The sequence below is a fragment of the Arthrobacter gyeryongensis genome (assembly GCF_039543785.1).
GTDB classification, from domain to species: Bacteria; Actinomycetota; Actinomycetes; order Actinomycetales; family Micrococcaceae; genus Arthrobacter; species Arthrobacter gyeryongensis.
On record NZ_BAABKK010000038.1, the window covers coordinates 57672 to 171285 of the forward strand.

The window sequence follows — 113614 nt, forward strand, 5'->3', positions numbered from 1 at the left end:
ATCGGGGAAGTCCTTGATCAGCGCCTTCGAGATCTGTTCCGGGGACCAGCGGATGCGCAGCTTGTCGATCACGTAGTCGTGCAGTTCCCCGGGTTCTGCCAGCTTACTGTCCTTCGGCCGTGCACGGGCCGCCGTGGCAGCCCGGTGAGCACCGTAAGGCCGGTAACCAAGCACCGGATGGCTGTTGCGCTTGATCTCCCGGCTGATGGTGCCCACGGACCGGCCCAGCGCCCTGCCGATCGCCTGCATGGAGGTCCCATGGGAGCGCAGATCCGCGATCCTCTCCCGCTCCTGCAGGGAAAGATAGCGGGCGCTGATGGGCTGCTCCAGAGCTTCCAGCGGCACCACCGCGGCGGGTGCTGGCTCCGTCGCTGAGGCTGGCAGCTCCGGCACTGCCGCTGCCGCCAGCTCGGGTGCCGCTGCAGGGGCCGGAGGTTCCGCGAATGTAGTTCTCACTTCCTGTTTATACGGCAGATCCGCTGCTTGGCCTTGGGCCGCGGCCGTGTCCTTTGCAGCCTGTTGCCGGTCCCACACGTAGGAGCTCTGTTTGCTGGCGCCGACGGCGAGGGCGGCGTCCCTACGGCCGGTTCCTTCCTGGCGCAGGCGCAGGTAGTGAATCTGCTTCGCCGATGGGCCTCGCGTACCGACGGCGACCAGACCGGCGGCCTTGGCCCAGTTGTGGCAGGTGGAGTGGTTCAGGCCCAGTTGCCGGGCTGCCGCGCTCACGTTGCCGACTTCGCGCAGCAGACCCAGGAACTCCTCAATCACCGCCGGTGGGTGCACCGAAGCAGGCTTCACAGTCCTCGTGGCCCGTGGTCTTCTCGCGGCAGGATTGACCTTGCCGGCCCAGTTATGCGCGGTGCTGATGTTCAATCCCAGTTCCTGGGCCGCCGCAGTGATGGTGCCGGTCCGGTCCAGAACGGAATAGAAGTGGTCCTTGTCCGCCTGGCTGTACTGGCGCTGCGGCCTGATCCCGGCAGCGTTCGCCCACTTCTGGCAGGTACTCCTATTGATGCCGAGCTCCTGAGCTGCCTCGGCGACGGTCCCCAGCCGCGCCACGGCGGACAGGAAGTCCTGTCTTTGCGCACGGGTATGAGACTGCTGCTGACGCTTCACGGCAGCCCCAGACAAAGGCGCCGGTTCTCCCGGTAAAGGAGATTTTTTCCTTAAGGAAGGACTACTTTCTGATGGTGATTCCATGGGTGTTGCGACTCCCGATTATTCGGGGGTGTTGCAACGTTCACTAGAACTCGCCCCAGCGGGCATTTTCGTGGCCGCCTATGGGCAGTTTTTCATGGCCGCTAACACCGGGCAGCGCACTCTCGTGCGGGATCGACTCCACGGCCTTCGCCAAGGCGAGAGCCACAGGAGGACGAAGCGCAGCCGGCACACCCTCAAACATTGTGGGCACAGCGTAGTCCCAGCACGGCACCGCCGGTAGCTGCGTTCCGCCGCAGAAAAAGCATGGCCGTGGACGACGTGAATCGAAGGACAACGGGTGGGTGCAAAACATCACCGAAGGCGCGGGCCGGCATTTACCGAAAGCTCTATTCCGAGGACCACGCATGTTGCGGCTATTCGCCGGGAGCTGACGGGCCCACCAATGCTGACTCACCAATTTTCATCCAAAGAGAACAGTCAAAAAGCCGGTAAAATAAGGTCAAAAGCCATTGTTTTTCATATGAAAAACGGTAGAATTGAGGTAGAAAGTCAGCCAGACGAACGCAACTCATTTGATACGAAACCAGGTACTGAAAATGACTTCCTCAAACCTCTCCACCGAAACGGTTGCCGAGTACACCGTCTACACCAAGCCGGCCTGCAGCCAGTGCGATGAGACGAAGGCCTACTTCGACCGCAAAGGCATCGCCTTCCACGAGGTGGACGTCACCACCAACGAAGGCGCCTTCGAGTACATCACCGAAGAGCTCGGCTACTCCCAGGTCCCCGTCGTCGTGAACAACGCCGATGACGAAGACCACTGGGCAGGCCTGCGCCGCGACAAGCTGGTCCAGGCGGCCATGCACCACAAGGCGGCCTGATGAACACCCCGCAGGACCGGTTCGCCCTCACGCCCCGCCGGTACGACCCGGACGAGGACTGGTTCGGACTCGAAGCCAACCCTTCCAGCACCATCAACGTCCCCCTCATCGACCCCTACCTGGTGGAACCGGACCCCGCGGCCCCCTGGTACGACACCGAGCAGAACACCCCCGAAACCGAAGACACCACCCTCAGCCGCATCCTCGGGAAGGTCCACATCATGGCCGGCGAAACAACCATCACAGTGATCGGAAATCTAACAGCGGACCCAGAGCTGAAATACTCTCCCGTTTCCCGTGAGTTCGGGAAAACTGAAGGCACTCCCGTCGCGAACTTCACGGTTGCTTCGACGCCTCGTACCTTCGACCCGGCCTCCAATGAGTGGAAGGACGGCGAGACACTTTTCCTCCGTGCCACGGCGTGGCGGGATATGGCCGAGAACGTTGCAGCCTCCTTGACCAAGGGGTCGAGGGTTGTTGTCTCCGGCAGGTTGAAGCCGCGGACGTATGAGACAAAAACGGGGGAGAAGCGCACCGTCGTGGAGCTCGAAGTCGACGAGATTGGCCTGTCTCTCCGCTACACGGCGGCCGTTGCAGCCCCTCCCCGGGTTCACGGCCGCACCCAGGCAACACCAAAGACGAGCAGCCAACGCGGACCTCACGTGGACGATATGGCCACTGTCCCCGGCGGCTACCCCGACGATGACCCGTGGTTTGGCAAGAATGCCAACCCGCGCGGTACCACCACAGAGTCGTAAGACGGGAGCGAAGTAATGCCGCCGATTCCCAAGAAAACCAGGTCCCTTTCGCCATACTTCACAGAAGAGGACGTCGACCAGATCCGAGCTGCGCTCAACGCCGTCGGCCGCCTTGAAGGTTATGCCTCGATTACCGAGCTCGTGGAGGCAGCCACGCTGCGGGAGCTTCGGCGGTTGCGGCGCAAGTACAACGGCGGCAAGAAGTGGCCAGGCATCCCGGCCGGACAAATGCGACCAGGCAGGCGAACCCGCGAGGAAGTTCAACATCGCTACCAAATATCGGTCGGCCGCGGGCCGGCCTCGGGTGGATCAGCGATGTTCATTTCTGCGGATGAGTGACTAAGGGTCCGAGGAGGATCGGTACGGAATTGGTCATTCTCGAGAAACGAGAAAGCCGAGAGTACTCTGGCTCCATGAAGCGGCCTCATAGGGTGCGGCAGTTGGGCGCGTTGATTGCGCTCTGTGCCTCTTCCGTGGTCGTGGGCTGCGCGGTGGCCGCACCGCCTCCTTCGTCAACGTCGTCGCTGTCGGGTTCCACCTCACGGTCATCACAGCCCAGTGGACCGCAGGTAGATGCCCTCGAGCCCTTCAGCAACGCCCACATCGCCCACTTGCCCGCCCCGGTCCCTGCAAAGGAAATCACCGCTGGGGAGGCAGCGTCGGGCATCAGCATGCCTTGGAAGTTCCTTGGGTTCGTGGACGGAAACAAGGTGGTGACTGTCGCATACGTCGGCGGCGACGGAGACTGCACCACGCCAGCGGGCTTTTATGTCCATCAAGACGGGAATGACGTCACCGTCGAAGCTGTGAGCAGGGAAGCCGCTGGGCGGACTGCCTGCGCAGACAGCCTTAGCATGGGCCGCGCTGTCCTCCAGCTCCCGATATCGATCGGCGGCGCAGGGCGCTTAGTGCACGCTGCCACCGACCCAGCCTGGAGCTCGCCCAACTACTTCAGATAGACGCGACAACCCGGCGAAGTGGACTCGCGACTGTCGCGTTGAGGTTCGTCCAGCCGGGCGGGAAATCGTTGACAGAATCAGGTGAGGCCGCGTCGAGGACCAGATAACTTCCGTGTTGCCTCATTTGTCCGTAGGCAGCTCTGTGGTTGCAGGGGCGGGTGAACGCGTGGGGTATTGAGGAATTCCGCCACCCGAGCCGGCTGCCTCGAAGGTGCCGATCTTTGTCTGGCCGTCACTGAGGTACACAGGGATCTCCCGGGGCGGACGTGGGGTGTTGAAGTTCTTCACCGCGTCCTCCGGGCTGGTAGGCATTGGCCCGCCGTAAAGTTCCTTGGCGTAGACGTAGCCAGATGCACCGTTGGTCGCCATGACCGCGATCAGATCAGGAGTCCCGTTCTCAGGGCTCTCGACGCCATAGGTCTCGCCCTTGGCATTGACGCCCAGTTTGGTCCTGACCTGCTTCACATAGTCCGCCGTGAGCTGCCAGCGTGCTTCGGGGGCGGTCGTGATGGTCACGCCGTGCTGGCCCGGGTCCAGAGGGATGGTGTAGCGCGACTCGTTCCGTCGCTCATCAATGTCGGGCTGGGTAAAACTTGCGCTGGCGCCGTCTGGGAACTTGAACCAGCCAGGAGTGAGGGCGACCAGTTTCAGTTGGATGCCGGTGGTTCCTTGGGGCGGTTCGCCGAGTTGGACGGTCGCTGTTCCTGTGTAGGTCTCCGTAACGGGAGTCGCCAAGGGTGTCACTTGTTCGGTCCCGGGGAGCACGAAGAACCCTGCCGCGGCAGCGCCGATGCCGCCGAGCAGCCCTGCGCCTGCCAGGGCGCCGGCGCTCAGCCATAGTCGTGTGCGCCTGCGGGCCCTGGCCGGCGACGATTTCCGGACCCGTGAGACAAGTTCCGCTTCGAGAGCGTTGCTGAACCGGTCATCGACGCGGAGGTGATTCATGACTGTTCTCCTTCCAAGACCGGGGTCGTGGAGACGCGTGCCGGGTATGTCCCCTGAAGCGCTTTCTTCATGCGCTGGCGTGCCCGGTGCATTCGTGTCTTGGCCGCGCCCGGGGTCAGATTCAGAACGGCAGCGGCGGCCGCGATGGTGTATTCCTCAAAGACGATTAGGCTCACCAGGTGCACGTCCTCGGCGTTCAGGGTTCCGAGGGCACGGGCGAGATCCTGGTCCAGAACGTCCTGGGCGATGCTGTAAACGTCCTGGCCGGCGATGTCGGACTCGGTTGTCGTTCGCGGAAGGGAGTCCAATAAGCGTCGGTAGCGGTGCGCTGTCCGGCCGCTGTTGCGGGCGGTGTTCGTGGTGGTGACGAGCAGCCAGGGAAGAACGGATCCTTCGACGATCCGCACCTTGGCCCGGCACCTCCAGAGTTCCAGAAACGCAGTGGCCATAATGTCTTCAGCATCGTGCCGGTCGCCCGAGAGCCGGTAGGCCTGGCGGAAAACCCTGTCGCGATGCCGGCCATACAACACTCTGAATGCTTCGCCCTCACCTCGTAGGCTGCGGGACCACAGCCCCGCGTCATCGGATTCAACGTTCCCCATGCCCTGTATTGTCCGCGAAGGATCCAAAGGTTACAGGTAGCCGGAGATTTTCTTGAGAAGTAACCGGAAACCTTGCCATCGGTGGCAGGAACCACGCGACACGCGCACGATCCATTCTCTGCCATCTCTAAAGGGCACCCGACGACCAATTCCTGTCCGTCGCAGAGGTCATCAGCGAAGGGTGGTCGAGAGTACTGAGATAACGTTCGGCGCCTTTGACGCTCAGTCCGAAGAGGTCGCAGAGTCTGCGGAGGTCCTTGGTGGCGTGGGCTTCGTCAAGGATCCGGTCTTCGCGGAGTGCCTGGGGTGACATGCCAAGGGTGTCGATGACCCAGACGTTGCTGACTTGGGTGGTTCGGACCGCGCTTTGTTTGTTGATGAACAGGTGGGGGTTGCTCGTTTCCGGCCATTGGGTGCTGCGGTGGTCCAGCCAAGCAGACAGGCTTTGGCGGACATGCAGGGCCAGTAGGACTGTGCGTCCGGGCAGATGCATCCTCCCGTCGCGGATGTCTGTGAGGAGCAGGGACCGGATCTGTGTGCTGCGCAGGGCGTGGTACCCGATCAGGGTCGCCAGCGCGGTCCGGGCAGGGTTGGTGGAGTCGAGGGCGGCTCGCATCGCGCTCTCATTGATCGGCAGGGGAATGCGTGACTCGGGTCGGCCGGTTTTGGTGTGCGTCGTGGGGTTGGTAAAGACAAGCCGCCTGGCTTTGAGCGTTCGGAACAGCGACCGCAGGGCTGCTCCTGTCAAAGCGCGGTCGTTTCCCTGGGAGGGCAACATTTGGTTGATGTGTTCCCGGGTGATTTCGCGCAGGGATGTGCGGCCTTCGGCGGCCCATGCCCGCACTGCGGGGAGCGCGGATCGGACCCGTACCTTGATGGTGGCGTGCGCCTTCGGCCGTGTTCGCGGGGCTTTCGAGCTTCCGTGGAGCATGGTGTCGAACCAGGTCTGCAGTTCGCCGGTGATGGGTTCCGGAAGACCGACCACCATTCGGCTGAACCACGCCACGATCGATGGCGCGCGGTCGTCCTGAAGCAACCCGGCCGCCTCGAGAACGTCCAGGATCGGCTGACGGTTGAACGCGACCGGATCGAGCTGATCGACATCGCTGGCCTTGATCAGCGCACCGGGTGTGTCCTGAATGCAAGCGAGAATCCGGAGGCCTTGTCGGATAGTGATGTTTCTTGTCTTGCTCCATCCGTGCTTGAGGGCATGGTCGCGAGCGACGTGGTCAAGCAGCAGGGCGAATTCGGGGTCCGGTGGACTTAGGTGGACCCGGAGGCGGGTGAGGTCCCGGGGCGCGTCCAGCAGTGTGAGTTGCTTGTGCATGATTGGATACAGGTGACGCGGTGCAGCCGGCGAAGCCGGGCGGGGCTTGAGCCGGCGTTGCCGCCAGATCAGACCTACAAAGAACAGTTGCTGCCCGTGCCGGTTCATTTCGAGGATCCCGGGCCCGGTTCCGTGGGGGCGGGCGCCCACGGCGGTGCGCCAACACAGCCGGCAGAACCCTTCGGGGCTCAGCGCTTTCGTTTCCTGACAGGAGAGACACGGGTTGACCGTTTTGAATCGGCGGCGCCACCCCCTGCATCCCTCACACAGCCAGCTGGTATGCCGGGTGACTCCCCAGCCGAGGCAATCCAGGCAGCTGTCGATTACGTGGGGTGCGAAGCGGTGGCAGCGCTGGCACAGCCCGCCGGAGTAGTAGCGTTCCGTGGATCCGCATTTGCGGCACGGCGGTGGCGTGAATGGGCCGCCGGGCATGCATTGGTGGCAGAACGAATCGCGCGCCGTTGCGACCGGACGTTCAGCGCATTTCGGGCAGGTCCGCGGGGCGCTCACGCAGGCGGAAGGGTGCGGTTACGTCCCAGCCGGGGTGTGATGACTTGGCCGCCGACAGCGGCGGCGTTTCCCTTGGCGGGGCGGCGCGCCGCCACCGCGTCGGGCTCACGGATGAGCAGTTCGTTTGGCTCGCAGTCCAGGACGTGGCAGATGATGTCGAGATCGTCCAAGCGGATGGACGTCGGGGTGCCGGTCCACAGGGCAGACATTTTTCCGGCGCTGATTTCCAGGCCGGCCTCAGCCAACCGCCGTCGCAGTTCCGTCGATTTCCAGACTCCGCGTTCGGCGGCTTTCATGCGCAGGTTCCAACGCATCTGTTCACCTCTTTCCGGTTCCCCATCGCAGCGCGACGCGATCGTTCGCCACGGCCCATGCGGTCTCCACATGATTATCGTGGACGTGGATGTAGCGGGTGGTCGTGGACAGCCATTCATGCCCGAGCAGATCCTGGATGGCTTTGAGGTCCATGCCGCGCTCGTACATCGACGAGGCACAGAAATGGCGCATCCCGTGGGGCGTCAGCCTGCCGGACCAGTCCGGAAGCCACAGGCTCACTGCCCTGGCGAAGCCGGACCGCAATGCATCATCTCCTACCCTGCGGCTTCGCCCGAGTTCAGGGTCCCGTCGTTCGCTCGGGAGCAACGGTGCATCGGGCTTCTCCCAATCATCACCGAACTGGTGGCGCACATCTGTAAGCCACCAGTTAAGCAGGCCGTCGACGCCGTTGATGGCCGGTACCATCCTCGTCTTTGGTCCGCGGCCCATGCTGCCTTTGCCAAAGCGGACATGCAGTTTGCCCTGCTCGCCCAGGTCCGGGCGCCAGTCACGGATGTCGAGCAGGACTGTTTCGCCGATCCTCAGCCCCACGCGCCGCCATAGAGACGCGGCGAGGTAGTCCCTTGCCGCTGGCAGGTACTTGCGCGCATCGGGCAAGGCTTCCCGCCACCCCGAGAACAGCGCATCCACTTCGACTCCTGAGGGAGGGACCCGGATCATGCCACCGTAGTCGGCCTTCGCGGGGCGGTTGAACTCATCGACGGGTTGCGTCACCACGTGACCGGTGAGCTGATGGATCTCGTCTTGATACCGGCTGGTGAGGAAATCGAAGAACCGCGCGATGGTTCCTGCTTTTCCGTGAACAGTGCTACGGGCAAGCCCCTTCAATTTGCGTTCGCGGTTCAGGAACCTGTCGACGTCGGCGGGCTGGGCGGTCCAGAGGTAGTTCCCGAGGTGCCGCAGGAAAGCAAAGATCACGGAGCGTTCCTGCGAGATGTGGTCGTCACCGATGCCCGAAGCGGCTGCTGCCAGAGCGAATTGGTCCACGAGCTCTTGCTCGAAATCGTCCAGTTCCTGAGGCGACATGGAACGCCTGGCCATGGCAGGGCGAACGACCGCCAGCTTAACCACACACGCCTCACTTCGGCCAGAACGAAAGATTGTCAGGAAAACAATATAGTCGTCAGGAATCCTGAAGAAAGTTCATTACGCAGGCAGTTTGCCTGGATGGCCCGGGGTTCAGGGATCCAAGCACCATCAGGGGCAGGGAGGGCGAGTGGAACCCGCGACAATTGCGACATCGGGATCTGCCGTCGCGAACTTCACCGTCGCGTCAACACCGCGCACCTTCGACCGGCAGTCCAACGAGTGGAAGGACGGGGAGACCCTGTTTCTCCGCGCCTCCGTGTGGCGTGAAGCGGCCGAAAATGTCGCCGAATCCCTCACCAAGGGCATGCGCGTCATCGTCTCGGGCCGGCTGAAGTCCCGTTCGTACGAGACCAAGGAAGGCGAGAAGCGCACCGTAGTGGAGCTCGAGGTAGAGGAGATCGGTCCTAGCCTCCGCTACGCCAACGCCAAGGTCAACCGCACCCAACGCGGTGCCGGACCCGGCGGCCTCGGGGGCAACGGTTTCGGCGGCCAGGGCGGCACCCAGCCTGGCGGCACAGGCGGGTCCCTCCCGCAGGATGACCCGTGGCCGCGCAGTCCACCGGCAATGCCGGCGGGTGGGGGAGCGGCCCCGACTCCGAACCGCCGTTCTAAGCTTCAAAAATCGTAGTAGTAGGAGTAGTATCGTTACTACTCCTACTACTTTCCATGATCAACAATTGAAGAGGTGCTTTGATGACGTCGAGCGTGAAGGACCGCGTCTACGCCGCGGCCGAGCAGATCAGTGCCGAGCGCCGGCCCACCGTGTCCACGGTCCGCGCGGCCGCGGGCGTGAGCAACGCCGACGCCACCCGGTACCTGAAGGAGTGGACCGAGGAGAAACAGGCCGCCGGCGGACAGGTCGCCGCCACCCCCGCGGCCCTGCTGGAACAGGCGGCCCGCCTCGCCGGAGCCTGCTGGGCCGAAGCCTCCGTCCTGGCCGCTGAACGCCACGCCGCCGTCGAAGCCGCCTGGGCGCAGGAACGCAAGGACAAAGACCAGGAGATCGCTGAACTCGTCGCCGACCTGGACAAGGCAGCCGCCGAGAAAGACGCCGCTGCGGCTGCCCATGCCGGGGAGATCACCCGCCTCGAGGCGCAGCGGGGCGCGCTGGAGCGCCAGCTCGCCGTGATCGGCAAGCAGCTGGAGGATTCCCGGGAGGCCGAGCGGGCCGCCGGCAAGGAAGCCGCGGACGCAGCACGCCGGCTGGCGACGGCCGAGGTCCGCGCCACCACCCTTGAACAGGTCCACAATGCCCTGCTGCAGCGGGTCTCTCCGGAGACAAAGGGCGCGGGGGAGTGAGCAAGGCCAAACCCGAGAGCTTTTCCCCGTACTTCGCGACCGCCGACGCCGGCCAGGTCCGGGCAGCCTTCGCCGCCGCCGGCCACCTCGAGGGCTACGCATCCATCTCGGAACTGATCGAGGCAGCAACGCTCAAGGAAGTCCGCCGGCTGCAGCGCCGGCACAACAACGGCAAACCCTGGGAACCCCTGCCCCCGGGGATCGCCCGCACCGGGCGCCGCTCCAAAGAAGAAGAAGCCCGCCACCGGCAGTAACGCGCCGCGGGCATGACCTTGCGTGGCCTCCTGCCCACAGCCACGGAGTCGCAGCGGCATGGACGAGAGGTAGGCCTAAGCGGGCTCCTCACCAGCTGATAAGCTTACTAATATAGGAGGTTCGGAGATGACGATTACCAGCCCCGACCACGCACTTGATCTGGCACGCCGCGCCCTGGCCCGTGAAGACCTGGGCCGTCTGGACTACTTGAGGGCCTTACGGGAAGCGGTGCAGCAGGGATTGCCGCAGCGCGACATCGCCCGTGCCCTGCACATCACCCAGTCCGCCATCAGCCAGGCACTGACGAAGGCTGAATCCAAGGGCGTGAAAGCGATCCCGGAAGGGTTCAGCGGAGCCAGCCCCTACGAAATCGCGGAGCGCTACGCTGCCGGCGACATCGACCGCAGCGAGATGATCCGCCAGCTCTCCGCGTGGCCCTATGTGAAAGCCCCCGACAACACGGAACAGCTGGCCATGGAGTGGAAGGCGATCCTTCCACCCAACCCTCCCGGAACATTCGAAGAAGTGGGGGAAGCTTTCGACAGGGGTCTGATCGACGGCGACGCCTACGACATCATCCTGGACGCGGCCGAAGACGCTCCCGACGTGCCGTGACTACTCTGTAGAGCGTGACTACTGACGATCAGGCCGCCACGCACCGCGCCCATCTGGAACGCCTGTGCGCTGACAGCGGACCGCTGACCGCCCACTCCCGGCACGCGACCACCCAAAACCCGGAATGGTTCAACGTCAAACGGCAGCAACCGCGCCAGGAACGACGCGCCCTGCACAACGAAATCCTTGCAGCCTTCGTCGCCGCGCATCCGGAAGTGCTCAGGAACCGCAAGGCCATCGTCCTTGCCGGCCCCCCAGGGGCCGGGAAATCCACCGCGCAAGATGCGCTCATCGCCCAGACCCGGACGGGCCCGGAACACTGGTTGTCCATCAACCCCGATGACTTCAAAGACGAGCTGCTGGTGAAAGCCCTTGCCGACGGCAGCTATGACAGCTACCTGGTTCCGGATGAGGTGCGCGAATTGGAAGCAGCGGGGGAAAAGTTCTACCCGCGCGAGCTGGCGGCCCTGGTCCACAACGAATCCTCCATCCTGGCCAAGAAAGCAATCCGGGACGCCCTTGACCGCGGGGACAACATCATCATCGACGGCACGCTCTCAGGGGAGAAGAACGCCCGCGCGCAGCTGGACGCTTTGCAGGCCGCCGGCTACGACGTGAAGATCGCCGACGTCGAGACCACCCGGACGGTCAGCGAGGCCCGCACCCTGGGGCGTTGGGAACGCGGCTACCTTGAGGCCGAGAACGGCACGGCCAAAGGCCGTGACGCCGAACTGGGAGGCCGTTGGGTGCCACAGTCCTTCCCGGCCTCGCTTTTCACCACGCCCGATGCCCCGGAGTCCATCTGCGCGGCCAACGCCGCCGCCGTGGCCGCCGACTACGGATGCGTCAGCGAATACGTCGTGTACCGGGTGGCCGACAAGGACTGCGGTCCCATCTTGGATTCCAAGATGGGACGGTCAAAGCGGGACGGTCCGCTGGTGGATGGGGAGACGCTGGCCGCCGTGAGGGCTGCTTCAACAACCCGTGCGCCGCAGCACAGAGTCCACCCTCAGGCCGGCAGAGACTTCGGGAGGTAGCAACGGCAGTGAGCCGACAGTTCGTCCCGGGCTCCCGTAGCGTCTGGTCCCCACTCCACGGCAATCAGCCGGACGGTCCACCGATGATGCCGCACTGGAAACGCGGCCGCCTTACACGTCTGTCCCTTGCGTGGCGTCCGATGTACCACCGCCTGCGCGGAAGTCCCTGAACGTGGCAGCAAGAGCGCGAATGGCAATCGGATCATCCTCCCAAGATTTCCCGTTCCGTCCGCAAGCGTGGAATCTTGTCACGCCTGCGCCTGCGGCTGCCTGGGCGAGTTCGGCCAATGCCTCCTGAAGTTCCGCAAGGTGCTCTGGTGACTGAGGCTGCATCGGCTTCGGCTTGGTAAGGACGACGGCGGGAACGCGCTCAGCTGTTCCGGCAGGGCTCCTTCTGAAAAACCTCCGTAAACCCATTCGCGTGCCTCCTGGCGCTAGGCGTGAATTCAACGGTATCCAAGGTTCAGTATTGATGGCGACCGCATTACATGGTCGGGGCCGGAACTGACGCGAGTGGCGGACAACCGGTTCGATAGCGAACGCCGTTGGGTAGTGAGAGTAGTGCGTGATCTGCGCCGTCGATACCTGAGATCCACCCAACGCTATCGAGGTGGAAGGCGGTGACGGCCGCTGGATCAGTTTGCGGCTCGTATTGAGTCAGGGTGGCGTCGAGCAGTATTTCGCCGAGTACGTCCGGCTTCCCCTCGGTCCGTGCCTTCCGATCGACGATTTCGATTACCCATAGGTACCGAGACATCTCCGCACGCCGCAGCGGGGCGGCGAGCTCCTCGGGGACTCCGCGGGAGTGCAGCTCGCGCTTGAAGGTGCTGGATTGGACTAGGTACGTCCTCAGTGCTGCCTGTTCGAGGAAGTCCGTTCGACTGTCCGTTTCGGCAAGGGTGGATTCTTGGTAGCTCGGGGAGTGGAGCCGGAACTGGCTTACCCAGGTCCGTCCCACGGCCTCGGCGCGCTCGGCGTCGATGTACGCCTTGGGGAGAAGTGGAAGGTATGCGGCCGCCCAGGGCTGGTGGGCGGGGCTGGCTTCGTGCCATGGGTCTTGTACGCGGAGGTACGGGCCGGCTGCGTCATCGTGTCGCCATAGCGTGATAGCGGAGTTGCCCGGCGAAGGTTTGCGATCGTACGCCACGACGGTCCAAGCATGGCTATTCGAGATAACGATCGGTGGTAGCTGTGAGTTGATGTAGCGACACAGAATCGCGAACAGGCGAAGTTCTCCAGCATTTGCTTCGGCGGCCGGCGTTGGCGGGAGGACCTTGCTCGTCGGGCTGAGTCCTAGGCTGGTTAGGGCGGACAACAACTGGTGTGACGACAGACCGTCACTGGGCAGTTGGCGGCCCACTACTACTCCGCCGAGAGCCGCGTCGTAAATCTCGGCTGGCAAGCGCTTGGGTTGTTGGTGGACCATCGTGGCGTGGCGTAGAACCATCCAGGCCGAGGCATGGGCGCACCGAAGGAGTTGAGTGTCCTGGCTGATAAATGGCATTGCGCGGACCGTGAGCGGCCAACCGTACAGGTCGACGGTCTCGTCGCCTTCGCAGCGCACTGCGTCCGCCAACTCGGGTGGAGGAGCGATCATCGTGCGTCCTACAGGCGCCACCGGAAGAGGGCGCAGAATCGTATAGCCGCGGTACGCCTTCTGCGCCTGCGACAAATTCGTGAGACTCGGGTCGACCGGTTCGGTGAAGAAGTGCAACCGATGACACACCGAGGGGTAGCGCCGAAATGCCCCGTTGTAGAACCTGGCCAGCTGGCTGCGCCAGTCCGCGTCGATGTATCGAGGCTCTTTCACGATGCACACGACACCGTGGCTTCGCGCTATGTCGAAAATACGTCGCAGTGGATCTGCGGCCCTGTCATGCGCGTACTCACCCAGCAGGGTGTCCCATCGTGCGGGCTCGGACATTTCATAGACCGTTGGCTGTTGTCCGGAGGGGCACCAGTCGGTGAGGGAAAGGGTCACGGATCCGATCTTCCAGGGATATGCGCGAGATTGATCGGATGGGTGATCGGATCGCGGCGGTTAATAGAGACGCACCTCCGCTGTTGTTCGTTCGGCCTCTCGCTCGGCGTCTCTAATCCGATCGAGCCGGGGGCCGAGTTCCGCGGCGAGGGCATCGGGCGTGGTGCCGAGAATCTCGGCAAGACTTTGACTAGTTGGTGTACCCAGGACCTGGGCTTCTTGCTTGAAATCGGAGGTCGTCATCATGGCAGGCCTTCCATAAGGCGGGCTTCACTCTAACTCTAACCATAGGTGTCGATATTGGATCCAATAGCTGAGAGTCAACTTGAGGCTCGATCGAGACAAATGATGGGTTCGAGGAAGGGCTCTTGACCCGTCGCGGATAGTGATTCAGGCCGACGTCTGTCGGCCGTGGGAGCGCAACGTTGCCAAAAAGGCGGCGACGGCGCGTTCTTCGTTGGGGGTCAGCGGCTCAGACAAGAGGGCATCGGCGAGTACGCCGGGCTTGGAAACCGGCCGGTCTTCGTCGGCGACCTCGTAGCCAGCCAATTGCATGAGCGCAAGGTACGAGATTCCGAAGTGTTCTGCGAGGCGTCGAAGAACATGCGGCGACGGGGCCTGTACGTCGTCCCGCTCAAGCTTCAGCAGGTAGGCGCCCGATATCCCAGATGCCTCCGCCACGGCGCGGAGGGTCTGTTGGCGGAGAATTCGAAGTTGCGCCAACTCGCCACCGAGAGTTGGCGTCGTCAAATCTGCCATTACGTATCCCCGTTGCAGCGATCTACGGGCACACTACCGCAGGCATAGAGGGTGTTGGTGGTCATTGCACTAGAGTACGCGCTGTTTACCAAAGTTGACAAGCCCGGCTTGCTTGTTTACTGTAGTGAACACAGCGCACTTTGGTGCAAGAAGACGAGGTGGATGTCCGCAGGTGGCGGCTCCAGAGAGGAAAGACCAATGAACGAGTTGAACATTCGAGACCATGTCAGCCCGAACTTCCCTGAGAGCGAGGAGAAGGTAGAGAAGAAATACGAGGTCACCATTAACGGCACGCTCGTCGAGGTCGATCACGACACTCTGACCTATGCCGAGCTGGGCGATCTGGCGTTCCCCGGTCATGCCCCTGATGTAGAGTTCGCGATCGCCTACACGCACGCCAACGGCCCTCACGGTGGCTCTGGGGTGCTGGTCTCGGGTGACAGTGTGATGGTCAAGAAGAAGGGGACTCGGTTCAATGTCCGACTCGCGAACCGTTCGTGATCACGCCGACCTGACCCAACTGGTCAACGAAGGATACGCAGTTCGAATCGTCGCAGGCCATCTCGTCATTGATGACATTCCCTTCGTCACGGCCGAGAAGACAATCCAGCGAGGTTCCTTCCTCTGTCCGCTTGACCGAGATGGTAACGGTGGACCGGGAACTCACGTCATGTGGTTCCACGGCGGGCAGCCCTGCGATCGAGACGGCCGACTCCTCGTCGGGATCAACGGCGGTGTCCAGGCTATTGCTCCGGCCCCTGACTTGGCTTCGAGCTGCGCTTTCTCGCTCCGGCCGCCATCAGGGTATGCGACCTTTTACGAGAAGGTCACGTTCTATTCGACGATTGTGGCGGGCCAGGCCCAGGCGATCGATGCTGAGGTGACGCCCCGCACCTTCAAGCCCATCAGCACGGACGAGGACGAGAGTGTTTTCAAATACTTGGACACTTTCTCCAGCCGCGCCCGCATCACCGAGTTCAGTCAACGCCTCGCGATCGGCAAGGTCGTGATCATAGGCGCCGGCGGGACCGGGAGCTACCTTCTCGACCTTCTGGCAAAGACTCCGATCCAGGAAATACACATCTACGACGGGGACATCTTCGCCACCCATAACGCTTTCCGTGCACCGGGAGCTGCCGACGTCGCGGACCTGTACGCCGGCTTGAAAAAGGTCAACTACTTCGCCAGCATCTACGACCGTATGCGTAGGCAAATCTACCCGCATCCCGTCCGCGTCACTGCTGAGAACGTCTCCGAACTTCTCGATGCGGACTTCGTCTTCCTGGCGATGGACCCAAGCCCCGACAAAGTAGTCATCGTCGAGGCCCTAATAGCCCGAGAGATCCCTTTCGTCGACACAGGCATCGGTGTGGGAAGCTCGCCGGACGGCATTGGCGGCCTGATCCGCGTAACAACCGGTCGCCCCGGGCAAACCGACCACATCCAGCGCGCGGGTGTCCTCACGAACGACGAGGACGACGACGCCGATTACAACACCAACATCCAAGTAAGCGAACTGAACATGATGGCCGCCGCCATGGCCGTCCTCCAGTTCAAGCAGTTCCTGGGGTTCTACGCTGACAACGAGAAAGAGCTCCACACTCTGTATTCCATCGACGACAACGCCCTCTGCCATCGCTTCGGTCAGTCCGAGCCGGTTCAGATCGATCCTGCCCACCAGCTTCGTCACGAACGCTCCGATGTCCATAGCCTGCACTACGAAGAGGCCGATGGCGCCTTGGCTGAAGCCGAGAGCGAGATAGCATGAGGACCGATTACTTCAAGCCTTGCTTCGTTGAGTTTGTCCCCGCCCGGCTGGATCCTGGCATTCTCTACATCTCGTTGGAATATGCCACGGTCTCGCATCTGTGTCCGTGCGCTTGCGGGAACCGAGTTGTCACGCCTCTCGGGCCGGCGGACTGGCAGCTGATCTTCGATGGAAGCGTTAGCTTGCGTCCATCAATCGGCAACGGGCAGATCGCTTGTCGCTCTCACTACTTCATCCGCGGTGATCGGGTCATATGGGCTCTTCCGATGACCCGGGAGCAGACACGCCGTGCCCAGAGCCGCGACAAAGCCGCCCTTGTGGCGCAGACCGCTCAGGCGACCGATATTGCGGTCAATCCGCCCGCCTCGGCGTGGGCGCGGATCACTTCCTTCCTGCGGCGCAGGTTCGGAAGTTCTGGACATCGTTGACCGACAGATTCCTAGCTTGCGCGTGGCGGCCCGGTCAGCAAAATGACAGGCGCCTTCGATGGCTCTGGACCATAAACGCAGCCCAAATCAGAGCTACGGAGTTGAAACCCTGCCGTGTCTGTTGCCGGCACCCACCGGTAGAGCGTGGGTACAGAGACGCCGAGGTTTTTAGCGACTTCCCGGGGCGGTGTGCCCTGACTGAGGAGTTTTCGTGCTGAGCGGATCTTGGAGTCCGTCATGACGCGCTTGCGGCCGCCGACCCTGCCTTGTTCCTTTGCCGCTTTTAGGCCGGCCTGCGTGCGTTCGACCATGAGCTCCCGTTCCATCTGAGCGAGCGATGCCATCACGTTAAAGAAGAAGCGTCCGGAGGCCGTGGTGGTGTCGATCGAATCGGTGAGGCTGACAAAGCCAATGCCGCGATCGTTTAGGCCTCCAGCGAAATCCAGGAGGCCCTTCACGCTGCGGCCAAGACGGTCAAGCTTCCACACGATGAGGGTGTCGCCCTCCCGGAGCGCATCTAGCGCGTTGGTCAGGCCGGGGCGGCTGGCCTTGGTGCCGCTCATCGTGTCTTCAAAGATGCGGTCGCAACCTGCAGCTTTCAAAGCACCCAGCTGCAGATCAAGGTTCTGGTCACGCGTGGACACTCGGGCGTAGCCGATGCGGTGTACAGCCATTTGGTTTCTCTTCTCAAAACTCGATTCGGGCTCCTGGCTCGACTCTACAGTTTCGAGAACTATTTGTGAGAACGACGGGCCCGGGCGCGGCTTTTCCGCAAAACGGCGCTTTCTAGCAGGATGACTTCCCTTTGTTGTGAAGTTGCAGGCTATGTGGCAGGGAAATCGCAGCGGTATTTGGCAGTTTGATATTAGGTGCCGATCAGGAGTGCTTCTCTGGCTGCTTCGACGACTTCTTTGGTGACGGTTGTGATTTGGTTGATTTCGCGGATGCGGCTTATCTGGGAGAACAGGCGCTGGACCAGGCGGAAGTTTCCATTGGTGATGCGTGAGATTGCCGCGATGGCTTCGGCATCGGTGAAATCGCCCGGTTCAATGGTTAGGCCGAGGTCTGCCCAGCGGTGTTTGAGGACGAATGCGAGTTCTTCAGGGCTGAGGCGCCGGTATTCGTGGGCGAAGCCGATCCTGCTGTAGAGCTGGGGATAGCGGGCCAGTCGTTTCTCGATGCCGGGCATGCCGATGAGGATGACGCCCATGGTGTGCTTGTCGTAGTAGTCCCTGACCTGTTCCAGGGCTGGCGGTTTGAGGCGGTCGGCTTCGTCGATTATCAGCAGTTCGGTGAGTCCGGACATTCGTGAGTCGCGGTGGGCGAAAGGGTTGATGTTGCCTTCCCGGTCGTATTCGACGGCCCAGGAGATGCTTTGGCAGATGGAGGGCAGGATCTGGTCGATCTGTCGGGGGCTCACGGTTACCGTGGGTGTCCACATCGCCGTGCGTGCTTCGAGCACACGCGGTGGAATGGGCCCGAGGTCCGCATCATCAAAGCGCTGCCATTGTTCCCATTCGCTGGCACCGGCGTAGGTTCGCGCGGAGAGGGTTTTTCCCACGCCGGGAGGCCCGTAGCAAACACCGATGTGCCGGTTCTTGCGCACCGTGTTGGCGAACTCTTCGAATCGTCTGTGTTCTTTGGTGACCAGAAAGGTGGGGGTATCGGCACGAACGGGAGGGGCGCTGACTGATACTTCGCCGTGCCTTCCGGTCAGGAATCGCCTGCCGTCCTCGCCGTCTTTAAGCACGTTTAACACCATTTTGCTTTTCCTCCTTGGTCAGTCTTCTGCGTAAATGCGCAACCGGGTCCCTGGCCCGGTGGCGGGAGCCTCTGGCCGTGATGGTTCCGGCGGGACAGGCGGCGCGTACCGGTCGTCAAAAGGCAGGGCGTCCGCGAGGCTGAGCTTGCCCTTGAGCTGCTTCTTGAGGTCCTTGCGTCGCAAGGACCTGGCAGCCTGGAGCTGTTTGAGTGAAATGGCTCCGGACGAGAGTTCCGGAGCGATGGCTGAACACAGAAATGCGTCCTGGAGGTAGACCCGGATCTCTGCCATGTCCCGAGGGTTATACCGAAGCGTGACGGCTTCCCCGACATAGGCGGAGAGCGTGAGGGACAAATAGCGGATGCCTTGGAAGTGAACGCCATCGCGGTGGACCTTGCGCTCGGTGGCGACAGTGAGTAGCAATAAGTCGAGATCTTCGTCGCTGGCCGGCATTCTGGGTACCCAGCCGCCTGCTGCCCAGCGCTCGATGGATGCCTGCTGGGTTTCGGAGTGCTTTTGCCTGTTGTACTCCTTGACGATGAATTGCTCGAGTGCGTGATCGAGCTGTTCCAGGGATAGGGCCGGCGCGGTGATTGGTTCCCCGTTCCGGCCGTGTGGGATGAAACCGGGAAGGTGCGGGAGAAGGCCCTCGGTCACCGTCCGGTAGAAGCGTTCGATTTTTCCGCGTCCCTGCGGGACTCCCGGCCGCGAGTGAATCAGCCGGACATGGGTGTCGAGACAGACCCGTTCAAGGTGGACGCTGGTGAAGTCAGACCCGTGGTCGCTGTAGAGCACGTCAGGAAATCCCATCACGGGCCATCCGGGAACTGTCTTTCGCCGCATGGCATGATGCAGTGCGAGTCCGGTCTGGAATGACGTCGGAGCCCCGAGGAAGACTGTGTATCCGGCGGCCGCCCTGGAATAGTCATCCAGGACAACCGTGAGCCAAGGGCGGACCTGTTTTCCTGAGGAATCGATCACAGCGATGTCGAGTTCCGTGTGGTCGCATTGCCATTGCTCATTCGGGCGGGAGGCCGTGCGCCGGAAGACAACTTCAAAGCGGTCGCGGTAGGCTGAGTCGCCTTCATGTGCCATCGTGCGCATTCCCGGGTCTATGCCCCTGACGATGGCCCGTACTGTTGAATAGCTCGGCGGCCGCAGGCCGCGGTCCTCGGCCACTGCCGAAATCCGGCGATGGATGAAAGCGAGAGTCGGGGGCGGGCGGCGAAGCGCCAGGCCCTCAATCGCGCCTGCCAGATCGGCCGGAAGGGACCGGATGCCTTGATCAGATCGCTGCCTGCGTTCCAGGCTCGCGATCGTCTGATCCGCGCGGTACTGGCTCATCCATCGGTGAAGTGTCCGGACGGGAATGCCTGCCTCCGATGACAGTGCGGCAAGCGGAATGCCCTCGTCCAGGTGCCGGCGGAGCAGGACTGCCCGGTCTTCAGCCGAATACCTCGCCCGGACCACCGTACGATCCTTGACTACCGGGCCGTAGCCGCCGTGGGAGCCGGCACCGTCTGGAGATGCCGGTAAATGGTCGGCCGGGAAACGCCGAACGTGTCGGCAATCTCCTGCACCGTGTGCCCGCCGGCGTCATACATCGCCCGGGCTTGGGCGATCTTCGTCGCCGTCATCTTAAACTTCGGACCGCCCTTCCGGCCCCTCGCCCGTGCAGCAGCCAGACCGTCCTGGGTGCGCTCGACGATGAGGTCGTGCTCGAACTCGGCAATCGCGGCGAGCATGTGGAAGAACAGCCGTCCACCCGGAGTCGTCGTGTCGATCCCTTGTGAGAGTGCACGCAGTCCGACGCCGCGTTCCTGGAGATCGTCTGCGATCTGCTTCAGATTCCGCACCGACCGGCCCAGCCGGTCCAGCTTCGTCACCACGAGCGTGTCGCCGTCGCGCAAATATCGCAGTGTCTCATCGAACACCGGGCGGCGCGCGAGGACCCCGGAAGCATGCTCGACGAATACCTTCCCGCATCCGGCCGCGCTCAAGGCGTCCGTCTGACCCTCCGGATGCTGTTCCCGTGTCGACACCCGTGCATAACCAACCAAAGCCACGTTCGCGAGTGTATCGCGAACGTGGCTTCGTTGACATAGATCACGGACATGGGTCATGAGACACGAAACGCCGATTTTTCGGTGACAGTGGCCGACTGTCTCGTCAACGGTCGTTCATTTGACGCTTCCACGTGGTTTGATCGGTTCGTCCTTCGGTAGCTTCGGGTACGCCATCGGCTACCCCGGGCGGTTCAAGCTCCCCATCAAACGGTGTTCCTTGATGCATAGGGTCCTGGGACGAATCAATCTGGCATTCCATGTTGCGGCCGTCGTCATCGCCTTGATTCTGCCTTCCCTCACCCACTGCAATAAAACGCGCCGTTTCGCGCTGAGATTCATACCCGTGAGGTTGTGAACGCGGTAACCTCGAAACGTGCTCCGCGCACGGATGCGGCAGCAGCCGCGATCGATAGGGTCGGTGTACCGTCAGGAACAAGTCCCCGCGGCGCCGGACATCACGTACCAGAGTCTTGGTCGCACCCCGGCGAGACTCAGCGACTTGTTTGAGGAGAGGTGACAACAGTGGGAATCACCCCAGGCGCCCTGGTCGCAGTCTTTGTCACCCTTTTCGTGGTCCTTGTCGCTCTGTACGTCGTCCGCCGAAGGAAGTGAGCACTCGGCGGCCAAACCCCTCAGCCCGCGTTCACAACCTCACCGGGAACAGCTAAGGAAGCTGACTATCCGGAAATTCACTACCGACAGTTTGACCACGTTAGCGGGGTCCTTGCCATCGCGGTCGCAATCGCTGCGAACTCGTTCTCTTTCTGGGCTCAATGGCGGGACGAGGTTGGGCTGGTTACGGCAGTCGCCGAAGAAGCCGAATTCGAAATCGATGCGCGAGCACATCGAACGGCTTCAGCGGTGGCGGGAACTCGAACTGCCCGTGGAAGTCGGGTTCGCGGTGCATCAGAACCGGTTATTGAAGCTGGCCCGTGAAGGGGGCAGATGACGGCCGGGGATCTGGCGAAGTTTGAGCCCCAGCGTCGTTACGCGACCTTGGCGGCGCTGGCTGTTGAGTCGCAGGCGACCGTGACCGACGAGATCATCGACCTTCACGACCGCATCCTGGGGAAGGTGTTCAACGCGGCGAAGAACCGTCACCGGAATCAGTTCCACGACGCCGGGAAAGACATCAACGACAAAGTCCGCCTCTACGGGCGTGTCGGGGAGCTGCTCGTCACGGCGCGAGAGACCGGCGAGGACCCGTTCGACGCGATCGACAACATGATCGGGTGGGACGCGTTCATCGCGAGCGTGAACGAAGCCCAGATCCTTGCCCGGCCCAAAGACTTCGACTTCCTGCCCGGCGTCCGGGAGAACTTCACCATGCTGCGCCGCTACAGCCCCCAATTTCTCGACGCCCTCGTGCTGCGGGCGGCGCCGTCCGTTGTTGGTGGAGTCCTTCCCGTCGCTTTTCGGCGCACCGGCATTCGCTGGGCTGGACGGCCTCGGGTCTGAATCTAAGACTGGTCGGTGGGACACGTGCAACACGAAATGGTTTCTGGACCGTATTCTCCGATGCACTTTTTCTTGCTGCCCTGACGTTAGATTGGAGTGTGGCCCAGGCAGACGCACAACTCGAATTATGCTTGCTGAGTAGGCGGGCCTGCTCGCCGATGTGAGCTACAGACCCCTCCGGCGGCTAATCATCCTGTCGCTCCTTGGAATGTGCCTGAGCATGCTCGACTAGGTCTGTCATCCATGGCCGGTGCCCTCGATGGAAAGTCATACTTTCCGGAAGCCCGCGGACTGTCGTGGAATCACCTATGACGTCGATGGTGATGCGACCCTGCCCCATCGGGGCATTAGCGATATGCAGGTCCCCGAAAGACTTAGGCAGTGCGGGGTCCATCCACAAGCTGCCGAGAGAAACATGCGCGCTGTACCCCATCAAGCTGGTGATCAGATGAATCGGGGAGGTTGCTGCCCAGGCTTGAGGAGAGCAGGCCGTCGGGTACGGCACTGGCTTGCCCACTTGTTTACGGCTAAATCCGCAGAACAGCTCGGGCAATCTGCCGAATGAAGGCTCAGCCGCCTCCAGCAATGCGGTTGCTATTTGTTGTGCCTCCGCAACAAAGCCGTAGCGTATCAGACCCGCTGCAATGATTGCGTTGTCATGAGGCCAGACTGACCCATTGTGGTAGCTGACGGGGTTGTAAGCCCCCATATTGCTGGCAAGGGTCCTTACGCCCCAGCCGCTAAACATTTCCGGTGACATGAGGCGTTCGGCGACGAAGGGCGCTTTATCCGTGTCGACAATGCCGCACCAAAGGCAATGGCCCATGTTAGATGCGCACGCGTCCACCGGGCGTTTCTTGCTATCGAGCGCGATTGCGTAATAACCGCGCTCCGGGAGCCAAAACCTCTCATTGAATTGCTGCTTTAACCTTTCGGCTCGTTCAGTGAGCTCCGCGGCAAGCGACACATCCCCGGCTTCATAGGCCATCCATGCCCGGGCGATATACGCGGCGTAGACGTATGCCTGCACCTCACACAACGCAATTGGAGGTTCCGCCAAGGAGCCATCCGCAAAATTGATGCCGTCCCATGAGTCCTTCCAACCCTGGTTGATCAACCCCCGCTCGTTGAGTCGCTCATATTCGACGAATCCGTCACCGTCTTTGTCGCCGTAGTCACGAATCCATGAAAGCGCACGGTCAGCGTGGGGGAGGAGGGCCTGGATGGTATCAGCGGCGAAGCCCCAGCGGCTGACGGCCCCCAGGACAATAACGAACAAGGGGGTGGCATCGATGCTGCCAAAGTATGTGGATTTGCCCCCCAATGAGAGTGCACTAGAGACATCGAGCCTAACCTCGTGCAGGATCTTGCCCGGTTCTTCTTCAGTTAAGGGGTCTACTGTTTTGCCCTGGCGATCGGCTAGCGTCTGCAGTGTGCCCAAAGCGAGGGATGGATCCACAGGGAGTGCCATTTGGGAGGCCAATAATGAGTCGCGGCCGAAAAGTGTCATAAACCAAGGCGCACCGGCGGCAACGACGACCCGCTCCGGATGGGCGGGATCCTCGATTCTGAGGGCACCTAGATCGTCGTAGCTGCGCTTAAGCGTTCTTTCGATGGACTTATTACCCACATGAACGGTGGGAATCTTGTCGACCCATTCCCGCCGGCGCCGGTCCTGTGGTGACGGCAATCCCTCCTCCGGATGCATGAAGCTCGCCGTTGTGGAAGGTTCATCGGTTGGCATAATGGTTATCACAGTTTTCCAATAGCCTTGGGGCGGCACAATAATCCTGTAGGTTAAGGTCCTTCCTTTTGCATCCGCCCCTGGCGCATTGATGATGACGCCCTTGTGGATACCCTCCCAGGAAGCACGGATTGCGAGGGAGCCCGGACTGGACTCCCGGATTTCGTGCCAGCGCCGACGTGGCCGCGCTTCCTTTACTTCGAACAAGTCGGCAAAATCCGCCTCCACGCTGAGGCATACAGCGCATTGGGCCGGGTCGAGAGAATAGTTCCGGATGGTAACCTCTTCCAGAAGACCAGTTCCGACTTCGCGGAGTCGTTCTACAACCAACGAACTGTCCGCGTAGCCATCGCTTCGTGGAACCCTACTTACAAAAAGGGCCCGGTAGGGTTCCTTCGTCTCAGTGGTTAGTGCTTCGACTGCCCTTCCGTTGATAGCCAGGTCCCAGCTCGAAAGGATCCGCGTGTCCAAGACGAAGAGCCCATGAGGATGATCGGGGTGGATGTCCCCGGTCGGTAGTGAGATACAGAATGATGATCCCTCAACGAGGGTGACCGCCTCAGAGCCAGTGGGTCCCGCCGCCGTATCGGCGTTCCACCCCGCCACATTAGCTCCCCTCTACGGGTTGCACGGTATCTAGCGCGCAGCCAGCCATGATTTCGTTGGTCGATTTGACGTTACGCTCGTCCTCTTCCGGAATCCAGATCCAGTGGGGCCGTCTGGATGTCCTTCGCACCATTCTCGTCCTCGCGAACCTGTGGCCCAGAACAAACGCGAGAAGGAGTGGTACTGCTGCCGGGGATGAGGATCCTCGGGACGTCCCCGGACCGGACCTCTAGTAAGATGGTTGGCTACCCGGTCGGGAACGGGCAACACGATTTCCGCTGTGTCGTGGCATCTTCCCCTAGCATTCGCCCGCCCTTCGGGGATACCAGGGTGACCTTAGTGGCTATGCCCAACATTGTTGGTTTATCTGCGAGTATGACCCTGACCTCAGAGACGCGCACGAGACGGACGCACATAGCATGGCGCGTGCCCACCACCCCCCGTGCTTGTACGACACCGGAAAGTATCTCTGCGCACACCGAAACGACAGGCCCCTACTGTCGCGTTCCATCCGCACAAACGAGTGTCGCGATACCGGGGGAACGGTTCCGGACATGCGGGAGGCCACAGCCCGCTTTGGCGGCTTCAGCTGATCCCGACAATTAGAGTCAAGCCTGATGCTGCCCACGCTAAAAAAGGCGGAACTTGCCCTGATCATTGGGCTCTGACTTGCCCGCCGCTTGGCCCGGGTCTGGCATCGCTGGGAGGTGGGCGTCCTACCTGAACCGCTTGACAGCCTCCACCGCGGCGTCACGCGCGTTTTGCATGTGAATGGCGTATGCGTCCGCGGCTTTCTGCCCCTGGCCTGACTCCATTAGCCGATGCACGATGCGCAGCTCTTCGATTCCAACCCGAATCCGTTCGGCCGACAAAGAAGCAAGCCGTACCCGGGCGACGCGCCAGTAGATCCTCTGGGCCAGTGTGGAGATGGCGTTGTTGTGGGCACCCTCGAAGAGGACGTCGTAGAAGATCTGCTTGGCAGCGAGTACCTGCGGGGCATCCCCGCTCTCGTGGGCCTTCTCCAAATCGCCGAACGCGTTGGCGAGCCGTGCCCTCTCGTCTGCGGTTGCGCGCTCCGTGAATAGAAGGATGGCGAACGACTCCAGGACCTCGCGGATCTCGTACAGGTCACGGATGTCCCCCTCGTCGACCATGGCGACCGTGGGTCCCTTGCCCGGAACGATCTCGACGAGTCCTTCGGCCTCCAGCTGCCTCAGGGCCTCACGAACCGTTGTGCGGCTGGTACCGAGGAGTTCACCCACTGCCGCCTCGGTGATTCGGTCCCCGGGATGGTATTTGCTTGTCAGGAGGTTGCGGAGGTTGATGACCGCCTGCTCGCGCACCGGTGCAGCGCTGCGTGCTACCCGGTACCCCTCTGCGAGTTCTGTCATGTCTAACCCCTTCCGCTAAGCTAGACTGATCATACCGTACGACGCGGTCGATGTCATACGGTACGACATTCCGAGATCTCCACGAATCTGACCAAGCTTTAGTTCCTCTTCGATCTTCAAGCGAGCGGCCGGGGTGGCGGGCTGGGGCGGCAGGAACACCGGTGGGCTTACAAACCGATCCAAGGGTGAACAGAGCCAAGAGGTGACGCAGGTTGTCAACGGGATGCCGTACTGCCTTGTGGCGGTGGACGACGAGGTGCGGGCCGTCTGTTCCTAATTGTCTTCCTCGTACCATCCCATCCAAGCTGCCGATGTGAGCCGGACGTTCGAAGAAGGTACCTCCGTCTCCCGGTCCAGGTTGTCGTAGCCACTGGCGTCCAGTAGTGGAGCCAGCTGATTCCACAGTCGAACCATGGAAGGTTCCTTTCCATGCGTTGTGCTCAGGTTTAGTGGTGCCCTTAGGGTCGCCAGCTTGCGGGAGCCCTAGGGACGGGATGGCTGGAGTTGCCGGCGCTGAGTTTTAGGGGTCTGGAAAACTCATGAGCCCTTTTGCTGGTCCCGCCGGGGACTGCTGAGATCGTCAGTGGAACTGCATCGAGGATGGCCTCGATGCCGCTGTAGCTTGAGTAACAGGGTCGGCGGCTGCTGGCATCCCAGCCGCCGACCCTATCGCCAGACACTTTCGCGCCCGTTCAACCTATGTCCCGGAGGCTCGAATGTCTGCCTCACAGCCGCCTGGGGCCGACGAACTTGGAGCGATCGATGAGCATTCTCACCGCGCGTTCCTCTCCACTCCACCGCCGGCGTGGAGGGGTTCCGGTCCCAGTTCGACTGGCAGCGAATTCGGGCCACGATGGAATGCGTTGACGCGGTAGTCCGGTTCAAAGCCCTCGCGCACCTGAAGTTGGGGATAATGGGTGACGAGTCGCCGGAAGTAGGTGTTGAGCTCAAGCTTGGCCAGTGATTGTCCCAAGCAGTAGTGGGCGCCCGCGCTGAACGTCAGGTACTGGCGGCCGTCTGTGCGTTCTATGTCGAACGATTCTCCGTCGGATACCACCGATTCGTCCCGGTTGCCCGATCCGAGCAGTAGGAAGATCTTGGATCCCGCAGGGATGTGGTGGCCTTCTATCTCGAGGTCAACGAGTGCTAGCCGTCGCCACGCGGGAACGCTTGTTTCCCATCGCAGCATCTCTTCAACGGCGTGGGAGACAAGTTCCGGGTCAGCGCATAATTTATCCCACTGGTCACGGTGTGTCAGCAATGCCCACAGACCGTTGCCCATCAGGTCGGTCGTTGTTGCGTGGCCGGCGTTCATCAGTGACATCAGGATGTTGAGGACGTCGTCCCACATGACGTTTTCCGGCTGTTCTTGCTTCCATAGCTTGATGACCTCGCTCATGTAGTCATCGCCGGGATTCGCTTCGAGCTCCTCGATCCGCTGACGTGCGTATGCGTAATAGTCTTTCAGCGGTTTCACGCCGGCCCGCAGCTCTTCTTCTGTGAGGTTGCCTTGCAGCATGTCCTCGCGGTTATGGGACCACGCCCGGATCTGCTCACTCATGTCGTCCGGAATTCCCAGGAACTTCATCAGCACACGCATGGGTGCGATGTCGGTGAATCTCCGGACGATGTCAGCTGCGCCCTCGCCGTCGGCGAACAACGAATCCAGGCACTCGTCAGCGATACGCTCGACGTCACCTCGGATCCATTCCAGCCGGCGGGGAGTGAAGGCGAAACGTAGGAAACGCCTCGCCTTGTCATGTGCCTCGCCGTCGAGATCCTTGAGCATTGGACGGTCGGGAATGACGGCTGCCAGTTCCCGGGCGACGTCCTCGGGCCATTTGGTCATGGTCTGGAGCATCATCTTTGACGAGAATCGCTCCTCGTCCATCAGGATTTGCTTGATGGCTTCGTGACTGCTGATCACCCAGTAGCCCATCGCCTCGGAATAGGCGACAGGGCCAAGCGAACGAAGCCACTTGAAGGTGGGATACGGGTTTTGGACGAACTCGGGGGCCCAAGGCGTGAAGTCCTTGGGGTTGGAGAACGGGCACCCTGACGGCTGGCCGTTGCCTGACTGTGTAGTACTCATGCTGCTCCATCCGCCGAGACGATGAGTCTTGTCTCGACTTATTGTCATACCATCATATGGTCACAAACTATCACTGCCCCGCCCCTAGGGAAAGACCGTCGGTCAGGAGAAGAATCCCGCCGCGGGCGGTCGGTCCTTGAGTCAATTTGCTGTTGCTGTGGAAGCTTGCTTGTTCACCATGGCTTCCCAGATATCTTCCTGGCCCATCAGCGTTTCGCCGCCCCCATCGATGAAGATGAGCTGGCCGGCGATCTTCGAGTTCTTGGCGTCTGCTAGGAAATCTATGAGTGCTGCAACCTCCTCCGCCGTAGCCATGCCACCCAACGGCATGGGACGCTCGACCGCGAGCCGCGCCTGCTCGGCCGGATCGCGTTGGGCGATCATGGGGGTAAGGACAGCTCCTGGAGCGACACCGTTCAGCGCGATGCCGGCACCTGCCCAGGCCGGTAATCCAGCGTTGCGTCGGATCCATCGGGCAATTGCCCGCTTGCCGGTTGCATACAGCAGGTGAGGGGATCCGGTCTGCTGCGCCAAGGCAACGGCCCGCGCCTCATCGCCGTCCAAGCATGCCTCGACGATGGCATGATCGACCGGCTTCAGGACTGAGCGGGAGGCCACCACGACCACGCGCGGAGCGTCGGAACGCAACATCGGACGCAGACGTTCGAGCGTCTCGACGGCACCGAAGTAATTGACCTGAATACTCAGTTCGTCATCGGTCAGGACCCCCGCATTCGCCACGATGACATCGATGCCGGCCGGGCATCGCTCGCGAACGCCGGCCTCAAGAGCCTCGCGCCCTTCCAGCGTAGAGAGATCAGCATTGATGTCCGCGCCGGCGAGGTCGACTCCGATCACATTCACGCCATGAGCTTGGAGAAGTTCGACGGTCGCCTTCCCGATGCCTCGGCCGGAGCCGGTGACAACCGCTGTACGTTGCGCGCCCATCACTTGTACTTCCTAAAGACGTCCTTGCGGAAGCTGAAGAGGATCTCCGGGTCAATGCGAACATCGATCACAGTCGGCATCGGGTCAGCGAACGCCTCCTTGATGGCGATCTCGAGGCTCTGCACGCTGTCTGCGCTGAGACCACGGATCCCGAAGGACTCGGCGATCGCTGCGAAGTCGTGTGATGGCAGCTCTGTCCCGATGTACCGCTTCTCGTAGAAGTCGTGCTGGTAAGCCTTCTCTGCACCCCATGCTGAGTTGTTCATCACAATCATCGTGACGGGGATGTCGTGCTCTAGCACCGTGCTGAGTTCGGCGATTGTGTAAAGCGCTCCGCCGTCTCCCAGCAGTGCCACCGATGGTCGCTCCGGGCAGGCCAACTGCGCACCGATGGCGGCCGGGAACGCGAACCCGAGGGAGGCAAAGTCCAGGGGTGTGAACAGGGAGGGCGTCAGCGCATGATCGAGGGCCTCCGAAGCCTTAAGGCACCATGTGCCGGCGTCGAGACTGATGATCGACTCCCGTGGTAGCGACTGGCGCAAGGTATGGAAGAGGGCGGCATCGTCCAACGGGCTCTTGCTGCTGGTTTCAGGAAGGGTCGAGCGGTCTAGCCGGTACTGTGAAGCCCGCTCTTTGACGGATTCGAACCACGCCGCTTCGGTGCCGGACGAAGCGCCCTGGGCAACGTGTGAGAGCAGCTCCGCCAAAAAGGATCCGGCCTCGGCCATGACGGCGAGTTCGACAGGCCAGTACCGGTTCAGGCTGGCGGAGTCGACGTCGACCTGAACGAGCCGAGCGTCCTTGCGGAAAGTGTCCGGCTCGAAGAAGGTGGAGTTGAAGCCGAAGCGAGTACCAACCCCGATGACCAGGTCCGCCTCCGCCACGACGGCAGCGGCCAGCACTCCGCCGCGGGGTCCCATTTGGCCCAGCATAAGGGGGTGCTCGTTGTTCACGGCATCCCGGTGACCGGCCGAGGTCACGATCGGTATCCGAAGAAGGTCACTTAGCCGCTCGACCAACCCTCCTGACCGGCTGCTCTTGACCCCGCCGCCGGCGACGATCACAGGGCGTTCGGCAGATCCGATCAAGCGCAGGAGTCGTTCGATGGCCTCAGGATGGCTCGGGTTGGACGGCATCAGAGCGCCGATTGGTTCGACTTCCGGGGCTTGTCCCATGAGTACGTCACGAGGAAGATTCACGTGTACCGGCCCCATCGGGTGACTCATCGCCAGCCGTGCAGCGTACTCGATCACCGGGACCACCCGCTCGGGCTTGAGCACGGTGAACACAGCCTTTGCTACAGGCCTAATGAGAGCTTCCTGGTCTACTTCCTGGAAGGCATCGTTGTTCCACTGGTCAGTCGAGACCGATCCGCCTAGCGAGAGGATCGGTGTATGCGCCGCCTTGGCCGCGGCCAAACCGGAGATCAGGTTGGTGACCCCAGGCCCGCTCTGGCCGGCCAGCACCACTCCGAGTGTTCCGCTGGCCCGGGCGTAGCCGTCCGCCATGCCGGTGGCCGCGCGCTCGTCGCGCGCCCCGATGTACCTGACATGTGGGTTTGCATGGAGCCCGTCGTAGATCTCCATCGCTGAAGATCCCACCACGCCGAAGACGCAACTTACGCCTAATTCCGCCAGCAAATCGCTGACGCGTTCACCTGCTGAAGCCATTTGGGTATCCTTTCCACCCTGCATTACTGACGTGTTCGCCATCTCGTATTATCGTACTACGGTATTGTGGTAGGTCAATGTTTTTAAAATCCCCATTCAGGTTCCTGGCTGGCCCGCGCTGTTTCCGGAAGATGTGGTAACTAGACGCAACGGGGCCGAGACCCTATACGGCTTTCACCACCCGGCCGGCAGGAGACACCTATGGGAGCGATCTCGGGGTTGTCGGGAGAGGGCGGCTCAGTCCGCCGTCGCGCAGAATCGCTCGACGGCGGACTGGACGGATGGAGAACTTCCATGCGTAGGTGTTAGTCAGCTGAACCTCTTGACAGCCTCAACTGCTGCGTATCGTGCATTCCGCATGTGTACGGCATAGGCTTCCTGAGCTTCCTGCCCTGAGCCCGCCACCATGAGCTGGTGAACGACCCGCAGTTCGCCAATTCCCGCTCGGATCCGATCAGCCGACAACGACGCCAGTCGCACCCTGGCGACTTGGTGGTAAATCCGCTGGGACAATGCCGAAATGGTGTTGTTGTGAGCACCTTCAAAGAGAAGGTCGTAGAAAACCTGCTTGGCGTCGAGAACCCGAGCGGCCTCGCCGCCCGCATGAGCCTTCTCAAGCTCGCTAAAAGCAAACGCGAGCCGCGCCTTCTCGTCTTCGCTGGCACGCCCTATGAAGAGCAGGATAGCGAACGACTCCAGAACCTCTCGAATCTCGTACAGATCGCGGACGTCGCTCTCGCCCACCTTGGCAACCGTGGGCCCCTTGCCCGGAACGATCTCAATGAGAGCTTCGGTCTCCAGTTGCCTCAAGGCTTCTCGAACAGTGGTCCGGCTGGTACCGAGGAGTTCGCACACAGCTGCCTCGGTAACCCGGTCCCCGGGCTGGAACCTTCTGGTCAGGAGGCTGCGCAGCTGGATTACGGCCTGTTCGCGAACGGGTGCTGCGCTACGGGTGACTCGATAGTCATCTGCGAGTTCTGTCATGGTAATTCGCTTTCCTTGACGCTCATCGTAAGCAGTACACCTACATGGCGTTTAGCTTGCCCGGCCATCCCGGTATTTCACTGGCTCAGGGGCTCGAAGACATGGCGGACTGAAGCTCGGTGCCACGCGTTGTGAGATAAACGCTCGCGCCAAGCGGTCGCGCGGGCACGCTCGCGAGCGGGGCTCTGCATTGCTTCCGCGCTGCGCAAGGAGTGGAAGGCCACGTGTGTCCATGACTCTTTTGCTTCCTTGCCCGGCGCACCGCTGCTGCGGTCGTTGTCGAGACAGCGATAGATCTGGCAGCCGGCCCAGAGTGGTTCGGCAAGCATGATCGGCAAGTGCTCGGTCGCGTACCACGCCTCGAACTCGTTCCAGTAGTCTTCAGGAACGCTGAATGTCACGACGTACATCAAAGTGGGGTCGACCGCATGCCACGTGTTGCCTTGCGAGATGATCTCCTCACCCACGAAGCGATCAAAATCAACGGTGTTTTCGATGACCCTGCGGGTTTCCTGCGACGGATGCGTGCGCAGTTGCTTGAATTCTGGTGTGTTGAAGACCTCGATGTCCGACACGTCATATCGAACGGCGAACTGTGCTGTCGGGCCCGGTTCAGAGTTGACGTATCGTCTGGCGGCCTCGATGCCGGGCAGATTCACTCGCGAGGGGATGTGCTCGTCGTCGTACCAGCTGTGGAACGCCTCCTCATGACCCTCGACGGGGGTTGACCACGCAAAAATGACTCCCTGTGTCATGCCAGGACCTGCCTTTCTGAGCTAACGCTTTCTACAAAATTCACGACAACTTCAAGTACGCCTTCAGGGCGATCGATATTCGGGCAGTGAGCACCGGGAACAGTTATAGCCCTCCCGTTAGGCACCATGGCGGCAAGATCTTCCGTCCATCCGCGAACGAGAAGCTGGTCCTTCTCGCCTTCCACGAAGAGGACCGGCGCTTGGCAGCTGGCGAGCCGCACAGAAAGCGGTGGCGGGGCGGCAGCCGCGTTACGCTGGGGCGCTTTGACCCGAGCTGCGGACAAGGCTTCCCAGTGGCCAGGAAGCAGGCCGTTGGCATGGCGCTCCTTCACGTGGGCCTCCCACTGGTCGACGTCCTCGACCAACAGGCCAGTAATCCGACGAGCGTCCTCAATTGACTGGTCGTATCGCTGCAGTTCATCGAATGCGACGCCATTCCGGCCATACCCTAGAGATCCGCCGATCGAGACCGCCGAGGTCCACGGTCGTCCGAACCGCGTGCGTGCTGCGGTGACGGCCGCACTTCCCCCAAACGACGAGCCCACGGCGTGAACCCGCGGTGCTTCAATTCCCAAGTTGGTGAGCAACGCCGCGACCACCTCTCCATGGGCCGCCTGCGCAGGGCGATCGAAGAACGTGACCTTGCTAGATGCTCCATAGCCAACCAGATCCGGCGCTATCACCCGGAAACGGCTAGCCAACAGGGGCATCATCCGCTCCCATGCGAGCGTGGCAGAGCTGCCATACGCGCCGTCGTGCAGGAGGACGATCACATCTTCCGCGTCACGAGGTCCGACGTCGTGGTATGCGATGTCAATGGCACCCAATGATGTGCTCAACATGTTTTTGTTCATAGTTCCTTCACCACTCAATAACGAAATTGGTCCAGCCGGCATCGCCCCCGGCCAAGGCAACGGGAGCTGCAACAGCACGCACTCTGCGCTCCTCGATGTGAGGAAAAACAAGGTTTTCCCCGATCAGAACATCGGCACCCAGCAGGCCTCGGTGCAGTTGGAATGCAAAGGTCGCATCCCGATCCTGCGCCGGCAGCTCAGGCGTCAACAGGTCCATGCCGATCATGCTGAGCCCGAGCTCGGCTGCCCAGACGGCCACCGACTCATCCAGACTCGGATGATTGAAATAGCCTGGATCCCCGAACTTGGCACCCCAGCCGGTGTGGATCAAGAGCATCTCACCTCGCTGCGGTTCCGGTCCGCCCGCGAGAATGTCATCAACCGTAATGGTGGTGCCGTACGAGCATGTCGGAGACGAAATCACAGCAGACCCAATGAACCGCTCCAACGGGTACTCGTCGATCGTGCGCCCGTCGGCGAAAGTGTGGCTCGGCGCGTCGATATGGGTGCCTATGTGCGATGGTGCTGAAACATGCTGAACCCTGATTGCGTCGCCATGATCGATATTCAACACATGCTCGGCCGCCACCGTAGGAAGAACAGGGACGCCTTGCATGCCTGGTATCCAGTAGTGCGAAAGGGACATCATGGTCATCGCGCAACTTCCAAATCACGGACGGCCGGTCGAAGGACTTGGAACTTCTCCATGGGCAACTCACGGGTTGCTGTCCAGTAGTCGAGTACGCGCAGTGGCCAGTTCTGCGAGACCCGACCCGATGCACTCTTATACCAGGTCGATTCGTTCGAGGCCCCCCATGCAGTGAGCTTGCTGGCTTCATCGATCTCGGCGACGAACTGGTCCAAAGCTTCCTGGGTGCAATCGACGGCGCCCGCGCCGGTCTTGTCGAGATGCTCGAGGGCCGACATGACGAGGTTCGCTGCGCTCTCCGCGAAGAAGAAGAGGCTACTGCTGACCACGACATTGGTGTTGGGCCCGTACAGGCAGAACAGGTTAGGGAATCCCGGTACGGCGACGCCCATGTAGGCTTTCGGGTCACCGGCCCATTCATTGCGCAGTTTCCGGCTGTCGGTGCCGGTGACATCGACCGAGGCCAGGATTTCCGAAGCCCTGAAACCTGTTGCGTAAATGATGACGTCGACGTCGATGTGCTCGGCGGAAGTCCGGATACCCTGCTCGTCGATGGCCTCGATGTGGTCCGAGACCAGTCGGACGTTCGGCTGGTGCAGCGTTTTCGCCCATTGCCCGTTGTCGCGAAGCAGACGTTTGGAATACGGGGCATATGAGGGAATCACACGCTCCAGCAGATCCGGCCGGTCCTGGTACTGTCGCTCCAGCCCATTTACCAGGTGCTGCCGCAGCTCCTCGTTCTCTGCGGAGACCGATCCCGGCCGGTCCCAGTTGGGATCAACTGTGTAGTACGGGCGTCGGGCGTCGGCCGTAATCCAGAACTGGTACGCACGGTACCAGTGCGAGTACGTGGGGACGTTCTCGAAGAGCCAGCGCAAGCCCGGCTTGACTTCCTCGGTATATGCCGGTGTCCACTCCATCCACGGCGCGCTGCGCTGGAAAATCGTCAAGCTTCCGACCTGATCAGCGATCGCGGGGATCACTTGATACGCGCTGGCACCAGTACCAATGACGGCCACTCGCTTCCCGGTGAGATCTACATCCTGGTCCCACCGGGCCGTGTGGAATGCCGGACCGGCGAATGAGTCAATCCCTGGAACATCGGGAATCTTCGGCTGGTTCAGCTGGCCGACGGCGGAGACCATTGCGGAAAACTCAGCATCGTATGGCCCGTCCGGGCCGTCGAGCGTCAACTGCCAGGTACAGGAGGTCTCGTTGTACGTAGCCGCCAACAGTTCTGTCCCGAAGCGAACGTTCTTGTCGACACCGAACTCTGTGGCCACCTCGCGTAGGTATCCCTGGACCGCCTGTTGCAGCGAAAAGTCGTGCTTCCAGTTGTCACGAGTGGCGAAGCTGTAACTGTAGATGTAGTTCGTGGTGTCGACACGGCAGCCCGGATAGGTATTCTCATGCCAGACGCCACCAAAATCGGCGTTGCGTTCGAAAACGGTGTAAGGGATGCCTGCTTGATCCAGACGCCGGGCCATCAAGATTCCGGACATGCCAGCACCGATGATGGCAACAGAGAGTCCGGCCTCCGATGACGTTGACGCCTGCCAGCGCGGCGCACCTTGATCGTGGGGAATGCCCAACTGGTAACGCAGCATATCCTCAGTACCGTCATCGATCGGCGTACCAACGAGGTACTCGATGAGCTCACGGTCAACCGGCGCATCCACGGGGTGGGGATCCTTTCCAGAGATCGCCTTCAACCCACTGATTGCCAACTCCAGTGCGGCGCCGTCGGTCACCCCGGCCACGGCTCTGCCCAACACCGTCACGGACCGGGGCCGAGCTTCCAGCGCGAGGTAGTGACGATCGCCTGTCAGGTGGGCCAGTGCCGCCAGCAGCGGGACGAGCTCGCCCTGACCGATAATCTCTGCCAATTCGGGCTCAGTCAGTGCTTCGATATCAAGAACGCTCACTTCAACTCCTGGGAACAACATTGGTCAACAACGGATCAGCCGTTTGAACAGGGGACAAAAAAGCTATGAGAAGCACATTACCGTATTATCATAATACGGTCTAGCGTCTTCTGCGCGCCGGCTTTGAGCGGCACTTGTGGTGCGCAGCCCCGTTGCGCAACGCCGGTCGAACACTCAAGCGAGCCGCACGGATCCGGAGCAGCTCCTCTGCCGGGCTTGCTGGCCAGCAGGACGGGTGGGCCGCTGACTTTCTTTCGCTTAGTCCTTGCAATTGGACTATGGTCATACGATACTACAAGCAGTTGAGATGTTGGTCACACTACTTCTCTTTGAGCCAGACTTCCCGGAGCCACCCGTGAACTCGGCGTCGCCACAGCGGATGCACTCACATCAGAAGATTCACAAGGTGTCGCAACCAACGCCCTCATCCATCAAAAACGTCAACCAGTATGTAGGGAGCAGGCCAAGCCATGGTCGAAAGCAACAAAGCACTAAATAGTTCGTTGCCCATAAAAGTTCGCAAAGCCGTGCTGGTGCTGGTATTTTTCGCGGTTTTCATCGACGGCTACGACACCGCGATCCTCGCCTTGCTGGTTCCGCACCTTGCAGACCAATGGGGTTTGAAGGCTGCTGCCTTTACCTACCCCTTGGTTCTGACCAGCCTGGGGGTCGTCGTCGGGTATCTCACGTGCGGGTCCCTGTCCCGGCGGATAGGTTTGAAACGGACATTGGTGTTCGGTGTCGCACTATTTGGGGTCGCCACCTTGATGAGCGCGGCCGCTCTGCCCCTTGAGTCCATGAGCCTGCTCAGCGTGACTCGAGCCGTCACTGGAATCGGATTGGGCATTGTGGCGCCGATAGCCATCGTGATCGGTACACAGAACGGCCCCGCCGAAAAGCGGCAGTCCATCGCGGTGTTCACCGCCACGGGCCTGATCACCGGCACAACGGTTGCGGGATTCTCCGGCGCCCCGCTCATCGATGGCCTTGGCGCTGACGGTACACTTTGGCTCTCTGGCGCGGTACCGCTCGTTCTTGCCGCACTGCTGGCGTACCTCGTCCCATATTCTCCAAAACCTGTCGAGCAGGAGAAAGTCGGCGATCACAGCAGCGCCGTCGCGGTCCTTGGTTCGGAACTGCGGACGTCCACGTTGGTGCTGTGGATTGCCTCTTTCCTCATCTTCGTAGTGAGCTACACCCTGAAGTCTTGGCTGCCGACGCTCTTCGAAGCCTTCGGCATTGACCGCTCCACCGCAGGTCTGGGGTTGGCGTTCTTCGGCCTCGGCGGAATGGGCGGCGGCTTCATCCTCATCGCGGCCTCCGCGAAGTTTGGCGCCTCAAGGCCACTGGTTGTCATGTCCATGACTGCGGCACTCGCGACCGCCGGCGTCGCTCTGCTTCCGGTGAATCCGGTCGTTCTGATGATTCTGATCTGCATCTCCGGCATGGGTATCACAGCATGCACCGTGGGGCAGGCCGGCATCGCGGTGTCAGTCTACGAGCTATCGGTCCGCGCCAAGGGAGTCGGATGGTCGTCGGCAGCTGGACGAATCGGATCAATTGTCGGACCTGCGATTGCCGGTATCCTCCTTGGCTTCGCCTGGCCCGCACAGGATATCGTGCTGCTGCTGGCGGGACCGATCCTCCTCACCACTGCGTGTTGGTTCATCCTTTCCAAGCGCCTGGCACGCAGGGAAACCGCTGAGCAGGAGAAAGCGGACGCCTACAGCAACTCATAGTCAAGACCTTGGAGGTGCGCGTCGCCCGATATTCGAAGCGGGATATTCGGATGAAGTCACGATCTAAACGTGATGGTCAGCGGGGGCGGATTGGCTGGTCGCAGACCATAAGCGTGCATCTTGGATGTGCAAACTTTCCCGAAATCAAAACACCAACACAATCGGTTGAGGTTCTCAGCAAGCCTGAAGTCGATTGATAAAGCACCGAAAGAAATAAGCCAATGATCACCACCCTCGAATGTCTGACCCTTCAGGTCACTGAGGCGACTGTTATCGCCGACAATGTCGTTGAAGTATCGTTCCAACATCCGGAAGGACGGCCCCTACCGGGTTGGGAACCCGGGGCCCATATTGAGGTGACTCTTCCTTCGGGACTGACCCGTCAGTACTCACTCTGCGGGGACCAGAAAGACCAATCCAGGTACACGATTGCCGTTCTGCGTGATGAGAACGGCCGCGGTGGATCGAAGGAACTTCACGAGGTTGTCGAGGCCGGCTCCGAGCTGCGCGTGAGCCTACCTCGAAACAATTTCCACCTTGTAGAAGCTGACTCGTACCTATTCATCGGCGGAGGGATCGGAATCACACCGATGATCCCGATGATCCAGCAGGCTCGGAACTCCGGCGCTCAGTGGTCGCTTGTTTACGGCGGACGCCGCGCTAGTTCGATGGCCTATCGCGAAATGCTCAGCTCCTTCGGCGAGCAGGTGGATCTGTGGATCGAATCAGAGCGAGGGTACCCGGACCTGCCCAGTATTCTGGCGAATGCACCAGCTGGCACGATGGTCTACACCTGTGGACCAAGCGTGATGATCAACGCTGTTGCGGAGGAATTCTCCGCTCACAGCCACCTCGGTGGCCTACATTTCGAACGATTCGCTGCCAACGGACCAGTGGACATCAGCGGCGACTCGTTCGAGGTGGAGCTCCGGCGAACGGGCGTCACGCTCAAAGTCGCAGAAGGTGTAAGTGTTCTGGACGAAGTTCTCAAGATTATTCCGAAGCAGCCTTTCTCGTGCAAAGAAGGATACTGCGGTGACTGTGAGACAAAGGTACTCGAAGGCGAACCCGATCACCGGGACGATTTCCTCACTCCTGCAGATCAAGATTCCGGCAAAGTGATGATGCTTTGCGTAAGTCGATGCAAAGGGAAAAAGCTCGTACTCGATTTGTAGCCAACAGGGCCCCCGTCTCTTGAAAAGCGCCCAGCGGGGCGCGGGCACAGGGTGAACGTGGGCCGCCCCTCAGGTACACGGGATCGTCCAGCAAACCGACGTACACCCTATCTACACCTTTACTCACGATGCCCCCGATCCATCCGGATTTGGGGCATCGTCCATGGACAAGGCGGCATCGTTACTTCTTCGGCAACCGGGTTACCGGAAATATGCACCGCATGCTCAGGTGCGCGTTGGACTTCGCCGCGACTTTCTTTGCCAAATCATGGATCCGCGCCGAGGTATTTGGCTCAAACAGTGGATCAGCCATGTTTTCGAAATGGCACCAACCCTGCCCTTTATGATGTGAACGGAGCGCTGAATGCCAACCCCGACCAGGCCTCCCGGGAAATTGCCATTGGCCGCCATGCTGGCCACTGTGGCCTTCGGCCCGATGCTGCTTTCCAGCCTCAGCGCCACCAGCAACATGGTAATCGGCGAGCTGGGAATCTCCGCGGCGCAATTCGGCCTCCTCGGGACGGCGTGCTTTGCCGCGGGCGCCATCGGCAACGCGGCATTTGGCAGGTTTAACGATAAGCAGTCCGATTCCCTGCTGCTCACCCTGGTCGTTGGCATGGCCGCCGCGGCCCTTGCCCTGGCCGCCGTCCCCAGCGGTTATGTGTTGCTGCTTGTCGCGTCGGGACTTTCCGGACTCGCACAGTCCTTCCCCAACGGAGTCACTAACCGGATTTTGGTCGAACGAGTCCCGGAGGACAAACGCATCAGCTGGATTGGTGTCAAGCAATCGGGTCCACAGGTAAGTCAGCTCGTCGCATCCTTGGCCTTCCCAACCATTGCGGCGTGGATCGGCTGGCACGGAGCCAACGCCGTCGGTGCAGTGGTCGCCGGAATTCTGGGCATATTGACCGTGCGCACCCTGGCTGCCCTTCCGCTGCTCCCCAAGGTCCCCACACTGGTCGATGCCCACCATCCGGTGCCCATCCCCGCAGTTCCGGTCAACAACACCACCCTGATCTACGCACTTTCAGCCTTTGGCTTCGTCAACGGCATGGGCGTGCAGGCCACCAACGTATATCTGTCCCTATATGCGGTGCGCGAGCTGAACTTTACCCTTGTCCTGGGCGGGTTTGCCGCGGCCGCGGCGGGAGCGATAGGTGTGGTGGCACGCGTGGGTTGGGGGCGGATGATGTCCCGCGGCATGGCCGCCGCACCCCTCTTGCTGCTGCTAGCTGCGATGGCTCTCTCTGGTGCACTCGCCTTCATCATGGCAGGGAGCACCCGGTCCCCGGCTTTCCTCTGGCTCGCAGTGGCCCTGCATGGCGCTTCGGCCTTAGGGGTCTCGGTAGTGTTGATGGCTGCGGTTGTTCGCAGCGTGCCAACCTCCTCCATGGGCATGGCCACCGGCTGGGTCTCCGCCGGCCAATTCGGCGGCTTCACCATCGGGCCGCTGACCATGGGCGCGCTAATCAGCTCACCGGGCGGATTCACCTTGGGCTGGAGCGCCGTGGCAATCGTCTATGCGCTGTGCGTGCTGCTAGCCCTTTACCTGGTACTGCGTCGACGTCGCAAAGAATTGCCAGGCTCCCAACAATTGATCGCACACCCTGAGGCCAACTCAACCGAAGATGTTTGTCATTGACGCAGACGAAACTTTGCCGAAAGTCGACGGGCGCGAGTTCCTGATAGAGAGTATCGCGACTTCATACTTCTTTCCGAACCGCCAATTTGTGGCCTCCTAAAGGCAGCGAAGAAACGACTCCGATTCTCAGCAAATGAGTGCAGAGACGCCCTTCGTGTGCGGTATGACAATTGTTCAACCTGAACTACCGGCACCTGAAGCAGACATCACCGGTCCTTCGCAGATGAGCGTGGTTAGGGCTGTCTGAGGCCGAGGGCGGGAGTGTTCTGATGCCGCTGCGGCGTGGTGCGGGAGGAGAGAGGTCAGGGTCTCTTTGAATTGGTAGCGACCAAGCTTCCAAATAAAAAAGAGACCCTGATATGCCCAATGCTACTTCCTGCCCGGGCGGTCGCTGGTGCGATCGGGCAGACGCGCTTCTTGGTGTCGACGGCATCCACGTCTGCTCTGTCACGGCGGCCGGGACCGGCCTGGTTCTGCACGTTGAGACAGAGGAACCTGTTAGCGGTTGTCCGGACTGCGGTGTCGTCGCGGTCGGGCACGGCCGCCGGCAGGTCCGGCTCCATGACATCCCGTGTTTCGGGCGGCCCGTGCGGCTGGTGTGGGCCAAGCGGGTCTGGCGCTGCCCGGATCCTGACTGTCCCAGAACAACCTTCACCGAAGAGCATGAGTTGGCCGGGCCCCGGGCGAAGCTGACTGCCAGGGCCGTTGCGTGGGCGACCGACGGGCTGCAGCGTTTCGACACGTCGGTCTCCGCGCTGGCCCACCAGCTCGGTGTCTCCTGGCATACGGCCTGGGACGCCATCAAGGCAGAGGCAGCCCGGCGGATCGCCGCGGGCCGGCCGTCTGACTGGGGTGAACGCGCTAGGCGTGGATGAGCATGTCTGGTCCCATACCGGCCCGCCGGGTTCCGGGATGGTCACCGGGATCGTGGATCACGCCCGCGACGCGAAGGGCGTGGTTCATGCACGGTTGCCGGACCTTGTTCCGGCCGGTCCGGGAAGGCCTACGCGGACTGGCTCAAAGCCCTCGGCGAGGAATTCACTGCCGGCATCAAGACCGCCACTCTGGATCCGTTCCGCGACTACGGGGACCCACGACTATATCAACGAATTCTGGCCCCGGGACTGCCCCCCGGTTTTGTTGACTCCTTGACCTAGCGAGCTGGTGCTCGTGGAAGGATGTTGACCATGCCTACGGCTTATGGGGCGGAGTTCCGCCAGGATGTTATTGATGTAGCCCGCAAGGGCGAGGCGCCCCTGGCGCAGATTGCGAAGGATTTCGGGCTCTCGGTCACGACCTTGAAACGCTGGATTGCCATCGCCGAGCGCAAGGAAACCGGGGCCGGCCCGGCGGCGGCGGAATCGGCCGAGATGCCGGAACTGAAGAAGCGCAACCGCGTGTTGGAGCAGGAGAATGTGATTCTGCGCCGGGCTGCTGCCTATCTGGCCAGGGACATCAACCCAAAATGATCTACCCGCTGGCCACGGATCTTGCCGCCGACGGCGTCCCCGTGGCGGTGACCTGCAGGGTGTTGGAATTCAGCAAGCAAGGCTATTACCGGTGGAGAACCAGCCCGGTTATGGAACGGGACTGGGCGGATGCGCATTTGGTCAACGCCGCCCTGGACATCCACGTCGACGATCCCGCCTTCGGATACCGTTTCATCGCCGACGAACTCCCGGAGAAGGGCATCACGGCGGGTGAGAACAAGGTCCAGCGCTTGTGCCGGGACCACGGCATCTGGTCGGTGTTTTCGAAGAAGCGAGGCTTGAACCGGAAGCCGGGACCGCCGGTTCACGACGACCTGGTGGAACGCGACTTCACCGCCGCGGTGCCGAACGAACTGTGGCTGACAGACATCACCGAGCACCCTACCGGTGAAAGAAAGCGCTACCTCTGCGCGGTGAAGGACGTCTACTCCGGAAAGATCGTCGGGTGCTCGATGGACTCGCGGGTGAAGTCCTCGCGGGCCGTGGCGGCGCTGGAGAACGCGGTGCGGTCACGTCGCCCCGCTGCGACCGTGGTGCACTCGGATCGCGGCACCCAGGACGATCCTTCATCGGGATGCTTGAGTCTCAATGCCTTCGCCATGGGGAGAAGCTGCTTCGAATCATGAGGTCCGGGACGGCTTTCGGTGTCGGCGCCTTCCCTGTTGAGCCAGATTCCGGTCCACCCTGCCGCTTGGGCTCCGGCGACGTCATTTGCCAGTGAGTCGCCGACCACGTTTCGCGGTTCCCCGGGCAACAGCTCTAAGGCGATGTCGAAGATTCGGCGATCTGGCTTTTCGACGCCGGTCGAAATCATGAGTTCCATGGCGGTGTGCTCCTAGATGAAGTGCACGCCGACAAATGCCAGCGCTGCGATGAGACCCCAGGAGAGCATGGCGGCAATGATGGCCCTGCCACTGGTTTGGAGCAGAGACCGGACCTGTACTGATGCCCCGAGCCCGTAGAGGGCTGTGGCAAGCAGCAGGTCCTGGACGGTGCCGGCGACTTCGAGGACAACGGGTGGAAGGATCCCCAGCGTCCGCAGAACGATCATCGCCATGAACCCGGCCACGAAGAGCGGGATCAGCGGAGGAAGCTTGATGCCGGTATCCTCAGCGCCGTTTCCCGTCCGACGATGGCGGAAGCGTCCCACCAGTGCCGCTCCGGTGACCATTGGAGCAAGCATCAGCACACGGGTGAGTTTGATGATGAGCGCCCCGGCAAGGGAAGCGGTGCCCGCCGTCTGCGCCGTTGCTACAACCTGCCCCACGTCGTGGACGCTTGCTCCCACCCAATATCCGAACTGAACATTGTCCAGGCCTAGAGGTCCCTTGAGCGCGGGAAGGGCCGCGATCGCCAGCGTTCCGCACAGCGTCACGAGGGCGATTGGAACGACGGTGTCGCGGTGATCCGTCTTGGTGACCCCGCTCATGGCCCCAATGGCGGAGGCCCCGCAGATGGAAAGTCCCGTGGCGAGAAGCAGGGGCTGATCGCCCGGAAGTTTCAGCGCCTTGCCCAGGACCAGCGTTCCCATGAAGGTCAGCAGGACAATGCCAACCACGATCGCCAGCGTCTTCCAGCCCAGCGCAGCCACATCGATCAGGCTGAGTTTGAGACCCAGCAGAACGATTCCCAGCCGCATGAACCGCTTGGCGGAAAGCACCAGCCCGGGCTGCAGGACTCCTTCCACGGCCGCACTGATCCCGGGGAGATTCGCAGAAAGAATCCCCAGCATGACTGACACCGTCAGGAAAGGCATCACCGGGACGGTCGAATGGATCAGCCACGCGATCGCGACGGCGGCCACGGCCGCCGCCAGTCCGGGCAACGGCTTGCTCCGCAAACCCCGGGGAAGCAGAGCATTCTGCCGCGGGTCCTTTAGGGGTGCGGCTATGTCTTGTCTCATGCTTCTTCGATCCTCCCCGAACCGGATGCGCCAGGCCCTGGCTGCTCATCTCCCAATTCTCGGCCGGGATTCTGTCCTGGGATAGCCGTCTTCTTGGCATAGGGATATATCAAAATCACAACACATGTCGCATTGTTATATACTTTGCGCATGGCAAAGTGGCCGGATCTGACCATACTGGAACTAGTGGTTGGAGTGGACGATTACGGAAGCCTCAGCGCCGCCAGCCGACAGGCGGGCCTGGCTCAACCCAACGCGAGCCGATCGATCAGAGTGATGGAACGCCAGCTGGGCATGACCCTGCTGCAGCGCAGTCCAACAGGCTCCACACTCACCCCTCAAGGCACAGTCGTAGCCCACTGGGCGCGGAGAATCCTCGCCGAAGCACGGCAGATGCTGGAGGCTACCGATTCCCTCCGCACCGAGAGACGCACCGCACTCACGGTGGCCGCCAGCATGACCGTCGCCGAGCACCTGGTGCCCAGTTGGCTTGGCACCTTTGGAAGGCTGCACCCCGAGGTGCGGATACACTTGCTTGTCCATAACTCCGCACAGGTTTTTGAGGATGTGACCAGCGGAGCCTGCGATATCGGCTTCGTGGAATCCCCAACCATCCCCCGCACCCTGCACAGCCTCACCGTGGCGCGCGACGAACTCGTCGTCGTCGTCCACCCCAAACACCCTTGGACCCGGCGCCGGGAGCCGATCTCCATTGCCGAACTAGCATCGACATCGTTGCTGGTCCGCGAACCGGGGTCCGGCACCCGGATCACGCTTGACCTTGCATTGGCCGAGTACACGCGTGCGGCTCCCTTGCTCGAACTTGGCAGCGCGGCCGCAATCCGTACAAGCGTTTTGGCCGGCATGGGTCCTTCAGTGATGAGCACCCTCGCAGTGGCAGACCAAATAAAGACCGGAGAACTAAGGATCATCCCGGTCCAGGACCTTGTCCTTCATCGCGCGCTGCGCGCGGTGTGGAACGGGCCCCGTCAATTATCAGGCCCGGAAGCAGAGCTCGTCCGGCTCGTTCGCAGCCCGAGAACATCCCAAACCTAGACCTCACGACCAACACCTGGCCGGGGCAAGACTCGAACGATTCGCGTCTCCACACACACAGAAGAACCTCGCCGTGGTTGTGAACACGCCAGGTTTCGGCTCCCGGCGCATTGGGGTAGCGGCACTCCCCTAATCCTCATGTTGAACACGGCGGAGTCGGTACAAGGGAAACCTTGATCATCGGCCATTAAGCGCTGCGAATTAGGTGCCAAATAGCCCTGCGATTCACATTCCGGGGCAATGGTCATTCTGCCGGCGTGGGGTGCGGTGTCTCGTAAAGCTGTAGCTTTTTGCGACGCCGATTCAAAGCTGTGAATCGCGGCAAGAGGTGGAGCGGCCAGATGCGGCTGCAACAGCATGACGTGCTGGGGTTCCTCCCGGCCGACGTTGCAACCCTGTGATACGACGTGGTCATGGCCAAGATAGAGAAGAAGAAACCCCTGGATGTGTTCGAGGATTATGCGCGCTCCCTCGTATCCATGTTCACCGGTCTCGAAGTGGAAGAGTTCGACTTTGGCGGCGGCAAGGTACAGCGCCCGGATTTCAAACTATCGGACAACGGTCAGCTGGTCGGGTATTTGGAGGTCAGCTCCGATGTGAACCGCGAGGAACTGGAGTTCTATGCCGCGCTGCATAAGCTCCGCGGGAACGACGGGACGCAAGATCTTTCTGTCGCGGTTGGCGGCCTCGTGCGCGACTGGATTGTCCACGTAGACCCCGGGGCGAGGGCTAAGGACCTTCTCGCCAGAGTCCCAGCGCTACTCACGGAGTGGGAAGCCGCGCGGGGAGGTGACTGGCTCCCAGATGTCGACTCTGCAATCGGACTCTGCGACCGTTCCGACGGACCGGCGCTGGAATTGCTGTTGAACCTGAGGGATATCCAAGTTTCTTCGCTCCTGTCATTGCCTGTGAAAACTGGGGGAGAGCCGGGGCGCTTTATTCTTCAACAGCAGTCGCTCGACACATCCCGCGCGGACCCGGTCGCCGAGGCACAGAAAGTCCTCAACCAACCCGACAATCTCAGAAAATACGAATACAGCAGCCTTCCATCGGAAATGTTCGTGTGGCTCTCCGGCACGGAAGGGTCCTTCGGTCTCGCGTCGAAGGGGCACCACCCGTACGAACTTCACCCGCTCGCTCCATTACGTCTCCCACGGAATGTTCGACGTGTGTGGTTGGCGGCGATGCCTGCGTACAACGTCCACTGGGCCGAGACTTTATGGACCTTCACTGCCGGGGACGGGTGGGCCAAGCTGATTCCTCGATCTTGAGACGACCATTGGTCGCGTGCGAAGGTCCGGTCCCCGCGGTTCGCGTAGAACAGTGCCTGTAAGCCGGCCGGTTCCTGACGCTCGACGCAGCCAATCCCTGTAGGTTGGAACCGGTGTGGTGGCGCAGGGCTGCCGATAGAGACGGAAGACCAGAGGATGCCGGTAGAAGTAGGCCTATGGCGGGTGGATGATCGACCGCACCGGATACGCCCCTCGGCCATGCCGCTGGAGGCTAAGCTCGAGCAGCTGATTTTGGACGACCCAGAAATCTTGGAAACCAAACTGTTGTTGCTCGGCAGGCAGGTTCCGACAAAATACGGCAAGTACATCGACCTCCTGGGTCTGGATTCAGAAGGTGTCTTGCACATTCTGGAACTCAAGCGGGACCGTACTCCGCGGGATGTGGTTGCCCAAGCCTTGGACTATGCCTCCTGGGCTCAGGAGCTGGGCAATGAGGATGTCCGGAACATTTTTGCCGCCGGCAACCCCGGCAGCAGCTTGGACGAGGCCTTTGCCCTGCGGTTTGACGGGGCGCCTGTCCCCGACGAGCTGAATTCAGGGCACGTCATGACCATCGTCGCCAGCGACCTGGACCCCGGCACTGAACGAATCGTCGCCTACCTGAATAATTCCCATGCTGTGCCGATCAACGTGATGATGTTCCGGTACTTCAGCGATAACGGCCACGACTATTTGGCCCGCACCTGGCTGATCGATGAGACCGCCCCCGTAAGCGTCTCCGGGGCAGCCCGGACCAAGTCGACCCGGGCCGCTTGGAATGGGCGGGACTGGTACGTAGCTTTCGGCATCGACGGGGGCTCACGCTCGTGGGACGATGCGCGCACCTACGGATTCATTTCTGCCGGAGGTGGCGACTGGTACTCCCGGACGCTGAAAGGCCTTCCCGAAGGTGCCCGCATTTTTGTGCATGTCCCCCAGCACGGCTACGTCGGTGTGGGCACTGTCCAAGGGGCTGCCAAACCGGCGGATGACGCGGTCCTGACGGTGGATGGTTCCGAGCGGTCGTTCCGGTCGCTCCAGCTGCACGGCCAGTACCGGCATCCGGAGGCAGACGCAGGAACAGATGCCGCCGAATACATCATCCCTGTCCAATGGATCGAAACCGTGCCGCTGGATGACGCGGTGTGGCGGCAAGGCATGTTCGCCAACCAGAACAGCGCCTGCAAGCTGCGCAACCAGTTCACCATCGACGAACTAACCACAGAGTTCAGACTTACAGACCAGCCCTGATCCGGCCCAGCCGTGATAGCACGAGAAGCGTAAGGGCTTCGCTGGCCAGCACCTTGCCGAGCGCTGGATGCCGACACCTAGTGCACATCGCTCTTCTTGGAATCCTTAGTTGTGGGAGTGCCGGGGAGCCGCCCCTACTCCGTCACAGCGCCCTGCTCCGGATCGTTGATGTCACGGATCGTCCGAACATTTCGGCGTCCCTGCCGGATATTAAAAGTAGTCGGGTGCGCCGCCAAGGACTCCGGTCAGCGTTGCTGATCTCGTGGAATGACGTGTCCGGCCCTCGTTCCCGGCTACCAGAGGTATTCTCCAATCCGAGAGCCAATTCCGCTGGGGAGGAAACCATGCCGCTTGCCGCCTATCTGTCCGATGAGCGAATCGAGGCGCCATTCCTGAACGACGAGGAATGGGCGGATCTCCGACGCCGGTGGAAGACCGGAGAACCGCTGATCATGGCCTGCGGCCAACCGGGCAAACCCCGGATTTCCCGACGTGGTCTCAAACACTTCTATCACCACGCCGACGCGCACTGCACTCTGCATCCTGGCGGGGAATCGGCCGATCATTTGGAGATGAAGTCCTTGGTCGCAGCCGCCGCGCGGGAGGCCGGCTGGGAAGCGGTTATCGAATTTCCGGCTCCTGACCGGTCGTGGATCGCCGACGTCATGGTTACGCGGGACGATAATCGATACGCCGTGGAGATCCAGTTCTCACGGCAGGATGCCGACGAGTTTCGGCGCAGGCAGAAGCGCTACGAGGGCGAGGGGGTTCAGTGCTTCTGGCTTGTCGCAGAGGTGAACAGGGAGGCTGCCAGCGTTGTGCCGTCCGTGATGATCGGTGGTGCGTCCGGTGCGCGGACTCTCAGTCTGCCGGCGGCCTTCGCCGGGTCCGAATCGTTGGATGCGGCAGAGGCGATCGCGCATTTGCTGAACAGGAGGGTGAAGTCTTTCGTGGAACCTGTCGTCCGGGCCTACGCGCTGGATACGGCCATGGTGAAATGTTGGCGCGAGGGCTGCAACCGGTGGATCACTGCGTGGCGCCTGGATGACCTGCAGGTCGAAACACGGTGCGGTCAAAAAGGCACTCTGCTGGCAAAGCACTATTACGGCTCCCGGTTCTTCCTCGCCGACAGGATCGAGCGAATCATTGTCGACCGTGTGCTGCCGGTCCTGAAGAAGTCTGATTTGCCTGCACCCATGTTCCTGGCAACCAGATTTAGCAAGACGGCCGGGTGCTCTTACCTGGGGTTGTGCTGCCCTTTCTGCAACGGCCTCCAGGGAGATGTTCCGCTTCGCGACCAAGGAGTCACGTGGCGGAGCTACCTCATCGAGGACTGGCTCCCGCTGCCCATAAAACGACGTGCGTTGGCCGTCCAACACCTGTGTCTGGACATCGGCCGCGGGCACTGTAGCCAGGAACCCTCTGAGCCGGAGGGGCCAGCCTTTCCAGATGGCAGGCTCGTCGACTTGGAGGCGTCGCCCTTGCTACTGACGCAGGAGCTTCCTCTGTTGCCGAAGCGAGGGCAGCCCAAGGATACGGATCCGTACGTAGACCGCTACAAGCACCGCTACGAACAAGGGCGCTACACCAACGCGGATGCTTTGGAATTCGTGCAGAAGATAGATTCGGCTACCACCGGCTGAGCTTTGTCCATCAGACTTGGCGCTTGGTGGTCGGACGATGACGCCAAGCGTCGGCGGCCGTCGTGAGGAGCCAGCCTCAAAGCGCCGGCTGGTCCGGTGTCCGTAACCGGCGGCGATACTTTTCGCTATCCCCGATAGAGGTCAAATTGTCTGCGTAGGGGCGAGCGGTCAAGGGTCCGGACGCCCATTATGGAGTGGCGCGCTGCGCCCTTGATGGCCGGCCAGAAGCAGTGACAATCAGAGGTCGGGGTGGGGAGAACTCAGGAGGCTGTGCGCATTCGCCGGTTGTATTGGGTGAGCTTCCTGCACGTGGCGACCTGGCGGTTGTGTGCAGGCGGTCAGGTGGGTCCAGTCGTCCACAGGTGTGCGGGAAATGCCCGCAGGATTTAGCTTTTGCCGTGCCCCTGATGCTCCTATAGGCGTCAAATTGGATTTTGCGGTTGGTTGGGACCCAGCGCGCACGGTGCTTGATCCTGACGCCGCGTCAGGTCCTAGGGTGGGAAACATGTTGGAGACCGGTGGGCAGTTGTGGAGCATTGGCGAGCTTGCCACGTTGTGCGGGGCTACTGTGCGGACCCTGCGCTATTACGACCAGATCGGTCTGTTTCCCGCAACAGGCCGAACGGACTCCGGGCACCGCCGGTATTCGGAAGAGGATGTCCGCCGCCTCTACCGGATCAGGGCCCTGCGGGCGCTGGGCCTGTCTCTGGAGCAGGTCCGCGAGGTCCTGGCCGCGTCGCCGGACGACGCCGGCGCCGTGCGGCGGCTGCTCGCCAGCCAGTTGTCGGCGCTGCGTGACCAGGCGGAGCAGGCGCTGCGCCTCCAGCGGCAGATCCAGACCTTGCTCGACAACATGGGCGACGCCATGCCGGGCGTGGACCAATTCATATCAATTTTGGAAGGAATGACCATGTACGAGAAGTACTTCACGGAGGAACAGCGCGCCGAGCTGGCGCAGCGGCGGGACGAGCTTGGTCCGGCTGCCGTCGAGGATGCCAGGACCACGCTTGCCAGCCTTGTCGAAGAAGGCCTGAGTCACCTATCGGCAAAAACACCTGTGGATGACCCAGCGGTCCGGGACTTTGCGAGGCGGTGGGATGAGCTCGGTTCCCAGTTCCACAGCAATGACGAGACCAAGGCTGTGGCGCGGAACATGTGGCAGGAAAACAGCCCGGAGCTGAGCGCCGCGCTGCCATGGCCCGCGGACCGGCTCCAGGAACTCGTCACGTACCTCCAGCGGGTCCGGGACGCCGGCTAGTCGGAAACCCCACCGGCCCAGACGCTGCAGCCGCAGGGCTCCTAGCCCGTGGGCCGATCCATGCCTTGGTGGTGGAACTACGGGACACGGAAATGTCGCATTGCACAGGACTGGGACGGGATGCAGGCGGTGAGGTTGAGCTGTCCATGGCTGGGGTCAATTCGGGTTATCCACGGCTGGATTTTTGGGAGCCGTTGGGGTGGCTCCCTCGGCGGTGGTAGCGGTGGATAACCCGTGGGAATTGTCCCCGGTTGTGGACAGGTGCTGTTGGGTGAGCCATTGTCGGTACGTCTGGGCGACGTGATCGTTTCTGGCGATCCCTCGTTCTATGCGGGAGAGGTTGGAGGGCCACTGGTTGAGTTGTTCGCCGGCTTGCTGCAATGTGACGCCGAGCTGCCGTCTGAGGGGCCGCAGGTCGGTGATGTCCGGCGCTGCAACAGGGCTGAATATCTGGCGGTAGATTTCCCGGGCGACGTAGCGTTTGAGGCAGCGCATGGTTTCTCTTTTGCTCTTGCCGTCGGCGGTTCGTTTGGCGACGTAGTCCTGGGTTCGGTGGTCTGATTGCATGCGGGAGAGGACGACGTGGTGGAGGGCACTGTTAGCCTGGCGGTCACCGCCTTTGCTGAGTCTGTGACGGTTGGTCTTGCTGCGCTTCATTGTTGATCCGTTCGGGGTTGTCCCCGACTGTGACAAGGAGTTGGGTGGCAACTTCAACGCCTACGCCTGTCAGTTCGGTCAGCAGCGGGGCGTATGAATCAAGAATTTCCTGCAGGAGCTCATCGGTAGCCGCGATTTCGGAGCGCAGGGATTGATACCGCAAAGCCAGCGTTTTCAATGTCAACGCCGTGATGTACTCCGTGTCCGCGGGGTGCCCTGAGGGCCGGGAGCGGGCAAGCGCGGTGATCATCGCGGTGGTGGCGAGGCCGCGGTACTTCGACCGGATCGTTTCCGGTGCGGAGACGAGCAGGCTCCGGATTTGGTTGATGGCGATGGTGCGCGCCTTCATTGCCGAGGCCCGCGCGGTCCGCAGGACGCGGAGGCATTCCACTGGTCCGTCTTTGCTTTTGGGGGTCGAGATGCCTCGTTCGGCGAGCACAGATTGGGCTGCCTGGTAGGCGTCCAGTGGATCTGACTTTCCCCGGATTCTGCGCTGCTGACGGTTTGGCCGGTTAACCTCGAAGACCTTCAGTTCTTTCCTGGCTAAAACGCGGGACAGTTCGGCCCCGTAGGAACCTGTCCCCTCCACCCCGACGGCGCTCACCGTGCCATGGCCGGTGATGAAGCCAAGTAGTTTGCTGTAGCCGGCGGCTGTTGCTGCGAACTTTTGATCAGCGATGGGTTTGCCGTATTCGGTGACTACGGCGACGTGGTGGGTGTCGGCGTGGGTATCCACGCCGACAATGACTTTGGGTAGTTCCTCGGCCAATATGGCGACAACCCTGCTCTTCCTGGTCCTTGTGTGTTGCACGTTGGCCAGGCCGGCAGACAGCACGGTAATGGGACTACAGCGATTCAGGCTCCTATTAGGTCATGTCCGCCTGGCTCAACGGGCTTGGTGCTGGTCCTGAACCGGCGGACAAATCATGGGAAAGACAGCGTTCGCACGCGTCAGGTGGGCGACGAGTCACGCCGGTTCAGGACCTTTACCATCATTACCGTGGGCGAGGGGCTGCTACGCCGATGCGCCCGTCACGGAAGTTTCTTGGCCGGCGGTCTTCCGGTTGCGGGGGCGGCCGCCGGTTTTCTTGGCCGGGGCGTCCAGGCCGAAGCTGCGCAGGTCGGAGTCGGTCCAGTCTGCGCGGAGGGCTGCCTGGTAGTCCTTGGCGTACTTTTGTTCGGCGGCGGCGAGCAGCTGGGCTGCTTCGGCGAGTCCGACGCCGCTGGCGGCGGCGGTTTTCACTGCGTTGACTTTGACGTCGCGGGCGGCGTCGATTTTTGCGGCGGCTTTTGCGGCGATGTCGTTGATGTCCATGCACCGACTCTAACCGCTCCCCAACCCGCAGGCCGGGAGTGGTTTTCCGGTGGGTCGCACCCGGGGCCCGAAAAACCTCGAAACCAACCGTCCGGAGCAAGCTATACACTTACACGGGTGTAAGCGGCTTGTCGCGTTCGACTCTGGCGGTCGGGTGCGGCACACTGGTCAGTGTGGTCCCCGGTTCCGGGGTCGCTGCGCTGGACTTCTTGAAGGATTGGGGGAACGAGTGGCCGAGGAGAATGCTGCCCGTTCCGGGCTCTCCCGGCGGCGCCGTGAGAACACGCCCGCGGGGACGAAGAAGCGCCGTGACGTGTGGGTCACCGTGGAGGAAGAAGCCGCCCTGGTCGCCCGGGCTGAGCGGGAGAAGGTCACCGTCCCGAACCTGCTGATTTCCTCGGCACTGTCGGAGCATTCCGATTCGCCGACGGAACGCCGGGCGGTCGCTGCGGAACTGATGTCCTTGCACAATCTGCTGGCGCGTTCGTCCAACAACATCAACCAGCTCGCACGGCAGGCGAACGCGACAGGCGAGTTCCCGGCCCAGGCCCGCGAAGCACTGAAACATATCCGGTCCGTTGCGATGCGGATCGATGACGCCATTGACGGTCTGATGTAGCCGATGATTCCGAACATCACCCGCGGTTCACGCATGGGCGGGCTCATGGTTTACCTGGCCTCGACGGACGCCAACAAGACGAAGAACGCCCACCAGGACCCGCACCTGGTCGCCGGGGACGCTGCGATCATGGCGTGGTACGACGACGGGGTGCTGGACCGCGACGATGCCCTGGCGATCGCCAAGCATCTGGACCGGCCGCGCAAGATGTTCGGGGTCTCGGTGAAGATCAAAGACCTGCGCTGGGACGCAGCGAAAAAGGAACGCGTGCACGTCGGATACAAGGACGCGAGCGTGTGGCACTGCTCGCTGAGCCTGCGCGCCGAAGAGGGCGCGCCGACGGACCAGCAGTGGGGCGATATCGCCAACGACTTCGTGGACTCCATGGGCTTCACCGAGACCAGCGGCAAGGCACCGTGCCGGTGGGCCGCGGTAAACCACGGCACGAGTGAGAACGGCAACCACCACATCCACCTGGCCGTGTCTCTCGTGCGGGAGGACGGCACCAAAGCATCCACCCATGGTGACTACAAGCGTGCACAGCAAACCTGCCGGGAGCTGGAGGTCAAGCACGGGCTGGAACAGCTCTCCACGGTGCACGCCACCCGTGGCTACGACCGGGCCGAGAAGGCCACGGCCGTCCGGGACGACCGCGAAATGCACCGGTCCTCCCTTGCACGGAAGGTGCGCGCCAGCGCAAGCGCCTCCGCAACGGAGGCGGAGTTCGTCCGCCGGGCCCGCGACACCGGGCTGCTGGTGCGGCCCCGCTACGCGAAGAACACCACCGACGTCATTGTCGGCTACTCCGTGGCCGAACGGCCCGCCCCGGGGGAGCGGCCTATCTGGTTCGGCGGCGGGACCCTGGCCTCCGACCTGAAACTCGGCGCCCTCCGGGAAGAATGGCCCGACGCCCCGCACCTGGCCACGGACGCCGCAGCGGAATGGAACGCAGCGGCCCGGAACAAGCGCACCGTCTCACGGACCGGCCCCGAGAACGCCACCCCGCCGGCGGAAGCATGGGTGGAATACACCCGCAACGCGGCCGCCTTGGCGGACCAGCTACGCACCATTCCACGCGAGGATCACGCGACCTGGGCGAAGGCCGCACGGGAAGTATCCGGTGCGTTCGCCGCATGGTCCTACCGGCTTGAACCGACCCCCGGGCCGCTAGCGGCCACCGCCGCTGAGCTGTCCCGCACCGCCCAGCTGCGCGCACCACGACAGCACGGCAAACCTGTCGCCTTGCCGTCCATTGCGGGAACTGCCATGTTGTTCATGGCAGCGTCGAGCAAGAACAAGACAGCAGCCCAAACCGCGCTCATGGTACAGCTGATCAACACCGCCTTCGCCGTGTATGAAATGCACGCCCAGTCCGGGCGGACCCGTGAGGCCCAGCGCATCCGCTCCGTGGTCGAGGAACGGCTGGCCCCGTTCACCGCCACCATGCCCCAGCCCGTTCCGGTCGGTGCGGAACAACAACCGGCCCCTGACGGTGCAGTGGCGCCGAGGGCGATCGATATCGCCCGGCGCGGCATGGTCCCCGTCCGTCCGGGATCAGTAGTGCCAACGACGGCGACACCGGCGAAAACCGCCCAGCCCGTCCGGCGTGACTCCGGGCCGGCCCTCGACCGATAACCACCACCACTAACACCAACTGCAAGGGGAACAGCATGAGTGAATCAGATAGAATCGATGACGTCCTGGACGGCGGTCTGCGGCAGTCGCTGATGATCGCCTCACGCATTGCCGAGACACTGGCCCGCCGCCGCCAGGAGAACCAGCGGCAACAGGAACACCAGGACGCCCAGACAGCCCACGAAGCCCGGGCACGCCTCGCCGCCGAACGCAGTACCGCGCACGCGGCGCTTGCCCCCGTGGAAAAGGAGCAATGGTGGGACAAGGCACAGCCAGCCGACATCGCCACCGCCCACGCCGTCGCCGAAGGCTGGAAGGACCACGACCCCGCCGCGCTGGCAGCCTCGGAGACGATCCGCAGGCAAGTCCTCACCCGTTACGGCATCGACACCCACGACGTCGGCCCGGACGCCGCCTACCTGGAATCAGGCATCCAAGCCATCACCACTGGGAAAGCCCGGCAGGAGGAGCTGGCCCGCAGCCAGGAAGAGACCCGCAAAGCAGCCGCCGAACACGAGAAAGCCATGAGCCTGCTCGCAGCAGCCCGCACCGAAGAACTCCGCGCCCAGGCCGCCACACTGGCCCGGGAAATGGAACGCCACCAGGTCCCTGTCGAGTACCTGGCCAACCCCGAACTGGCCCAGGCACTGCAGACCGCCCACAACGCAAAGACCCCCAAGGCACTGGAAGCAGCGGACGCCACCGTGCAGGAACGTCTGTTCCTCATCGGCAAGGACGGGATCAACGGACCCGATATTGACCAGCTGCGGAAGGAAACCGCCGCCAACATCAACGGCGCCGGCAACTCCCACTTCGAGGATCCCGCGTTCGTGAAAGCCGCCAAGGACATGCACGAAGCCAGACTCCTGGCCGAAGCCGGATTCCAAGGCTCCCCATGGATGACCGTGGAACAGCGGTACAAACGTGCCGAGAAGGAACTCTTTGCCCGGATGGAGGGCGTCGGCCGCGAGATTGAGGACCGCGTCACCGGCAACGACAACAGCCGTCTCGCGGAGCAGGGCTTGAAAGCGGAGAGCACGTCGGCCGCCGGGTACGGCTCGGCCGAACACCACGAGAAATTCGCCGAGTCGCTGGCCACCACCGGGGCGAATGAAACCCAGATCCGCGGACGGCTGGCGGCAGCCCGCAGCGAGGGAACCCACCCCAGCGCAGCGGTGACCATGGGCAAGGGCGCCGCCAAGGCCAGGAAGTCCCGCAAAGGTGCAGGAGCTGGCTCGGAGAGAGGCAAGAACGGCCTGACCCGCTGAACACCTAGCCACACGGGAACCATCAACAGGTGGTCAGCGCGTGGCCTGGTCCGTCCGCTTTGAAGGATTTCGGGACACGGGAAAGGCGGCCTCGCCGCAAGCGTGCCGGGAATCATGACAACGGAACCGGACCGGACTTGTGCCCGAAGGGGGATTAGGCTTCGGCCCATGAGGATAGCGAAATCCGACACGGTTGCCGGATTGCCGGCGCCCGTGGCCAGGGACCTGGTGCGCCTGTACCGTGGCGGCACCTTCGTGCAGGAGTTGGCCGACACCCTTCTCCGCAGGAACGGCGTCGAAGACACCGAGGCAGTGTTCGCGCGCATGGAGAAGGCCGGCTACCTGGTGAAGGCCGACACCGACGACGATCCCGGCTACCTCTGGTGGGAGGCGACAACCCGCGGAAACGCCCTCGCCATGGCCAGCTTCGGCAAACCCGTCACACTGATCAACGGCGGACCGTCTAGTCGCCGGCCTGCGGGAACGCGCCCGGGTGTACAACGCCGCTCCCGGGATGCCTCTGTTCGTGGAGCGGCTAAGGATTTTCGGAAGCTACCTTGATCCGTCCGTCGACCCGCTCGGGGACGTCGACGTCGAACTGTCATGCGCACCGGAGACCAGCAAAAGATCAGTGCATACGTGCGGGCCAGCGGCAGGACCTTCGATTCATTCATGGGAGAGCTTTTCTGACCGCAGAGGGAACTGATCCGGAAACTGTACCGCCCTCGATGGTGAGGTGATGGCGCCGTTCATTGGATGACGCGTACCGATTGGCATTCCCGGAAATGGAAAGATCTCCTCTTATTGAGGTCGTCCTTTATGCAGATAACGAGCCCGTCGCTCGTTCTGGACTCGATTGTTCCGACCCAGCCCCGGGTTCCGAGCCCCCGAAGCGACACGACGTCACCGGGGCTGAGACTTGCCCAGATCACCAATGGGTGCTTCCGCGCCCCGTCGCGATGCTGTTCATCCAGGCGCGGGTCGCCCGTTGCGGCTCCGTCACGGGCTGTCCTCTCGATGGGTCTCGGACGCCCGGCGCGGGGGAGTCGGAATGACCGGAACAGGCATGCTGGCTCTCATTCAGAGCAGATCGAGTTCATGGGTGAGGCCGAACGGAACATCGGGGCTGAGGACGAGCTCGAAAGTAGCGTGGTCGACCCTGGTGACAAGAATGCCGCAAGCCGCGGCTTCGCTGCGGAGCAGGGCACAGCTCTGCTCAAGCTGCCTGTCCCTTGATGCGGGGTCCTCGACTTTGAGGGTGATCCTTGAAGTTGTTGTGGGCATGCGCCTCTCCTTATCCTGGCAATTCGGAGCTTTATTTGCATGTAAGTAAGGATGTTCTGGCCAAACACGGCAAAAGCTGTGATGACGCCAGCGGCAACGGCAGAGGCCTGCAATGCCGAACGGTAACGTCCTGCTGCGCATAACCGGCGTTATGGCGGGCCGGCCATAACCTTGGACAGCTGAATTTTTATGTCGCGGTGGTCAATGATCTCGTGAAATTCTCAGACATGGCTCCCGGCATGGGAATTCTCGTGTGCGGGCGACCTCGATGTGTCAGGTTGGAATCTGGGCTTCCACTAAGGACTGGCAATGAAAAGGAGTTTGAACCCTATCCTTACGGCTTTCACTGGCACATCTGACGTCAGCCTCGGGTGTAGTTCAACCGGATATCCGGGTCCGCCGCACTACGCCTGTTCTCGGTGTCTGAAGTTTGCACATCATGCCGGAGGGTTATGAGGCGGGTTCGTGAGACGCCGTCTTGCAAAGCGCAAATTTGGATGCGTCGTGCAAAAACGACGTAACGCTGACTATCAGATAGGACTGTCTCATTTCTCATTACCATGCCTCGGCAGTGGCTTCTGAAATAATCGCGTGCTCGGACGTGTTCTCTTAGTCATCATCCGCTCCGAAGGGATTCATCACGGCCGACATCGTTGCCTCCCCGGACGGCTTACCTCGGGAGATCGAAGAGACATGGTACTGGGCGATGAGCCATCTATTCTCTGCTCTGCGCAGTACGAGGGATAGTTGCACCGGTACCTTATGTCGGTCCGGGTAGGTGAAGCTGACCGTAGCGAATCCGCAGACAACGTTCTGAGTCAGCTGGCGCGTCTGGATTATATGAAAGCTGGTCGTGATGCCTGGGGACAGTGCGTCGTAGTACCCGAAGATGTCCTCGCGCCCCGTAAGCAGAGCCGGGGTGAGGCCTTGGAAGAGCGCATCAAGGGAAAAGAGTTCGACCATGTCTTCGGGCCGGTGACTGTTGAAGGCGAGCTTCCAGGCAGTCAGCGTTTCTGCCAAGACGCGGGTAGGTGGCATGGCTGGTGAAGTACTGATTTTTCTCCTTTCGAGGCGCTCACACAGGTCCTGTACGGTGCCTCAAGCCCTTTCATGCTCACAGTACCGACGTGCTGCGTCATCGGGAGACGGGTTCTGTCGAGTCCAGGAGGTCCAGTTCGATACGCCGGGGCATGCCTTCCCAATCTCCGGGAACCAAGCAGGCGAACGCGCCCGTGCGGACAGCGGTCAGCAGGCGTTGAGGAACGTCCTTGTCGTTGAGCATTTCGGCGATGTAGCCGGCGACGAAGGCGTCTCCTGCTCCGACAGTGTCCACCGCCCGGATAGGAACGGCAGCCTGAGTATGGGGTGTGCCGTCCACGACGGCGATGCATCCGTCGGCGCCGAGTTTGATGACGGCTTGCGGCGCGCCCAGTTCGTTCATCCGCCGAGCGAGATCTGTCGGGTCCTGGGCTTCGCCGACTGCCATGGCCGCTTCCGCATCGCCGGCGAAGACGACGTCCGTCCGGGGTATGATCCGGCGGTAGAGTTCTCCTGCTTCTTCGGGTGACCAGAGTGCGGCCCGATAGTTCAGGTCGAAGGAGACCATGGTCCCGGCCTCCTTCGCACAGTCGAGGGCGTAGCTGACCGCGTCCGCTGCGCTTGCGGATAGCGCCGGGGTGATGCCGGTTATGTGCAGCAGTTTGGCTTGGGCGATCTGCTCCGCTGGGACGTCCTCCCGGCACAGCCGGGATCCGGCGCTGCCTCTACGGTAGTACCAAACCTTTACCGCCTCAGCTGTTCTACGTTCTTTAATCATGAGCCCGGTGGGAGCTGTCTCGTCACGGGAAGCGAATGTGTTGATGGCTTCTGCTGCCAGTTCACGCAGCACCATTTCTCCCAGGCTGTCGGCTCCGACCCTGCCTGCCCATGTCACGGAAGTGCCGAGCCTGCGTAGGGCTATCGCGAAGTTGCTCTCGGCACCCCCCATACCCAGGCTTAGTGAAGCGACGTGGGCAAGGGGCCCGGGCGTCTCGGCCTTCATCAGCGCCATGGTTTCGCCCATGGTCACGACGTCGGTGACAGTGTAGGAGGTGAGAGCAGGGGTATCAGCTTCGGAATCCACAATGATCACCGGTTTGTGCCTTTACGGTCCTCAGTCGCCGCAGCTACCAGTTCGGTCACGCGTCGTGCCCTTTCTGTGAGTTGGGCAAGGCTGCCGCCGTCGAAGGCGTCACCCACCAGTGGGCCGCCAAGGCTGACGGCGAGGGCGCCGGCCGAAATCCACCGAGGTGCGTCCCCGATGGTGACTCCGCCACTGGGTATGAGCTGCATCTGGGGGAATGGGCCGTGGAGTTGACCGATGTAATCCGGCCCCACGGTGGAAGCGGGGAAGACCTTGACGGCTGCCGCGCCCGCGCTCCATCCCGCGTGCAGTTCGGTCGGGGTCAGTCCGCCGGGGACTATGGGAATTCCATGCGCCACAGCGGTATGGACGATGTCAAGGTTCGTTGTCGGCGTCACCAGGAACTGGGCCCCGACGTCGAGGGCGCGTTCGGCCTGTTCTGTGGTGGTGACAGTGCCGATGCCTATTTCTGCAGTGTTTCCGAATGCTGCCCTAATCTCCGCCAGATGATCGAACACGCCCCCGGTGGTGAGCGTGAGCTCGATGAACCGGACGCCACCGGCGACCAGGCTCTCGATCACGGGCAGATATTCGCGTGCGTGGGTGGTGCGCAGCACCGCTATCACCTGACCGCCGAGTGGAAGCGTCGGGTGTGGGGGAGAAGATGCGACCATTCGCGTTGTCCGTTCGTCCATGATGAGTCGGGTTCCGCGGAAAATCCCCAAGGATTGGGGTGTTTATCCTGCCGCGACCAACTATGGAGCGGCGTTAGAGACCGAGTTAGGTTTGGCTGGCTACCGGTTGTGCCAGGTTTTTGGCGATGTCCCTTTCGACGTCGCGAATGTGAGCCACGGCGGCATCTCGCGCCTCGCGAACACGGCCGGCGACGATGGCGTCGACAATTCTGCCGTGTCCTGCGTGGGAGTCTTCGCGACGCCCTGGCAGGGAAATCACCCGGTGGGAGTATTTGAGCAGCATCGGCTCCAGGCTGCCGTAGATGGTTGCCAGCAACTCGTTCTTCGAAGCCTTCGCGATTGTTTGGTGGAGCTTTATGTCCAGCTGCACGAATTCCTCGTCGGAGAGATCCGGATCCGAGCATGTTTCCATGATGCTCTGAAGTGCGGCTGTAGTGGCTGGTGTGATTCTTTGCGCCGCCCAACCGGCCGCATCGCGTTCGATCATGCGCCGCACCTCAAACAGTTCGGGCACGGTGAAATCTTCGAACACGAGCAAGTCTGAATGGCCGTGGGCACCGACGGTATTGCTGACCACGAAGACGCCGACGCCATGACTGCTGCTCACCAGGCCGCTTGCCTCGATGCCCCGGATTGCTTCGCGCATCGAACTGCGGCTTACTCCGAATTCGTCCGCGAGGACGCGCTCGGCAGGAAGCTTCTCACCCACAGCGTAGGCACCGTTGGTGATCAGTTGCGTCAGCTGGGCAGCGACGGAGTCGGAAACTCTCAGCCGCGCCACACGCTCGATCCTGCTTGTAGATTCGGTCATTATCCCTCTTTCGCCAACCGAAGATGCTCGGTAACTCCCATGATACTGGTCCGGTGGCCTGAACACCGGCCAATTCGCCACAAAAGACCGGGCGCAGCGGTGAAAGAGCAGATCTTTCCCTGCTGATGGCCACAGGAGGGAGGTGCTGCACGCCTTTTGAATTCCTATTCCGGTGGAGCGTCGGTTCAGTATTTTTTCTTCGGGGCCATGATGCCGTTGATGTATGCGGCATAGGCTTCGACGGTGTCCTTGGTCACCAGATGCGTTGTGATGTTGGAGATCTTGGGGACATAGTTATTCAGGACGACGGATTGGAAGGCGGTGTCGATCATTCTGATTGCGTTGTCGACGGAATTGACGTCCACTGTGGCCGTCAGCTTGCCGTTCCGGATAGCGTCCATGCCCGAGAGCAGGCCATCCGCACCCACGATCACGATGCCTTGGGATCCGTCCCACTGTTTCAGTCCTGCAGCGTCGACGGCCTGTGAGGCGCCGAGGGCCATGTCTTCGTTTTCTCCGTAGATGGCATTGATGTCAGGGTGCCGGGTGAGGAGGTCCTGGGCGGCGGTGAGTCCCTTGTCGCGCAGGTAGCCGCCGTCGGCCGTTCCGACGACCTCGATGCCCGGGTTTTCGGACATGGCCTGGTTGAAGCCGATCAGCCGTGCTTTGGTCCAGTCGGAGCCGGCGGGACCCATGATCTGAACGATTTTTCCCTTACCTTTAAGCGTATCCGCGATATACTTTCCGGCCACGTAGCCGGACTGGGTGCGGTTGTCGTAGCCGATGTTGGAGACGGTGTTGATCTGATCTACCGGATAGAGTTCGACGGGCTGGTTGAATTGGAAGATCTTGGTGCCGGCGTTCATTGCGTTCTTGTAGACGCCCTGCATGGTGGCGAAGTTGGCGCCCGTGCAGATGAAGACGACGTCGAACTTCCGGCTTGTCCAGGTCTGGACGGTGCTGATCTGTTGTTCAACGGCGTTGAAGTTGCCGGTGGGGGAGGACTTTTCCCACTTCCATTTGACCCCGTAGAGGTCTTCCAGTTGTGCCATCCGCGTAAAGGCGGCGTTTTCCATCTGCGTGTAGTACTCGGAAAGAACGGGGGGCGTGAAGCCGACCTGCAGCGTGCGCCCGTTGACAAGTTTTTTCACGGCGTCTGTGAATTCCGTGCTGCCTTCGGCGCCCGCGCCCGCGCCGCCACCGGCGCCCGCGGTGGAACCGCCGGGAGGGGTTGTGCAGGCGGTGAGAAGACCGAGTGTTCCCATCAGCGCACCTGCTCCGAGAAGGTTGCGGCGGGTGGATCCTGAAGTACCGTTCTCGTTCCGGGTCGGGGTTGTTTCCATGGTATTTCTCCTTTGAAATTCAGGCAGGGGTGCGGTGCGGTTCGGTTGTTTGGCAGGGGAGCGGTCACTATCAGCGGGTAGCCGAGTCCCCGGTTTCGGGTAAGTGGATCAGCTCAAGGCCTGTTTGGGCATCGCCGAGGGGGCCGATTCTTGCTCTTGCTGCGGTGACGGTTCGATTTCCGCCCTGTTCTGACGCTGCTTGAAGTAGGCGGTAATGCGATCAAGTAGTACGGCAAGAAGCAGGATGATTCCGGTGACGACCTGCTGCCATTCGGAGGTGACGCCGGCAATGTTCATTGCGTTTGCGATCAGGGTGATGGTCAGTGCGCCGAGAACGGCGCCGACCATCCGGCCGCGGCCGCCGGTGAGGGCTGCACCACCGATGATTGCGGCGGTAATGGCCAGGATTTCATAGCCTGTCCCCAGAGTCGGGGCGACATTGGTGGCCCGCCCGGCAAGGATTACTCCGGCGAGTCCGGCACACCCACCGCTCACGACATAGGCGAATGTCTTCACCTTCGAGACTGAAATACCCGAGAGCCGGGCCGCATCTGGGCTGCCCCCGATAGCGTACAGGTAGCGTCCGATGACGGATTTGCGAAGCATGAGGGAGACGAGGATGCACAAGATGATGGCAACGATGATCGGGACACTAATGATGCCGCCGAGTTTGACCTGGCCTCCGACGATCCTGTATTCGGCGGTCATGTAGCGGGTGAAGGGCGTCCCCTTGGTCCAGAGGAACAGCACCCCCCGGGCTACACCGAGCATGGCGAGCGTGGCAACAAAATCGGGCAGCCCCAGCTTTGTGATCATTAGTGAATTCAGCAGGCCGCAGACGAGCCCGCAGCCAATGCCTGCTAACAATGCGAGTGGAAAGATAAGCCCCTGATTGATCAGGAAAGCTGCTACGCCGGCCGAGAGGCCCATGACCGAACCAACGGAGAGGTCGATTCCGCGCGCGATGAGCACGATCGTCATGCCGAGGGCGAGAAGCAGCACGAAGACCGCTTGGTTTGCTATGTTTTCCCAGTTTCCGAGGCTGAGGAAAGACGGTGCCACGAAGGTCATCGTGATGATGAACAGGATGAGCAGGGCCACCAGGCCGGATCCAGGCTTGGCGAGGAGCCTTTCGATCCGGTTGCCGAGGGCAGGTGCGTCCAGGGAAGAAGACATGTCGGGCCTCACTGAGCATTCTGGGTTGCGGCCGCTACCGGGGACACCGGGCGGAGCGTGGACTGCAGCCATTTCTGGGCGCCGCGGTCGAAGGCCACCGCGGCAACGATGGCCGCGCCGGTCACGATCGAGAACCAGAGAGGGTCGACCCCGGTCAGTTGCAGACCCCGGCTGAGGATGGATAGGAAGAAGGCTCCGAGGGCAGCGCGCCAGATGCTTCCGCGGCCACCGGCGAGGGCGACCCCGCCCACTACGCACCCGGCAATCGCTGTTAGCTCATAGCCGCCCCCGAGTCCGGGCTGGACGGAGTTGAGGTGGGATGCCAGGAGCACTCCGCCGATGCCGGCAATGATTCCGGAGATGATGAAGACCGAGAACTTGGTCCGGCGCACGCTGACCGCGGCCAAGTACGCCGCGTTCGGGTTGATGCCCACGGCGTAGATCGTGCGTCCGAATGGTGTTTTGATGAGCGCGACCTCCAGGATGAGCAGGATGACTGCTGTGATGAGCACCCCTGTGGGGATCCCGGCGATTTTTCCTCCTGCGAGAGCGAGGAAGGAACTGTCCGCGGTTCCGGTGAGCTGGGTGCGGGCTGTGAAGACCTGTAGCACACCTGCCCCGATGCTCAGAGTCGCCAGCGTGACGATAAAGTCGCTGACGCCCAACCCCGCCACAAATGCCCCGTTCACGAGCCCGAAGATGAGCCCGGTGGCAATACCGGCAAGTACAGCAAGGAGGGTGGGCGCTCCGTTCATGATGGCGAAGAGGGTTGCCGCTGCGCTCAGGCCGATGTTGGAGCCTATGGACAGGTCGATTCCGCCGCTGATAAGTACGAAGGTCAGGCCTGCCGCCAGCAGCACTGCGGAGACGGATTCGACGAAGGTGTTGTAAATATTGTCGGGGCTAAGGAAATACGGAGATGCGATGGCAAAGTAGACGCACATGATCAGGAAGACGATCGAAACGGCGACCCCGTCAATGGCAAATACTCGTGAAGAACGCTGGAAGATACTCATACTGCTACCGCTCCTCGGGTTGCCAGAGAGATGATTCGTTCGCCGAGTTCACTGGTTTCCGACGCTGTTTCGTCACGGCCGGTGCTCTCGAGTTCGCCCACGATGGTTCCTTCGCGCATGACGGCGATACGGTCGGATACGCGGATCAGTTCGGGCAGTTCGGAGCTGATCACGATTGCCGCACCTCCCTGGTCGACGAATTCGTAGATCAGCCGGTAGACCTCGGCTTTGGCGCCGACGTCGATGCCCTGGGTGGGCTCATCAAAAATAATCAGATCGGGTTTTGTGAAGAGGCAGCGTGCGATGACGACCTTCTGCTGGTTCCCGCCACTGAGATTGCGGATTTTCTCTTGCACGGAGCTCGTCTTTACGCCCAGGTCACTGACGTACCTTTTCGCGGTGGCTGTCTCTTGGCGCCCGCGGAGGAATAGGCCGGCAGTTGCGGTCCGTTTCAGATCCGAGATTGTGATGTTCCGTTTGATAGAGAAGTCCCCGAGAATAGCGTGGGTTTTGCGCTCTTCGGGCACGTAGGCGATGCCCTTCTGGCGGGCGTCGCGTGGGGAGCGGATGACCACGGGCCGGGAATGCAGGAAGATGTTTCCTGAGTCCGGGCGGTCGGCGCCCAGGACGGCCATTGCAGTTTCCGTCCGTCCTGCACCGGCGATGCCGGCCAGCCCGAGGATCTCTCCCCTGCGGACAGAGAGGCTGATGTCATGAAGAAGGGGGTGCCGGGTGACTGACTCCAGCCGCAGGACTTCGTCCCGTGCCCCGCTGAAGCCGCGCACCCTTCCTTCCTCGATGATCTCTTCCCGTGCTGCTAGGTTGGAGCGCCCGACCATGAGGCGGACGAGCGATTCGGCTGTCTGTCCGGCAGGGTCTACGGTTGCGACCAGCTGTCCATCGCGGAGCACCGTGATGGTGTCGGCCAGTCCGAAGAGCTCATCGAGACGGTGTGTGACCCAGAGCAGGGAAATCCCCTTCTGGCGTAGCTGGCGCATGTAGCTGAACAGTGTGAGGCGTTCGTGGTCGGCCAAGCCGGATGTTGGTTCATCCAGGATGAGGACCTGTGTCCGGAAGGCCAATGCTTTGATGATCTGCACGACGTGCTGTTTAAGTGCTCCGAGGGCTTCGATCGGGACTCTAATGTCGTGGTCGGTGAGGCCGAACTCGTGCGCGAGTTCAAGGACCCGGGTGCGCATTTCTTTTTCGTCGAGAACGCCGGCGACCCGGTTCCTGCCGGTGATGAGTTCGCGGCCGAGGAAGATGTTCTCCACGGCGGTGAGATTCGGGGCAAGTGACTGTTCCTGGTGGACGGTTGAAATCCCGAGATCCTGAGCGTCCCGCGGCGTCCCGATGGTGACCTCGGAGCCGGCCACCCGGAGTGTTCCGGCCGTAGGGGACACCGTTCCGGAAAGGATGTTAATTAGAGTCGACTTTCCCGCGCCGTTCTCTCCGAGAAGTCCATGAATTTCGCCGGGGCGCAGATCGATGTCGACGTTGGCCAGGGCCACGACGCCGGGGTAGACCTTCCCGACTCCCCGCACGGACACGATGGGCTGATCGCCAGGTCCCGCAGGGGCGCTTTGAAAGTTTTCGTTGTTGTTCATTCCAGGCGACCTCATCGTCGAAATGGTTTCCCTGTGGCACCTTCGGTACCCCGGTAACCCGGTGGTCTGATGACCTAGCCCGAACGTCTTTCCTGCCCGCAACGCGGCCCGGGGACGCCGGCTGTCAATAGTTGGAAAGCAGCTAGGAGCAGCTGCCGAGGGCCTCATCCCGCCGGAGACCGGCGGGACGAGGCCAATGAATCAAAGAGCGAGCACTTAGGCAGCGTCGATGAGTTCGAGGAATTCTTTGCTCGTGCGAACGTCGCCGTGGTTGGCTTGGATGTTCCTCAGCGCCTCCCAGTGCTGGCCATAGCCCAGCGGATCATCCTGCCCCGAGGGGATGGCTGCGCAGGTGTCGGCGAGAGTGATGATCTTGAAGTCCTGGTTGGCTCCGTCGATGGCGGTGGCAATCTGGCAGTTGGCCGTCGAAAGGCCGGCGACGACGAGAGTGTCAGCACCTGCGCGGCGCATGTACTCGGTTAGAGGCGTGCCGTAAAACGACGAGAAACGGTGCTTGCGAATCACTGGCTCGTCGTCGAGCGGTTTGAGCTCATCCACGAGCTCGTCACCGCCGTTGCCCCAGGAACCCGGGAAGTTTCCGAGCTGGCCTTCCAGGCCCCATTTGACGTCGGCGAAGCCGGCGTCCTTGCCATCCCCACGGAGGCCCCACAGTGACCACACGACAGGGATGCCTTTCGCGCGGCAGGCTTCAAGCACGTTCTTGACCGGCTCGATGGTGTCCTTGCCCTCCGGGGCACCCCCGACACTGGGAATGTACATGGCGCCGCCGGGCTCCGCACATGCCTTCTGCATGTCGAGTACGAGCAGCATCGTCTTCTTGGGATCGATGCTCGGAGCAAGGTAGTGCGAACGGTCGATGATCTTGTCGATGTTTTCGTAGGTGTAATCCAGTGAAGACATTTGTTCTCCTTGTTACGGGGCGGCAGCGTCGCCAGCACCCATCGGTTCTCCGCACGGCCGCGGACTTCAAGCCTCGCCGGATCCCTCGCTCCAGCATTTGGAACAGATGGCAGGTGATCCGGTGGTCTGAACACTACGAGATGAGAAAGAGTCCTGTCAATACCCTTCTGTGACTTCCGCCTCAGCCTTCTGACCGTCGTGCGGTTGGGTTCGCGATGCAGCCGCCTAGGCCGCCGGCCTCAGGCCGCCTAGCAATTTTCACGCTCAAATAACTGGGGGATTGACGTGAGCGGGATTCTAAGGAAAACTTTTGGTCAGACCACCCGATCATCGAACCACCTTTGTTGGTGGTGCAACCGCGTGTAATGCTGCGCGGCCCTAACGCCGGAGGTAAGTGGAAGCCAATGAAGAAATTTGTGAATGATCCGTCGGCTGCGGTCGACGACTATGTGGCGGGACTAGTGGGAGCCCATCAGGGGATTCTGGAATGGGATTCCGGGAGTCGGGTGCTTCAGCGCCGGGAACTTCCGCCCCGTCCCAAAGTCGGGCTCGTGGGCGGCGGGGGGTCAGGCTGCGAACCAACACATACGGGTTTCGTCGGTTATGGAATGCTCGATGCGGCCGCGCCGGGGCAGATCTTCACATCCCCGGTCCCGAATCAGATCGTGGCCGCCACCCGCCGCGCCGACTCAGGAAAAGGCGTCCTGCACATCATCAAGAACTTTACGGGTGAAGTGATGAATTTCGGGATGGCCCAGGAAATCTTGTACTTCGAAGACATCCAGGTTGCCCAGGTTGTCGTCAATGATGACGTATCGATCCCGGACGACGGGGAGACTGCCGGCAGGAGGGGCCTCGGGGCCACTGTTCTTGTCGAAAAGATCGCCGGCGCCGCCGCGGAGGAAGGCAGTGGGCTGGACGAAGTGCTGGCCCTGGCACAGCAAGTAGTTTCGCGGTCGGGAACGTTCGCGGTCGGGCTGTCCTCATGCACTCCTCCGGCGCGTGGCAAGCCGGTGTATGAACTTGCCGAAACCGATATGGATCTCGGCATCGGCATCAGCGGAGAGCCCGGGCGTGAACGGGTCCCGATGGTCAACGCTCAGGAAATTGCGCTTCTGATGGTCAACGAGGTCCTGTCCGACCTCGCGCCGGCGGAAGGTGCTGACGTACTCATGTTGGTGAACGGGATGGGAGCTACGCCTCACCATGAACTCTATCTCTTGGCCGGGGAACTGGCTGCGGCTGCAGAGGCGCGCGGTGTCCGTGTTGCGCGTCAACTCGTGGGAAATTTCGTGACATCCCTCGATCAGGCCGGAGCCGCTGTAACCTTCCTTGAGCTCGACCAGGAGCTGACCAGGCTGTGGGATGCTCCGGTCCAAACGGCCGTACTGCGGTGGGGACGATGAGAGTGACGATCGACATGAAGCTGACAAGAACCGACCTGGAACGCTGGATCCTGGATTTTGCAGACCAGATCATGGAACAGCACCTCGTCCTCAGCGATCTGGACGCCGCCAGCGGCGATGCAGATCACGGCTCGAACATGGAACGCGGAATGTCTGCACTGCTCAAGTCCGTCCCCGATTGGGACGGGGCAGCCACTCCGGGGGAGTTCCTGAAGGAGGTGGGCCTGCACATCGTCTCCTCTGTCGGAGGTTCCAGCGGCGCGCTCTACGGAACGATCTTCCTGCGGATGGCCAGAGCTGTGGGTGACGCGCGGACGATCAACGCAGGGCTTCTGTCGGAGGCCTTTGAAGCGGCCGTGCAGGGCGTTGTTGACCGGGGCAAGGTCAAACAGGGGGACAAGACCATGCTTGACGCACTGGCGCCGTCAGTTCAAGTACTGAGGGCGAAGTTGACAGATGAGAAATCCCTATCCGAGGCGCTGGAGTCGGCTGCGACAGCGGCTGAAGCCGGGCGCGACGCGACCTCCGACATGGTGGCCCGCAAGGGAAAATCCAGCTACGCGCGGGAAAACTCCCGGGGGTCCATTGATCCTGGAGCAACGTCCGTTGCCATGCTGATGCGCTCGGCGGCCAGAACCCTCGGTTAAAGCCTTGCCCTGCCGCATCTGGGCTTGTCCCTGTCCCGGCCTTGGCTAGCCAAGGTCCGACACGACCTCGTCATTTGGTTGGCTTTCCCTGCCCGGGGCGGGGCGGTCCTGACGGTATAACCCTTGACACCGAGGGGTAAATGCGGAAGAGTTCAGACCACCTGATAACCGGATGATTGGTCGCAGGGGTCGTCAGTCCGCCGTATGGGCTGCTCTCCGGCAGTTTCTAGGTCTGGTGCGCGTGATCGGGGCGGAGAAGCTGTTCCGTGAGCGGAGCCTTTATTCCCGTAAGAGCTATACACAATGAGAAAGTGAGCCACCCATGAGTTTGCATGGAACCAAGATTGCCCTGCTGATCGAAGATGAGTACCAGATCCTGGAAGGCTGGTACCCGCTGCTCCGCCTGCAGGAGGCCGGAGCGGATGTGCGGGTCATCGGCAGCGGTACGAAGAACAGTTACCACAGCAAGGAGAACTACCCGATGGAGGTCGACGCGGCCGCGGCCGACGTCAGCGCCTCTGACTTCGACGCCGTTGTCGTCCCGGGCGGCTTCGCCCCCGACAACATGCGCCTTCACCCTGAAATGATCGGCCTCGTCCGGGACATGAATGAGGCAGGCAAGCTCGTCACCGCTATCTGCCACGGCGGATGGGTCCTGGTATCCGCCGGTGTGCTCAAGGGCAAGAACGCCACCGGCTACCTGCCGATCAAGGACGACGTGGAAAACGCGGGCGGCACCTGGGTCGATGAAGCGGTTGTCGTGGACGGGAACGTCATCACCTCCAGGACCCCGGTCGATCTTCCCGACTTCACCCGCGCGATCATCGCGCACCTCGAAGGCCGCCCGACCGACACCGAACACGCCACACACAACCGTGCCACGGACCTAACCGGTGACCCGGCCGGCACGCGCTACGAGACCGGGGCGTCCGTCTCCTAGCGAGCGGTCATCCCGCGGGCAGACCAACGGTAGTGCTGGCCGCGGGATTAGTGCGGTCGGGCCGCGTCCGGCGACTTCGGCGGTGCGCGGCCCAACGGCACGGCCACGGTTCCTTAGAGGGTACCGAAAGACAGAAGGACGGACGGCACGGGTGCCGTCATTGAACTTAGGAGAATCTCAGTGGCTACAACGAAGAAGCCTGAAGCTGTTGACGTCGTCGTCGTCGGGCTGGGCGCCAATGGCGGTACAGCGGCGAAAGTCTTGAGCGAGGCAGGGCTGAAGGTTATTGGTTTTGACCGTGGCCCCTGGCTTCGCGCCCATGAACACTACTCCGGAGACGAGCTGAAGTTCGTCAATCGCAACTACATGTGGCCTGACCCTACGCTTTTCCCGCGAACCCTGAGATATGCGGAGGACGAAGTGGCGCAGCCATTCTCGTTCTCCCCGACCCCCCAGATGGTCGGCGGCGGAACGAACCATTGGGCCGGCTGGGTCCCCAGGCCTCGGGAATCCGACTTCATGTTGCGCTCCCTCCATGGCGACGTCGACGGCATGAACCTGGCCGACTGGCCGTTCCGGTACGAGCACCTGGAGCCATACCTGACGAAAGTCGAATGGGCCTTCGGGGTCTCAGGTATCGCCGGGGCCGATAAGTACGAGCCCTACCGTTCCAAGGGCTACCCAAGCCCTCCCCTGCGTCCCACCCGCTATGGAAAACGCTTCTACGACGCCTGCAACAAGATGGGCATCAACGCATTCCCCATCCCGCATGCGATGGTCACCAATGACCACAACGGCCGTGACCCGTTCAACAAGACCAGCTTCTGGAACCAGTATGGCGACCCCTCCGGCGCCCGCTCCAACGTCCTGACCACCTTCATCCCGGACGCGTTGGCCACAGGCAACTTTGAGGTCCGCGCTGAGAGCTTCGTCCGCGAAGTGAAGATCGGCAAAGACGGGAAAGCCACGGGCGTCCTCTATGTGGACCCGGACGGCAACGAGGTCGAGCAGGACGCCAGGGTTGTCATCCTTGCCCTGGGTGCCATTGAATCGGCGCGTCTGATGTTGCTCTCCCGCTCTTCGCAGTTCCCGGACGGGCTGGGGAACAGTTCCGGGCTCGTGGGCAAGAACGCCACGTTCCACGAATACCTGTTCGCCGTCGGTCTGTTCGACAACGAGCTCGATGAACCGTTGAACGGCTTCACCGGCAACTACATATCCGGCGGATCGCTCGAATTTTACGAAACAGATGAAAACCGCGGACACATCGGCGGCTGCATCATTTCCGCGTCCCAGACCTGCCATCCGGTCAACTGGGTCTTCCCCGGCCGCCCCACCTGGGGTGATGCCCTCAAGGACGCGGATCGAAACTACTTCAACTACGCCATGAAGATCGGTCTGATCCTTCACGACATGCCCGTGGAATCGAACCGGGTTGACCTGGACCCGACCGTCAAGGATGCCTGGGGGCTTCCGGTGGCCCGTATCACCCACCGGCCCCACGCAAACGACATCGCCATGGGTAAATGGCAGGTAGACAAGAACGCCGAAATTCTAGAAGCCGCCGGTGCCCGCAAGACGGTCCCGGTCTACCTGGACAAGATGACCGGCAATACGTGCCACCAGCACGGCACGGCCCGCATGGGCACGGACCCGTCCAAGAGTGTGCTCAACGAATGGGGCCAGTCCCACGACGTCGAAAACCTGTTCGTTGTTGACGGTTCCGGCTTCCCGACCGCCACCGGCGTGAACCCCACCCTCACCATGATGGCCAACGCCTGGCGCTGCTCGGACTACATCGCCACCACCTACTCCAAGGGCAGGGCCGAACGGCTCGCCCAGCCGGCCTGAAGGAAAGGGACATGCTGAAATGACACTGAAATCAGAATGGGAAATCGTCGGCGAACCCGTGGACCCGGATTCCACGGAGCGGTACTTCTTTACCGACCACGAATGGAACACTGTCGAAGCGGCAACCGCACGCATCATGCCCACGGACCAGGATCCGGGGGCCAAGGAAGCACGGGTCGTCGTCTTCATCGACCGGTATGTGTCAGGAATCGACTACATTTTCGCGGCGGCTGACGGTTCAGGCTTTCTGAAGCTCTCAGGCAAACACGCCGACGCGTGGCGTGGCCGGCAATACAAGATGCAGGACCTCTACCGCGAAGGCGTCAAGGTTTTGGACGCGCTTGCCCGCAACGTGGACGGAAAGAACTTCGTCGACCTTGACGAGGAGCAACAGGACCAGGTGCTGATTGCCCTTTCCGGCGCACCGAAGCCGATCAAGGTCACCCTCGGCACAAAGGAACCCGTCACTACTTTCCTCCAGGGCTCCTTCGATGAGAACCTTCCGTTCTTTGACACGCTGTGCCTGCACACCCGTCAGGGCTACTACAGCGACCCCGTTTACGGGGGCAACAAGGACCAGATGGGGTGGAAAACCATCGGGTTCCCCGGTCCGAAGTCGCTCAAGGACACCATGGATGGCACTTATGACACCACCGAGTATTTCTATGACGGCGACTACGACTGGTACGACCTGATCCCGCACCTGAACCAGTCGGTTCCCAAGGATCGCTAACCCTACACATGGACAGCGCGCCCCGGGATTTCTCAGAAGTCTCGGGCCGCGCGTTCCGCAGACCCGCGTCACCCGCGAAAGGACTAAAAGCATGAAAATTACAGAGGTCAAGGCCTTCCCCGTAGGTGTGCCGCTGGATGAGCCTCTTCGCTGGGGCGCGATGGAAGTAAATGTCAAAGGCGGCATCATCGTCCGGGTAAAAACCGACGAAGGCATTGAAGGAATCGGTGAGGCAGGATTCTCAGCAGAATACTTCCCCACCGTGGGTCCCATCATCAACCACCAGCTCGGACCCATGCTCGTGGGCCGTGACCCCCTGGACATTGCGTCCATCTGGCAGGATATGCTCAACGCCACGCACATGTGGGGTCGCCGGGGGATCGAGACCTATGCTCTCAGCGGCATCGACATCGCCCTGTGGGACCTGCTCGGCAAGGCCAGCAACCAGCCTGTCTACCGCCTCCTGGGAGCCTCGAAGTCCAAGGTAAAGGCGTACTACGCGCCGTCGCTGAAGCCGACCGAGGAGATTGTTGAAGAATCCATCGCGGCCGTTGAGCAGGGTTTCTTCGCCATGAAACTGCGCAACGGTCCCAGCCTCAGCAAGGGCGTGGACATGGTTGCCCGGGTCCGCGAGGCCGTCGGTCCTGACATTGACATCATGGTCGATGCGAACATGGCCTTCGACCGCAGGGAGGCGTATACCCTTGCCACGGAACTCGAGCAACTGGGTGTGCTGTGGCTGGAAGAACCCATTCTTTCCCGCAGCCTCACCCAGTACATCGACGATCATTCCTGGCTCTCTGACCGCGTGTCGCTCAAACTCGCCGGCGGCGAGTCACTGCTTACTCGCTACGAGTACCTCGACCTTCTGCGCAAGCGGACCTTTGATGTCCTGCAACCGGACTGCACGAGCGTAGGCGGAATCTCCGAATGCAAGCGGGTGGCCGATATGGCCAGCTCCTGGAACCTGTGGTGTGTCCCCCACATTGCCTGCAGCTCCGGAACCGGGGTGGCTCTGGCCGCAGGGCTTCATATGATTCTGAGCTGCGAAAATGCGCCGATGATCGAATTTGACGCCTACGGAGGCCCGGGCTGGGACGGGCTGCTTGAACAGCCCCTCACAGCCACCGGCGGATATGTTGAAGCACGTGAGGTTCCCGGACTGGGCATCGACTTTGCAGATGGAGCATTGGAAAAATACACGCTAACCGACGCACGGTTCGCCTCGGCTGCGTGAATGACATAAAGCATTGACCTTGGTGTCGCGCTTCCAGCTGCGCGGCACCAGGGCCCCTGACCGCACCGGATCAAAAACCCTGTCTGGAGATTCCTAATCATGAAAAGCAGGCAGGTCGACATTGCCATCGACGCCAGCGCCGATCTTGCCGAGGGACCGTGGTGGGACGAGCAGCGGCAGGAACTCCTGTGGGTTGACATCTTCGCCGGCAGGATCCATATGCTTAACCCCGCATCGGGTCTGGACCGCAGCATCGATGTCGGCCAACCGATTGGCATGGTCGCTCGTCGCCAGTCGGGGGGACTGGTGTGCGCTGTACGCGACGGGATCGGTTTCATCCACCCTGACGGGAACGCCTTCGAGCTCGCCGTCCCCATTGAGTCAGCTGTTCCCGGTAATCGGATGAATGACGGCGCCTGCGACCCCGCCGGACGTCTCTGGGCAGGGACAATGGCAACGGACCTCTCACCATCGGCCGGGAGCCTCTACCGGATCAGCAGCACTCTCCAGGTCACACCGGTACTCCCGAACGTTTCCATCTCAAACGGCCTGGACTGGTCCCCCGATGGCCAAACCTTCTACTTCACCGATTCGACCACCAAAAGGCTGGATGCCTACGATTTCGATATCGATACGGGCGAGATCAGCAACGGCCGCGTTCTGGTGGATCTGCCTGATCCTGTCGCCACGCCGGACGGAATGGCGGTCGATACCGAGGGAACCATTTGGGTGGCCATGTGGGACGGGGGTTGTGTCCAGCGCTTCAGCAACGAAGGCGTGTTGCTGGAAACACTCGACCTGCCAGTTATCAGGCCTACGAGTGTCGCCTTCGGCGGCCCCGCTCTCAATCAGTTATTCATCACCTCCGCCCGCAACGGGCTTACGCCCCGGCAGCTACAAGACCAGCCCCATGCAGGTGCAATCTTCGTCCTGGAGCCGGGCGTGACGGGAAGATCCCCATACTCTTTCCGCGGCTAGGCGGCACCATCTCGGGAGCCAGTACCGGTGCCGCGGAGGTACCCGCTGATGTGCATGTTCAGGAAGAGCCGCAGGAAACGACACTGTGAAAATCGTCATCGCCGACCCCAACCTCATCGTCCACCGCCCCGCCTTTGAAAGGGGCCTTGCTCCGGGAACGGTCATCTCCTGGCACAGATCCTGGGATGATCCCGACGTGCTGCCCGCGCTCGGGGACGCCGATGTTTTCGTCGGACCGCGCCTGACCAAGTCAATGGGAGCAGCGGCCAACAGACTCCGGCTGATTCATACCGCCGGGGCAGGCTTCGACGGCATCGAGTCGGAGGCCCTCCACACGGGGGCTGTGTGCGCGAACACCTTCCACCATGAAGGATCGGTCGCCGAATACGTGGCCTCCGTCCTCGTTGCGCTCCGGCGCGACCTCATCGTCCAGGACGCAGCCTTGCGGGACGGCAACTGGCGCTCGAGCGTCTATTGCCGACGCGCGCGCCAACCCAAAACGCTGCGGGGAGCGGTTGTGACATTCCTCGGCTTTGGTCATATCGGGGCCGCCTCATGGAAGCTCCTGCAATCCTTCGGCGCCGAAGGCGTCGCCATCACCCGGTCAGGATCAGTCGACGCGAAAGCGCACGGGCTCCGCTGGGCCGGGTCGAACGAGCACTTGCCCCAAGCCCTGACTGAATCTGACGTTCTCGTGATCAGCACCCCTCTGACACCGGAGACCACTGGGATCATCGGAGCAGCCCAGCTGGACGCACTGGGACCCGAAGGCCTCTTGGTCAATGTGGCACGCGGGCCCGTTGTGCAGGAAGAAGCACTTTATGCCGCATTGAAACATCACCGCATAGCCGGAGCGGCCATTGATGTCTGGTACCGGTATCCCGCAGCCGATGGCCGCGGTAAACCAAGCACGCTGCCGTTCGAATCTTTGGACAACGTCGTCATGACGCCCCACTCCTCAGCTGTCACCGAGGAAACCTTCAGAGGACGATCCCAGGAGATCATTGAAAATATCAACCGACTCGCCGCTGGCCGACCAGTGCGGAATGTCGTGATGGCGGGCTCGATTCGGCCAGCTGTAGACCCGGCACCATGAAACGTGGAAGGTGCCGCGAAACCGGCAGATCCGGACATCAGTGAACGAGCCTGCAATGCCCGCCGGTGTTCCTGAGCACTACGGGCGGCGCTTATCCACTAGATTACCAACGCCGTGTGGTTGCCGAAGCGGACGCGGCGGGAAACTACATGCAGGTTGATCATTACCTACCTCGGCCCTGAACCACTATGCCGAGAGAATCCCGCTGCCGGCGCCGGTTCCAGGGGCCGATCCGCCCACCAAGGACCGGCGGCACCCGCCTCCGCATCACAATATCGTTGCCGGTCACCCGCAGTGGCCGCCCTGCCCCGTCTGCCGAAGACCTCGTCCGGCGAGTAGCTAACCTGCTGGACCAGGAGCACGGTACCCCTGGCACAGGAGACGACTGTACTCCCGACGGGATGCCGGGCTACGTCTGACGAATTTTCGGGGCTGCCGCCGCCCCGGGCTTCCTGCTCCTGCGGTACGTGGAAGCATCTGGTTGTCAGGCTATTGCCGCTTTCGGTAATGGCTGTAGGGGCCCCGTGCCCGGCTACCTCTTCAAAGGTTGCAACTCGTCCTGTGATTCCGCGGCCAAGGGGTCCGGATGTCGGGAAGGGCCAGGCCCTTTCCTCCGATTTTTGAATGTGTCCCGCATCCTCTGCCTAAGGCTGAGCCCTGCGCCGGAGGTGAAGTAAACCGCGACGAGAATCAGGGCTCCCTTGATCAGGAGCTGGCCTTGGACAGGCATGCTGATCAGATCCAGGATGTTGGAGATCGTTCCGATGAGCAGTCCGCCGAAGACAGCCGCAAGCGGCGTGCTCGTCCCGCCGAAGAGGGAAGCGCCACCGACGACCGCCGCCGCAATGGAGTTCAGCGCCAGGTCACTGCCCAGCAGCGAGTTGCCCTCGTGCAACTGGGCGGCCAGCATCAAACCGGCGAGGCCGGCCAGCAAACCTGACAGCAGGTAGGCGGTTATTATGTCTCTGTTGACGGGGAGCCCCGAGAGGCGTGCTGCCTGGGGATTACCGCCCAATGCGTACAGTCTCCGGCCGAAAACGCTCCACCTCATGAGTGCAGCAGCGGCCAGAGTCACAACCACGAAGATGATCACCTCGGAGCGGAACGGTCCTATAGTGCCGGCGAAGATGGCGACGAAGCCGTTGTTATTAATGGGCACCAGGGTGCCGTTTTGAACGAGGAAGGCGATGCCTTGCACGACGCTGGTCATGCCCAAGGTTGCGATAAAGGGCGTGATCCTTCCGTACACGACCAACATCCCATTGACGAGTCCTACGGCGGAACTGACGGCAATCGAGATGCCGATAACCGCCGCCACGGGAAGGCCATCACGCAGTAGTACGGCTGTCATCACCGTCGTCAGGGCTGTTGTTGCGCCTACAGACAGGTCAATTCCGGCTGTCACAATGACGAGAAACTGGCCGACGGCGACCACCGACAGGACGGCGATCGTCAGGACGATACTGCTGATGTTGCGGCTGGTCAGGAAGTAGGGGGAGACCGCGGATCCTGCAATCAGGATCGCGGCGACGGCCATCAGGAGAACGCCCTTGCTTTTCACGACTCCGAGGAGGGGCGTAAAGACGGGTTCCCTGGTATGCGGCCGTTTCGCCGCTGTTTCTTCTGCTTTGATCATCAAATTGACTCCATTGTCATCACTATTAGTGCCCTGGGTGGGCCGGCGTCATACGTGGGTGGGCATCTACCTGAGCAGCGACATCACCTGGTTGAGGTCAGTATCATGCTGATCAAACTCAGCAACGACGGCGCCGCGTCCCATGACGTAGATTCTGTGGCACATGAGCGCCTCTTCAATTTCAGAACTGAAGACGATGACTGACCCCCCGGCAGCCAGGAACGCGTTAATTTCCTTATAGATGTCTTCCCGGGCAGCCACATCGATTCCCCGGGTAGGCTCGCTCAGCAACAAGACTTTCGCGTCGGCCGTTAGCCACTTTCCCACGACGACTTTTTGCTGATTGCCGCCGCTCAAACGTCCCACCTGCTGGCCGCTGCCCTGACACTTTACTTTCAGGGTTTTGATGGCCTCGTCGGCTATCCGTTTCTCCAGTTTCCGTTGCACCCAGCCGTGGGGTGCTATCCTCCGGAGATTGGCCATCGAGAAGTTCTCGCCCAGATCCATGTTGAGGACCAGGCCTTGGGTTTTCCGATCATCGGGCACCCACCCGACGCCGGCAGCAATAAGCGCCCGGGGATTCACCGTCCGCAACCGCTTCCCGTCAACGTAGACATGGCCCGAGGAGAATTTCCGGTCACCGAACAGGCAGGCGGCAAGTTCAGACTGCCCGCTGCCCACCAATCCGGTCACCGCTATGGATTCGCCCGGTCTGACCCTAAGTGTTACATCGTCAAGAAGCTCCGGATCGGTAAGATTCCGGACCTCAAATGCGGGGTGAGCGCCCTCCGGGAAGCGTTCACGCGTCGCTTGCGCAAAGTTCCATTTCCTCGAGGGTTCGAGCAGAGATCCACGTGATGGTTCCTGTGTTGGCTCCAGGGAGCTGACCGGGTCCGTCCCGAGCATCTTCCGCACGGCCTCCTGACGGGGCAGGGAAGCCGTCCTCTCCGTCATCACATGCTTGCCGTCGCGCAGCACCATGATGTGGTCGCAGATTTCGTACATCTCATCGATCCGATGCGAAATGTAGATGATCCCTGTTCCCTCCTTCTTCAATTTCCTGAGGAGCGCAAACAGTTTGGTCACATCGGGTGCGGGAAGCGTTGCTGTCGGTTCGTCCAGCAGCAGTATCCTGGCTTTCTGCCTCAGCGCCTTAGCGATGAGAACAACCTGCTTTTGCGCCGCGGTCAGTTGGTCGGCCGGAGCCCGGACATCGAGATCAAAGCCCAAGGCGGTGATGGCCTGTTGGGCTTCCTTGAAGAGGGCTCTGCGGTCGAGGACCGCCCCCTTGTGTGGCAAGTTCGACAGGCAGAGGTTCTCGGCCACGCTCATCTGAGGGACGAGAATGATTTCCTGGTGAATGGTGGCTATGCCAGCGTTTTGGGCCTCGTGGGTTGAATGGAAATCAGCCGGCGCACCGTCCAAGAACATCAGACCCTGGGAAGGGTTTTCAACCCCTGAAATTATTTTGATCAGCGTCGACTTCCCTGCACCATTCTGGCCCAGGAGTCCGACCGCTTCTCCGGCAAGAATGTCAAGATCAATGTTTGTCAGTACCTGGACGTCCGAATACTTTTTTGAAATCCCGCGCAGGCTTAGCGCGGCCACCTGCGTGCCACTTGATTCATGCATGTTCCCGTCCCTCATCTCCTCGCTTGAGCTGTCAGATTCGGTTTGAACCCCCCGTCAGTAGTCCGCATCGCTCTTGTAGTACGAGGCGGCGTTGTCGTGCGTGATGAGGGTTGGTTTGACGAAGAACTTGTTACCAGGGCACGCGGTGTTTTTGTCTTCACCCTTCAGGGCCTTGTCCAGCATTTGCGCCGCGATCATTCCCTGTTGCGCGGGGAGGTTCGCAACTGTAGCGATGACAGGGGAGTTCGGATCATCCTTCATCTGCTTGACCACCTTCATCTGCCCGTCATAGCTGGCAATCGAGACTTTGCCCCACATGTTCACTGATGTGAGTGCCTGCTGAACACCGGGCAGCATGGAATCCGTACCGACGAACATGGCGTCCAGATCCGGGTTCCCGGTCGCAACGGAACTAACCGGGGCAACCGCCGTATCGGCGGCCCACTTCCCGTAGACATTCTCGAGGTACTGGGCCGGGGGAGCCCCTGCGACCGAGGCGTACCCAGCCTTGAATCCGGCCTCGCGGTTGGCAGAGTTGGTGTCCCCTGGAAATCCGAGGACCAGAAGAATCTTGACAGGCTTAGTTGCACCGTGCTTGGCCTTCATTACCCGAGCCGTCTCGGCGCCGACCAGACCAGCGTTGACCTTTTCGTCTTCGGTAACGTAGCAGTAGCTGTCAGCCAGCAGGTCAGGTGTGACCCCGGCGTTGACCAAGACAAAGGGGATTTTTTCATCCTTTAGGCGGGAAAGATTGCTTGAGAGTGCCTGCGGATCCGTGGGATTGATGATCAGGCCGGCAACGCCTTTGGTGATGAAGTTAGACAGTTGCGCGTTCTGGGTTACCGGATCACCGCCGCCGCTGACTACTTCCAGATCGTGTCCGAGTTGTTTAGCTTCATCGGTTGCACCCTTGGCGTTGACTTCGTACCAGCCGTTGCCGAAGTTTCCCTGGGCGAAGCCGATTTTTGTCGGCCCCGCCGCTCCGGAGGGCCCGGTGCCGCCTCCTGCGCAGGCGGTTGTCAGGAGGATCGGAATCGTAAGTAGGGCGATTTTTGTGCTCAGCCGGTTAGCCGCTCTTTTTCGGACGGACATTCTGACTCCTTCGTCATGTGTGTGGTCAGGTGTGCTGCAAGCAGGGACCTGCTTGCAGCCTTTGTTGGAGCAGGGCCGTGCGGGGAGACCGGCCCTGCTGCAAGGACAGGTGGTTCCGGATCAGAACCCCGGGGCGTCCGCGTTGCTGGGAGTCTTGTGCTGCCCGACGATTTCAGGGAAGCGGCGCTTGATGTACTCTGCGGCGCGTACGGCGACGGCCTGGAGCGTGCTGGTGGGGTTGACTGCGGCGCCGGTCGTCAGGGAGCTGGCGTCCGTGATGAACAGATTGGGTACGTCCCAGGTCTGGTTCCACTTGTTCGTGACGGAATCTTCCGGCGTGTTGCCCATGCGGCAGGTACCCATGATGTGCCAGCCCGGGGGAGGGCCGTCCACTCCTCCGATTCCGGTACTGGCACTGTCGATGACGGTGCCGGCAGCCTGAGCCGCTTCATGGGCGCGGGCGCGTCCCCATTCGATCAGTTTCCGGTCGTTCTCGTGGAGGTCATAGTGAACTTGAGGAACCGGGAGCCCGGATGAGTCGACGACGTCGTTGTCGAGTGTCACGCGGTTGGTGGCGACAGGAAGGTCCTCTCCCTGGACGTAAACAAGTGCATGCCGGGCAAAATGATTATTGAAGAATTCCCTGTGGTTCTCGCCCCATGGGGCCATGTTGCCTGTGTTGGTTCCCAATGCACTGTTGGCCGGACCCAGAGCGGTGCCGACTTGCAACGAAAAGCCGTTCACGAAGCCGCGATCGGTCTTCGTGTTATAGAACTCCTGGGAATATGAAACGGCCGGTTCCGGTCCCTTGAATCCGTCGAGGGGCTCGTCGAACCAGAAATCTTCGAAGGACCAGCTGTGGAACATCAGGTGCCGTCCGACCATGCCGTTGCTGTTTGCGAGACCGTCGGGGTGGCCGGCTTGTGCCGACATGAGAAGCAGCCTGGGGGTGCCGATGGCGTTGGCAGCCATGACGACGATCTTTGCCTTCACCTCATGACGTTCTCCGGTGAGGCGGTCGATGTAGGTCGCCCCGGTTGCCTTGCCGTCTTTTACATTGACCCGCTCGACGCGGGCGTTGGGGCGCAGGTCCACGCCGTTGCGGATGGCTTGGGGCCAGTAGGTGACATCGGTAGATGCGATGGACCCGCGGGGGCAGCCCCCGAGGCAGAATCCGCAGTCGTTACACGCAAGCCTGGTGTCTTTTTCCCTCGTCAGGATGGCGTTGTCGGCAGGCCACCAATGCCAACCCAGTTTGTCGAATCCGGCACCCATCTTGTTGCCGATTTTGCCGCCCTTGCTGGCGGGCCCCCAACCTTCGGGCCGTGGAGGGTTGCCGGGGTCGCCGGTTCGGCGGGCGACCCCGATCTCGGCGTCGTTGATGGCGTAGAAGGGCTCAAGGTCCTCGTAGCTGATGGGCCAGTCAATGGTGCCTTCAACTCCGTGCTCGGTGCCTTTGCGAAAGTCAACGGGCTTGAAGCGCGGCCAGGCTCCGGCATAATGCAGGGTCGACCCACCGACACCGTTCATCATCATCGGTGCCGCGTTTCCGGTGGTCGGGTAGTCCTCCGGAAATTTCCGGACGTTTGAATGCCAGTCCCAGGACCGGACCCGTTCCAGCTCCCATGAGTCGTACATGTGCGGATGGTCCAAAGGGTGCAGCCAGTCGCCCTGCTCAAGACAGATCACCTTAAAGCCGTCATCACTTAGGCGCTTACTGACTGCAGCACCGCCTGCACCGGCTCCGATCACCAGCACATCGGTTTCATTGCTTCTCTTCATGCTCAAACCTGGCTTTCCTGGAGGGGCGTTGCATCTGACTTCAGTAAGTCCGCCGGTACGTCCACCGGACGTACGTCTTCGGTTCGGGTGTAGGTGCCCTGGACGCGGCTAAGCAGCTGTTCATCCCAGTCATCCATCGTGTCCGAATAGCCAAACGGCTGCGGGGAGTTCCTCAGGTCCTTGCCCGCTTCGAGGTTCGCGTTGATGGCCGTGATGACAGCAGGACGAGAGTAGTAGGCGTAATACGTCAGGTCGCGGATCCTGGTAAAAAAGAACTCCTCCGTCTTCTCCAGTGTCTGGAGGGTCTCTACCTGCGCCTCCGGTGATGACCGGACAAATTCCTCACCGAGAGCGTCAAGGCGTGCCTGGAACTCCGACTCTCCGATGAAGGGAAACCACTTCGGTTCCTGGCCTTCGGGCGCGATATAGCGGCGGAAGAAGGAAACTACATCGACGTCGCTTGGCGCCGGAAATCCTTCCCCGCCGGGTATTAGTCGGTCAGTCATAGCGTTCAGTACTGAAGTCTGGGTTGGGGTGATGGAAATTCCCGGAAGCCAGCCTCCGATAGGTGGTTTCTCTGCCCGGAAGCGTGAACGCGGATCGCGGTCAGCACTTGGCGGTCGGTTGGTGTTCAAGATGATATCCATGTGTTGCATCCTTTCTCGGGTCGAAATCGCTAGACGGTGGGGAGCCCGGAAGCCGTGCACTCTCTTCAAGCGCGCGCACCGAGCAGACCTAAGATGCGCTGATTTTGGTCCTCAAGGCTTTCGCCAAACGAACAAAAGCTAAATGGTCTCGGAGGGGCTCCCTCGGGGACGCCACTTTTGAGGGAACGCGAGAACATCGTCGTCTCTCCTCTAAGCAAGCGTGTTCGCAGCTTCACACCGCAAGGAGGTCGGGCTACCTTGTGACCATTGTCACCGGGTCATCGGGTGGTCTGACTATCTCATGACTATTTTTTCCACGTCAAGGACCTCCCAGAGAATCTGCTGGCGGGGCGAGTCAAACCACACGAGATGCGGCCTACCAGCCCACTCAGCGCTACATGTCCTTCGGACGCGTCGTGGTTTGTGCTGTAAGGCCGGCTTGACCATGGAGGAAAAATCGTGGAATAGTCGCCAGTGGTCAGGACACCTGATAAGACAATGCCCTTCCCTAGACGCCGCTATCTGAGAGGTGGACCCCATTGAATAACCCGACGAGCACGCCCGACGTAAAGCCGCGGAGCCGGGTCGTAACGGACGGCATCCATGCCGCCCCCGCGCGAGGCATGTTCCGGGCCGTAGGCATGGGCGATGACGACTTCGCCAAGCCCCAAATCGGTGTCGCGAGCTCGTGGAACGAAATTACGCCGTGCAACCTCTCGCTGAACCGACTCGCCCAGGGCGCCAAGGAAGGCGTTCACGCCGGCGGTGGTTTCCCCATGCAGTTCGGCACCATCTCGGTTTCGGACGGCATTTCAATGGGCCACGAGGGCATGCACTTTTCCCTTGTTTCGCGTGAAGTCATTGCAGACTCCGTTGAAACCGTCATGCAGGCTGAGCGCATCGACGGCTCCGTTTTGCTGGCCGGCTGCGACAAGTCTCTCCCGGGCATGCTGATGGCCGCCGCGCGCCTGGACCTCGCCAGCGTGTTCCTTTACGCCGGCTCCATCATGCCGGGCTGGGTCAAGCTTGAGGACGGTTCGGAGAAGGAAGTCACCCTCATTGACGCCTTCGAAGCCGTCGGCGCGTGCGCTGCCGGCAAGATGAGCATGGAAGACCTCACCCGCATCGAGAAGGCCATCTGCCCGGGTGAAGGCGCCTGCGGTGGCATGTACACGGCCAACACCATGGCAGCCATCGGCGAAGCCCTCGGCATGTCGCTGCCGGGCTCGGCTGCCCCGCCCTCGGCAGACCGCCGTCGTGATGACTTTGCCCGCAAGTCCGGCGAGGCAGTGGTCAACCTGCTCCGCCTCGGCATCACCGCCCGGGACATCATGACCAAAAAGGCGTTCGAGAACGCCATCGCCGTCACCATGGCCTTCGGCGGGTCCACCAACGCCGTCCTGCACCTGCTTGCGATCGCCCGGGAAGCCGAGGTCGAACTGACCCTGGACGACTTCAACCGCATCGGCGACAAGATCCCGCACCTGGGCGACCTCAAGCCCTTCGGCCGCTACGTCATGACCGACGTCGACAAGATCGGCGGCGTGCCGGTCATCATGAAGGCACTGCTCGACGCCGGGCTGCTGCACGGCGACTGCCTGACGGTTACCGGCAAGACCCTTGCCGAGAACCTGGCCTCCATCAACCCGCCGGACCTCGACGGCAAGATCCTGCGCGCCCTGGACAACCCGATCCACAAGACCGGCGGCATCACCATCCTGCACGGCTCCATGGCGCCGGAAGGGGCCGTCGTCAAGAGCGCCGGCTTCGACGCCGATGTCTTCGAAGGCACCGCCCGAGTGTTTGAGCGCGAGCAGGGCGCCCTCGACGCGCTGGACAAGGGTGGAATCAAGGCCGGGGACGTCGTCGTGATCCGCTACGAAGGCCCCAAGGGCGGTCCGGGCATGCGTGAAATGCTCGCCATCACCGGCGCCATCAAGGGTGCGGGGCTCGGCAAGGACGTGCTCCTGCTCACAGATGGCCGCTTCTCCGGGGGCACCACCGGCCTGTGCATCGGCCACGTTGCGCCAGAAGCCGTCGACGGCGGCCCCATCGCCTTCGTCAAGGACGGCGACAAGATCCGTGTGGACATCGCCGCCCGTTCGTTCGACCTCCTGGTGGACGAAGCCGAGCTCGAAGCCCGCAAGGAAGGTTGGGTGCCGCCGCCGGCCAAGTTCACCAAGGGCGTCCTCGCCAAGTACGCCAAGCTCGTCCACAGCGCCTCCACCGGCGCATACTGCGGCTAGAAACCGAACCTGGAATTGACATTCGGCTGCTTTGACCAGACTGACCCATCTTCCTGTTGGCCCCCGTGCGCCGCTGCCGCGCTCTGAGTGGACCGCAGCCGGGGGTCGCGGAGCGAGGGTCGATTCTTAGCGCACACCCGCCACACAATCCAGCCAGCGGAAGGCTAAATCCATGAAAACTACTGAACTCACAATCGCGGTCATCGCGGCAGACCGTGCCGGCATGCAACGCGAGCTCGACGAAGCTGTGAATGTCGCGGTGGCCAAGGCAATGCAAGACCAGCGTTGTGGAATTCTCGTGACCCGACACGGTTTCAAGCGCTTCACGGTCACCCTCACTGATGCTGTTCCCTTCGGCCTGACGAGGGAACATCAGGACTGGTGAACCGACCGAGGCAGGCCGCGTTGGTAGGCCTTCGTCATCCCGAAAATCTAGGCCCCTGTCCTCACACGGCCTCAACTAACCTCTCTGGGCAGTACAACTAGCAATCAAGGCCTCGCGAAAGCTCGTCACCGCGCGGGGCACAGTTCAACAAGCCATAGAAAAGGCGCGGCGCTAAATGGAAAATCAACAGGTCTGCCTGGTCTTCGAAAATGATGACGACGTCCGCTTGCTGATCACGGTTGTGCTAAGTAGCGCCGGCCTCGAGGTCCACGCTGTCGGGTCAGGAACTTGCGGAATTGCTGCCGCTGCCTAAATTATGGAAACCTGCATTAGACGCAGGATACCTGCGGTGGCAGGCGATCCAAGGGACAAACTAACTTCTAGCGTTCTACGATCGTCATCGCCCTAAGGCCACTCTTACCTGCAAAAATGCCAATTTCCTTCATCCACGGAAGTTCTCGCAGCTACTGCTACCCCCGTACTTTTAAACGCCGATAATGGACGTTCTGTCAATCTTACTCTCGGAGGTATTGGCGGAGTCCGGGGATTGCGAAGTCCACTTTGCCGTAGCCTGCAGACTCGATCAGGCCCGCAGCGATGAGCCTGTTCCGGTACTTGGACACGACGTTGGGCTTGGCCTTGATTATGGCTCCGATCTGGCCGGCTGCAGAGGGGCCATCCTGGGCGGCCATCGCGTCGAGGAACTCGCGGTCTTTGTCAGAAATGTCCGAGAGTGCGGACTCGACGACCACCAAGGTGTTCCGTCTTTGGGCGGCAGCGATCGCATGCTGAACACTGCTCTGGCCCAGTTTCCATCCTGCCTTGTCGGCTTCGAGCCAGAGGTAGTAGCCCACCAGTTGGATCAGGAAGGGATACCCCTCGGTGGCCTCGGCTGCTTCGTTAATGAGGTCGGGGGAGATGCTGATGCCTCCCTGGCTGAAGAGCTCGCTGTACGAGGCGGTGACTTCGGTGATGGCTGCTTCGTGGAGATTGATCCTGTCAGCGCGCCGTAGGAAGGTGGCGACGCCTTCGTTGAGGAGGTCGGATACTGCTGATGGCAGGCCGGCGAAGATCAGGCCGATGGGCAGCCCTTCGCGGATGAAGTGCTGGACGTCGGCGGCCAGTTGCGATATCTCCGTCCTGTCGACGGCATGGATCTCGTCAATGGTGATGACCAGTCCTGTGCCTTGTGCGTCCAGCAGACGCAGCAGTTCATTCCCGATGCGGCGCCAGTCGGCCGCCCGTTCCGGAGGAAGCTGGGTTGTCAGGCCGAACCCTGCCGCGGAAAAGGCTGTAATTTTCCGGGCAGGAGGCCCGTCCCCGAGCTCCTCGAGGAGAGCGAGCATGTCGTCGCCGACTCCGGCCAGGAACCCGGGTGTGGCTGTCCGGGAGATGACGGCCCATCCGTGAGCCCGTGCGATCCCTTCGGCCGCGCTCAACATGACTGTCTTGCCGATACCTCTGGACCCCGTGATGATGGTCAGAAGGCCGGGCGCTCCGGAACCTTGCTGCAGGCCGTACTCGAACTCGTCCAAAAGCCCGGCCCGCCCTACCAATGCAGGGGGAGTCGCTCCGGCCGTCGGCTTGAAGGGGTTCTGCACCAGACCTCCTGGGGGAATGCAGGTGAAACTAGGTGAAAGTGGTGAAAGTGGTGAAACTTCTGCCACAATACGGCAGCGGTGTCGTCCCGGCAAGTCCATGTTCCGGGAGCCGCAGAGGTAAGACGGTAACATCGGGGCCATGACCGGGGAAGCGAATTATGTCGAGCACGCGCTGCAAGTCGGGGCGGGACTTAGGGGGGCCGCGTCATTTCTGGTCCGAGGTTTCCGCCAAGGTGTTCTCTGACAACAGGCTCGGAGTTCCACCGGGTGCACAGCGTGTGCCAAAGGACCCTTGATTCTGCCCACACCGAGGACAATAGTGTTGCATGAGCGACCTCGGTAAATGTTTCGAGGAGGAACGCATAATGTCGGGTTGGAACGCCGACAACGCTGCAGGTCCGGCAGGCGCCGGAGCCGTCACAGTCCTTGATGGGTCCTCGTTTTGTTTGACATCGTCCAACGGTGACATGCTTCCAGGGAGTCCCCACGGCGCATTTTTTCACGATACTCGGTACATAACCGAATGGAACATCAGCGTTGATGACGTCCCGCTCGAAGCGCTTGCGGCTACGGCCCCGGAACCCTTCCGAGCCCTGTTTATCGGCAGGGTAAGCGGCCATGTCGGCATTGCTGACACGCCGTTGCTGATAGAACGGGAAAGAATCATTGGTGCCGGACTTACCGAAACCATCACGATCGAGAATCACCTGGCGGTGCCGAACACCTTCAGGCTCGCACTGACCGTAAGCGCGGACTTCGCCGATCTCTTCGAGGTCAAGGATGGCAGACCTGCCAGCCCCGGGCGGCAGCGTGTCCGGCTGGAGGGCGATAGCCTTCTCCTTGAATGTGAAGGGACCGGCCGAAGTCAAGGGCTTGCCGTCCACGCACCAGGCGCCGCTCTCGAGGCCCACAGACTCATCTTTACTCCCACCATTCCTGCCCACGGGAAGTGGACCCAGACCTTCACAGCCACGCCTTACCTGAACGGGCAGGCGGTGATTTCAACGGCGGCATACGGCACTGCTGAAGTTTCCTCCGAGGCCCGGCAACGCCTCTTCTCCTGGCGGATGTCCATGCCCATCCCCAATCTCGGTGACGCGTCCGTCCAAAATACGATCCTGCGCAGTCAGGAGGATCTCGGTTCACTCCGGATCTTTGACCCGGACCATCCCGACCGCATAGTGGCCGCCGCCGGCGCCCCATGGTTCATGGCCCTGTTCGGGCGTGACAGCCTGATCTCATCCCTCATGTCCCTCCTGCTGGACCCCTCCTTGGCACTTGGCACCCTCCAGACGCTGGCCGACCACCAGGGCATGGAAGTGAACCACGCGACGGAAGAAGAGCCCGGCCGGATCCTCCATGAAGTGCGTCTGGGTACCAGCACTGAGTCCGTCCTGGGTGGCCGCAGTATCTACTATGGAACCGCCGATGCCACCCCGCTGTTCGTAGGCATCCTCAGCGAGCTGGGACGGTGGGGGCTGGAAACGGATGCCGTCCACGCCCTGCTGCCCGCCGCAGACCGCGCGCTTGCCTGGATCGAGAACTATGGGGACCGTGACGGTGACGGATTCGTTGAATACCAGCGGCAAACTGAACACGGGCTGATAAACCAGGGCTGGAAAGATTCGTGGGACGGGATCAATTTCGCCGACGGATCCCTCGCCCAGGGGCCCATAGCACTGTGCGAAGTGCAGGCCTACACATATGGGGCTTATGTGGGGCGAGCCCTCATGGCGCTGGACGACGGCGACACCGAGACCGCGGATCTCTGGACGGCCAAGGCGGTCCGCCTGAAGGAGGCGTTTAATGAGCGCTTCTGGCTGCCGGATCGGGGGTACTTCGCCATCGCCCTGGACGGGGACAAGAAACCTGTGGATGCTCTGGCCTCCAACATGGGTCATTGCCTCTGGATGGGCATCGTGGACACGGACAAGGCAGCACAGGTAGCGGAACGCCTGATGTCCCGGGAAATGTTCACCGGCTGGGGAATCCGCACTCTGGCCAGCACAATGGGTGCCTATAATCCCCTCAGTTATCACAACGGTTCCGTCTGGCCGCATGACAGCGCGCTGGTAGCCCATGGGCTGATGAGATACGGATTCATTAAGGAAGCCCAAAGAATCGCCTACGGACTCTTCGAAGCGGCCGAGCACTTCGGGGGCCGGCTTCCGGAGTTGTTTTGCGGACTGGACCGGACCAGGTTTCCACATCCGGTACCGTACCCTGCGGCTTGCTCACCGCAGGCGTGGGCCGCAGCGGCTCCGATCCACCTGATCCGAATGCTGATGCGCTTCGACCCAGCCCTTCCCTGGAATGAGCTATGGCTGGCACCGGAACTTCCCAACGGCTTCGGGCAGTTCCGAGTTGACAACGTCCCGTTTGCCGGAAGCAGGCTCGCCATCAACATCACCCAGGACTCCATCACAGTGGACGGGCTGCCGGACACCATAAAACTACGGCTCGAACCGCGCCCCGCCCTTCGGGAACTCTTGAACCTAACCAGGATAAAATAACTGCCGAATTGCACACCCAATAGAACAGCACTGATTCAAATCCCCGCCCGGATGACATTGACGTAGGGCTGCTGAAGGCAAGCACCTCACATAATCCACTGTCGGCAGTCTCGGCCGCTGGGGAGTGGCCGGGCCCCAGACCTCCTTAGTGCGATTAACGGGCTACGTTGTCGTGGAACTGAAGGCCGGCAAATTTAGACCGGAGCATCTGGGTCGGCTGAACTTCTACGTCGCCGCAGTCAACGACATGCTCCGGCTGCCCAGGCAGGCTCCAACTGTCGGGATCTGGTGTGCGGGTCCAGGAACGAGCGCACTGTGCGCTACGCTCTCGATGGTTCCGCTCAACCCCTAGCCGTAACGTCCTACACGTACGAGGCAATTCCGGCTGATGAGCAGGCTACCCTGCCGTCTCCGGCCGCCATCATCGCAGCGCTCGAGCAAGACCCGACGAGTGCTCTCGACGCGTGACGAGTTGAAAAATCAGCGCCCAAGCCGCCGTGCGGGCACGACGTCGACCCGGACAAGTCAGGACGAAGTCGCACAAGGTTAGTCGCACACGGCCCGGGCATCTCTCGGAAACGCCGCCGATAAGCGCCCATGTGTCGCCTTGGCCATGCTGGCAAAGGAACTTTTGGATTTAGCCGCCGCGGACGTGCAGCTGCCGCCCTTGGCCGCCAGGCAGAAGGGGTGATGGTGGAGGCAGTGGTGAGGGCGATCGCACTGAAATCTTCGTCACTCGGGCGAAGTAGGAAACCAGGCGCCGGCTAGTCCTCGGTTGAGCTTATTGTTCCGCAGGTAGGAGCAAGACGGTGAAGATTCCCAGTCCGGCGAGGACGACGACGCTCGCTGCGACGGCGGCGGTTGAAGCTATGTCCGGTGTGATGGCTTCCTGGTTGATGCCGTGGATGGCGCGGTGAAAACGTCGCTTGCGGGTGCGGTTGATGGCCAGGGCCGTGAGGACCGAGGCCGCTACGAGGGCGCCGACGAACCAGCCGTGGTGGGGCATCCAGCGAAGGAAGACGGCGGCCGCGGCCATCATGGACAGGGTGGTGCGCCCCCAGGCCAGCTCCGTGCGTTCCGGCTGTAGTCCGGCGTCGCCATGGGGTGGCGTGTAACGTCGCGAAGGCACGGATCAGAGGGGACGAGCGAGGACGAAGACCACCATCATGGCGGCGACGAGGGCTCCGCCGATCGCTAGGATCGGGGCAATCCAAGGCAGCGGAAGCGGGTCCTTGCGACGCATGGAGCGTTCAACATTCAGCCAGCGGAAGAACGACCCGCCGCCAACGAGGAGTGCGAGCACGAGCAGCAGAACGGCGACCGTTTTGCGCAGTTCGGGGCCGAAGAGGTCGGCCATGAAGGCTTCCACGGCGACCCCGCCGGCCAGCAATGCCAACGAGGTGCGGATCCATGCCAGGAACGTGCGTTCGTTTGCCAAAGTGAACCGAGGGTCAGGTTCGGTGCCGCCACGCAGGATCCGTCCCGAGACGCCGGTTCGTCCACCGCCGCTACTGGACTTAATATCCTCCATGGATGATTCCTTCCAAGGTCCATCGTGTGTTCTTCAGCTCAGGCGATGGTGCGGAGGCCGCACTTGTCGGAGGAAGATTCGGGTGTGTTTGATGTCCGGGTCGCAACGCGGTCGCCAAGTCCCTGCCGATGATCAGCAGGGGGTGTTTGCCGTCGAGGACGGCCGCCGGCCGGCTCGGGACCTACGCGCGGTCCGGACCGAGGGGCTCAGGCCCTGGTGCGTGCTTCCAAGTGTGCAGACTTCGCTTCGGCGGTCAGGGTGGGTGCAACAGGCGCGGGGACAACGGCTGCGTCAAGGCCAAGCCGGCGGCGGTCGCGCTGCTGGTTGACGAACACCAGGGCCAGGATGCCGAACGTCAGCATCAGGCCCCCGGCCAGGGCGAAGGCGGCGCGGTAGCCGTCAGCAGGGGTGGCCGCGCCGCCGATCAGGAAGCCCGAGACTGCCGGTGCGAACACGCCGCCGGTGGTGAGGACCGCGTTGGCGATCGAGAGGTTGGCGCCGCGCTGGCCAATGGTGGTCAGTTCTGCCACCACCAGGTATGTGATGGCGAAGAGCGCAGGGGCGGTGCCGAAGCCGAAGACCATGAGGGCGATGGACAGGACCGGGGAGGTGGTCATGGTTGCCCCCACGAGGCAGGCGCCGGCGAAGGCTCCGGAGGCGCCGAGGACCCAGCCGCGGGCCTTCCGCGTGGGAACGCCTTTCAGGTGCAGGCGCTGGGTCAGTGCGCTCAGGCCGACGGTGGCGATGGTGCCCCAGGCGGCGGGCAGGGCGATCATGGTGCCGGACTGCTGCCCGCTGAAGCCCAGGACGTTCTGGAAGTACGCCGGCCCCCAGGACATGGCCAGGGTGAAGGTCCAGTAGCCGAAGAAGGAGGCCAGGACTGCGAAGATCCAGCTCGGGGAGAGGATGGTGCGCCAGTAGCGGACTTTGGTCTCCGCCACCACAGGAGCTTCTTCCGGGGCGATGCCGTCGATGTCCTGCTCTGCCTTCCGGCTGGTGTAGGGGCCTTCCTTGCCCGCGATGAACCAGAAGACGGTCCAGACCAGCCCCACGACGGCGAGCACGGCGAAGGCGGTCTGCCAGCCGAACTGCCCGATCACCCAGGCCAGGACCGGGGCGAACGCCACGATGCCCAGCGTCACGCCGGAGGCCGCCAGTGCCGCGGGGGTAGCGCCCTTCTTCTCCGGGAACCACTTGTAGATGCCGTGCATCAGCACCGGCGCCAGCGGGCCTTCGCCGGCGCCCAGCAGGAGGCGGCTGGCCCAGAGGGCGGGCAGCGACGCGAACAGCAGGATGGGGGCCTGCGCCAGGGACCACAGCAGGCACAGCACCAGCAGGATCCACTTGCTGGACACCTTGTTGGCGATGGGTGCAGCCACGATCTGGGCAACGCCGAAGGTCAGGAACATGGCACTGCCCACCAGGCCGAACTGCTCGGGGGTGATGCCCAGCTGCTTCATCAGAGGCACGGCGGCGATGCCCAGGACTGCCTTGTCGGCCCAGCTGAGCATCATCAGGAAAAGCAGGGTAAAGGTGATGAACCAGCCGTAGCGGTTGCGTCTGGCCCGGGACCAGGTCCGGGGATCGCGGGAGTTCGCAGCGCCGGGCGCGACGCCGGGAAGTGGAGTTGCAGACACAGTATGCCCAATCGTTGATGCGGGAGCCTTTGCTGGATTGCAGCGGCGTTTCTTTGACTCTAGGCTCGTGTGACCAGCCTTACATTTTAGCTTTCCGTTGGCCGGAAAGTCACTTTCCGGGACGAGCCGCATGCCTCCCGGCGGGCCTGCCGTCGGCTCTTCCCAGGAACGCCAGCAGGGCCATCCCGAGGACGCTCAATCCGCACGTCAGCCACCAGGTGGTGCCCCAGCCGCCGGTGCGGGTAGCGAGCAGGGCGAACAGCATGGGCCCCAGGAAATTGCCCACGTTGAAGATCTGCTGGGTCAGCCCCAGCACGGCCGTGACGGACCCGTCCGCGGGGGCGATGTGCACCGAGTAGCTGGTCACGGCGGCGGGGATGAGGCCACCGACGGCGGAAAACACGGCGATGAGGGCGAACTGGACGAGGATGCCGTTCTGGATGCTTTCCCAGCCGACGGCGAACGTGGCCACGGACGCGGCGGACATCGCCAGGAAGGTCCAGAAGATAATCCTCCGCTCGGACAGGCCGCGCTGGATGAGCGGTCCTGCGCTGACTGCTCCGATCGCGTTGACCCCGCCCACGATGGCGCTGAGGATGCCGGGCCACGGGCCGTCCAGTCCGGCTGACCGGTAGATGGAAGGCAGGAATCCGAGCACGGCCATCCACTGCGCCGTGTAGCAGGCGAAGACCACCCCGGTGATCCATGGCTTGCGGGTGGCAACCGTGCGGCCCACCCGGCGGAGCGCGGGCCGGAGCCCGGCGTCGGCCAGGAGCACATCCCTGGGCACGTGGCGAAGCAGCACCGGCACCGGGAGCAGCGTGAGAACGGCCATCACCAGCCACCACTGGCGCCAGCCGGCGGCTTGGAGGAACAGCGCACCCGCGGACAGTCCGGTCAGCGTGGCCACGCCCTGAAATGTCGCCCAGCCCGCCAGCGCGACGTTGAGCCGCGGAGGCGGGGCCACTTTGCGGATGAGGGCGGGGGCGGGTACGACGACCAGCAGGAAGCCGACACCCTCCAGGGTGCGGGCCGCCATCAGTAGTTCGGTGCTGGCGGCGGCCGCGCCCAGCGCGGAGGCGGTGCTGAGCAGGATGAGTCCGGGGACCAGGAGGCGGCGCAGGCCCGCCATTTCCCCGCCCACGGCCGTGGCCAGGCCACCGAGCACGCTGGCCACCTGGATGATGCCCAGCAGCAGCCCGGCCTGCACCAGCGTGGTGCCCAGGTCCGCCTGGATGCCGGCCAGGGCGGCCGGCAGCTTCCAGATATGCATGGCTGCCGCGATGCCCGCGGCGACGACGGCAAGCCAGGCCCCGTCCGCCGTCGTCCTTCTGTCATCAAGCGCTGTGGTGGGCGACGGCAGTGCCAAGAGCTGTCCTTGTTGGAGGGTGACGGGAGGATTCCTCAGGCTGGATTCCTTCTTATGCGGGTGCCAGGACGGGGCTGCCGATGGCGAAGCGCTGGCCGCTGACGGCCACGTCCACGGGGCCGTCAAAGGCGGAGGCGGCACGGCTGCGCCACCACTGCGGCTCGGCGCGGCCGGCCAGATGGGAGAGCACCAGGCGCCCCACGCCGGCGGCGGCGGCCACGCGGCCGGCGCCCTCGGGCGGGGTGTGCGCGATCCGCTGGTGGTTCAGGAACTCCGGCGCGAAACCCTTGCCCGCGTAGAAGTCCAGGTTCACCGCTTCATGGACCAGGACGTCGGCACCGCTGGCGAGCACGGCAAGGGCATCACATTCGGCGGTGTCGCCGGAGAACACCACCGACCCGGCGTCGGTATCGAAGCGGAACGCCAGCGCGGGCCGGACTGGCGGATGCTCCACCAGGATGCCGGTGACCTTGACCCGGTCATCCTCGTAGACGTCAAACGGGCGGGCCGCGTCCGGCGTCCCATGCTCGGGCATGGTGAGGTCCACGGTGCGCAGGAGGGAGGCCAGGTCCGGGCGGGCCTCGTCATGGACCCGGATATCGATGTCGTAGGAGAAGGCCTGCAACGCGTGGGACACCAGCCCGCTGGTGCCCGAAAGCCCCGCGCCGCCGGGGCGGGTCGCGTCCTTGCCCGGGCCAACAATGGAAACAGGGCCGGTGAAGCCCTCCACGGGGTTCCCCCAGTTCCAAAGCAGGAAGCCGGGAAGTTCCACCACGTGGTCCGAATGCAGATGGGTGATGAAACCGGCCACGAAGTCCTTGCCGCGGAGTCCTGCCTCATGGGCGGCGCGGGAGCAGCCCATGCCGAAGTCCACCATGTAGAAGGCGTCGCCCACCACCAGCGCGCTGGAGATGCCGTTTTCCGGTCCGCGGATGGCCGGGCCGGCGGCGGTGCCAAGAGTGATCAGTTCGACGCTCACAGGAAGTCCTTCTGAAGTGTTGGTGCGGGATCAGGAGTGGGGGCGGGCATTGATCACGCGGGTTTCCAGGTATTCCTCCAGCCCCCAGCGGCCGCGCTCACGGCCTACGCCGGAGGCCTTCCAGCCGCCGAACGGGGCGTCCGGCTCCACCAGGGTGTGCTGGTTGACCCAGACCGTTCCGGCCTCGATCCGTGAGGCGGTCGCGTAGGCGCGCTCCTGGTCGGGGCTCCAGACGGAAGCGCCCAGGCCGAACTCCCCGCCATTAAGGCCCGCGATGGTTTCATCGAGGTCGTCGTAGGCCACGACCGGCAGCGCCGCGCCGAACTGTTCCTGTTCCACCAGGTCCATGCCCGGCTCGGCGTCGATCACCACGGTGGGAGAGAGGAAGTAGCCGGGCAGGTCGCAACCGGCGGTGCCGCCGGTGATGATGCGGGCGCCGGCGCCGACAGCAGAGTCAACCAGACCGCGGACGAGTTTGAGCTGGGCCTCGTTGTGCATGGGCCCCATGGTGGTGCCCTCGTGGATGCCATGGCCCAGCACATGACGGGACGCTTCGACGGCGATGGCCTCGGCCAGGTCCCTGCTGCGGCCGCGCGGCACATACACACGCTTAACCGCCATGCACACCTGGCCGGCGTTACGGAACGCGCTACCCACGATCCCGCGGGCTGTAACGGCGAGATCAGCGTCCTCCAGCACGATGGCAGGATCGTTGCCGCCAAGCTCCATGGTGACACGCTTGACCGTGGAAGCAGCCTGCTGGGCGATGGAGATGCCCACCTCCGTGGAGCCGGTGAAGGAGATCTTGCGGATGCCCGGAGAGGTGCTCAGGGCAACGTTGACCGTCCGCCGCGAACTGGTCCGGACCTGCAGCACCCCGGCCGGGAGGACCTCGTTGAGGAGGTTGACCAGCGCAAGGGTGGACAGGGGCGTGGACGGGGAGGGCTTGGCGATCACCGTGCAGCCGGCCAGCAGGGCAGGGGCGAGTTTCACGCAGAGCAGGGAGATGGGAAAGTTCCACGGCGTGATGGTGCCAACGATGCCTACCGGCCGGTACTGGACCTCAAGTGTCCTGTCGTCCCGTGGTGCCAGGGGCTCCGTCTCGTCCCACGCCAGGTTCGCGTAGTACTCAAAAAGTCCGGCCGCAACGGTGAATTCACCCGCGGCCTCCGTCTTCGGCTTGCCCTGCTCCCGGGAGAGCAACGTGGCAAGGGAATCCAGGTCGCGACGGATCAGGGCAGCACCGCTAAGCAGGGCGGCGCGGCGGGCTTCGCGGTCGGCGGCCCAGCGGGGTGCGGCCAGGTGGGCGTCGGCAACCGCCTGTTCGACATCTTGCTCGGTGTTTTCCGGAGCGTGCCCCACAAGCTCGAGCGTGGCCGGGTCCAGGACCTGGTAGTGGGCTGCCGTCATGGCCTGTCCTTTCGGCTAAAGGGGATTGCTCATCCCAGTCTCAAGGCACCGGTCACAATCCGCCCGGATCTTTCCGTCCAACGGAAAAGCTGTGACAATCGATTGGTTCTCCTTGCCACTATGGAGTGAAGCGCATCACGCACCAACGAGGAGTCTCCATGTCCCAAGAGCAGCTGCCCATCGTCCTCACCGGGGTATCCTCCGGCATCGGCGCCCGGACGGCGCAGATCCTGTCCGGGCGCGGGGTGCCGCTGATCGGCATCGACCGCAACGCGCCCACGCAGTTCAGCGGCACCTTCGTGCAGGCGGACCTCTCCAGCCAGGCCGGCCTCGACGCCGCCGCGGCAGCAGCAGCCGCCGCCGCTCCGCACGGCATCGCGGGCCTGGCCAACATTGCCGGCGTCCCCGGCACCGCACCCTGGCGGACGGTGCTGTCCGTCAACGTCTTCGGCGTCCGCGGACTGGTCCGCACCCTGGCCCCGCTGCTCGGCGAGGGGACCGCCGTCGTGAACCTGGCCTCCAGCGTTGCCGTGCAGTGGCGCGATGTAAAGGAACGGTGCTCCGCTTTCGCACTCGCCGCGGACCAGGCCGCCGCGCTGGATTCCGTTGCCAACGACAAAGAGATCACGGGCGAGTCCTACCTTTTCTCCAAGCAGTGCGTCCGGTTCCTCACCGAGCATCTGGCCGCTGAACTGCTGCCGCAGCGCATCCGCGTCAACAGCGTCAGCCCCGGCCCCGTGGCCACACCCATCCTGGAGGACTTCAAGAAGGACCACGGACGCGACAAGGTCGAGGGCGCCGGTGCGCTGCTGGGCCGCTTCGGCGAACCGGACGATATCGCCCCCGTCATCGACTTCCTGCTCCGCCCGGAGTCGGGCTGGGTGAACGGCTCCGACATCCGCGTAGACGGCGGCCTCGGCGCGTACCGCGGCTCGGCCCTCGCGTCCGTCGCTGGCTGAGCACCATCCTTTGACGCGCGACGCCGGAACCTCACCTTTCACAAGTAGGGAGGCGCCGGCGTCGGGCCTTAACATGGCAACAGACGGCATGACCTCAACGTGGGGCGCCGCCGTCCCTCAACGTTCCGCTCGGAAGGGGTGCTGCATGGCAAACGCTGCCCCGAACGGACCCACCGTCCGCCGGCCGGCTGCGACAGCCCGGTCCCGGACGCTTCCGGATGCCGCCGGCGCTGCCGCCGCCCGGCAGGCGGCGAGCGTGACGTCCCGCGCACTGGCCCTGCTGGGCACCTTCGACACTGAACATTCCGTCCAGAGCCTCAGCGCCATGGCCCGCCGTGCAGGCTTGCCGGTGGCCACCGCGCACCGGCTGGCCGGCGAACTGGTGGCCTGGGGCGGCCTGGAAAAGCTGCATGGCGAATACCGTGTGGGCCAGCGGATCTGGCGCCTTGGCCTGCTGGCCCCCGCGCAGCAGAACATCGCCGAGGTGGCTGCCCCGTTCATGCAGGATGTCCTCTTCGTCACCCACAACGTGGTGAACCTGTTCATCCTGGACGGGCAGGAGGTCCTACTGGTGGAGCGGATGTCCGGCACCGGCGCAGGACAGCCGTTCCGGCGGGTGGGCGCGCGCCTGCCGCTCCACGCCAGCGCCGCAGGCAAGATCATGCTGGCCTACGGGGCCAAGGACCTGTTTTCCTCCGCTGTCCAGCGGCTGGAGCCGCACACGCCCCGCACCATCACCAGTCCCGTGGTGCTGGCCGCCGAGATCGAGCGGGTCCGGGCCAGCGGCTACGCCACCACGGAAGAGGAGGCGGGGCCGGACAACTACGGCCTGGCCGTCCCGGTATTCCTGCCGAACAAGCAGGTGGTTGCCGCGCTGGGCATCGTCACCCGGGGCAGACCCGCGCCGGTGGGCACGGTGGTTCCGGTGCTCAACATCGCCGCGCGGGGCATCGCCCGGCGGCTGGGTGTGGAGCATCTGCCGCAGTAGTGCAGGCTTCGCCGACTTCCGCCTGGCCGGTCTTTCCGTTGGACGGAAAGATCTCCGCCTGATGTGTTGTGGAACACCTAACCTGAATTAAGCCCTCATTCAGGCCGGGCCGCCGGGCAGGCGAGCCTTTCCAAAGGAAGTGAAGACCCTCATGACTGCACCTGCAGGAGCCACCATCGACGCCGTCGTCGACCAGGTGGACATTGTGGCGGACCAGGTGGTCTCCCTGGTACTGCGGCGCGTGGACGGCCAGCCGTTCCAGCCCTGGCAGCCCGGCGCGCACATCGACGTCCATGTCGGCGACGGCTTGGTGCGCCAGTACTCACTGTGCTCCTCCCCGGAGGAGCTAGACCACCTGCGGATCGGTGTGCTACATGTGCCCGATTCCCGCGGCGGGTCAAAGGCGGTACATGCCCTGCTGGCCGGTACACCGCTCACCATCTCGGAGCCGCGCAACAACTTCCCCCTGCGCGAATCGCGCCGCTACCTTTTCCTCGCCGGCGGGATCGGCATCACCCCGCTGATCCCGATGCTTGAGGCGGCCGATGCTGCCGGCAAGGAATGGACCCTGATCTACGGCGGCCGAAGCCGGAAAACCATGGCGTTCGCCCAGCACCTGGAGGACCGGTACGGCACTGACCGTATCCGCATCCTCGCCGAGGACGAGGTTGGCCGGCTGGACCTTGACCGGATCCTCGGCATGCCCCGGGCCCACATGCTGGTGTACGCCTGCGGCCCCGGCGGACTGCTCGGCGCCGTGGAAGAACGCTGCATGGGCTGGCCCCCCGGTGCGCTGCACACCGAACGCTTCGTCGCGTCCACCCTCGGCGCCGCCGCGGCCAACGCACCGTTCGAAGTGGAACTGGCCCGGACCGGAACCACCGTGACGGTGCCGAACGACAAAACCATCCTCGAAGCCGTGGAAGAGGTGGGCGTGCGCGTCCTGTCCTCCTGCCGCGGCGGGTTGTGCGGCACCTGCGAAACCCAGATCATCTCCGGCGAGCCCGAGCACCGCGACGCCGTCCTCACCGAGGAAGACCGCGAAGCCGGGGAGATCATGCTGGTCTGCGTCTCCCGAGCCGCTGCCGGCTGCCCGCGCTTGGTCCTGGACCTCTAGCCGAGTCCTTCACCCCGTCTCCAGCCCACTCCTTCGGTCCGGCCGTTGACCAGTCCGCCCCCAGCCAAGTTTCGTCACCAGGAGCATTTCCCATGACCGTTACCACCCATGAAGCCAACGTCCTGGGCGAGGACCCCTTCGAGACCGCAAACCTCCTCGACCCGTACCCGTTCCTGGGGCGTCTCCGCGGCGCCGGCGCCGTCTCCTACCTGGAGAGCACCGGCAGCTACGCCGTGGCCGGGTACCAGGAGGTCTACGAGGTCCTCACCGACTTCGAAACCTACATCTCCTCCGGCGGCCTGGGCCCGCGGGACATCCGGAGGGACTCAGGATGGCGCCCGCCCAGCATCCTCGAATCGGACCCGCCCATCCACACCGTGATGCGCCGCGCGCTGACCGGCGTCATCAACCCCGGAACCGTCCGCGCCCTCCGGGAGCCGTTCACGCCGCCGGCCATTGAGCTGACGGAACAGCTGGCACGCCGCGAGCGATTCGACGCCATCACAGACCTCGCCGAAAAGTACCCCCTGCGTGTCTTCCCGGACGCAGTGGGGATCCCCGACGTCGGCCGTGAACACCTGCTGCCGTACGGCAACATGGTGTTCAACGCGTTCGGCCCGGAAAACTACATCTTCAAGCAGGCCTTCGCCCAAGGTGACGAGCACGCCGCCGCGGTGATGCGCAACTGCCAGCGCGAAAACCTGGACGACACCGGCTTCGGGGCCCAGATCTGGGAACGCGTGAAGGACGGACTGATCACTGAACAGCAGGCCACACTGCTGGTCCGGGCCCTGCTGTCCGCCGGCGTGGACACCACCATCTTCGGCATCGGCAACACGCTCTCGGTGCTGGCCCGCCACCCCGAGGCCTGGGCCCGGCTGCGGGAAAACCCCAAGATGGCCAAATTCGCCGTCGACGAGGCGCTGCGCCTGGAATCGCCGTTCCAAAAGTTTCACCGGACCGTAGCCGTGGACACCGTCCTGGGCGGCGTGCACCTCCCCGCCGGCGCGAAGGTGCTGGTATTCCTCGGGGCCGCGAACCGGGACCCCCGCAAATGGGGTGACAACGCCGACGAGTTCGACCTCGACCGCAACGCCTCCGGCCACGTCGCCTTCGGGATGGGCCTGCACCAATGCGTGGGCCAGCCCATCGCCCGGCTCGAAATGGAAATCGTACTGCAGCAGCTGCTCCAGCGGGTAGCTACCATCGAACCGGACGGCGCCCCGGTGCCGATCCTGCACAACGTACTCCGCGGGTTCGAGTCCCTGCCGGTGCGGATCACCGCCGGGTAGGCGGCCGTCGGTGGCCCATGCCCAGCCGCTCCAAGGCCCAGGGTTCCGGGCGGAATCCGACGCGCCAGACTCTTCCCGCGGCCGTGACCGCGGTCAGTTGTGCAAGAACCACCGGTCAGGAGTTCGCCTAGCGCGGCTGTAGACGTCGGAGCGGTGTTCGATGCGGTGGACGTACAGGATGTGCTCTTCGAAGTCGAGGGTGAACAGCACCCTGTAGTCGCCGCGCCGTGCGGTGCGGAGTCCGAGGATTTCGTTCGTGAGGGGTTTGCTGAGCCGGTGGGGGTTGTCAGCCAGTGCGCCGGTGACGAATTCGACGATCGCGGTTGCTGCTTTTTCCGGCAGTCGCCGGAAACCCTTCAGTGCCGGGCTGGTGACCTCGACGTTCCATGGGGCGGAACCGGTGGATTCTGTCCCGGTCACCGCGGCGGCAGCCCGAATTCACGGCGGAGGTCCGCGCCGCTGGTCGTGTTGCCCCCGACGATGTCCCGCCGGGCCTGGTCCAGGTCTTCACGGATGCCCGGCTGTGAGAGCCAGTGGATGGTTTCCTGGAGGGATTCCAGGTCATCGGCGGACATCAGCACCGCTGACGGGTGCCCGTGCCGGGTGATCTGGATGATCTCGTGCGTCGTGTCTGCTTCCTCCACGAGGGCGGACAGCTTGTCCTTGGCTTCGCTGAGCGGTACGGTTCTCATGCTGGGAATTATAGCCTGATATCAGGCCATCAACTAGCCTGACTTTTAGCCGATAACCTGCCTTATGTAAAGTAATTTAGTTGAAGCTTCAACTTTCCGTGGTGAGGCCGGGCAGCAAGCCGTACCTCGCCCCTGGCCGGCGGAAATATCCAACACCGGCAGATATGTTGCGTGGATCACATTTCGTCTATGGTTGTCCGGGGCGCCACAGCGTTGTGGCACCCAACTGAGAGCGGAGAAATTTTCGTGACGACAGACAAGCTTCGAGTGCTGGTCCGCGTGGACCTCGACTGCGCAAAGGCCCAGGTTGCCACCCAGGGCCGCGTGACGTCCAAAAGCGTCCACGGCCTGTATGACGTGATGAAGCGTGCCAACTCGCTCACCGCGGGCATGACGCTGGAGCTCGACATGACCCGGGCCTGGATCGAGCCCGACGCGCTGGAAGAACTCCGGACTTGCTCGCGGTCCCACCATCTGCCTGCACACGTAGATCCGCTCCAGTCCGAATACCGGCTGAGCATCCTCGCACCCGATTACGCTGCGAGCCTGGGACCAATAACTACCCAGGCGGCCTGACCCCCGACAGCAACCCCCACCATCAGGGTGGTAATCCACCAACGAGTCTCCGCCTGATTCGCCGAGACGGTCACCGCATGATGCCTCACTCCCGTATTTTTTGAGGATCGCCTTGGCGATCTGGTCGCCATCACTCGGGGCAGAACGGAGGCGGACGATCCGTTCGGGATCGCCCGCCCCAAGATGGACCGTGAGCTAGCTTAGGACGGGTGTTTCCGGGTCCAGCACAACGTCGGAGACGGTCTGTACAAACCGCTTAATGCGAGGGTCAGCGTTGAGGCCGAACACCGATTCTGGCGGCCCCTGCTGGCCCACTGCACCGTCTTCCATGAAAACGACCCAGTCTGCAACGTCGCGGGCCAACTTCATTTCGTGGGTCACGATCACCATGGTGATGCCCTCCTGCGCCAGGTCGGCGATGACGGACAATACCTCCTGGACAAGTTCCGGGTCCAGGGCGGAGGTAGGTTCGTCGAAGAGCATCACGGACGGCTTCATGGCCAGGGCTCGAGCGATGGCTACGCGCTGCTGCTGGCCGCCGGATAACTGGTGCGGATATTTCTTAGCGTGGGCCGCCATGCCCACTTTACCCAGCAGTTGCATGCCGAAGGCTTCGGCTTCTGCGGTGGACATCTGCCGCAGCTGGACAGGTGCCAGGGTCACGTTTTCCAAGGCTGTCTTGTGCGGGAAGAGATTGAAGCGCTGAAACACCATGCCCACGTTGCGCCGCTGGAGCGAGATGTCCTTGTCGGACAGGGCCACGATCCGCCCCTGGGCGCCGAGCCTGGTGCCCAGAAGCTGGCCGTTGACCTCGATCACGCCGCCGTCGGCCGGCTCGAGGTGGTTCAGTGTGCGGACCAATGTGGTCTTGCCGGAACCGGACGGGCCGATCACCACCACCACCTCGCCCGCGTGGACATCGACGTCGACGCCCTTGAGCACTTGGTTGCCGTGGAAGGATTTGGTGACGCCTTGTGCACGGACCAGCTTCTCGCCGTTGTGCGGCCGACGCTCGCGGCCCCGGATTACCCGGCAGTCCGGGGCGCAGTCCGGCTCTGTCTGGAGGGCGGGCCGGCGCCTGTTGACGTCGAGCTTGCGTTCCAGCAGGGCCCGGAGCTGGTCGAAGACCGTCACCAGCAGGACGTAGAAGACGGCCACGGCCAGTAGGGTTTCCAGCACGAGAAAGTTCTGCGTATAGAGGCGCTGGCCCACGAGCAGGATCTCCTGCAGCGAGATCACGCTTGCCAACGAGGTCAGCTTCAGGATGGAGACAAACTCGTTGCCGAGCGCCGGGAGCGCGATGCGGAAGGCTTGGGGGATCACCACGTGCCGCTGGACTTGCCCGTACGGCAGCCCCAGGGCCCGCGCCGCCTCGCGCTGGTCGATGGAGACCGAGAGCAGGCCGCCGCGGTGGATTTCGGCCATGTAGGCAGCCTCGCTCAGGACCAGTGCAATCAGCGCCGCGTTGAACGAGGAACCCAGGACCACCTGGGTGGCCGGGAAGACCTGCGGGATGTTGTACGCAAAGACCAGCAGCACCAGCAGCGGGAGCGACCGGAACAGCCAGACGTAGATGCCGGCAACCCGTGAGAGCAGTTTCGAGCGCGATTCCTTCATCAACGCCAGGAGGATGCCAGCGATGTTCGCAATGAACCAGGCGAGGATGCTTAGGACGACGACGACGCCGGCAGCCTTCCAGAGTTCGGGGTCGCCAAAGAGGGAAAAGGTGTAAGCCCAGTCGAAGGTCATTGCTAGCCCTGCTTCAGGGATTCGGCCAGCACCGCCGGGTCAACAGGTTCCAGGTTGTACTGTTTCAGGATTTTGGCGAACGAGCCGGAGGTCTTCAGGTTCTCCACGCTCTTGGTCAGGGCCTCCTGCAGCGCAGTGTTTCCCTTGCGTACGGCCAGACCGACGGCGACCGGGTAGATGAGGGCATCGGAGCTGATCCTTAGGCGAGCGTTGGATTTTTCGACCACCGTCTTGGCAACAGCGGCGTCCGTCATCTGTGCGTCCACCTGCCCGGACAGCAGGGCCTGGGTGGCTTCCGGATCGGTGGGAAATTCCTGAACGGTGATAGCGTCCTTGCCAGCGGCCTTGCACTTAGCGCTCTCGGTTGTCGGCATGATCTTGGCGATCACCGTGGCGGTGACCACCGATACTTTCTTGCCGCAGAGCGACTGAGCGCCGGTCAGCGCGGCGGCGTCCTTGGGGACGACGATCGAGTTTCCGGTTTGGAAGTACGGGACGAAGTCCACCTCTTTGCTGCGGGCCGAGGAGACGTACAGAGTGGAAGCAATGACGTCGTAGCGGTCGGCCTTGATGCCGGCGACGATCTGGGCAAACCGCGTGTCGGAATACTGCGGGTTGAGTCCCAAATCGGCGGAGATGGCGTTCATGACGTCCACGTCGAAACCGGCGGGCTTGCCGTCGGTCAGCATGTCGTAGGGCGGGTAGGTGAGATCGATGCCGACATTCAATATGCCGGAGGTCTTCGTGGCCACCATAGGGGCCTTGCTTCCGTCGGCTGCCGGGGCGGCGCCTCCGCAGCCGGCGAGGGCGAGCGTGGCGGCAACGGCCGCGCCAGTGAGGGCGGCGATTCGGTTGAGGTCTTTCATGGGGGCAAAGTTCCTTTCGCTAAGCGGGGCGTTTACTTGCACCAAAGGTTTACTGAGTTGGCATAGATGTCGATGATCTGCCGGTACTTGGCCAGTTCGACCCATTCGTCGGCCCAGCTGTACGGCGGGGTGCCGGGACCGATGTTGACGGCGGGGATGCCGAACTGCTTAAGCGGCACCATGTCTGTCCAGAACTGGATGCCCTGGTACACGGGGGCTGTGCCCGTCGCAGTGACGGCGGCCGCCACGGTGGTAGAGATGTCGGAGGAACGGTCGATCTCGTAGGGCAGGCGCGGGCCGCTGAGCCAGTGGTCGCTGAAGTCCACGGTGGCCTCGATGCGGGGATCGGTAGTCTTGAGGCTGCTGATCATTTGCTCGACCTGCAGTTTGACATCATAGGGATCCTGTGACGGCAGCAGGCGGATGTCGCAGGTCATTTCGCAACGGTCAGGCACCTGGTTGTGCTTGGTCCCGCCGTGGATGGTGCCGATGTTCAGGTTGGGGCCGCCCGGGAGGTCCGGGTGCGGGGTGTAGGGCATGACTCCCTCCAGTTCCCGCATCGCGGCCAGGACGGGTTCCATGGTTTCGATGGCGTTCAGGCCCATCTCCTTGGCGGAGGTGTGCGCCTGCTTGCCAAAGGTGGTGATCTTCAGGTAGGCGGCGCCGCGGTGCACGGTGCCAATGGTGTTGTCGGTGGGTTCGCCGCAGATGGCGGCATCGGCGGCGAAGCCGGCGTCCAGCAGCGAACGGGTGCCCACGCCGCCCTCAAAATGACACGACACACCCTGGAATATGACGTCCCCACGCGGACGCTCGTCGGACGTGGCGATGCGCCGGATGACGGCCAGGGCCGCTGTCGTCGCCGCCTTCATATCGGCAATGCCGGCCCCATACACCCGGCCGCTTTCAACCTCGGGACTGAAGGGGTCTCGGGTCCAGTCAGGTGAAGTTTCGTAGATGTCCAGGTGCCCGTTGAGGATCAGTGACTTTCCGCCGCCAGAACCGCGGATTCGCCCGCCAACACTGGGCCGGCCGGGCGCGGACTCGACCAGTTCTACGTCGTCCACCCCCCAGGAGCGCATCTGCTCGGCCATGAACTCGGCCAGCTCCCGCTCCCGTCCCCACGTCGAATCGATAGCGAGGGTGTCAAACAAAAGCTGAAGATCGGGATCGATCATGGACTCCTCCTTGAGTCAGGCGACTGCGATGGCGCTGAGAACGACTATGCAGTGGATCACACACCGTGTAAAACAGATGTATTCGAAGAAGGGTTTCGGTTAAATCGATGTCAAACGTCAGTTTGCGCCAACTGGAGTACCTGATCGCCGCGGCCGAAACCGGGAGCGTAACGGCAGCCGCGGCACGCGTCTACCTTTCCCAGTCGGCCGTTTCGACGGCGCTGGCGGACTTGGAAGAGGCGCTCGGCGTGCAGATCTTCATCCGCCATCCGCGCGGTCTGTCGCTGACCAACGTGGGCCAACAGGTCCTGACGGATGCCCGCAGGCTGGTGTCCGGTATGGAGGACCTTCGCAATTCCGCCCGGGAATCCAGCGAATCGCTCTCCGGAAAGCTGGTGGTGGGCTGCTACAGCACACTGGCGCCCATCCTGCTGCCGCGCATCATCGCCGACTTCACCAGGAACCATCCCGGAGTGGACCTGAGCTTCATCGAGGGGTCGCACACCCAGATGGAGGAGCAGCTGCGCGACGGATCTCTGGACCTGGCCATCCTGTACGACTACGACTTCGGCAAAGGCAGCCTTTCCAAGGACCTGACGGTCAATGTTGTCATCTCCACGCCGCCCTACGTCATCCTGCCCGAGCGCCATGAGCTGGCCGGTCGTGAAGCGCTTTCGCTCAAGGAATTAGCGCCGCAACCGTTGATTCTGTTCGACCTCCCGCCGGGCGGCGACTACTTCCTGTCCTTCTTCACGGACGAGAACCTCACCCCAAACATCCGCCACCGCACCACCAGCTTCGAAATGGTCAGGGCCCTCGTGGCCCGCGGCCTGGGCTACTCCATCCTGAGCCAGCGAACCAACATCAACATGAGCTACGAGGGGCTCGGATTCGTGACCAGACCACTGACCGGTGCGCTTCCCGGGCTAAACGTGGGTGCGGTGCATCTCAACGGCGTCCGCCTCACCCGGAGGGCCGTTGCCTTCATCGACCAGTGCAGGACCTCACTGGGCATCCGGGTATAGCCAGCCCACGGCGGACGCTTCTCCGTCACTCGCCTGCATCCCTATCCCCCTCGTGCTCAAGGTATCTAAAAAATCGAAGGCTATAGTCTGAAAGTTATGTTGGACACATATCTAACGTGCTCCGAATACTGATTGCAGACAACATCCGCAATCGGACAAAGGAGCCAACGATGACTGTTTCAGCCGAACGCACCTCCCCCGCCGCACCGCCGGAAGGCCGCCCTCGGGACCCATTCATTGCCGCGATGGCAGTCGTGGCGACCGGCGTCACGGTCGTGGCCACCGACGGCGAAACGGGCCGGTTTGCCCAGACAGTGAGCGCCATGTGTTCAGTCTCGGCGGACCCCCGCCTGGTGCTGGTGTGCATCAATGGGCGAAGCCCCATCAACGAGGCCATCAAGACCAACGGGAGCTTCACCGTCAACGTGCTGGGGAGCCGGCACGACCACGTAGCGGACACGTTCGCCGGACGTCCCTGGCCGGGTAAGGATCCGTGGGACTTCAGTTGCGGTGAATGGGAGCAGGCTCCCTCCGGTTCCCCGCGAATCCGTGACGCCGTCGCCAGTTTTGACTGCAGTATCCATCAGGTCGTTGAAGCCGGCACCCACCGGATCTATATCGGTCTCGTCACCGATATCGAATCGCACGGCGGGGAGCCCCTGATCTACAGCGCACAGACCTATGCCAAACCCATTCCCGTCCCGCCGTCTGTCTTCGACGACTATCCCGGATCGGGCCCAACATACCGCAAGAACACCAAGGAGAACGCCAAATGATCCGCACTGGAAATGAATATCGCGAGTCCATCCGCGACGGCCGCCAGGTTTGGATCAACGGGGAAAAGGTTGACGACGTCACCACGCACCCCATGTTCAAACCGATTGTCGATGTTCGAGCCCGCATTTATGACCTGGCCCATGAAGAAGCCACGCAAGAGGTGATGGCGTACACGGACGAGACCACCGGCGAACTGAACGCGATTGCCAACCGGCTGCCGAAAACCCATCAGGACTGGGCCGACAAGCGGGCTGCCGTGGACCTGGTCCAGCGCGAGGCCGGCGGCGTCGTCACCCGTGTGGGCGACGAGACAATCGGCGAAATGTGGTCCCTTTTCGACGGCCAAGACGTCCTCAATGAGGTAGACCCGCGGTTTTCCGAGAATATTCGCCGGCACATAGCGAAATCCATCACGGCCGACCCGTTCCACGTCTCTGCCAACACGGACCCCAAGGGCGATCGCTCCAAGGCCCCGCAGGACCAGGACCCGGACATGCTGCTGCACGTGGTCCGCGAGACCGACAACGGCATTGTGGTCCGCGGCGCCAAGTATGAGACGGCTGCCGCATACTCCAACCAGGCATTCACCAAGCCGACGATTGCCAACTGGGGCAACAGCGAACTCTCCGACTATGCCGTCGGATTTGTCATGGACATGGGCACGCCCGGGCTGAAGTTCATTTCGCGCAACGGCTTTGCCGGCAAAGGACCGTCGGCCGACTACCCGCTCTCGAACCGAGTGGACGAGGTGGAATCGCTGGTGGTGTTTGACGACGTCGAGATCCCCTGGGAGGACGTGCTCTTCTACCGACACACCAAGGCGGCTGCATTCATTCGCTCCACCCTGCACCGTTACAGCGCCTTCCCTTTTGTCCAGCGCACTCTGCACCTGGCCGACCTCATGATCGGTGCGGCGCTGTGGAACGTGAAGCAGACCGGGCTGGAAAAACAGCAGGCCGTCCAGGAGAAGCTGGCCCAGCTGGCCTGCTACCGCGAAAGCATCAACGCGCACCTCACGGCCGCCATCGCCAATGCCGAAACCAGCCCAGGCGGCCTGCTCATGCCCAACCAGTCACTGCTCTACGCAGGACGCGTGACTGCGCTGTCCCAGCTTCCGGCCATGATGCACATCGCCCGCGAACTGTGCGGTGGCCAGATCTGCATCACCCCGGATGCGGCCACCTTCAGCGACCCGGAGGTGTCCCCTTGGCTGGAGAAGTTCTACTCCATCAACGACAACTGGGTCTCTGAGGACCGGCGCAAGCTGCTGGCCTTTGCCCGCGACCTGCTCAACAGCGACTATGCCGGTCACCGCCTCACCTTCCAGCTCTTTGCGCAGTCTCCGCCCTTCGCCCAACTGGGCGCCGTGTACCGCAACTTCGACTTCGACGGGCCGCTGGGCCTGGTCAAAGCCTCCGCAGGACTATCCGACAAGATCCTGGGCGGGGTGCCGGACTGATGGCGCACACTAGGATCAGACCCTTCAACACCAAAGAAACCTACCCGGAGCAGAATCTGGACAACGATCTGTGCCAGGCAGTGGTCGCCAACGGCGTTGTCTACTTGCGCGGGCAGATCGGCCAGGACCTGGACTCGCGGCAGTCCGTCGGGATCGGCGACGTCGAGGCGCAGGCTGAGAAGGCCATGGCCAACATCAGGACGCTTCTGGAGGAGGCCGGCGGCAGCCTCCAGGACATAGTGAAGGTCACCGTTTACCTGATCGATCCGCGCCACCGGGAACCCGTCTACCGGACCATGGGCAAGTGGCTCAAAGGCGTCTACCCCGTCTCCACCGGCCTAGTCGTCAGCGCCCTGGCCCGCCCCGAATGGCTGGTGGAGATCGACGCCACCGCCGTCCTCGGCAATCCTGTCGCCTCAGCCAACTAGAAGGATTTACCATGACGTTTTCCCTTGTAGCCCGCGATCCGCATTCCGGTGCTTTCGGCATGGTGGTCACCTCGTCATCGCCCGCCGTGGCCGCGCGCTGCGTGCATCTGCGCCAAGGCGTGGGCGGCGCCGCATCTCAGAACATTACCGATCCGAGGCTTGGCGCACGGCTGCTTGACCTGCTCGAAGCCGGCACGCCGGCTGAAGAGGCCATGGCCAAGCTGGTGGCCGAAACGCCCGACGTCGCCTACCGCCAGCTCAGCGTGGTCGACGCCCATGGCGGCACCGGCTCCTTCAGCGGATCCGGGACCCTCGGCACCCACCGCACTGTGAAAGGCGACGGCGCCGTTGCGGCCGGAAACCTGCTCTCCTCCCCGGAAGTGGTGGACGCCATCATGGCCTGCTACCGCGCGGCCACCGGCGCCTTTGAGGACCGGCTTCTTGCGGGTCTGGCCGCCGGACGCGACGCCGGCGGCGAGGAGGGTCCGCAGCATTCGGCCGGCCTCGTCGTGGTCGACCAAGCGGCCTGGGCCGTCACGGACCTTCGGGTGGACTGGGACGAGGACGATCCGGTTGCCCGTCTCGCCGAGATCTGGCAGCTCTGGGAACCGCAAAAGGTGGATTATCTGACCCGCGCGGTCCGTCCGGACAGCGCACCGCGCTACGGTGTCCCGGGGGACCTATGAACAAGTTCAAGGACGTGGTCGGCACCCGGATCGATGCGTTGGAGAGCCGGCTGCTGGCCCTCTCGCACCGCATCCACGCCAATCCGGAAGTCGCCTGGGCGGAGGTCAACGCCTCCACCTGGGTGGCTGCAGAACTCGCCGGGGTGGGCTTCAGCGTCCGGAAAAACCTGTGCGGACTGCCGACGGCGTTTGCCGCCACAGTGGGCAGCGGCGGCCTGCACTTGGGAATTTGCGCTGAATACGATGCGCTGCCGGGGCTGGGGCATGCCTGCGGGCACAACATCATCGCCGCGGCCGCCGTCGGCGCAGCCTCGGCGCTGGCCCCCGTGGTCGATGCACTTGGCATCACTCTCACCGTCTTCGGCACGCCGGCGGAAGAGGGCGGTGGCGGGAAGATCGAACTGCTGGACGGTGGCGCGTTCGACGGCGTGCATGCGGCCATGATGGTACACCCGGGTCCGCTTGACGTGGCCCGGGCCGAGCCGTACGCCGTCTCCCACAGCAAGATCCGGTATCGGGGCCGGGCGAGCCATGCCGCCGCCTATCCCGAACGCGGAGTGAATGCGGCCGACGCCTTCACGGTCGCCCAGGTGGCCATCGGGCTGCTGCGCCAGCAGCTTGAGCCCGGGTTACGCATCCACGGCGTCGTCACTCGCGGAGGTGAGGCGCCCAATGCCATCCCTGAGGTGACCGAGGGCCGCTGGTACGTTCGGGCCGGTTCGCGGGCCGAACTTGCCGTCCTGGAGGACAAAGTGCGCCGCTGCTTCGAGGCCGGGGCCCTGTCCACCGGCTGCGAGCTCGAGATCGAGGCGGAAAGCAAGCCCTACGCCGAGTTCGCCACGGATGACGCCATGCTGGACCTCTACGTTGCAAACGCCACTGCACTGGGCCGGGAGTTCACCAATTCGGGACCGGACATGAGGATGAATCGCGCGTCCACAGACATGGGCAACGTCTCGCAGGTGCTGCCCGCCATCCACCCCTACATCGGCATTGGATCTCTGCCCTCCGTCAACCACCAGAAGGAATTTGCCGCCGCGGCTATCACCGCCGCCGCCGACCGCGCCGTCATCGACGCAGCCAAGGCCATGGCTCACACGTGCATCGACCTCGCCCAAAACGCCGGACTGCGCGAACGGCTGAGCAGACGGGGTGCCGTTCGGTTCCCTGTGGATGCTCCCGGAATCCCGCTGAATCTGGAGAGTTCAAATGTCAGGTGAGGTTCGGCGCGAACATGATTTGGTTGGCTGGCTGGACGTGCCGGCGGACGCCTATTACGGCGTCCACACCGTGCGCGCGAGCCTCAACTTTCCCATTTCCGGTGTCTCCGTCGGCCTTTACGCGCACTTGGTGGTAGCGCTGGCCTCGGTCAAGGAAGCCGCCGCCAGCACCAACTATGAGCTGGGGCTGCTGGACGGTCCGCGCTCCCGCGCGATCGTGGCTGCATGCCGCGAGATCCGCGCCGGCGAGCTGCACGACCACTTCATTGTCGACGTCGTTCAGGGCGGCGCAGGCACATCCACCAACATGAACGCGAACGAGGTGATCGCCAACCGGGCCCTGGAACTGATGGGCGCGGAGCGCGGCCAGTACGAATTGCTGGACCCGCTGGACCACGTGAACCTGGGCCAAAGCACGAACGATGTCTACCCGACAGCGCTGCGCGTGGGACTGCACCACGCGGCCGAGGACTTGCTGGCCGCAATGGCAGGTCTGCGCCGATCCTTCGCGGCCAAGGCGGAGGAATTCGTGGGCTACCTTAAGATGGGGCGCACCCAGCTCCAGGACGCCGTCCCGATGACCCTAGGCCAGGAATTCCGCACCTTCGCTGTCATGATGGCCGAGGACGAGCAGCGCCTGCGCGAGGCGATGGATCTGATCCGCGAGGTCAACCTTGGCGGCACGGCCATCGGCACAGGCCTGAACTCCCACGTCGACTATTCCCGGTTGGCCTGCCGGCAGCTGGCGGAGATAAGCGGTGTGGGCGTCGTTCCAGCCGGCGATCTGATCGAGGCAACGCAGGACGTGGGCGGCCTCGTCCAGCTGCACAGCGTACTCAAACGCATTGCGGTGAAGCTGTCCAAAGTAGCCAATGATCTTCGCCTGCTCTCCTCCGGCCCGCGCGCCGGTTTCGGCGAGATCCAGCTGCCTGCCGTCCAGGCCGGATCATCAATCATGCCGGGAAAGGTCAATCCGGTGATCCCCGAGGTGGTCAACCAGGTGGCCTATTCCGTGGTCGGCAACGACATCACCATCACCATGGCGGCCGAATCCGGCCAGCTGCAACTCAACGCATTTGAGCCGGTCATGGCCCGGGCACTCTTCTCCTCCCTACGGGAGCTTCGCGCAGCATGCGTTGTGCTCGCCGAGCGCTGCATCGACGGCATCACGGCCGATCCGCAGACGCTGCTGGCCACTGTGGAGCGCTCCATCGGTCTGGTCACGGCGCTGGTTCCATATCTGGGCTACAACACGTCCACGGAAGTGGCCCAGCAGGCCATGGCCACGGGCGCCAGTGTGGTGGACGTGGTCCGGGCACGGGCCCTGATGAGCGACGCCGAGCTGGCAGACGTCCTTGGCTCGGCGCAACTGCTCACATCAGCCGGGATAAGGGCGAATGCGTCCTGAGCTGAGCCTCCCAGCCAGGGCTACAGCGGTCTCCGCCGCTGCATGGAAGCCCGGAATCCAACAGGCATGAGCAGTGCACCTTGCGTCTCAGGACCTGCTGTTCAGAGGGTGAATCGGTTTTCTGGCATGGTGCGGCAGCCACACTTCGACTTCCTGGCACGCGTTGGGATGCCTTACCAACGATCGTCGCCGGATGCTTCGAGGTCCTGGCGCAGGATATTCGGCGGTTTCACAAGGCCACGCCTTCCCGCCCGGGCTAGCCGGGTTCCGCGACTCCCATAGTTTGTCGGCAGGCTTCCCTGACTTTGGCCACGAGGGGTGAGTCGGTCATGTCGTTGCTGTAGATCAGGCTGACGCGGGAGACGGCGCTGGCGTCCTTGATGTCCAGATAGGCGAGGCCGGGGATGGCGAAGGCGCGGAGGGATTCCGGGACAACCGCGATGCCCAGGTGGGCGGCCACCAGCCCGAGGATCGTGGGGAACTGGACGGCCTGCTGGGCTAGTTCGAAGTCGACGTCGGCGGCGTGAAGGAGTGCGGCGATGTGGTCGAAAAGCCGTGAGATCCGGTCCCGCGGGAATGCAATGAATCGCTCCCCCTTCAGTTCTCCAAGCCCGACCGCGGTGCGGTGCGCCAGGGGGTGGTCTGTGGCGACGGCCACCACGAGGCGTTCATTTTGCAGCAGCGTGGTACTGAGGCCCGGCACGGTCCGGACTTCCCGGGCGATTCCGGCATCCAGGGCTCCGGCGGTGATGAGGTCGATCTGGGCGTCGGTGGTCTCCTCGCGGAGCTCGAGGTCGATGCCGGGCCATCGGGACCGGAGTTCCCGCACCACGGGCGGAAGGGCCGAAATGGCTGCCGATGAGACGAAGCCCAGACGCAGCCTGCCGATTTCGCCGTCGCGGGCCTGCCGGAGTGCCGCGGTCATGGCCCCGTACTGGGTCAGGAGTTTCCTGGCGTGCTTCAGGAGCAGTTCGCCGTCGGCGGTGAGCTGGACATTGCGGGAGTTGCGCACGAAAAGCTGGGACTTGCATTCCTCTTCCAGTTTGCGGATCTGCTGGCTCAGAGGCGGCTGGGCCATGTGCAGCCGCTCGGCGGCACGGTTGAAGTGCAGCTCTTCCGCCACTGCGATGAAAAGCTCCAGGCGACGAAGGTTCATACAACCAAGACTAAACGAATATTGATCAGCGACAAATAGATACTTCATTGGAGCGGCCTCCGGGTCTACCGTTGATCGTGAGGACAGTCACAGATCTACAAACACTATGAGGTTCGAGAATGCCCGTCATGACCAAGGCCGCCAGCAGTTTCATCAACGGCAGTTGGATTGAAGGGACC

Annotated in this window: 106 protein-coding genes and 4 pseudogenes (2 of these 110 only partly in view); 54 read left to right on the forward strand and 56 right to left on the reverse strand. The window is 62.4% G+C overall.

What is annotated here, in order from left to right; genetic code table 11:
• Positions 1 to 603, reverse strand: partial view of an IS30 family transposase gene (locus ABEA18_RS23075; protein WP_425550573.1) — the 5' portion only. The gene continues 675 nt to the left of window position 1, outside the view; only the first 603 of its 1278 coding nucleotides appear in the window; the start codon lies at positions 601 to 603; its stop codon lies beyond the left edge, outside the window.
• A gap of 1154 nt (positions 604 to 1757) precedes the next feature.
• On the opposite strand from ABEA18_RS23075, the gene ABEA18_RS23080 reads away from it, so the two are divergent.
• From ABEA18_RS23080 to ABEA18_RS23095, 4 genes are all read left to right on the forward strand, one after another.
• Positions 1758 to 2042, forward strand: coding sequence for a glutaredoxin family protein (locus ABEA18_RS23080; RefSeq protein ID WP_345453264.1), 285 nt, complete (start codon positions 1758 to 1760; stop codon positions 2040 to 2042).
• The gene (locus tag ABEA18_RS23085) at positions 2042 to 2800 is read left to right on the forward strand and encodes a single-stranded DNA-binding protein (RefSeq protein ID WP_345453267.1); all 759 of its coding nucleotides are present in this window, start codon (positions 2042 to 2044) and stop codon (positions 2798 to 2800) included. The genes ABEA18_RS23080 and ABEA18_RS23085 overlap by 1 nt, the downstream gene beginning before the upstream one ends.
• Positions 2801 to 2815: 15 nt before the next feature.
• A complete protein-coding gene (locus ABEA18_RS23090) occupies positions 2816 to 3139 on the forward strand; it encodes a ParB family protein (RefSeq protein ID WP_345453270.1) in 324 nt (107 codons plus the stop codon).
• A gap of 74 nt (positions 3140 to 3213) precedes the next feature.
• Complete coding sequence (locus ABEA18_RS23095; protein WP_345453273.1) at positions 3214 to 3759, forward strand: hypothetical protein; 546 nt, start codon at positions 3214 to 3216, stop codon at positions 3757 to 3759.
• A gap of 120 nt (positions 3760 to 3879) precedes the next feature.
• Here ABEA18_RS23095 and ABEA18_RS23100 read toward each other — a convergent pair whose 3' ends face one another.
• From ABEA18_RS23100 to ABEA18_RS23120, 5 genes are all read right to left on the reverse strand, one after another.
• Entirely contained in the window at positions 3880 to 4704 is an 825-nt protein-coding gene (locus tag ABEA18_RS23100; RefSeq protein ID WP_345453276.1) for a peptidase M56 family protein, read from the reverse strand.
• Positions 4701 to 5306, reverse strand: a complete 606-nt coding sequence (locus ABEA18_RS23105) for an RNA polymerase sigma factor (protein ID WP_345453279.1) — start codon at positions 5304 to 5306, stop codon at positions 4701 to 4703. Before ABEA18_RS23105 ends, ABEA18_RS23100 begins: the two co-directional genes overlap by 4 nt.
• A gap of 127 nt (positions 5307 to 5433) precedes the next feature.
• Positions 5434 to 6633: a hypothetical protein gene (locus tag ABEA18_RS23110; protein ID WP_345453282.1), complete on the reverse strand. Its 1200-nt coding sequence runs from the start codon at positions 6631 to 6633 to the stop codon at positions 5434 to 5436.
• Positions 6634 to 7139: 506 nt separating this feature from the next.
• Positions 7140 to 7457 (reverse strand): helix-turn-helix domain-containing protein, encoded by a 318-nt coding sequence (locus tag ABEA18_RS23115; RefSeq protein ID WP_345453285.1) that lies wholly within the window; start codon positions 7455 to 7457, stop codon positions 7140 to 7142.
• 4 nt (positions 7458 to 7461) lie between these two features.
• A complete protein-coding gene (locus ABEA18_RS23120) occupies positions 7462 to 8505 on the reverse strand; it encodes a tyrosine-type recombinase/integrase (protein WP_345453287.1) in 1044 nt (347 codons plus the stop codon).
• A 214-nt stretch (positions 8506 to 8719) separates the two neighbouring features.
• Here ABEA18_RS23120 and ABEA18_RS23125 point away from each other — a divergent pair.
• From ABEA18_RS23125 to ABEA18_RS23145, 5 genes and pseudogenes are all read left to right on the forward strand, one after another.
• Positions 8720 to 9180: pseudogene (locus ABEA18_RS23125) on the forward strand (single-stranded DNA-binding protein); the annotation flags it as partial.
• Between the two features lie 81 nt (positions 9181 to 9261).
• Positions 9262 to 9867, forward strand: coding sequence for a DNA-binding protein (locus ABEA18_RS23130; RefSeq protein ID WP_345453291.1), 606 nt, complete (start codon positions 9262 to 9264; stop codon positions 9865 to 9867).
• Complete coding sequence (locus tag ABEA18_RS23135) at positions 9864 to 10121, forward strand: ParB family protein (protein WP_345453294.1); 258 nt, start codon at positions 9864 to 9866, stop codon at positions 10119 to 10121. The genes ABEA18_RS23130 and ABEA18_RS23135 overlap by 4 nt, the downstream gene beginning before the upstream one ends.
• Positions 10122 to 10248: 127 nt before the next feature.
• The gene (locus ABEA18_RS23140; RefSeq protein ID WP_345453297.1) at positions 10249 to 10737 is read left to right on the forward strand and encodes a hypothetical protein; all 489 of its coding nucleotides are present in this window, start codon (positions 10249 to 10251) and stop codon (positions 10735 to 10737) included.
• A gap of 14 nt (positions 10738 to 10751) precedes the next feature.
• Entirely contained in the window at positions 10752 to 11774 is a 1023-nt protein-coding gene (locus ABEA18_RS23145) for a zeta toxin family protein (protein WP_345453300.1), read from the forward strand.
• 484 nt (positions 11775 to 12258) lie between these two features.
• On the opposite strand, the gene ABEA18_RS23150 is transcribed toward ABEA18_RS23145, so the two are convergent.
• From ABEA18_RS23150 to ABEA18_RS23160, 3 genes are all read right to left on the reverse strand, one after another.
• Positions 12259 to 13755 carry a hypothetical protein gene (locus ABEA18_RS23150; RefSeq protein ID WP_345453303.1) on the reverse strand — a complete coding sequence of 499 codons (1497 nt, stop codon included), beginning with the start codon at positions 13753 to 13755 and terminating at the stop codon, positions 12259 to 12261.
• 60 nt (positions 13756 to 13815) lie between these two features.
• Positions 13816 to 14001, reverse strand: a complete 186-nt coding sequence (locus ABEA18_RS23155; protein ID WP_345453306.1) for a hypothetical protein — start codon at positions 13999 to 14001, stop codon at positions 13816 to 13818.
• A 144-nt stretch (positions 14002 to 14145) separates the two neighbouring features.
• Positions 14146 to 14514: a helix-turn-helix domain-containing protein gene (locus tag ABEA18_RS23160; protein WP_345453309.1), complete on the reverse strand. Its 369-nt coding sequence runs from the start codon at positions 14512 to 14514 to the stop codon at positions 14146 to 14148.
• A gap of 198 nt (positions 14515 to 14712) precedes the next feature.
• On the opposite strand from ABEA18_RS23160, the gene ABEA18_RS23165 reads away from it, so the two are divergent.
• Genes ABEA18_RS23165 through ABEA18_RS24755 form a run of 3 tightly spaced genes read left to right on the forward strand, consistent with a single transcriptional unit; the run spans position 14713 to position 16710 of the window.
• Positions 14713 to 15015: a multiubiquitin domain-containing protein gene (locus ABEA18_RS23165; protein ID WP_345453311.1), complete on the forward strand. Its 303-nt coding sequence runs from the start codon at positions 14713 to 14715 to the stop codon at positions 15013 to 15015.
• Positions 14990 to 16282: a ThiF family adenylyltransferase gene (locus ABEA18_RS23170; protein ID WP_345453314.1), complete on the forward strand. Its 1293-nt coding sequence runs from the start codon at positions 14990 to 14992 to the stop codon at positions 16280 to 16282. The genes ABEA18_RS23165 and ABEA18_RS23170 overlap by 26 nt, the downstream gene beginning before the upstream one ends.
• Positions 16279 to 16710 (forward strand): ubiquitination-like system serine protease family protein, encoded by a 432-nt coding sequence (locus ABEA18_RS24755; protein ID WP_425550570.1) that lies wholly within the window; start codon positions 16279 to 16281, stop codon positions 16708 to 16710. Before ABEA18_RS23170 ends, ABEA18_RS24755 begins: the two co-directional genes overlap by 4 nt.
• A gap of 11 nt (positions 16711 to 16721) precedes the next feature.
• On the opposite strand, the gene ABEA18_RS23175 is transcribed toward ABEA18_RS24755, so the two are convergent.
• From ABEA18_RS23175 to ABEA18_RS23190, 4 genes are all read right to left on the reverse strand, one after another.
• Positions 16722 to 17384, reverse strand: a complete 663-nt coding sequence (locus ABEA18_RS23175; RefSeq protein ID WP_425550571.1) for a recombinase family protein — start codon at positions 17382 to 17384, stop codon at positions 16722 to 16724.
• A 191-nt stretch (positions 17385 to 17575) separates the two neighbouring features.
• Positions 17576 to 18472 (reverse strand): AAA family ATPase, encoded by an 897-nt coding sequence (locus ABEA18_RS23180; protein WP_345453317.1) that lies wholly within the window; start codon positions 18470 to 18472, stop codon positions 17576 to 17578.
• An 18-nt stretch (positions 18473 to 18490) separates the two neighbouring features.
• A complete protein-coding gene (locus ABEA18_RS23185; protein ID WP_345453320.1) occupies positions 18491 to 19942 on the reverse strand; it encodes a Mu transposase C-terminal domain-containing protein in 1452 nt (483 codons plus the stop codon).
• A 14-nt stretch (positions 19943 to 19956) separates the two neighbouring features.
• Entirely contained in the window at positions 19957 to 20538 is a 582-nt protein-coding gene (locus ABEA18_RS23190) for a recombinase family protein (RefSeq protein WP_345453323.1), read from the reverse strand.
• A gap of 781 nt (positions 20539 to 21319) precedes the next feature.
• Between ABEA18_RS23190 and ABEA18_RS23195 the strand changes: the two are divergent.
• A pseudogene (locus ABEA18_RS23195) lies at positions 21320 to 21924 on the forward strand (Tn3 family transposase); the annotation flags it as partial.
• Positions 21925 to 22180: 256 nt separating this feature from the next.
• Here ABEA18_RS23195 and ABEA18_RS23200 read toward each other — a convergent pair.
• The 10 genes from ABEA18_RS23200 to ABEA18_RS23245 form a co-directional block, all read right to left on the reverse strand.
• On the reverse strand, positions 22181 to 24346 hold the full coding sequence (locus ABEA18_RS23200) for an amylo-alpha-1,6-glucosidase (protein ID WP_345453326.1): 2166 nt from the start codon (positions 24344 to 24346) through the stop codon (positions 22181 to 22183).
• A gap of 716 nt (positions 24347 to 25062) precedes the next feature.
• Complete coding sequence (locus tag ABEA18_RS23205) at positions 25063 to 25737, reverse strand: GntR family transcriptional regulator (RefSeq protein ID WP_345453329.1); 675 nt, start codon at positions 25735 to 25737, stop codon at positions 25063 to 25065.
• A 772-nt stretch (positions 25738 to 26509) separates the two neighbouring features.
• Positions 26510 to 27829, reverse strand: a complete 1320-nt coding sequence (locus tag ABEA18_RS23210; protein WP_345453332.1) for a cytochrome P450 — start codon at positions 27827 to 27829, stop codon at positions 26510 to 26512.
• Between the two features lie 141 nt (positions 27830 to 27970).
• Positions 27971 to 28777 carry an SDR family oxidoreductase gene (locus ABEA18_RS23215; protein ID WP_345453335.1) on the reverse strand — a complete coding sequence of 269 codons (807 nt, stop codon included), beginning with the start codon at positions 28775 to 28777 and terminating at the stop codon, positions 27971 to 27973.
• Positions 28777 to 30447 carry a thiamine pyrophosphate-binding protein gene (locus ABEA18_RS23220; protein ID WP_345453338.1) on the reverse strand — a complete coding sequence of 557 codons (1671 nt, stop codon included), beginning with the start codon at positions 30445 to 30447 and terminating at the stop codon, positions 28777 to 28779. Before ABEA18_RS23220 ends, ABEA18_RS23215 begins: the two co-directional genes overlap by 1 nt.
• A 309-nt stretch (positions 30448 to 30756) precedes the next feature.
• On the reverse strand, positions 30757 to 31431 hold the full coding sequence (locus tag ABEA18_RS23225) for a GntR family transcriptional regulator (RefSeq protein ID WP_345453341.1): 675 nt from the start codon (positions 31429 to 31431) through the stop codon (positions 30757 to 30759).
• A gap of 77 nt (positions 31432 to 31508) precedes the next feature.
• Positions 31509 to 32186: a hypothetical protein gene (locus tag ABEA18_RS23230; protein ID WP_345453344.1), complete on the reverse strand. Its 678-nt coding sequence runs from the start codon at positions 32184 to 32186 to the stop codon at positions 31509 to 31511.
• Complete coding sequence (locus ABEA18_RS23235; RefSeq protein ID WP_345453347.1) at positions 32183 to 33040, reverse strand: alpha/beta fold hydrolase; 858 nt, start codon at positions 33038 to 33040, stop codon at positions 32183 to 32185. The genes ABEA18_RS23230 and ABEA18_RS23235 overlap by 4 nt, the downstream gene beginning before the upstream one ends.
• Positions 33041 to 33047: 7 nt before the next feature.
• Complete coding sequence (locus ABEA18_RS23240) at positions 33048 to 33695, reverse strand: cyclase family protein (protein ID WP_345453350.1); 648 nt, start codon at positions 33693 to 33695, stop codon at positions 33048 to 33050.
• Positions 33692 to 35614, reverse strand: a complete 1923-nt coding sequence (locus ABEA18_RS23245) for a flavin-containing monooxygenase (RefSeq protein ID WP_345453353.1) — start codon at positions 35612 to 35614, stop codon at positions 33692 to 33694. Before ABEA18_RS23245 ends, ABEA18_RS23240 begins: the two co-directional genes overlap by 4 nt.
• A 470-nt stretch (positions 35615 to 36084) precedes the next feature.
• Here ABEA18_RS23245 and ABEA18_RS23250 point away from each other — a divergent pair, with 470 nt between their 5' ends.
• The 5 genes and pseudogenes from ABEA18_RS23250 to ABEA18_RS23270 form a co-directional block, all read left to right on the forward strand.
• On the forward strand, positions 36085 to 37353 hold the full coding sequence (locus ABEA18_RS23250; RefSeq protein WP_345453356.1) for an MFS transporter: 1269 nt from the start codon (positions 36085 to 36087) through the stop codon (positions 37351 to 37353).
• Between the two features lie 221 nt (positions 37354 to 37574).
• On the forward strand, positions 37575 to 38528 hold the full coding sequence (locus ABEA18_RS23255) for a PDR/VanB family oxidoreductase (protein ID WP_345453359.1): 954 nt from the start codon (positions 37575 to 37577) through the stop codon (positions 38526 to 38528).
• Positions 38529 to 38892: 364 nt separating this feature from the next.
• Positions 38893 to 40170, forward strand: coding sequence for an MFS transporter (locus ABEA18_RS23260; protein ID WP_345453362.1), 1278 nt, complete (start codon positions 38893 to 38895; stop codon positions 40168 to 40170).
• A gap of 359 nt (positions 40171 to 40529) precedes the next feature.
• Positions 40530 to 41045 carry a transposase family protein gene (locus ABEA18_RS23265; protein ID WP_345453365.1) on the forward strand — a complete coding sequence of 172 codons (516 nt, stop codon included), beginning with the start codon at positions 40530 to 40532 and terminating at the stop codon, positions 41043 to 41045.
• Between the two features lie 312 nt (positions 41046 to 41357).
• Positions 41358 to 42217, forward strand: a pseudogene (locus ABEA18_RS23270) (IS3 family transposase); the annotation flags it as partial.
• Between the two features lie 101 nt (positions 42218 to 42318).
• On the opposite strand, the pseudogene ABEA18_RS24760 reads toward ABEA18_RS23270, so the two are convergent.
• Positions 42319 to 42483 (reverse strand): annotated as a pseudogene (locus tag ABEA18_RS24760) (HAD-IA family hydrolase); the annotation flags it as partial.
• A gap of 12 nt (positions 42484 to 42495) precedes the next feature.
• Positions 42496 to 43563 (reverse strand): YeiH family protein, encoded by a 1068-nt coding sequence (locus ABEA18_RS23275; RefSeq protein ID WP_345453368.1) that lies wholly within the window; start codon positions 43561 to 43563, stop codon positions 42496 to 42498.
• Positions 43564 to 43713: 150 nt separating this feature from the next.
• On the opposite strand from ABEA18_RS23275, the gene ABEA18_RS23280 reads away from it, so the two are divergent.
• The 5 genes from ABEA18_RS23280 (at position 43714) to ABEA18_RS23300 (ending at position 50042) form a co-directional block, all read left to right on the forward strand.
• A complete protein-coding gene (locus tag ABEA18_RS23280; protein ID WP_345453371.1) occupies positions 43714 to 44619 on the forward strand; it encodes a LysR family transcriptional regulator in 906 nt (301 codons plus the stop codon).
• Between the two features lie 413 nt (positions 44620 to 45032).
• Positions 45033 to 45890 (forward strand): hypothetical protein, encoded by an 858-nt coding sequence (locus ABEA18_RS23285; RefSeq protein ID WP_345453374.1) that lies wholly within the window; start codon positions 45033 to 45035, stop codon positions 45888 to 45890.
• A gap of 156 nt (positions 45891 to 46046) precedes the next feature.
• Positions 46047 to 47141, forward strand: a complete 1095-nt coding sequence (locus ABEA18_RS23290; protein ID WP_345453377.1) for an endonuclease NucS domain-containing protein — start codon at positions 46047 to 46049, stop codon at positions 47139 to 47141.
• A gap of 344 nt (positions 47142 to 47485) precedes the next feature.
• Positions 47486 to 48784 carry a competence protein CoiA gene (locus ABEA18_RS23295; protein ID WP_345453381.1) on the forward strand — a complete coding sequence of 433 codons (1299 nt, stop codon included), beginning with the start codon at positions 47486 to 47488 and terminating at the stop codon, positions 48782 to 48784.
• Between the two features lie 505 nt (positions 48785 to 49289).
• Entirely contained in the window at positions 49290 to 50042 is a 753-nt protein-coding gene (locus ABEA18_RS23300) for a MerR family transcriptional regulator (RefSeq protein WP_345453384.1), read from the forward strand.
• 156 nt (positions 50043 to 50198) lie between these two features.
• Here ABEA18_RS23300 and ABEA18_RS23305 read toward each other — a convergent pair whose 3' ends face one another.
• From ABEA18_RS23305 to ABEA18_RS23315, 3 genes are all read right to left on the reverse strand, one after another.
• Complete coding sequence (locus tag ABEA18_RS23305) at positions 50199 to 50699, reverse strand: hypothetical protein (protein ID WP_345453387.1); 501 nt, start codon at positions 50697 to 50699, stop codon at positions 50199 to 50201.
• On the reverse strand, positions 50653 to 51510 hold the full coding sequence (locus ABEA18_RS23310; protein ID WP_345453390.1) for an IS110 family transposase: 858 nt from the start codon (positions 51508 to 51510) through the stop codon (positions 50653 to 50655). Before ABEA18_RS23310 ends, ABEA18_RS23305 begins: the two co-directional genes overlap by 47 nt.
• Positions 51511 to 51714: 204 nt before the next feature.
• A complete protein-coding gene (locus ABEA18_RS23315) occupies positions 51715 to 52014 on the reverse strand; it encodes a hypothetical protein (RefSeq protein WP_345453393.1) in 300 nt (99 codons plus the stop codon).
• A 229-nt stretch (positions 52015 to 52243) separates the two neighbouring features.
• Here ABEA18_RS23315 and ABEA18_RS23320 point away from each other — a divergent pair, with 229 nt between their 5' ends.
• The 4 genes from ABEA18_RS23320 to ABEA18_RS23335 all read left to right on the forward strand — a co-directional run bounded on the left by ABEA18_RS23320 (position 52244) and on the right by ABEA18_RS23335 (position 56097).
• Entirely contained in the window at positions 52244 to 52633 is a 390-nt protein-coding gene (locus tag ABEA18_RS23320) for a MobC family plasmid mobilization relaxosome protein (protein WP_345453395.1), read from the forward strand.
• 3 nt (positions 52634 to 52636) lie between these two features.
• Positions 52637 to 54268, forward strand: coding sequence for a relaxase/mobilization nuclease domain-containing protein (locus ABEA18_RS23325; RefSeq protein ID WP_345453397.1), 1632 nt, complete (start codon positions 52637 to 52639; stop codon positions 54266 to 54268).
• 35 nt (positions 54269 to 54303) lie between these two features.
• Entirely contained in the window at positions 54304 to 55536 is a 1233-nt protein-coding gene (locus ABEA18_RS23330; RefSeq protein ID WP_345453400.1) for a hypothetical protein, read from the forward strand.
• Positions 55537 to 55704: 168 nt separating this feature from the next.
• Positions 55705 to 56097, forward strand: coding sequence for a hypothetical protein (locus ABEA18_RS23335; protein ID WP_345453403.1), 393 nt, complete (start codon positions 55705 to 55707; stop codon positions 56095 to 56097).
• 519 nt (positions 56098 to 56616) lie between these two features.
• Here ABEA18_RS23335 and ABEA18_RS23340 read toward each other — a convergent pair.
• The 10 genes from ABEA18_RS23340 to ABEA18_RS23385 form a co-directional block, all read right to left on the reverse strand.
• The gene (locus tag ABEA18_RS23340; RefSeq protein WP_345453406.1) at positions 56617 to 56820 is read right to left on the reverse strand and encodes a hypothetical protein; all 204 of its coding nucleotides are present in this window, start codon (positions 56818 to 56820) and stop codon (positions 56617 to 56619) included.
• Positions 56821 to 57429: 609 nt separating this feature from the next.
• On the reverse strand, positions 57430 to 57858 hold the full coding sequence (locus ABEA18_RS23345; RefSeq protein ID WP_345453409.1) for a YybH family protein: 429 nt from the start codon (positions 57856 to 57858) through the stop codon (positions 57430 to 57432).
• A gap of 97 nt (positions 57859 to 57955) precedes the next feature.
• On the reverse strand, positions 57956 to 58951 hold the full coding sequence (locus ABEA18_RS23350; RefSeq protein WP_345453412.1) for a sugar kinase: 996 nt from the start codon (positions 58949 to 58951) through the stop codon (positions 57956 to 57958).
• Complete coding sequence (locus ABEA18_RS23355) at positions 58948 to 59559, reverse strand: bifunctional 4-hydroxy-2-oxoglutarate aldolase/2-dehydro-3-deoxy-phosphogluconate aldolase (RefSeq protein ID WP_345453415.1); 612 nt, start codon at positions 59557 to 59559, stop codon at positions 58948 to 58950. Before ABEA18_RS23355 ends, ABEA18_RS23350 begins: the two co-directional genes overlap by 4 nt.
• A gap of 163 nt (positions 59560 to 59722) precedes the next feature.
• Positions 59723 to 60448, reverse strand: coding sequence for a FadR/GntR family transcriptional regulator (locus tag ABEA18_RS23360; protein ID WP_345453417.1), 726 nt, complete (start codon positions 60446 to 60448; stop codon positions 59723 to 59725).
• Between the two features lie 185 nt (positions 60449 to 60633).
• Positions 60634 to 61791 (reverse strand): sugar ABC transporter substrate-binding protein, encoded by a 1158-nt coding sequence (locus ABEA18_RS23365; RefSeq protein ID WP_345453420.1) that lies wholly within the window; start codon positions 61789 to 61791, stop codon positions 60634 to 60636.
• A gap of 108 nt (positions 61792 to 61899) precedes the next feature.
• A complete protein-coding gene (locus ABEA18_RS23370; RefSeq protein WP_345453423.1) occupies positions 61900 to 62967 on the reverse strand; it encodes an ABC transporter permease in 1068 nt (355 codons plus the stop codon).
• 8 nt (positions 62968 to 62975) lie between these two features.
• Complete coding sequence (locus ABEA18_RS23375) at positions 62976 to 63983, reverse strand: ABC transporter permease (RefSeq protein WP_345453429.1); 1008 nt, start codon at positions 63981 to 63983, stop codon at positions 62976 to 62978.
• The gene (locus ABEA18_RS23380; RefSeq protein ID WP_345453431.1) at positions 63980 to 65590 is read right to left on the reverse strand and encodes a sugar ABC transporter ATP-binding protein; all 1611 of its coding nucleotides are present in this window, start codon (positions 65588 to 65590) and stop codon (positions 63980 to 63982) included. Before ABEA18_RS23380 ends, ABEA18_RS23375 begins: the two co-directional genes overlap by 4 nt.
• A 216-nt stretch (positions 65591 to 65806) precedes the next feature.
• The gene (locus ABEA18_RS23385; protein WP_345453434.1) at positions 65807 to 66511 is read right to left on the reverse strand and encodes a cysteine hydrolase family protein; all 705 of its coding nucleotides are present in this window, start codon (positions 66509 to 66511) and stop codon (positions 65807 to 65809) included.
• Between the two features lie 404 nt (positions 66512 to 66915).
• On the opposite strand from ABEA18_RS23385, the gene ABEA18_RS23390 reads away from it, so the two are divergent.
• The 8 genes from ABEA18_RS23390 to ABEA18_RS23425 all read left to right on the forward strand — a co-directional run bounded on the left by ABEA18_RS23390 (position 66916) and on the right by ABEA18_RS23425 (position 75399).
• Positions 66916 to 67917: a dihydroxyacetone kinase subunit DhaK gene (locus ABEA18_RS23390; RefSeq protein WP_345453437.1), complete on the forward strand. Its 1002-nt coding sequence runs from the start codon at positions 66916 to 66918 to the stop codon at positions 67915 to 67917.
• Positions 67918 to 67931: 14 nt separating this feature from the next.
• A complete protein-coding gene (dhaL, locus tag ABEA18_RS23395) occupies positions 67932 to 68564 on the forward strand; it encodes a dihydroxyacetone kinase subunit DhaL (RefSeq protein ID WP_345453440.1) in 633 nt (210 codons plus the stop codon).
• Positions 68565 to 68886: 322 nt separating this feature from the next.
• Positions 68887 to 69504 carry a type 1 glutamine amidotransferase domain-containing protein gene (locus ABEA18_RS23400; RefSeq protein ID WP_345453443.1) on the forward strand — a complete coding sequence of 206 codons (618 nt, stop codon included), beginning with the start codon at positions 68887 to 68889 and terminating at the stop codon, positions 69502 to 69504.
• A gap of 180 nt (positions 69505 to 69684) precedes the next feature.
• Positions 69685 to 71355, forward strand: a complete 1671-nt coding sequence (locus tag ABEA18_RS23405) for a GMC family oxidoreductase (protein WP_345453446.1) — start codon at positions 69685 to 69687, stop codon at positions 71353 to 71355.
• A gap of 19 nt (positions 71356 to 71374) precedes the next feature.
• Positions 71375 to 72088 carry a gluconate 2-dehydrogenase subunit 3 family protein gene (locus ABEA18_RS23410; protein ID WP_345453449.1) on the forward strand — a complete coding sequence of 238 codons (714 nt, stop codon included), beginning with the start codon at positions 71375 to 71377 and terminating at the stop codon, positions 72086 to 72088.
• A gap of 91 nt (positions 72089 to 72179) precedes the next feature.
• Complete coding sequence (locus ABEA18_RS23415) at positions 72180 to 73325, forward strand: mandelate racemase/muconate lactonizing enzyme family protein (RefSeq protein ID WP_345453452.1); 1146 nt, start codon at positions 72180 to 72182, stop codon at positions 73323 to 73325.
• 99 nt (positions 73326 to 73424) lie between these two features.
• The gene (locus tag ABEA18_RS23420) at positions 73425 to 74303 is read left to right on the forward strand and encodes an SMP-30/gluconolactonase/LRE family protein (protein ID WP_345453455.1); all 879 of its coding nucleotides are present in this window, start codon (positions 73425 to 73427) and stop codon (positions 74301 to 74303) included.
• A gap of 85 nt (positions 74304 to 74388) precedes the next feature.
• On the forward strand, positions 74389 to 75399 hold the full coding sequence (locus ABEA18_RS23425; RefSeq protein WP_345453458.1) for a 2-hydroxyacid dehydrogenase: 1011 nt from the start codon (positions 74389 to 74391) through the stop codon (positions 75397 to 75399).
• Positions 75400 to 75931: 532 nt separating this feature from the next.
• On the opposite strand, the gene ABEA18_RS23430 is transcribed toward ABEA18_RS23425, so the two are convergent.
• The 5 genes from ABEA18_RS23430 to ABEA18_RS23450 all read right to left on the reverse strand — a co-directional run bounded on the left by ABEA18_RS23430 (position 75932) and on the right by ABEA18_RS23450 (position 82197).
• Positions 75932 to 77035, reverse strand: a complete 1104-nt coding sequence (locus ABEA18_RS23430; RefSeq protein ID WP_345453461.1) for an ABC transporter permease — start codon at positions 77033 to 77035, stop codon at positions 75932 to 75934.
• 66 nt (positions 77036 to 77101) lie between these two features.
• The gene (locus ABEA18_RS23435) at positions 77102 to 78667 is read right to left on the reverse strand and encodes a sugar ABC transporter ATP-binding protein (RefSeq protein WP_345453464.1); all 1566 of its coding nucleotides are present in this window, start codon (positions 78665 to 78667) and stop codon (positions 77102 to 77104) included.
• Positions 78668 to 78721: 54 nt separating this feature from the next.
• The gene (locus ABEA18_RS23440; protein WP_345453467.1) at positions 78722 to 79759 is read right to left on the reverse strand and encodes a sugar ABC transporter substrate-binding protein; all 1038 of its coding nucleotides are present in this window, start codon (positions 79757 to 79759) and stop codon (positions 78722 to 78724) included.
• A gap of 120 nt (positions 79760 to 79879) precedes the next feature.
• Positions 79880 to 81541: a GMC family oxidoreductase gene (locus tag ABEA18_RS23445; protein WP_345453470.1), complete on the reverse strand. Its 1662-nt coding sequence runs from the start codon at positions 81539 to 81541 to the stop codon at positions 79880 to 79882.
• A gap of 2 nt (positions 81542 to 81543) precedes the next feature.
• Entirely contained in the window at positions 81544 to 82197 is a 654-nt protein-coding gene (locus ABEA18_RS23450) for a gluconate 2-dehydrogenase subunit 3 family protein (protein WP_345453472.1), read from the reverse strand.
• 530 nt (positions 82198 to 82727) lie between these two features.
• On the opposite strand from ABEA18_RS23450, the gene ilvD reads away from it, so the two are divergent.
• The 3 genes from ilvD to ABEA18_RS23465 all read left to right on the forward strand — a co-directional run bounded on the left by ilvD (position 82728) and on the right by ABEA18_RS23465 (position 85132).
• Positions 82728 to 84434 carry a dihydroxy-acid dehydratase gene (gene ilvD, locus ABEA18_RS23455; RefSeq protein WP_345453475.1) on the forward strand — a complete coding sequence of 569 codons (1707 nt, stop codon included), beginning with the start codon at positions 82728 to 82730 and terminating at the stop codon, positions 84432 to 84434.
• Between the two features lie 172 nt (positions 84435 to 84606).
• Positions 84607 to 84819 (forward strand): hypothetical protein, encoded by a 213-nt coding sequence (locus tag ABEA18_RS23460; RefSeq protein WP_345453477.1) that lies wholly within the window; start codon positions 84607 to 84609, stop codon positions 84817 to 84819.
• Between the two features lie 175 nt (positions 84820 to 84994).
• The gene (locus ABEA18_RS23465) at positions 84995 to 85132 is read left to right on the forward strand and encodes a response regulator (RefSeq protein ID WP_345453479.1); all 138 of its coding nucleotides are present in this window, start codon (positions 84995 to 84997) and stop codon (positions 85130 to 85132) included.
• A 202-nt stretch (positions 85133 to 85334) separates the two neighbouring features.
• Here the strand turns inward: ABEA18_RS23465 and ABEA18_RS23470 are convergent, their stop codons facing one another.
• Complete coding sequence (locus ABEA18_RS23470) at positions 85335 to 86420, reverse strand: ATP-binding protein (protein ID WP_345453482.1); 1086 nt, start codon at positions 86418 to 86420, stop codon at positions 85335 to 85337.
• A 365-nt stretch (positions 86421 to 86785) separates the two neighbouring features.
• On the opposite strand from ABEA18_RS23470, the gene ABEA18_RS23475 reads away from it, so the two are divergent.
• The 3 genes from ABEA18_RS23475 (at position 86786) to ABEA18_RS23485 (ending at position 89401) form a co-directional block, all read left to right on the forward strand.
• On the forward strand, positions 86786 to 88933 hold the full coding sequence (locus ABEA18_RS23475; protein ID WP_345453485.1) for an amylo-alpha-1,6-glucosidase: 2148 nt from the start codon (positions 86786 to 86788) through the stop codon (positions 88931 to 88933).
• 172 nt (positions 88934 to 89105) lie between these two features.
• Complete coding sequence (locus ABEA18_RS23480; RefSeq protein WP_345453798.1) at positions 89106 to 89285, forward strand: PDDEXK nuclease domain-containing protein; 180 nt, start codon at positions 89106 to 89108, stop codon at positions 89283 to 89285.
• Entirely contained in the window at positions 89249 to 89401 is a 153-nt protein-coding gene (locus tag ABEA18_RS23485) for a hypothetical protein (RefSeq protein ID WP_345453488.1), read from the forward strand. Before ABEA18_RS23480 ends, ABEA18_RS23485 begins: the two co-directional genes overlap by 37 nt.
• Before the next feature lie 313 nt (positions 89402 to 89714).
• Here the strand turns inward: ABEA18_RS23485 and ABEA18_RS23490 are convergent, their stop codons facing one another.
• From ABEA18_RS23490 to ABEA18_RS23515, 6 genes are all read right to left on the reverse strand, one after another.
• Positions 89715 to 90062: a DUF202 domain-containing protein gene (locus ABEA18_RS23490; protein ID WP_345453491.1), complete on the reverse strand. Its 348-nt coding sequence runs from the start codon at positions 90060 to 90062 to the stop codon at positions 89715 to 89717.
• Between the two features lie 3 nt (positions 90063 to 90065).
• A complete protein-coding gene (locus ABEA18_RS23495; RefSeq protein ID WP_345453494.1) occupies positions 90066 to 90464 on the reverse strand; it encodes a YidH family protein in 399 nt (132 codons plus the stop codon).
• A gap of 206 nt (positions 90465 to 90670) precedes the next feature.
• Positions 90671 to 92101 carry an MFS transporter gene (locus tag ABEA18_RS23500; RefSeq protein ID WP_345453497.1) on the reverse strand — a complete coding sequence of 477 codons (1431 nt, stop codon included), beginning with the start codon at positions 92099 to 92101 and terminating at the stop codon, positions 90671 to 90673.
• Positions 92102 to 92210: 109 nt separating this feature from the next.
• Complete coding sequence (locus ABEA18_RS23505) at positions 92211 to 93470, reverse strand: MFS transporter (RefSeq protein WP_345453500.1); 1260 nt, start codon at positions 93468 to 93470, stop codon at positions 92211 to 92213.
• A gap of 52 nt (positions 93471 to 93522) precedes the next feature.
• A complete protein-coding gene (locus tag ABEA18_RS23510; RefSeq protein WP_345453503.1) occupies positions 93523 to 94449 on the reverse strand; it encodes an MBL fold metallo-hydrolase in 927 nt (308 codons plus the stop codon).
• A 30-nt stretch (positions 94450 to 94479) separates the two neighbouring features.
• Positions 94480 to 95859, reverse strand: coding sequence for an aldehyde dehydrogenase family protein (locus tag ABEA18_RS23515; RefSeq protein ID WP_345453506.1), 1380 nt, complete (start codon positions 95857 to 95859; stop codon positions 94480 to 94482).
• Positions 95860 to 96017: 158 nt separating this feature from the next.
• Here ABEA18_RS23515 and ABEA18_RS23520 point away from each other — a divergent pair, with 158 nt between their 5' ends.
• The 4 genes from ABEA18_RS23520 (at position 96018) to ABEA18_RS23535 (ending at position 100215) form a co-directional block, all read left to right on the forward strand.
• On the forward strand, positions 96018 to 96818 hold the full coding sequence (locus ABEA18_RS23520; RefSeq protein ID WP_345453509.1) for an SDR family oxidoreductase: 801 nt from the start codon (positions 96018 to 96020) through the stop codon (positions 96816 to 96818).
• Positions 96819 to 96963: 145 nt separating this feature from the next.
• Complete coding sequence (locus ABEA18_RS23525; protein ID WP_345453511.1) at positions 96964 to 97806, forward strand: IclR family transcriptional regulator; 843 nt, start codon at positions 96964 to 96966, stop codon at positions 97804 to 97806.
• Positions 97807 to 97957: 151 nt separating this feature from the next.
• Positions 97958 to 98923, forward strand: a complete 966-nt coding sequence (locus ABEA18_RS23530; protein WP_345453514.1) for a PDR/VanB family oxidoreductase — start codon at positions 97958 to 97960, stop codon at positions 98921 to 98923.
• Positions 98924 to 99015: 92 nt separating this feature from the next.
• Positions 99016 to 100215, forward strand: coding sequence for a cytochrome P450 (locus ABEA18_RS23535; protein ID WP_345453519.1), 1200 nt, complete (start codon positions 99016 to 99018; stop codon positions 100213 to 100215).
• A 93-nt stretch (positions 100216 to 100308) separates the two neighbouring features.
• Here the strand turns inward: ABEA18_RS23535 and ABEA18_RS23540 are convergent, their stop codons facing one another.
• Both ABEA18_RS23540 and ABEA18_RS23545 read right to left on the reverse strand, forming a co-directional pair.
• Positions 100309 to 100635 (reverse strand): type II toxin-antitoxin system RelE family toxin, encoded by a 327-nt coding sequence (locus ABEA18_RS23540; RefSeq protein ID WP_345453522.1) that lies wholly within the window; start codon positions 100633 to 100635, stop codon positions 100309 to 100311.
• Positions 100632 to 100907 carry a type II toxin-antitoxin system Phd/YefM family antitoxin gene (locus tag ABEA18_RS23545; RefSeq protein WP_345453524.1) on the reverse strand — a complete coding sequence of 92 codons (276 nt, stop codon included), beginning with the start codon at positions 100905 to 100907 and terminating at the stop codon, positions 100632 to 100634. Before ABEA18_RS23545 ends, ABEA18_RS23540 begins: the two co-directional genes overlap by 4 nt.
• A gap of 246 nt (positions 100908 to 101153) precedes the next feature.
• On the opposite strand from ABEA18_RS23545, the gene ABEA18_RS23550 reads away from it, so the two are divergent.
• Positions 101154 to 101483 carry a hypothetical protein gene (locus ABEA18_RS23550; protein ID WP_345453526.1) on the forward strand — a complete coding sequence of 110 codons (330 nt, stop codon included), beginning with the start codon at positions 101154 to 101156 and terminating at the stop codon, positions 101481 to 101483.
• Between the two features lie 195 nt (positions 101484 to 101678).
• On the opposite strand, the gene ABEA18_RS24765 is transcribed toward ABEA18_RS23550, so the two are convergent.
• Genes ABEA18_RS24765 through ABEA18_RS23570 form a run of 3 tightly spaced genes read right to left on the reverse strand, consistent with a single transcriptional unit; the run spans position 101679 to position 105276 of the window.
• Positions 101679 to 103232, reverse strand: a complete 1554-nt coding sequence (locus ABEA18_RS24765) for an amino acid ABC transporter permease/ATP-binding protein (RefSeq protein WP_425550572.1) — start codon at positions 103230 to 103232, stop codon at positions 101679 to 101681.
• A gap of 2 nt (positions 103233 to 103234) precedes the next feature.
• Entirely contained in the window at positions 103235 to 104098 is an 864-nt protein-coding gene (locus tag ABEA18_RS23565; RefSeq protein ID WP_345453529.1) for an ABC transporter substrate-binding protein, read from the reverse strand.
• Between the two features lie 32 nt (positions 104099 to 104130).
• Complete coding sequence (locus ABEA18_RS23570; RefSeq protein WP_345453532.1) at positions 104131 to 105276, reverse strand: M20 family metallopeptidase; 1146 nt, start codon at positions 105274 to 105276, stop codon at positions 104131 to 104133.
• A 107-nt stretch (positions 105277 to 105383) separates the two neighbouring features.
• Between ABEA18_RS23570 and ABEA18_RS23575 the strand changes: the two genes are divergently transcribed.
• From ABEA18_RS23575 to ABEA18_RS23605, 7 genes are all read left to right on the forward strand, one after another.
• On the forward strand, positions 105384 to 106301 hold the full coding sequence (locus tag ABEA18_RS23575) for a LysR family transcriptional regulator (protein WP_345453535.1): 918 nt from the start codon (positions 105384 to 105386) through the stop codon (positions 106299 to 106301).
• 170 nt (positions 106302 to 106471) lie between these two features.
• Positions 106472 to 107077 carry a flavin reductase family protein gene (locus tag ABEA18_RS23580; protein WP_345453538.1) on the forward strand — a complete coding sequence of 202 codons (606 nt, stop codon included), beginning with the start codon at positions 106472 to 106474 and terminating at the stop codon, positions 107075 to 107077.
• Positions 107074 to 108537: a 4-hydroxyphenylacetate 3-hydroxylase family protein gene (locus tag ABEA18_RS23585; protein WP_345453541.1), complete on the forward strand. Its 1464-nt coding sequence runs from the start codon at positions 107074 to 107076 to the stop codon at positions 108535 to 108537. Before ABEA18_RS23580 ends, ABEA18_RS23585 begins: the two co-directional genes overlap by 4 nt.
• Positions 108537 to 108965, forward strand: coding sequence for a RidA family protein (locus ABEA18_RS23590; protein WP_345453544.1), 429 nt, complete (start codon positions 108537 to 108539; stop codon positions 108963 to 108965). Before ABEA18_RS23585 ends, ABEA18_RS23590 begins: the two co-directional genes overlap by 1 nt.
• An 11-nt stretch (positions 108966 to 108976) precedes the next feature.
• Entirely contained in the window at positions 108977 to 109651 is a 675-nt protein-coding gene (locus ABEA18_RS23595; protein WP_345453547.1) for a DUF1028 domain-containing protein, read from the forward strand.
• Positions 109648 to 110871 carry a M20 family metallopeptidase gene (locus ABEA18_RS23600; protein WP_345453550.1) on the forward strand — a complete coding sequence of 408 codons (1224 nt, stop codon included), beginning with the start codon at positions 109648 to 109650 and terminating at the stop codon, positions 110869 to 110871. Before ABEA18_RS23595 ends, ABEA18_RS23600 begins: the two co-directional genes overlap by 4 nt.
• Positions 110861 to 112279, forward strand: coding sequence for an aspartate ammonia-lyase (locus ABEA18_RS23605; protein WP_345453553.1), 1419 nt, complete (start codon positions 110861 to 110863; stop codon positions 112277 to 112279). Before ABEA18_RS23600 ends, ABEA18_RS23605 begins: the two co-directional genes overlap by 11 nt.
• Before the next feature lie 256 nt (positions 112280 to 112535).
• On the opposite strand, the gene ABEA18_RS23610 is transcribed toward ABEA18_RS23605, so the two are convergent.
• Positions 112536 to 113435 carry a LysR family transcriptional regulator gene (locus tag ABEA18_RS23610; RefSeq protein ID WP_345453556.1) on the reverse strand — a complete coding sequence of 300 codons (900 nt, stop codon included), beginning with the start codon at positions 113433 to 113435 and terminating at the stop codon, positions 112536 to 112538.
• A gap of 128 nt (positions 113436 to 113563) precedes the next feature.
• Between ABEA18_RS23610 and ABEA18_RS23615 the strand changes: the two genes are divergently transcribed.
• Positions 113564 to 113614, forward strand: partial view of an aldehyde dehydrogenase family protein gene (locus ABEA18_RS23615; protein ID WP_345453559.1) — the beginning only. Its footprint extends 1401 nt past the window's final position; only the first 51 of its 1452 coding nucleotides appear in the window; the start codon lies at positions 113564 to 113566; its stop codon lies beyond the right edge, outside the window.

Coding starts and splice junctions, on each gene's coding strand:
- ABEA18_RS23080 (WP_345453264.1), top strand. CDS start 1,758: ATGACTTCCTCAAACCTCTCCACCGAAACGGTTGCCGAGTACACCGTC.
- ABEA18_RS23085 (WP_345453267.1), top strand. CDS start 2,042: ATGAACACCCCGCAGGACCGGTTCGCCCTCACGCCCCGCCGGTACGAC.
- ABEA18_RS23090 (WP_345453270.1), top strand. CDS start 2,816: ATGCCGCCGATTCCCAAGAAAACCAGGTCCCTTTCGCCATACTTCACA.
- ABEA18_RS23095 (WP_345453273.1), top strand. CDS start 3,214: ATGAAGCGGCCTCATAGGGTGCGGCAGTTGGGCGCGTTGATTGCGCTC.
- ABEA18_RS23100 (WP_345453276.1), bottom strand. CDS start 4,704: ATGAATCACCTCCGCGTCGATGACCGGTTCAGCAACGCTCTCGAAGCG.
- ABEA18_RS23105 (WP_345453279.1), bottom strand. CDS start 5,306: ATGGGGAACGTTGAATCCGATGACGCGGGGCTGTGGTCCCGCAGCCTA.
- ABEA18_RS23110 (WP_345453282.1), bottom strand. CDS start 6,633: ATGCACAAGCAACTCACACTGCTGGACGCGCCCCGGGACCTCACCCGC.
- ABEA18_RS23115 (WP_345453285.1), bottom strand. CDS start 7,457: ATGCGTTGGAACCTGCGCATGAAAGCCGCCGAACGCGGAGTCTGGAAA.
- ABEA18_RS23120 (WP_345453287.1), bottom strand. CDS start 8,505: ATGTCGCCTCAGGAACTGGACGATTTCGAGCAAGAGCTCGTGGACCAA.
- ABEA18_RS23130 (WP_345453291.1), top strand. CDS start 9,262: ATGACGTCGAGCGTGAAGGACCGCGTCTACGCCGCGGCCGAGCAGATC.
- ABEA18_RS23140 (WP_345453297.1), top strand. CDS start 10,249: ATGACGATTACCAGCCCCGACCACGCACTTGATCTGGCACGCCGCGCC.
- ABEA18_RS23155 (WP_345453306.1), bottom strand. CDS start 14,001: ATGATGACGACCTCCGATTTCAAGCAAGAAGCCCAGGTCCTGGGTACA.
- ABEA18_RS23160 (WP_345453309.1), bottom strand. CDS start 14,514: ATGGCAGATTTGACGACGCCAACTCTCGGTGGCGAGTTGGCGCAACTT.
- ABEA18_RS23165 (WP_345453311.1), top strand. CDS start 14,713: ATGAACGAGTTGAACATTCGAGACCATGTCAGCCCGAACTTCCCTGAG.
- ABEA18_RS23170 (WP_345453314.1), top strand. CDS start 14,990: ATGTCCGACTCGCGAACCGTTCGTGATCACGCCGACCTGACCCAACTG.
- ABEA18_RS24755 (WP_425550570.1), top strand. CDS start 16,279: ATGAGGACCGATTACTTCAAGCCTTGCTTCGTTGAGTTTGTCCCCGCC.
- ABEA18_RS23175 (WP_425550571.1), bottom strand. CDS start 17,384: ATGGCTGTACACCGCATCGGCTACGCCCGAGTGTCCACGCGTGACCAG.
- ABEA18_RS23180 (WP_345453317.1), bottom strand. CDS start 18,472: ATGGTGTTAAACGTGCTTAAAGACGGCGAGGACGGCAGGCGATTCCTG.
- ABEA18_RS23205 (WP_345453329.1), bottom strand. CDS start 25,737: ATGACAGAACTCGCAGAGGGGTACCGGGTAGCACGCAGCGCTGCACCG.
- ABEA18_RS23210 (WP_345453332.1), bottom strand. CDS start 27,829: ATGAGTACTACACAGTCAGGCAACGGCCAGCCGTCAGGGTGCCCGTTC.
- ABEA18_RS23215 (WP_345453335.1), bottom strand. CDS start 28,777: ATGGGCGCGCAACGTACAGCGGTTGTCACCGGCTCCGGCCGAGGCATC.
- ABEA18_RS23220 (WP_345453338.1), bottom strand. CDS start 30,447: ATGGCTTCAGCAGGTGAACGCGTCAGCGATTTGCTGGCGGAATTAGGC.
- ABEA18_RS23225 (WP_345453341.1), bottom strand. CDS start 31,431: ATGACAGAACTCGCAGATGACTATCGAGTCACCCGTAGCGCAGCACCC.
- ABEA18_RS23230 (WP_345453344.1), bottom strand. CDS start 32,186: ATGACACAGGGAGTCATTTTTGCGTGGTCAACCCCCGTCGAGGGTCAT.
- ABEA18_RS23235 (WP_345453347.1), bottom strand. CDS start 33,040: ATGAACAAAAACATGTTGAGCACATCATTGGGTGCCATTGACATCGCA.
- ABEA18_RS23240 (WP_345453350.1), bottom strand. CDS start 33,695: ATGACCATGATGTCCCTTTCGCACTACTGGATACCAGGCATGCAAGGC.
- ABEA18_RS23250 (WP_345453356.1), top strand. CDS start 36,085: ATGGTCGAAAGCAACAAAGCACTAAATAGTTCGTTGCCCATAAAAGTT.
- ABEA18_RS23255 (WP_345453359.1), top strand. CDS start 37,575: ATGATCACCACCCTCGAATGTCTGACCCTTCAGGTCACTGAGGCGACT.
- ABEA18_RS23260 (WP_345453362.1), top strand. CDS start 38,893: ATGCCAACCCCGACCAGGCCTCCCGGGAAATTGCCATTGGCCGCCATG.
- ABEA18_RS23265 (WP_345453365.1), top strand. CDS start 40,530: ATGCCCAATGCTACTTCCTGCCCGGGCGGTCGCTGGTGCGATCGGGCA.
- ABEA18_RS23275 (WP_345453368.1), bottom strand. CDS start 43,563: ATGAGACAAGACATAGCCGCACCCCTAAAGGACCCGCGGCAGAATGCT.
- ABEA18_RS23280 (WP_345453371.1), top strand. CDS start 43,714: ATGGCAAAGTGGCCGGATCTGACCATACTGGAACTAGTGGTTGGAGTG.
- ABEA18_RS23285 (WP_345453374.1), top strand. CDS start 45,033: ATGGCCAAGATAGAGAAGAAGAAACCCCTGGATGTGTTCGAGGATTAT.
- ABEA18_RS23290 (WP_345453377.1), top strand. CDS start 46,047: ATGCCGGTAGAAGTAGGCCTATGGCGGGTGGATGATCGACCGCACCGG.
- ABEA18_RS23295 (WP_345453381.1), top strand. CDS start 47,486: ATGCCGCTTGCCGCCTATCTGTCCGATGAGCGAATCGAGGCGCCATTC.
- ABEA18_RS23300 (WP_345453384.1), top strand. CDS start 49,290: ATGTTGGAGACCGGTGGGCAGTTGTGGAGCATTGGCGAGCTTGCCACG.
- ABEA18_RS23305 (WP_345453387.1), bottom strand. CDS start 50,699: ATGAAGCGCAGCAAGACCAACCGTCACAGACTCAGCAAAGGCGGTGAC.
- ABEA18_RS23315 (WP_345453393.1), bottom strand. CDS start 52,014: ATGGACATCAACGACATCGCCGCAAAAGCCGCCGCAAAAATCGACGCC.
- ABEA18_RS23325 (WP_345453397.1), top strand. CDS start 52,637: ATGATTCCGAACATCACCCGCGGTTCACGCATGGGCGGGCTCATGGTT.
- ABEA18_RS23330 (WP_345453400.1), top strand. CDS start 54,304: ATGAGTGAATCAGATAGAATCGATGACGTCCTGGACGGCGGTCTGCGG.
- ABEA18_RS23335 (WP_345453403.1), top strand. CDS start 55,705: ATGAGGATAGCGAAATCCGACACGGTTGCCGGATTGCCGGCGCCCGTG.
- ABEA18_RS23340 (WP_345453406.1), bottom strand. CDS start 56,820: ATGCCCACAACAACTTCAAGGATCACCCTCAAAGTCGAGGACCCCGCA.
- ABEA18_RS23345 (WP_345453409.1), bottom strand. CDS start 57,858: ATGCCACCTACCCGCGTCTTGGCAGAAACGCTGACTGCCTGGAAGCTC.
- ABEA18_RS23360 (WP_345453417.1), bottom strand. CDS start 60,448: ATGACCGAATCTACAAGCAGGATCGAGCGTGTGGCGCGGCTGAGAGTT.
- ABEA18_RS23365 (WP_345453420.1), bottom strand. CDS start 61,791: ATGGAAACAACCCCGACCCGGAACGAGAACGGTACTTCAGGATCCACC.
- ABEA18_RS23370 (WP_345453423.1), bottom strand. CDS start 62,967: ATGTCTTCTTCCCTGGACGCACCTGCCCTCGGCAACCGGATCGAAAGG.
- ABEA18_RS23375 (WP_345453429.1), bottom strand. CDS start 63,983: ATGAGTATCTTCCAGCGTTCTTCACGAGTATTTGCCATTGACGGGGTC.
- ABEA18_RS23380 (WP_345453431.1), bottom strand. CDS start 65,590: ATGAACAACAACGAAAACTTTCAAAGCGCCCCTGCGGGACCTGGCGAT.
- ABEA18_RS23385 (WP_345453434.1), bottom strand. CDS start 66,511: ATGTCTTCACTGGATTACACCTACGAAAACATCGACAAGATCATCGAC.
- ABEA18_RS23390 (WP_345453437.1), top strand. CDS start 66,916: ATGAAGAAATTTGTGAATGATCCGTCGGCTGCGGTCGACGACTATGTG.
- dhaL (WP_345453440.1), top strand. CDS start 67,932: ATGAAGCTGACAAGAACCGACCTGGAACGCTGGATCCTGGATTTTGCA.
- ABEA18_RS23400 (WP_345453443.1), top strand. CDS start 68,887: ATGAGTTTGCATGGAACCAAGATTGCCCTGCTGATCGAAGATGAGTAC.
- ABEA18_RS23410 (WP_345453449.1), top strand. CDS start 71,375: ATGACACTGAAATCAGAATGGGAAATCGTCGGCGAACCCGTGGACCCG.
- ABEA18_RS23415 (WP_345453452.1), top strand. CDS start 72,180: ATGAAAATTACAGAGGTCAAGGCCTTCCCCGTAGGTGTGCCGCTGGAT.
- ABEA18_RS23420 (WP_345453455.1), top strand. CDS start 73,425: ATGAAAAGCAGGCAGGTCGACATTGCCATCGACGCCAGCGCCGATCTT.
- ABEA18_RS23430 (WP_345453461.1), bottom strand. CDS start 77,035: ATGATCAAAGCAGAAGAAACAGCGGCGAAACGGCCGCATACCAGGGAA.
- ABEA18_RS23435 (WP_345453464.1), bottom strand. CDS start 78,667: ATGCATGAATCAAGTGGCACGCAGGTGGCCGCGCTAAGCCTGCGCGGG.
- ABEA18_RS23440 (WP_345453467.1), bottom strand. CDS start 79,759: ATGTCCGTCCGAAAAAGAGCGGCTAACCGGCTGAGCACAAAAATCGCC.
- ABEA18_RS23445 (WP_345453470.1), bottom strand. CDS start 81,541: ATGAAGAGAAGCAATGAAACCGATGTGCTGGTGATCGGAGCCGGTGCA.
- ABEA18_RS23450 (WP_345453472.1), bottom strand. CDS start 82,197: ATGCAACACATGGATATCATCTTGAACACCAACCGACCGCCAAGTGCT.
- ABEA18_RS23460 (WP_345453477.1), top strand. CDS start 84,607: ATGAAAACTACTGAACTCACAATCGCGGTCATCGCGGCAGACCGTGCC.
- ABEA18_RS23465 (WP_345453479.1), top strand. CDS start 84,995: ATGGAAAATCAACAGGTCTGCCTGGTCTTCGAAAATGATGACGACGTC.
- ABEA18_RS23475 (WP_345453485.1), top strand. CDS start 86,786: ATGTCGGGTTGGAACGCCGACAACGCTGCAGGTCCGGCAGGCGCCGGA.
- ABEA18_RS23495 (WP_345453494.1), bottom strand. CDS start 90,464: ATGGAGGATATTAAGTCCAGTAGCGGCGGTGGACGAACCGGCGTCTCG.
- ABEA18_RS23515 (WP_345453506.1), bottom strand. CDS start 95,859: ATGACGGCAGCCCACTACCAGGTCCTGGACCCGGCCACGCTCGAGCTT.
- ABEA18_RS23520 (WP_345453509.1), top strand. CDS start 96,018: ATGTCCCAAGAGCAGCTGCCCATCGTCCTCACCGGGGTATCCTCCGGC.
- ABEA18_RS23525 (WP_345453511.1), top strand. CDS start 96,964: ATGGCAAACGCTGCCCCGAACGGACCCACCGTCCGCCGGCCGGCTGCG.
- ABEA18_RS23530 (WP_345453514.1), top strand. CDS start 97,958: ATGACTGCACCTGCAGGAGCCACCATCGACGCCGTCGTCGACCAGGTG.
- ABEA18_RS23535 (WP_345453519.1), top strand. CDS start 99,016: ATGACCGTTACCACCCATGAAGCCAACGTCCTGGGCGAGGACCCCTTC.
- ABEA18_RS23545 (WP_345453524.1), bottom strand. CDS start 100,907: ATGAGAACCGTACCGCTCAGCGAAGCCAAGGACAAGCTGTCCGCCCTC.
- ABEA18_RS24765 (WP_425550572.1), bottom strand. CDS start 103,232: ATGACCTTCGACTGGGCTTACACCTTTTCCCTCTTTGGCGACCCCGAA.
- ABEA18_RS23565 (WP_345453529.1), bottom strand. CDS start 104,098: ATGAAAGACCTCAACCGAATCGCCGCCCTCACTGGCGCGGCCGTTGCC.
- ABEA18_RS23570 (WP_345453532.1), bottom strand. CDS start 105,276: ATGATCGATCCCGATCTTCAGCTTTTGTTTGACACCCTCGCTATCGAT.
- ABEA18_RS23575 (WP_345453535.1), top strand. CDS start 105,384: ATGTCAAACGTCAGTTTGCGCCAACTGGAGTACCTGATCGCCGCGGCC.
- ABEA18_RS23580 (WP_345453538.1), top strand. CDS start 106,472: ATGACTGTTTCAGCCGAACGCACCTCCCCCGCCGCACCGCCGGAAGGC.
- ABEA18_RS23585 (WP_345453541.1), top strand. CDS start 107,074: ATGATCCGCACTGGAAATGAATATCGCGAGTCCATCCGCGACGGCCGC.
- ABEA18_RS23590 (WP_345453544.1), top strand. CDS start 108,537: ATGGCGCACACTAGGATCAGACCCTTCAACACCAAAGAAACCTACCCG.
- ABEA18_RS23595 (WP_345453547.1), top strand. CDS start 108,977: ATGACGTTTTCCCTTGTAGCCCGCGATCCGCATTCCGGTGCTTTCGGC.
- ABEA18_RS23600 (WP_345453550.1), top strand. CDS start 109,648: ATGAACAAGTTCAAGGACGTGGTCGGCACCCGGATCGATGCGTTGGAG.
- ABEA18_RS23605 (WP_345453553.1), top strand. CDS start 110,861: ATGTCAGGTGAGGTTCGGCGCGAACATGATTTGGTTGGCTGGCTGGAC.
- ABEA18_RS23610 (WP_345453556.1), bottom strand. CDS start 113,435: ATGAACCTTCGTCGCCTGGAGCTTTTCATCGCAGTGGCGGAAGAGCTG.